The organism is Flagellimonas profundi (genome assembly GCF_017313275.1).
Classification (GTDB): Bacteria; Bacteroidota; Bacteroidia; order Flavobacteriales; family Flavobacteriaceae; genus Flagellimonas; species Flagellimonas profundi.
On record NZ_JAFLNM010000002.1, the window covers coordinates 230,687 to 346,029 of the forward strand.

The following is a 115,343-nucleotide window of genomic DNA, read 5'->3' on the forward strand; positions in this document are numbered from 1 at the left end:
TATCAAAAACTCGGCAATATCTTCTTTCCCAAACAAAGCGAGCATCCTTTTCATTGTTATGAATTAGTGCTGTAACTTGCGCCCGATTTGAGCACACAGGTAAATTTTAGGAGCATTAACCAATTGGCAATTCCCGCAACCATTTCGGGCATTGCAGAACCTATCCTTTCCATTACGGATACGGCCATAGTGGGCAATATTCCGGTAGATGGTCTGGAATCGCTTGCGGCAGCCGGAATCGTGGGTTCCTTTTTGTCCATGCTTATTTGGGTACTGGGCCAGACCCGTAGCTCCATTTCCGCCATTATATCGCAATATTTGGGTGCAGGACGACTGGACGAGGTTAAAAATATGCCCGCGCAGGCCATTTTCCTCAACATTCTTTTGAGCATTGTGGTACTGCTCACCACCATTTTCGTGATCGAGGAGATTTTTACGCTCTTCAATGCATCGGGAAAAATCTTGGAATACTGCGTTTCCTATTATTCCATTCGGGTTTGGGGGTTCCCACTCACCCTGTTCACCTTTGCCGTGTTCGGTATATTCCGCGGGTTGCAGAACACTTTTTACCCCATGGTCATCGCTATGCTCGGTGCGGGTCTCAACATCCTGTTGGACTTTGTTTTGGTATACGGAATAGAAGGGTTTGTTCCCGCACTGTATTTGGAAGGTGCGGCGTGGGCCAGTTTAATTGCCCAGGCCATAATGGCCATATTGGCGCTTATTTTATTGGTGAAGAAGACGGACATCAGCATGAAACTGACCTTTCCGCTGAACAAAGAGATCAAGCGACTTATTTTTATGAGTCTTAACCTTTTTGTGAGGACCCTGGCACTCAATGCCGCCTTGATGCTGGCCGTGCGTGAAGCCACCACATTGGGCGACCGCTTTATAGGGGCCCACACCATTGCCGTTAACCTTTGGTTGTTCGCCGCATTTTTTATTGATGGCTACGCCGCAGCGGGCAATAGTATGGGAGGTAAACTGTTGGGCGCTGAGGATTACGATGGGCTATGGAAACTCGCCAAGACCATATTTAAATACGGAATGGTTGTAAGTCTTGCCCTCATGTGCATCGGTTTTATTTTGTATCGCCCCATTGGTCACCTTTTTTCGAATGAGGAAATCGTGCTCAACACCTTCTACAGCATTTTTTATATCGTGATCTTAGGATTGCCCATGAACACTTTGGCCTTTATTTTTGATGGGATTTTCAAAGGCATGGGCGAAATGAAATATCTGCGTAATGTGCTCCTGGCCGCTACCTTTTTAGGGTTTATTCCTTGTCTTTACCTAGGCATGTACCTAGGTCTTGGTTTTTATGCCATTTGGATCGCCTTTGTGGTCTGGATGATGATTCGCGGATTCTCCCTGGTCTGGAAATTTAGAAGAAAGTTCAGACCCTTGGTGCAAAACCCTTAATTTAGTGCCCACAGACATCTGATAATCAATTTTAATGACAACAGATAGAACCAACGGAAGTTTATATACCCATATAGAAAATAGGATTGCCACGGTCGAATTTGGCCATCCGGCCAGTAACTCCTTTGTGTCCGAATTATTGGCCAGACTCGCCAAGGAATTTGACAAGCTCGGGATTAACGATGAGGTTTCGGTTATTGTCTTAAAATCCGAAGGGGAAAGAGCTTTTTGTGCAGGTGCCTCTTTTGATGAATTGGTGGCCGTTTCGAATTTGGAAGAAGGCAAGCAGTTTTTTAGCGGCTTCGCCAATGTGATCAATGCCATGCGCAAGTGTCCCAAACCAATCATAGGTCGGGTCCAAGGGAAAACCGTTGGTGGCGGGGTCGGATTGGCCTCGGCCTGCGATTATGTGCACGCAACCGAAGCAGCAGCCATCAAACTATCCGAGATTTCCATAGGAATAGGTCCGTTTGTTATCGCTCCCGCCGTGGAACGTAAAATGGGAAAAGCCGCTTTGGCAGAACTTACTTTGTATCCCACGGAGTGGAAAAACGCCTATTGGGCCAAAGAACAAGGCCTCTACGCCAAGGTATACGACTCCATTTCCGAAATGGACAAAGAGCTGGAAATTCATCTGCAAAAACTGGCAACCTATAACCCTGAAGCTCTCGCTGAAATGAAAAAAGTATTGTGGGAAGGAACCGAGCACTGGGACGACCTATTGTTGGAGCGTGCCGAAGCATCAGGACGATTGGCACTCTCCCCAAACACTAAAAAAGCATTGGAAAAGTTTAAAAAATAAAAGAAATTATGACTGATTTATTGTTCCCCATATTGGCCCTTTTCGTGATTGTGGTGTATGTGGTCAACAGAGTACGAAGCAACCGACGTTACAAAAAATAATATATATAATATATATTTTATATATTTGTTGGTATAGAATTTGAGAGACCAAGTTTTATGGGACATGTTAAAAAACTGATTGAAGTCGATAAGTCACTGGTAGTAAAACTCAAAGTGCTTTCCGCTTTTGAAAACTTGAGCGTTAAGGCCTTGATGGAAAAGGCTGTGGTTGAATATGTGAAAAACAAAGAACTGGAACGTTTCGAAAAGCTATCAGAAGAAGAGAAGGAAGACCTTGGGCTTCTACTTTTGATGCAACAAACAGACAAAAAAGACTTTGTCAGTGAGGAAGATGTCTTTAAAGTTCTTGATGAATGAAAATCAAATATCATAAATCACTTGAAAAAGATTTAAGAAAGATTAATGATAAAAAGATAAAGCAAAAGTTGAAGCTTATCATTCTCGAAATGAAAGAGGCCAAGGTTTTGGACGAGCTTAAATCCATTAAGAAACTAGCAGGACACCCGAATGCTTTCAGAATGCGAATAGGTTCATACCGACTTGGTTTTTATTACGAAAACAATACCCTAATATTGTCTCGTTTTGTAAAACGAAATGACATCTATAAACTTTTTCCGTAGACCCATTGGACAACATCTCACTTCCTAAAGGCAAAAAAGTCTATTTCGCGAGCGATAACCACCTCGGGGCACCCACCCGAAAGGACAGTTTGCCCCGTGAGAAAAAATTTGTGGCCTGGCTCGACTCCATTAAGGATGATGCCGCGGCCATTTTTTTAATGGGCGACCTTTTTGACTTTTGGTTCGAGTATAAGACCGTGGTTCCCAAAGGCTTTACACGTACCTTGGGGAAACTCGCCGAACTATCGGATATGGGCATTCCCATTTCCTATTTTGTGGGCAATCACGATCTTTGGATGAACGGGTATTTTGAAGAAGAGCTCAACATTCCCGTGTACCACAAACCGCAGCAGTTCCTTATCAACGATACTTCCTTTTTTATCGGCCATGGCGATGGCTTGGGTCCACACGACAAAGGTTTTAAACGCATGAAAAAGGTGTTTACCAATCCGGTCGCAAAATGGTTTTTTAAGTGGCTGCACCCGGACTTGGGCGTTCGTTTAGGGCAACATCTATCCGTGAACAATAAGATAATTTCTGGCGAAGCTGATGCCAAATTCTTGGGCGAGGACAAGGAATGGCTGATCTTATATGCCAAGCGCAAGTTGGAGCAACAACACTATGATCATTTTATTTTTGGTCATCGCCACCTGCCCATGGAAATCAAACTCAACGAAAAGTCCACCTACACCAATCTTGGGGATTGGATTTCCTATTTTACCTACGCTGTTTTTGATGGGGAAAAGTTGACTTTGGAGAAACTGGAAGATTAATCCTCCTTTTCGTGCAAATCAATATCATCCTGAAGGTCCAATCGCCTGAAGGTCGGCGATACAATTGCGGTTGTACCGGCCGTAAGCAAGGTCATGCATCCACCAAAAACCACCGCAGTTACAGTTCCCAATAGTTTAGCGGCCAATCCACTTTCAAAAGCGCCTAACTCATTGGACGAACCCACGAACATGGAATTTACGGAAGCCACCCTGCCGCGCATATTGTCAGGAGTCTTTAATTGTAAAATGGTCTGGCGAATGATCATGGAAACACCATCCACGGCACCACTGAGGAACAGGGCGATCACCGATAACCAAAACAGTTCCGACAATCCGAAAACGATAATGCATATTCCAAAAGCAAACACCGCCATCAGCAATTTTTTACCAGCGTTTCTGTGCAGCGGAAACCTCGTGGAGCCCAACATGGTAATGGAAGCTCCAACAGCTGGGGCCGCCCTTAAAATTCCAAATCCTTCGGAGCCCACATGTAAAATATCCTGGGCATAAACGGGCAATAGGGCCACGGCACCACCAAAAAGTACGGCGATCATATCCAAAGTAAGCGCCCCAAAAATGGCCTTGTTTCCAAAAACAAATTTGAGTCCATCCCGTAAACTTTGGAATACAGGCTCACCAATTTTTGGATTCATAATGGGTTTTTTGGGTATCTGGAATAGAAAGATCAAAGCGAATAAAGAAAACCCGAAAATAACGCACATGCTCCAATGCACTCCGATCCAACTAATGGAAAATCCTGCCAGCGCAGGTCCCAAAACCGATGCCAACTGCCAAGTGGAACTGCTCCAGGTAGCTGCATTCGGATATATCTTTTTGGGAACGATCAACGCAATCAACGAAAATATGGTGGGGCCTAAAAACGAGCGCACAAATCCACCTAAAAATACCAAGGCATATATGGAATACAGTATGGTTTTAGAGGCCCATGCTTCTTCAAGCCCTGGCCAACTCAACAAGAACAGCCCAAGACTGATCACCGAGAATCCGGCAATACAAGTAACCAACAGGTTTCTTTTTTCCCGTTGATCAACAATATGACCTGCAAAAAGGGCCATGCTCACCGCTGGAATCACTTCCATCAATCCGATAATACCCAATGAAAGTGGGTCTTTGGTCAAGGAGTAGACTTGCCATTCAATAACAATAAACTGCATGGACCATGCAAATACCATGGCAAAGCGAACAATTAAAAATATGTTGAATTCCTTATAGCGAAGTGCTGCGTAGGGGTCCATAAATAGCTAGCGAATATCTCTTAGTTTTAGTTGAAGGCTCACCGTTCCGTTCCATTCATTTTCGTCCAACGAAAATACGGCATCAAACGGTTTTATTCCCTTAACCCTGGCTAATTTATCACCCAAATTAAAACCAATGCCCCCAATGGGATTGGAACCTGGCTGATAGAGACTGCATTTTAAATGTTTTTCACCTTCCCCAACTCCGCGGGCATAGCCCGTATCCTTTAATCCTTCGGCCATAAAAACAGGGGTCATATTTCCAGGGCCAAACGGGGCAAATTGCTTCAAGATTCGCATCAATTTTGGCGTAATCTGATGCATTGAGATTTTGGCATCCACAGAAATTTCGGGCTGTAACAGTTTTGGGTCGATGGTTTCCGACACCACTTTTTCGAATTGTTCTTTAAAGGCTTCGTACTGCTCTTCCAACAAGGTAAGTCCTGCGGCATACATGTGCCCCCCGAACTGTTCCAAACAATCGGAACAACCCTCTAGCGCATTGTAAATATCAAAACCCTTTACCGAACGGGCGGAAGCTGCCAATTTATCGCCGCTTTTAGTAAAAACCAAGGTAGGTCTGTAATACGTTTCCGTTAATCGTGATGCTACAATGCCTATTACACCTTTGTGCCAATTTTCGTTATAAACTACCGATGTGTACTTGTCCTCTTCCTTGTTTTCTTTGATTTGCACCAGGGCTGCTTGTGTGATTTCCTGATCTAAGCTTCTCCGTTCGGTATTGAACAGTTCAATTTCTGAGGCAAACTGCCGGGCTTGGGTAAAGTTGGTCTCGGTAAGCAAAGCAACGGCATGTTGACCGTGTTTCATCCGGCCTGCGGCATTGATTCGAGGGGCAATCATGAACACCACATCCGTAATGGTAAGTTCCCGTTTCTTTGTTTGATCGATCAGTGCTTTGATCCCTGTTCGCGGGTTTTCGTTGATGACCATCAGTCCATAATAGGCCAGTACACGGTTTTCCCCTGTAATCGGAACTATATCCGCTGCAATGGCGGTGGCCACTAGATCCAGATAAAGCAAAATGTCATCAACGGTCTTTCCCTGCTTGACAGCCAGCGCCTGAATCAGTTTAAAGCCAACGCCACATCCGCAAAGTTCTTTGTACGGATATGCACAATCGTCCTGTTTGGGATCTAGAACCGCAACGGCATTGGGCAATTTTTGGCCCGGTCGGTGGTGATCGCAAACGATGACATCAATACCATTTTCCTTGGCGTATTTTATCTGGTCAATGGCCTTGATGCCACAATCCAGGGCAATCATGAGGCTAACATCATTGTCCGCAGCAAAATCGATTCCCTGGAAGGAAACACCGTATCCCTCCAAATAACGGTCGGGTATGTAGGTCGCTACATTAGGATAGGTTTCCAATAGGTAGGAGCTCATCAAAGCTACCGAAGTGGTTCCATCCACATCATAATCCCCATAAACCAATATGTTTTCCCCATTGGACATGGCCTGGTCTATCCGCTCAACGGCTTTTTGCATGTCCTTCATCAAAAAAGGATCGTGCAATTGGCTCAGTTCTGGGCGGAAGAATGCCTTGGCCTCTTCGTAGTTGGTTATTCCCCGCTGAATCAATAATTGAGCTACCAAATCATCTACTCCCAATGCTTCAGAAAGATGGTCAATGGATTCTTGTTCAGGTTTTGGTTTTATGGTCCAACGCATATCAGGTTATTAATTTGGATTTGGGAGGTTGCTTTCAAATCTTTTGATGAGTGAAAATGTAATAAAAATATGGGCGAGGTAGTAGGTTGGTGTAATCAGAAAATCGAAGGTATGATAATCCACAAATTCTTTAAAAGCAATTATGGTATCAGAAAAAATAATCAGGGAAATCCCCAAAATAAAACCTTGTTTTGCGGCTAGGCCACCCCTCATCCCAACGGCCGCTCCCAAAGAAAAACAGGAGATGAGCAAATACACCAAAGATGCGACCATCAAAGGAACATCGGTAAAATTGGGATAGAGCACCAAAAAGAAAAATGCCAAATAGGCCACCAGCAAAATTCCAGTGAAGACTACTTTTATATGGCCGTTGAACAAAGCGTAAAGCAAATACCCTACATGCGCCAGAAAAAAAAGGGCAATTCCTTTTATGAACATGAGGCTGTTCCCGTTCATGTTGGATAAAAACCAATCCCCTACGATGGAAAACAAAAATGCCGCAAAAATCCACCAAGTATCCTTAGCGCTGTTTTTTAATTGGCGATTAAGCACAAGGATGATAATAATCCCCATGCTTGCGGTACCTGATTTAAAGATAAAGTTTGAGGTAGCCACACCCAGTATTGCTAGAGTGGTTGAAATTGCCAACAGCAGATATAACCCATTCTTTTTTAGCCACATTTGACCTTAATTTTAATGTTGACAGCGAAAAACAAAGGCTTGATTAAAAAGCCCGTGTCACCAAAAAGGAACTAGAGGTTATTGCCCTTGGTGCTTTGCTTATTTCTTGTGATAGAAAATCTTAATGTCCAATTTGGCAAATTTTCTGAACATTTCCATAACACCGCAATATTTTTCTACGGAAAGATCTACGGCTTTTTTAAGCTTTTCCTCCTTGAGGTTGGCTCCTGTAAAATGATACTCGATCACTGCGGAGTCATAGTATTTAGGGTGCTCATCGGTAAGATTGGCGATGGTCTCTATCCTAAACTCATCCACTTCAAGCTTCATTTTTTTCATAAGTGAGGCTACGTCCAGTCCTGAACATCCTGCCAAGGAAGTTAGCATCAATGCCTTGGGGCGTAGTCCCCCACCTCCTCCTCCATGTTCTGGGGATGTATCAATTTTAATGGTGTGACCAGAAGGATTTGTGCTCTCAAAAGTGGTTCCACCCAACCATGTAGTAGTAACGTGATTTGTCATGAAATTAAATTTTTGTTTCTTGTAAGGGTATCAAAAATACAATATAAAATCTCATACATGGCCTTAGTAAACCCCCTTTCCCCCGATCACGACCCCGAAACCAGAGAACTGGCCGAGTTCTTTAACGAAACACTTGGGTTCTGTCCCAATTCCGTGCTAACAATGCAGCACAGACCGGCGATATCCAAAGCGTTCATTAACCTTAACAAAGCCGTAATGACCAATGAGGGTCGTGTAACTTCTGCATTGAAACGAATGATTGCTTGGGTAAGCAGCAACGCTACGGGCTGTAGATATTGCCAGGCGCATGCCATTAGGGCAGCGGAGCGTTATGGCGCAAAACAAGAGCAATTGGACAATATTTGGGAATATAGGACCCATAGTGCTTTTTCCGATGCGGAAAGGGCCGCACTGGATTTTGCCTTGGCGGCCTCACAGGTTCCGAATACCGTTAATGCAAACATTAAAAAGCGGTTGCACCAACATTGGAACGATGGGGAAATCGTGGAAATGATGGGGGTAATCTCACTTTTTGGGTACCTCAATCGCTGGAACGATTCTATGGGAACCAACATTGAAGACGGTGCCGTGGAAAGTGCAGAAAAATATTTGGGCGAAGTAGGTTGGGAAAAAGGGAAGCACGATGGTTCCCGATATTAACGAGACCGTTATTTTTTTCCGCCGACCACAATCACAAATTCACCTTTAGGTGGCTTGTTTTTGAAATGCTCCAATACTTCCGTAACGGTTCCTCGAACCGTTTCCTCGTATAATTTGGTCAATTCCCTGGATACGGAGACTGGTCTGTCTTCCCCAAAATACTCAGCAAAATGGGTCAAGGTTTTAATGAGTTTATGAGGGGATTCGTAAAAAACCATGGTGCGGGTTTCTTCGGCAAGTTCCAAAAGTCGGGTCTGGCGTCCCTTTTTTAAGGGCAAAAAACCTTCAAAAACAAATCGATCGTTGGGCAATCCGCTGTTCACCAAGGCGGGAACAAAAGCTGTTGCTCCAGGTAAACATTCCACTTCAACATTGTTTTCAACACAAGCGCGGGTCAATAAAAATCCCGGGTCGGAAATGGCCGGGGTACCCGCATCGGAAATAAGTGCGTAAGTAGTTCCCTCTTTCATTTTTTGCACCAGTCCATCAACCTGTCTATGTTCGTTGTGCATGTGGTGGCTCTGCAAAGGAGTGTTTATTTCGTAATGCTTGAGCAGCTTTCCGCTGGTTCGGGTGTCTTCGGCCAAAACCACATCCACTTCCTTGAGCACTTTAATGGCACGAAGGGTTATGTCCTCCAAATTTCCGATTGGCGTTGGAACTAGATATAACTTTCCCATGGACCAAAGTTAGGGTCTTCCATTTAAATTAATCTTGGAAAAATGAATTTATGCGAATCTTCTCTCGATAAGCGCCAAAAAACGGGCTTCGTACTCTTCCTTGCCTTCCCAATTATTGTACTCGGGCTTTACCATATTATTGATGAATGCAATGGAACGTTCCTCCGAATCTATGGTAGTGAGTTGGGAAAGCACTCGAGTATAATCCTCCATACTGTTGTTGAACAAATGTTTTACAAAGGCCAATTTATCGTTGAGCCCAACTTGAAAATCTTTGGCCAGCTTATCGTTCAAGGATTTTGGCTTCTTCTGTTGCGATGATACAACACTTTCTTCTTTGGGAGCCAAGTTTTCCTTATCGTTCTTCATAAAATCGGGTTTGGCCACAAACTCGGCAAACACCTTTTCCAAGTCGGTATTGGAGGGCATCTCGGAGACCATGTCCTTTATGGTGTCCATCCCCGGGGTCATAATATCTTCTTGGTGTGGGTTACTTTCTGGTACGGAGGTATTTCCGCTCAACACGGCATTGGCCATTTTCTCAAACCTTGAGGCTATCACATTTTGGGAGACATCCACCTCAACATCGCTCAATTTTTCATCTATGAATTTCAGAACGGCCAACTTTTCATAAATCTCTTTGGACTTCTCATAAAGTGCCGCAAGATCGGTATCCTCCCTTGCCGTGATTATCTCTGTGGACAACTTGATCAACTCTTCCCTCAATTTCCGTATCATAGCTTTTCTTCTTTACCTATAAAAATATAACGATTTTGCCAATACCCTATCAACAAAAGGTTAAAATCTTATTGAAAACAGGGGTGCAATTTTTTAGTAGCTTTGTGCTTGTTCCCATATAACGGGAAAACAAACAATTTCTTTCAAAAATACGGTATGTTTCTCGAAAACACGGTCAATCATAAAGAACAGTTTGGATGGATTGAGGTGATTTGCGGTTCCATGTTTTCCGGAAAGACCGAAGAACTTATCCGGAGGCTAAAACGCGCCCAATTTGCCAAGCAAAAAGTGGAAATCTTTAAACCTATTGTGGATACCCGCTACCATGAAGAGATGGTGGTCTCCCACGATTCCAACGAAATTAGGTCCACCCCTGTTCCCGCAGCGGCCAATATTAGGCTTTTGGCGGACGACTGTGATGTTATCGGCATAGACGAGGCCCAATTTTTTGATGATGAAATCGTAACCGTATGCAACGATTTGGCCAACCGAGGGGTGCGCGTGGTGGTTGCGGGCCTGGATATGGACTTTAAGGGCAATCCTTTTGGCCCCATGCCGGCATTGATGGCCACAGCGGAATATGTGACCAAAGTGCATGCTGTATGCACCAGAACGGGCAACTTGGCCAACTATAGTTTTAGAAAGTCCCTTAACGACAATTTGGTATTACTTGGTGAAACAGAGGAATATGAGCCTTTGAGCAGAGCTGCTTTTTACAAGGCCATGTTGCGTGAAAAAATCAAGGGAATGGATGTGGATTCCGAAGAAGTAACGTCCAAAAAAGAAAAGCCCAATGAGTAAGGTCGGGGAAACAACTTTGGTCTTGGACCTTGAGGCCTTGGAACACAATTACAACTACTTGCGATCCAAAATAAAGCCTGAAACCAAATTTTTAGGCGTGGTAAAGGCTTTTGCCTACGGAAGCGACATGGTGACCATAGCCAAAAAACTAGAGCAATTGGGGGCCGATTATCTGGCAGTTGCCTATGTAAGCGAAGGGGTTTTGTTGCGCGAAGCAGGTATTCAGCTTCCTATTTTGGTATTACATCCCTTGGCTTCCAATTTTGATGATTTGATCGCGAACCATTTGGAGCCGAGTATCTATTCCAAGAATATCCTTGAACAATTTCGGGAAGCGGCCAAAGCTCAAAAACAGACCGATTACCCGGTCCATATAAAATTCAACACAGGTTTGAACCGTTTGGGCTTTTCCGAGGCGGATGTAAATTTTATTGCCGAAGAGACCATGCATAGCAAATGCATCAAAATAGTTTCTGCATTTTCACATTTGGCCGCCTCTGAAGATAAAAACGAGCGTGATTTCAGCCTGAATCAAATCAGTTCCTTCAAAAAGATGAGCAATACGCTCATGGACAAGTTGGGCTATGCTCCCATGCGACACATGTTGAACACTTCGGGCATCATTAATTATCCAGAGGCCCAGTTTGAGATGGTCCGTAGTGGAATAGGGCTGTACGGGTATGGCAACCAAGCCCAAGTGGATAAAGAGCTACAACCTATTGCCACCCTAAAAACCATTATTTCACAAATCCATCAAATTGATGCCAACGAATCCGTAGGATACAATCGTGCTTTTAAGTCCGACCAGCCGATCAAGAGCGCCACGCTACCCATCGGACACGCCGATGGCATTGGCCGACAGTACGGGAAAGGCAAGGGGTTTGTGACCATCAACAATAAAAAAGCACCCATTTTGGGCAACGTTTGTATGGACATGATCATGGTGGACGTTACCGAAATTGATTGCAAAGAAGGCGATGAAGCGATTGTGTTCGGACCCCAAAACTCCGCCGAAAATTTTGCGGCCACTGCGAATACCATTTCTTACGAAATCCTAACCGCCATTTCACAAAGGGTAAAAAGAGAGGTTATTAAAAAATAGTTTTTGTTGCGAGAAAGCGCTGACAAACCACTTTTTTGCTTAATTTGTCTCTGATTAACCAATACTCAACTATAAAAATGGGATTTTTAAAAGAGTTTAAAGATTTTGCCATGAAAGGAAACCTGGTGGATATCGCCGTAGGTTTCGTCATGGGTGCCGCTTTTAAGGAAGTGGTATCATCGTTCACGGGAGGTATAGTTTCCCCCTTGATCGGATTATTGTTCAACGCAGATTTCAACGATTTGAAATATGTTATCACCGAAGGGGCCCCAAATGATGCGGGAGAGATTGTTGGTGAAATAGCCGTGCTTTACGGTGCTTTCCTCACCAATGTCATCGACTTCATTATTGTAGCTTTCGTTATGTTCCTCATTGTAAAAGGAGTGAACAAAATGAAGAAAAAAGAAGAGCCTGCACCAGAACCTCCAAAGGGTCCGACCCAAGAGGAACTGTTGGCGGAAATCCGAGATCTGTTGAAGAAATAAAAATCGTTGGTACTGTATTTCGGTACCGCCGCTACATCACAATAACCCTTAAAAACCATCAATGTGTTTCGCTAACATGTTGATGGTTGTTTTATTTATAACATTTTGTTATTTTTTATTGATTGATGCTAAAAAAGCTTGTTTAACTCGCTGACTGAAGTACCTTTGCGTCAAGAAATATTTTTACAATGAAAGTAGCAGTTGTTGGTGCCACCGGAATGGTAGGCGAAGTCATGTTGAAAGTGTTGGAGGAGCGAAACTTCCCTATTTCAGAATTGTTGTTGGTTGCCTCGGAACGATCCGTGGGTAAAAAGCTTACTTATAAAGGTGAGGAACATATGGTAATCGGTTTGGCGGATGCCGTAGCGGCTCAACCCGATATTGCCATTTTCTCCGCAGGAGGTGACACCTCTTTGGAGTGGGCCCCCAAGTTTGCAGAGGTTGGTACTACCGTAATCGATAACTCCTCCGCTTGGCGTATGGACCCGACCAAAAAATTGGTGGTTCCCGAAATCAACGCAAACGAACTGACGGCCGAGGATAAAATTATAGCCAACCCCAACTGCTCCACCATCCAAATGGTACTTGCTTTGGATCCTTTGCACAAAAAATATCAAATGAAGCGAGTGGTTGTTTCTACCTACCAGTCCGTTTCCGGTACCGGGGTAAAGGCAGTTGAACAAATGGAGAACGAAGCTGCAGGAATCGAGGGGGAAATGGCTTATCCCCACCCCATCAACCGTAATGCATTGCCCCATTGCGATGTGTTTTTGGAAAACGGGTATACCAAGGAAGAAATGAAATTGGCCCGTGAACCTCAAAAAATATTGGACGACCGTACGTTTTCGGTTACTGCAACCGCAGTTCGAATCCCAACCGCTGGAGGTCACTCCGAATCCGTGAATGTAGAATTCCATAACGATTTTGATTTGGAGGAAGTAAGACAACTCCTGAGCGCGACTCCCGGAATTGTCGTGCAGGACAATCCTGAAACCAACACCTACCCCATGCCTGTTTATGCCAATGGCAAGGACGATGTTTTCGTTGGGAGAATCCGTAGGGACGAAACCCAGCCCAATACTTTGAACATGTGGATCGTGGCGGACAACCTAAGAAAGGGAGCCGCTACCAATGCTGTTCAGATTGCGGAATATTTGGTGGAAAACAATTTGGTTTCGAAAACTTCTCAAACCGTATCGTAAATAAGGGTTGTGGTAATTTTTGCTTATTAACGTGGTAACTTTGCCTTGATTCTTTTTTCATAAATGCTGTCAAACTCTTTTTGAGTAATAGTTTGGCCATTCATTGGATTTTCGATTAGTCCCTGATCTTTAAATACTAAATCCGTCATGACAACACTACGCCCTTTTAAATCCAATTGAAGGACCATACCGGGAAGTCCAACAGCCTCAAATGGCCCAGTCCTAAATGGCAATTCAGGGCAATACCAGGCAACTATTTCTGTTTCAACAGTTTCAAAGTTTTTGGTTACATTTATTCGCTTTCCAATCGCTTTAAAACACTCATACCCAAAAATTGTCTTTTTTTCATTTGCTAACTTCCAATCGCGATCATCAAAGTCCAACTTAACTTGAAATTGTTCTCCTAAAACTTGTTTTCTCTCAATAAGGTGGTTTTCATTCAAATTTGTAAAATAAGTTTTATCTCCATCAAAGATTGTTATGGCCATTTTTGTGCTAAAGCTATTCTCATCAAAAGGCAAATTCCTAATCAAAGAAAAAAGTGAGGCATGTTTATCGAAAACAAGTTCAAATCGAAAGTTTAGTGCTTGTTTTGCGATTTCATCAATATCATTCTGATATGCCCCTTTCATTTCAGTGTTTTTGGATTTTTTAAGCATCAGCTTGTATTCCGCAGATCCAGAAGTTTTTTGAGCTAATAGGGACAGTGGTGCAAATATTGCCCAAAGTAAAAGTAACCTGTTCATTTTATGGTTTTGTATACCCTTAATCAATAAGCTGCTTCAATACAATGACCATAGACTGAAAAATAAATGGAATAGTAATCAGTTCCATATGCCAATTCATAATAGGATGCTAACTTATGGGCATAATCACTACAAACCGTAAAATAATCCTCATTACCAGCACTTGTTATATTGACGCAAAAAATAACAGCAAAAAGTGAAATAATTTTTTTCATGTCGTAAGATTTCATCGGTTAACTCAATATTAATCCAAACAGACCTAAAAAAATCGTTGAATTGACTGATGCACGGTTTCAATTGATAAGTAACTGGTTCCAATTGATTACAGTTTTATTTTATACGGAGTTTAGATGTAAGCATGAATAGCAGCAATAAAAAAAGGGGCCAATTGGCCCCCTTTTCTTTTATAATGATAGTGAGTTTTAGTTAACACCGATTGTATCGGCATTTCCGTCTGGATCACCACTTACGGTCCCACCATTGCCAATGTTGCCCAAAAGCAACAGACCACATGCATGTGGAGAAGCCATGGAAGTTCCACTGATGGTGTTGTATCCTCCCGGCCATGTAGATTTAATAGCTACACCGGGCTCGCAATAATCAACAGGAGGGTTACCGTAATTGGAGAACGAAGCCCAAATATCACCTTCTGACATGGCGGAAATGGTGTAAATGTTATTTCCGTTGGCAGAGGCAGGCGAAGAACCATTGGCGTCTGCACTCTCATTACCTGCTGCAATGGCAAATTTCACCACTGAAGAAGCATTGATAACAGCATCATTTACGGCTTGGGAAAATCCTCCACCCAAACTCATATTGGCCACATCACCGTTGGAAGCGTTTGCGGCCACAAAATCGATTCCCGCAATTACCCCTGAATATGAACCACTACCACGGCGGTCCAAAACCTTAACAGGAATAACGGTTGCTCCCGCAGCAACACCAACTACACCGATTTCATTGTTGATGGCTGCTACTGTTCCTGCCACGTGCGTTCCATGTCCGTTATTGTCAACAGTCAAATCAGAATCAGGACCATTGGTAAAGGCATTATAACCTCGGCTGGCGTCTACGTTCAAGTCCTCGTGACCAGACTCAATACCTGAATCTATGATCCACGCCACGTTACTACCTGTGTAGGAAGTTCCACCATTCACCCTAGCAATTCCCCAAGGGGTTTCCTGTGCTGCGGAGCCTCCTCCACCGCCTCCGCCACCCGGGCCTTTTCCTGGAGGTGGTGCCAAGGTGAACATTTGGTCCTTTTCTATGTAGGCTATACGATCATCTCCTGACAGCTTAGCGGCATCTGCGGAGCTCATTCTTGCAGATACACCCATTAAGGTTTTGCTATACACATGATCAATTACATCACCTTTCATTTGAAGCGTTCCCAAAACTTCCGTTGCCAATTGTTTTACAGCTCCTTTGGCCGATTTATAGTCGCTTCCGAACTTAGCGCCAACATCTCCGGTCACCTTCTGGTCAAAGACAATGATATACGAACCATCAATGGTGTAACTACCCTGATTGAACAGTACCGATTCCTCGGTTTCAGGAACTGCAATTGAATTTTCAAGGTTTTCGATTTCAGTTTGACTCTCATCCGAACAGGAGAATAAAATCAACCCAGTACTGGCCACAAGTGCCATACTTTTTAAAAGAGGTTTTTTCATAATTCTATTAGTTTTTAATTTTAATCCGCATGAATGTAATACTTTTCCTCACAATTTTATGTTATAATGTTAAAATAGTTGTTAACAATGTCTTAACGTTTTTGGTAAAAAGAAGTAAGTGCCTGCTTAAAGGTTACCTGAAAAAATATGCCTGAAAAGAAATTTATGTGCTCACCAATTTTCAAAACATGGACCATTACATATTTGAGCATAGTCATGGTTTTTGGCTTCTATGGTATAGGTATAAGTATCACCTTTTCTTTGATAGGAACTTAAATCAAATAAGCTATTCCCTGGAGGCTCGTTGTAGAAAAGTTTATGAGTTTCAATACGTTCATTATCAAAAACTATTAAAATGGAATCCGCCTGCAATATTTCATGGATTTGTACTATAGTAGCTGTGTCACCATCCCTGAAAATTTCACCTTTACCATTTATAAAAATTGATTCTTCGCCACTTGGAATACCATTGCTAAAAAAAAGCATGACCACCCGGTTGTCTAACCCATTGTTTATGACCAGATTGATTGTTTCCTCCATTTCTCTTGGCCAACAAGAAATTATAAGAAATGGGACTATTAGATATAACAATATTTTTTTAAGATTCATTATTAGATGTTTACCAATTATTAAACAATTCTCGAATTTTATAGGACTGTCCAGAGATTGCAACATTTTTTTACCTACATTCCTCCCATCTAGTTGTTCCTATTAAGGATTTTTCCATATTTGACCATGTCACTCCCGAAATCCTATCAATAGGAACATTAATACCGTGTTCATCCCTTTGATTAAACGAATCATACATGTCATAAAATGTTGTTGTGTAAAATTTCACTATACCCCCACCATCATCAATTGGTCTATCTTGAAGATTTTTAGTCCGGTATTTATAACTATTTGGTCCCAATCTGCTGTACCGCATATTGGTAAGGTAAATTTCAACTCCCGTTGCCCAGCTTTCCATAAGCCTTCGGGCACTCGTCCCAGCCGGACCAGGGTTATTACTTCCGCCATTATAAATATACCCTTGTTCCACCAAATCATCCCAAGATAGTGGGTCAATACGCCAGTGGGCGGCATGGGCCAATTCATTTCGGTAAGATTTTACGGGATAAGTCAATATTAGCACGATTCGACCGGAAAAAATCCCTAAATTGACGGGTGATAGGCTTTGTTTGACCAATGCATCTTTTCGATTGACAAAATGGATTTGTCTACTTATTGAAGGTTAAAAAAAGTTAACTAGGGGAAGCTCTATTCCCAAAACCCAATATTCATTGTATTTTTATCCAAAATCAATCCGAGAAAACATGAAAAACATAAGTCTGTTGGCTGCTTTGGTTTTGTTTGCAGCCTGCCAGGAAAACACTAAAAAAAGAGAGCCCATTACCGTGAACTACCCCACTACCAAAAAAGTTGACACCGTAGATAATTATTTTGGAACAGAGGTCCCGGACCCCTATCGTTGGTTGGAGGACGACCGAAGCGAGGAGACCGAAGCATGGGTAAAAGAGCAAAATGCGGTCACTTTTGGTTATTTGGACAAGATTCCTTTTCGCGAGGACCTAAAAAACCGATTGGAAAAACTCTGGAACTACGAAAAAGTGGGTTCCCCTTTTAAAGAAGGAGACTACACATATTATTATAAAAACAACGGCTTACAAAACCAGTATGTGGTGTACCGTGAAAAAGAGGGTGGCGAAGAAGAGGTCTTTTTGGACCCCAACACCTTCTCTGAAGATGGCACCACATCCCTAATGGGCCTCAGCTTTACCAAAGACGGCTCCAAAGCTGCCTATCTTATTTCCGAAGGTGGAAGCGATTGGCGCAAGGGCATTGTCATCGATGCAGCATCCAAAGAGATTGTAGAAGACACCTTGGTGGACATCAAGTTCAGTGGCATCTCTTGGAAGGGGAACGATGGTTTCTTTTACTCCAGCTACGACAAGCCAGAAGGAAGCGAACTTTCCGCAAAAACAGATCAGCACAAACTATACTATCATAAATTGGGAACGCCACAGGCGGAGGACAAAATCATTTTTGGGGGCACACCCGAGGAAAAGCACCGCTACGTAGGAGGTTCTGTTTCCGAAGACCAGAAGTATCTTTTTATTTCGGCATCAGTTTCCACATCGGGCAACAAATTGTTTATGATGGACCTTTCCCAGGATAATCCTGAGCTGGTCACCATTTTGGACGACACCGATTCTGACACCTACGTTATCGACAACGAAGGTTCCACACTGTACTTGGTCACCAACCGTGAGGCGCCCAACAAGAAAGTTGTGGTCGTGGATGCGGCCAACCCAACCCCCGACAATTGGAAAGACCTTATCCCAGAGACCGAGAATGTATTGACCGCAGGAACAGGTGGAGGTTATTTCTTTACTGAATACATGGTGGATGCCATTTCCAAAGTACTCCAATACAATTACGAAGGGAACTTGGTCCGTGAAGTGGAACTGCCTGGTGTAGGAAGCGCAGGAGGTTTTGGCGGTAAAAAAGAGGACAAGGAATTTTATTTTTCCTTTACCAATTACAACACACCCGGTTCGTTGTACAAATATAATGTGGAGACTGGCGAGTACGAGCAATATTGGAAGCCTCAAATTGATTTTAATCCTGATGATTACGAATCAGAACAGGTATTCTACAATTCAAAAGACGGCACAAAGGTGCCAATGATCATCACCTACAAAAAAGGAACTGAACTCAACGGGAAAAACCCGACCATTCTTTATGGATATGGAGGGTTCAATATCAGTCTAACGCCCTCTTTCAGCATCGTTAATGCCGTGTGGATGGAGCAAGGTGGTATCTATGCCGTTCCCAACCTTAGAGGAGGTGGGGAATACGGTAAAAAATGGCATCTTGCCGGCACCAAGCTTCAAAAACAAAACGTATTTGATGACTTTATTGCTGCTGCCGAATACCTGATCGACAACAACTACACCTCCAAAGAATATCTCGCCATCCGTGGTGGTTCCAACGGAGGTTTGTTGGTGGGTGCCACCATGACCCAGCGTCCGGACTTGATGCAAGTAGCCTTGCCGGCCGTGGGCGTAATGGACATGCTCCGCTACCACACATTTACTGCGGGAGCAGGTTGGGCCTACGATTATGGAACTTCCGAAGATAGTGAGGAAATGTTCGAATACATCAAAGGGTACTCACCAGTGCATAACGTTACGGAGGGCACGGCATATCCGGCCACATTGGTTACCACAGGAGACCATGACGATCGTGTGGTGCCCGCACACAGTTTTAAGTTTGCCGCGGAACTGCAGGAGAAACAGGCCGGGGAACAGCCTACCTTGATTCGAATCGAGACCAACGCAGGCCACGGGGCAGGTACACCAGTGAGCAAAACCATTGAGCAATACGCCGATATTTTTGGGTTTACTTTTTATAACATGGGTTATGATGAATTGCCCAACCAAGCAGTGATCAAGGAATTTAAAGATTAAACATAAAAAGGGCTACTCAAATCAGTAGCCCTTCTTTTTCCATGCTAAAAGTTCACGTAGATTCTTTCGGTTACCAAGACCAGACCATTTTAAAGGATATTTCTTTTGAAGTTTCCCCAGGGGAGCATGTGGCTTTGATGGGCGAAAGCGGCTCGGGAAAAAGCACCTTGCTCAAAATCATCTACGGATTGCTCCATGTGGAGGAAGGCTCTGTTTTTTGGGGTGATGTGGAAGCGCTTGGACCCAATTATAATCTGGTTCCTGGTGAGCCCTACATGAAATATTTGGCGCAGGATTTTGATTTGATGCCGTTCATTTCTGTGGAAGAGAATGTAGGTCAGTTCCTTTCCGTGTTCGAGCGCGAAACGCATGAAGAACGGATCAACGAACTACTGGAACTGATTGAAATGAAATCATTCGCAAAGACCAAAGTAAAATACCTCAGCGGCGGACAGCAACAAAGAGTGGCATTGGCCAGGGTTTTGGCACAGGAGCCAGAAATTTTACTCCTGGACGAGCCCTTTGGCCATATTGACAATTTTAAGCGCAACTCACTTCGCAGGAATCTATTTTTATACCTTAAAAAACAGGGTGTTACAGTGCTTACTGCAAGTCACGATCCCAGTGATGTGCTGCCTTTTGCGGAACGTACCCTGATTTTGGAACAAGGACAGATCATCGCCGATCAGAACACACAAGAACTTTACAACAATCCGCCCAATTACTACACCGCTTCGTTGTTTGGACAGGTAAACAAGGTTCCTATGAAGCTGTTAAAATCCTATTCCGAGATCGATAGGTCCGTTTTGGTATATCCCCATGAGTTCAAGTTTTCTGATTCTTCAGGACTTAAAGTTGAAGTAAACCGTTCGTTTTTTAAAGGAAGCCATTACTTAAATGAAGGGGTCGCAGAAGATGGAACCATCATTTTTTTCAATTCCGACAAAAAACAGGAAAAAGGAACAACCATTTTTCTTAATGTATCTTTGAGTACCATCAACAAGAGACTCCAGGTTGGACAAAAAACAGATACATAGGGAACTTCAGTTCAAGGCCATGCGAAGCAGTGGGGCCGGAGGTCAGCATGTAAACAAGGTTTCCTCCAAAGTGGAGCTCACTTTTAACATTCCTGAATCCGATGGGCTTTCAGATCTGGAAAAACAACGGATTCTCCTCAAACTACAATCCCGGCTGACCAATGATGGCGCTTTGGTGCTACAATGTGATGAAGCTCGGAGCCAACACCGAAACAAGGACTTGGTGGTCAAGCGGTTTTTTGAAATGCTCAAAAAGGCTGTCACCGTTCCCAAAAAGCGAAAACCTACCAAACCCACCAAATCATCCAAGGAAAAACGGTTGAAATCCAAAAAGATCACGTCCGAAAAGAAAGCCTCCCGCAAAAAACCGGATTTGGGCAAATAAGAATTTGATGATTTTCTATCCACTGGATTATAAACCCATCAAAAAAACCAGGCACAAGGCAATTCTAATACGATGGATTTAATATCCTCGGTACAAATGCTTAATTTTCAGTCAAATTATAACTAATTCAAAAAAATGATTTCTAAAACTGCAAAAATCAAAACTTTGCTGCTTACCGCAGTAATGTCTTTGTCTTGCGCTGCGTTTTCCGTAGCACAAAATGTCCCCTCCCCCGAGGACGTATATGGATTTAAAGTGGGAGCCGATTATAAATTGGCCGATTATTCCCAGATTGAAGACTATTTGTCCCAATTGGATGCTGCATCCGATAGGGTTAAAAAAATTGAGATTGGAGAAACGGTGTTGGGTCGTAAAATGTACCTAATGTTCATCTCCACAGAAGAAAACTTGGCCCAAATTGACAAGTGGAAAGACATTAGTACAAAACTTGCCCGCGTTCAAGTAGATGACGAAGAAGCCGTTAAGCTTTCCGAAGAAGGAAAAGCCATTGTTTGGGTAGATGGTGGCATGCACTCCACAGAGCTGGCGCATGGACAAATGACTTCGGAATTGGCATATACCTTGGCCACATCCGAAACTGCAGAAATGCAGAAAATAAGGGAAAACGTAATTACCCTTCTAATGCCGGTAATGAATCCCGATGGATTGGACATTGTAGTGGATTGGTACAGAAAAAACCTGGGCACGCCTTACGAGACTTCGCGTCCCCCGATCCTATACCATTATTACATGGGTCACGATAATAATAGGGACTGGTTTATGAACAACATGCCCGAAACCTACAATGTGACCAACATATTGTACAACGAATGGTACCCACAGATTGTTTACAATCACCACCAGTCGTCTCCATCTTGGACCAAAATTTCGCTTCCACCATATGCCGACCCCGTGAACCCAAAAATTCACCCAGCTATCACTGCCGGCGTTAGTGAAGTAGGTTCCGCCATGACGAAGCGTTTTTCTTTGGAAAACATGCCGGGCGCCATTGCCGACAACTTTTATACCATGTTCTGGAACGGTGGTGGACGTACCGTGCCTTACTACCACAACATGATCGGTATTTTAACAGAAACTGGGCACACCACACCTACTCCAAGGTACTATGACCCAGAAAAACTACCGAAAACAGTAGCGGGAGGTACCCCAACCGATGGTACGGACATTATGTACCCATATCCATGGAAAGGTGGGGAATCTCACTTTAGGGATGCCGTGGACTATATGTTAACTGCTACCTGGGCCACTTTGGATCTGGCTGCCGACCGTAAGAGCAATTACCTCTACAATATTTATAAAATGGGTAAGTCTGCTGTAGAAAAAGGCAAAACCGAAGGTTTGTTTGCTTACATCATCAGCAAGGAGCAATGGGATTCTTTTGAGGCCGTAAACCTGGTAAACGTTTTGCTTCAAGGTGGAATCGAAGTTGAAAAAGCTACCAGGGATTTTACTGTAAACGGAAAAGAATATGAAGAAGGTTCTTATGTGATCTACACGGCACAGGCGTTTAGACCTTACCTGTTGGACCTCATGGAAAAACAAAACTACCCAACACGTTTCCAATATCCTGGCGGACCTCCGGACACGCCTTACGATTTGGCAGGATGGACATTGCCCATGCAAATGGGGATTGATGTAGATAAAATTGCTGAATCGTTCAGCGCCCAGACCGAAAAAGTCACCGGTCCCGTAAAATATTACGAAGGCGACGTTAACAGGAACGGTTCTTTTGGGTATGCCCTTAGCGTAAACACCAATGCATCGGTAGTCGCTACTAATAAAGTGTTGAAAGCCGGAGGAACAGCTCACAAAAGCATGGGTGAATTCAAAGCAGGTAAAATAACCTTCCCTGCTGGGTCCTACATCGTATCCGGCGACAAGGAAATGATGGAGTCTTTAGCGGACGAGTACGGACTTGAGTTCACAGGATTGTCCGCCAAACCAGAGGTCCAATTGAAAAAAATCCATTTGCCCAAAGTGGGATTGTACAAATCCTGGGTGGCCAACATGGATGAAGGGTGGACCCGTTTTGTAATGGATGAGTACGAATTTGATATGGATACCTTGCACGATGCCGACATCAAGACCAAGGATTTGTCGCAGTATGATGCCATTATTATTCCATCCCAGAGACCAAGTTCCATTTTGCACGGACATAGCAATTTGAGCATGCCCGAAAAATTCACTGGCGGAATTGGACTAAAAGGCTCCGTGGCTCTTAGTGACTATGTTGAAGGAGGGGGAACCCTAATTGCCTTTGATGCGGCCAGTGATTTTGTAATTGAGCAATTTGGTTTGCCATTGCGCGATGCCGTAGAAGGTGCCGACAGCAAAGATTTCTTTATCCCCGGATCTTTGATCAAAGCTGGTATAGACACTTCTCACCCATTGGCTTTTGGCATGAAAGATACCGTTGCAGTTTCCTTTAACCGAAGTAGGGCTTTCCGGATTGACAAACAAAGAAAGTCCGGTGAAGGTGGTGAAGAAGAAATTGCTGATGCACCTGCGCCAGAAGTTGAAGTGATCGCCACTTATGCCGCAAAAAATCTTTTGATGAGTGGTTGGGCCATGGGAGAAGACAGATACATTGCCAATAAGCCAGCCATGGTAAAAGCCAAATACGGAAAAGGCTCCGCAATCTTGTTTGCGTTCCGCCCCCAATTTAGGGCGCAACCCCGTGGCACCTACAAATTGATCTTTAATGCGATTTACGACGGTGCTTCGGAATAGCAGAAAATATATGAGTGTATAAAAGGAAAGCCGCATCAAGTTGATGCGGCTTTTTTATGGAATTCTTTCTGTCTTGATCTACCTGAACAAAATCGCCACCGCACCAATGGCAGTTACAATCAAAATAAAGCGTTTGTAATTTTTTTCGTTGATCTTCTTCACCAAAAAGACACCCAAAATGAGTCCAGCGCCAATGGCCGGCAACAATCTCAAATTAACCAGAATACTATCTACCGAAATTGTTTTCCAAACAAAAACATGGAAGGGCAGCTTAAATAAATTCGTGATAAAAAATAACCAGGCCGCGGTTCCGACGAATTCATTCTTGGGCAAACGCATCGCCAAAAAGAATATATTGGTGAACGCCCCCGCCAAATTTCCGATCATGGTACATATGCCCGCAAATATTCCCATGGAACCGGAAAACAGCCAATGGGTCGGTACTTTTTTGGACTTTCTACGGTCCCACCAAATCAGCATTCCCAGACTGATGAATATAACGACCACCATTCCCCATTTGAATTCCCGTTCAGGAAGATCTTTCCCTATGAAGACCCCAACAAGAATTCCCAGAATCATCCAAGGAAGAAACTTGATAATGAATTTCCATTGGGTATGTCTGTTATAATAGACCACTGCGAAAATGTCACCAACTATCAATAACGGGATAAAAAGTCCCGTAGAGGCCCTTGATCCAAAAGCCAAAGCCATCAAGGTCACATTAAAAATGGACATCCCTTTTAACCCTGCTTTGGAAACTCCCATTAAAAAAGCCGCAGTAGCAGCCATGGTCCATGCAGCAACGGAAATATCGGAGAAAGTGGAAAGTAACATGTAAGTTTTTTGGTAGGGTCACAAAAGTAACCCAAAAAAACTATCTTTATCTCCAACCAAACTAAACAAATGAAACTTGAACTTTTAGATTACATTATCATTTTTGGATTTTTCGCCATAGTCCTTTTCATCGGGATCTATGTTTCCAAAAAATCAGGAAAAAACACAGCAGAATACTTTTTATCAGGTCGTAGCATGCCTTGGTGGCTTTTAGGTTTCTCCATGGTAGCGACTACTTTCTCTACCGATACTCCCAATTTGGTAACGGATTTTGTCCGTACCGATGGCGTCTCGGGAAACTGGGGCTGGTGGGCCTTTTTGCTAACAGGTTTGCTTACCGTATTTGTGTACGCCAAACTTTGGAGGAAATCCAACGTGGCCACGGATATGGAGTTTTACGATCTTAGGTACGGCGGAAAACCCGCCCATTTTCTGCGTGGATTTAGATCTCTGTACTTAGGTGTGGTCTTTAATGTAATGGCCATGTCCGCAGTAACCTTGGCAGCCATAAAAATTGGACAGGTAATGCTCGGCTTGGAACCTTTTGAAACCGTGCTGCTAGGTGGAACCATTACAGTTATTTTTAGTGCCATTGGTGGTTTCAGAGGCGTTGTCTATACCGATTTTCTACTGTTTTTTGTTGCGATGGGTGGAGCTATCGGAGCAGCGATTTATCTTGTGAATATGCCCGAAGTTGGCGGATTGGACAATATTTTGGCAAATACACAAGTACAGGAAAAAATGTCCATCTTGCCCGATTTTTCGGATACCGAAGCGTTGATCGGTCTGTTGATCATACCCTTGGCAGTGCAATGGTGGAGTGCGTGGTATCCTGGAGGTGAGCCTGGGGGCGGTGGATATATTGCTCAGCGTATGTTGGCCGCAAAAAATGAAAACCATGCCATTGGAGCAACGTTCTTCTTCAACATATTACATTATGCGCTAAGACCTTGGCCGTGGATTTTAGTGGCCTTGGCTTCCATTGTGGTTTTTCCCGATCTGGAAAGTATTAGACAGGCATTCCCAAATGTGCCCGAGAATATCCTTAAAAACGATTTGGCCTATTCTGCCATGTTGACCAAATTGCCCACAGGCTTATTAGGTTTGGTGATGGCTTCTTTGGGTGCTGCATACATGTCTACCATTTCGACCCACCTTAACTGGGGCTCTTCTTATATTGTAAATGATTTTTACCGACAGCAGGTTAAAAAAGATGCTTCCGAAAAAGAATTGGTGAATGTAGGTAGGATTTCGACCGTAGTTCTTATGGTCCTTAGTAGTTTATTTGCTTTGGAACTCAACAATGCCACACAGCTTTTCGACATCATCATTATGTTCGGGGCAGGAACGGGTCTCATCTTTTTGTTGAGATGGTTCTGGTGGCGAATCAATGCATGGAGTGAAATTGTGGCCATGTTCTCATCAGGAATAATCTCCATTTTGTTCTGGCAATATGAAGATGTTCTGTTTTTGGCTGATGGAGCACCATTTCCTGCATGGAGCAAGTTCCCTTTAGTTGTGCTGATTACCACCATACTTTGGTTGGCAACCACATTCTTGACCAAGCCTGAAGAGAACAAGGTGCTTTACCGGTTCTACAAAATCACAAAACCAGGAGGGCCCGGATGGAAAAAAATCCATGAAGAGGCCAAGGCTGAAGGCATTTCTTTGGAAGATGAAAATGCGAAGTGGAGCGTTCCGTCCGGTGTGTTGGCAATGATCGTGGGCTGTATTTTGGTGTACGGATGCCTTTTTGCCACAGGAAACTGGATCTATGGCAATTATCCATTGGCCATTGGGCTTTCCGCTTTGGTGTTGGTAGCCACATTTGCCCTCTTAAGAATTTGGCGTGGAATGAGAAATGTATTCTAACCCCTTAATTCCAATAATCTGGAGACATATTTGCCGACGACATCAAACTCTAAGTTTACTTTAGTACCTGTTTTGTACGTATGGAAACGAGTGTGCTCGTATGTGTAGGGAATAATCGCTACGCTAAAACTATCTTTTTGGGAATCGACAACGGTTAAGCTCACACCATCCACGGTAATAGAACCTTTTTCAATAGTAACGTTATTGAGTTTGGGGTCGTATCCAAACGTATAGAGCCAACTGCCATCTTTCTCTTCAACGGATTTGCAAACCGCTGTTTGGTCCACATGTCCTTGAACAATGTGACCATCCAAACGGGCACCCAGAACCATAGCACGTTCCAAATTGACCTCAGTGCCCAATTCCAAATCACCAAGATTGGTTTTGTCCAAGGTCTCTTCAATGGCTGTAACCGTATAGTTGTCGCCATTAATGGAAACCACGGTAAGGCATACCCCATTATGCGAAACACTTTGGTCTATTTTCAATTCCGAAGTAATATCCGAAGCAACCGTAATGTGCAGATTTCCCCCCTCTTTTTCCAGCTTTTCAACTTTACCCAAAGTCTCGATGATACCTGTGAACATGTGTCTTATTAAATTGACTAGTTTTGTAATGCAAAAGTAGCCATAACGGCATTCATTTTATGAAGGAAAATCAAAAAATAAAACTAGGAATCTCCATAGGGGACATTAACGGCATTGGGTGCGAGGTTGCGCTCAAGACATTTGAAGACCCAAGAATGTTGGAGTTTTGCACTCCTGTTATATTTGCATCCAACAAAACCATTTCCCAACAAATCAAAGATTTGGGAATTGATATAAAGTTCAACGGTGTCCGGGATGCTGGTCAAGCCTTGGAAGGCAAAGTCAATATTGTCAATGTTTGGAAAGAAGTTCCGAAAATTGAATACGGGCAAGCTACCAAAGAAGGAGGTGATTTTGCCATTCGTTCCTTAAGAGCTGCCGTTGCTGCATTAAAAGAAAATAAGATTGATGTGCTGGTCACGGCACCCATCAACAAAAACAATATACAATCGGAGGATTTTAAGTTTCCCGGCCATACGGACTTTCTTGCTCAAGAACTGGAAGGTGAAAGTCTTATGTTTATGGTGACCCATGAACTTCGTGTTGGTTTGCTCACCGACCACATAGCAGTAAAGGATGTAGCAAAGGCCATTACTCCCAAACTGATCAAAAACAAAGTGGCCACCATGGAAAAATCCCTGAAAATGGATTTTGGTATTCGCCGACCCAAAATTGCCATGCTGGGTATTAATCCGCATAGTGGTGACAGTGGAACTATTGGGGAAGAGGACGATAAAATCCTAAAACCAACCATAAAAGAATTGTTCAATAAGGGAACCTTGGTATACGGACCGTATTCGGCAGATAGTTTTTTTGGCTCCAATAGCCATCAAAATTTCGATGCGGTACTAGCTGCGTATCACGACCAGGGCCTAATCCCGTTCAAAACCCTTTCGTTTGGAAAGGGTGTGAACTATACGGCAGGATTGGACAAAGTAAGAACTTCACCAGACCATGGTACCGCCTATGAAATTGCGGGAAAAGGCAAGGCGGACGAGAGTTCTTTTAAAGAAGCCGTATTTACTGCAATCCAAGTGTTCAGAAATAGAGCTGAGTATCTGGAACTGACCAAAAACCCTTTACAAAAGCAGAAAATTAAGCGCGGGGGATAAAAAGTTAACGGCATTTTGGATATTTGTTGTGACAAGAATTGCAGTTTTGTAAATTAGTAGTATCTTTGCACCCGCCTTTAAAGGCTGGTACACAAACCTTAAGTGTAGAAATGATGAAGCTGAAAGAGTTTAATATCCCTTTTTCAGGTCTGAAGTTGGGAAAACATAACTTTGTGTACGAGATTGATGATGCGTTCTTTGAATCTTTTGACTACCAAGAATTTAACGGAGCTTCCGTTCATGTAGATGCCATTTTGGAAAAAATGAGCACCATGATGGAACTTCAGATTGAAGCGAAGGGTACCATAAATGTGGATTGTGATTTGACAGGTGAACCTTATGATCAGCCGGTCGATTCCAATTTAAAGCTGGTCGTCAAGTTTGGCGAAGAGTACAACGATGAGGATGATGAAATCCTGATCATTCCACATGGAGAGCACCAATTCAACATAGCACAGTACATTTATGAAATGTTAGTGCTGGCCGTTCCACAAAAAAGGGTACACCCCGGAGTAGCGGACGGAACCTTGCAATCGGATATCTTGGACAAGCTCGAAGAGCTACAGCCAAAAGAGAACACAAAACCATCGGAAGATACAGACCCAAGGTGGGACGATTTAAAAAAGTTACTAACGGATAAATAGGTTTATAATGGCACATCCTAAAAGAAAAATATCAAAAACCAGAAGGGACAAAAGAAGAACCCACTACAAAGCAGTTGCGCCAACAATTGCCAAAGACGCTACTACAGGTGAAATGCACTTGTTCCATAGAGCTCACTGGCACGAAGGCAAATTGTATTACAGAGGTCAGGTATTGATCGACAAAACAGAAGAGGAAACTGCGGCTTAACCGCAAATCCCATATAATAAAGTAACTCCCGTTCAATTATTAACGGGAGTTTTTTTATGGGCCCATGTTAATCCCCAAAATCAGGTGATTTTACCTATAAAGTCATATAAAATGACTAATTTTCACCGCTTTTGGGTCAAATTTCAAGGTTTTTGACAATAAAGAGAGGCTAAAAATGAAGAAAACAACAGCAGCAATAACAGCTGTCGGAGGATACGTTCCAGATTTTGTGCTTTCCAATAAAGTATTGGAAACCATGGTAGATACCAATGATGAGTGGATTACCACCCGAACAGGGATCAAGGAACGAAGAATCTTAAAAGAGGAGAACGCGGGGACATCTTTCATGGCTATCAGAGCTGCGGAAGATTTACTTAAAAAAAGAGGCATTGACGCTTCCGAAATAGACTTTGTACTAGTTGCCACCGCTACTCCCGATATGCCTGTCGCTTCTACAGCGGCTTATGTAGCCTCTGAGATTGGCGCTGTAAATGCTTTTGCATACGACTTACAGGCTGCGTGTTCCAGCTTTTTATACGGAATGTCCACAGCAGCTAGTTATATAGAATCGGGCAGATACAAAAAGGTATTGGTCATTGGAGCTGATAAAATGTCGTCCATTATAGACTACACCGACAGAACCACATGTATTATTTTTGGAGATGGTGCCGGAGCAGTTCTTTTTGAGCCCAATGAAGAAGGTTTGGGATTACAGGATGAGTATTTGCGCTCTGATGGTATCGGACGACAATTCTTAAAGATCGATGCAGGAGGTTCCATTTTGCCCGCATCCGAAGAAACTGTAAAAAACAAGCAGCACTACGTTTTTCAAGATGGCAAGTCCGTATTTAAATTTGCCGTATCCAACATGGCCGATGTATCCGCATTGATCATGGAGCGAAACAACTTGACAAAAGACGATGTGCAATGGTTGGCACCACACCAGGCCAATAAACGTATTATCGATGCTACGGCCAATAGAATGGGGCTTGAGGCAGAAAAAGTTTTAATTAATATCGACCGTTACGGAAACACGACTTCCGCAACGCTGCCTTTATTGCTTTACGATTTTGAAAAGCAATTGAAGAAAGGAGATAATATTATATTCGCCGCCTTTGGAGGAGGTTTTACATGGGGTGCCATTTATTTAAAATGGGCCTATAATTCTTAAATCACACAACTAACTAAATTATATTCCATGGACATTAAGGAAATTCAAAGTTTAATCAAGTTTGTAGCCAAATCGGGTGCCAGCGAGGTGAAGTTGGAAATGGAGGACATTAAAATCACCATTCGAACGGGAAGCAGCGACTCCAGCACACCGGAAACCACAATTGTTCAACAAATACCTGTGGCCCAAGCACCGACTGCTGCTGCACCAGTAGCTCAAGCACCAGCTGCAGCTCCGGAATCTGCGGCGCCTGCACCATCAGACTCCAAAAAAGCAGATGATGACTCAAAATATATCACTGTAAAATCCCCTATCATAGGTACATTCTACAGAAAACCATCTCCAGATAAGCCCCCTTTTGTAGAAGTGGGCAGCACCATAAAACAAGGCGATGTTCTCTGTGTGATCGAAGCCATGAAACTATTCAACGATATCGAATCTGAAGTTTCAGGAAAAATAGTTAAGATATTGGTTGATGATTCCTCTCCTGTTGAGTTTGACCAACCTTTGTTCTTGGTAGACCCATCGTAGTGAATTTTAAATGATGATCTTTAGGGGACCACACCGTTTCCCAAAACCATTTAAGATTTAGAATTCCTAATTTAAGATTGTGTTCTATGTTTAAAAAAGTATTGATTGCAAATAGGGGTGAAATTGCCTTGCGGATCATAAGAACCTGCAAGGAAATGGGCATTAAAACCGTGGCCGTTTACTCCAAGGCCGATGAAGAGAGTCTTCATGTACGCTTTGCCGATGAAGCTGTTTGTATAGGCCCGGCACCCAGTAGTGAATCTTATTTAAAGATTCCAAATATTATAGCGGCAGCCGAAATTACCAATGCCGATGCCATCCACCCAGGATATGGGTTCCTTTCCGAAAACTCAAAATTCTCAAAAATCTGTGCCGAGCACGATATCAAATTCATCGGAGCTTCTGGCGAACAGATTGATAAAATGGGAGACAAGGCAACCGCAAAAGAAACTATGAGAAAAGCGGGGGTTCCCACTGTTCCAGGTTCCGAAGGTTTGCTTAAGGATGTGGACCATGCCCTAAAGGAGGCTAAAAAAATGGGATACCCCGTAATGATCAAAGCTACTGCCGGTGGTGGTGGTAAAGGTATGCGTGCCATTTGGTCCGAAGATCAAATGGAGAAAAACTTCAACAGTGCCGTAACGGAAGCGACTGCAGCTTTTGGTAATGGTGGAATGTACATGGAAAAACTGATTGAAGAGCCGCGCCATATCGAAATTCAGATTGTGGGCGACCAATACGGAAAAGCCTGTCATTTGTCCGAAAGGGATTGCTCGGTACAACGCAGGCACCAAAAGCTTACCGAAGAAACACCATCTCCATTTATGACGGACAAACTCCGTGAAGATATGGGGAAAGCTGCTGTAAAGGCTGCCGAATATATTAAATATGAGGGTGCAGGAACCATTGAGTTCTTGGTGGATAAACACCGAAATTTCTACTTTATGGAAATGAACACCCGTATCCAGGTAGAGCACCCAATTACAGAGCAAGTTGTGGACTACGATTTGATTCGTGAGCAGATTTTGGTTGCAGGCGGTGTTCCGATTTCAGGGAAAAACTATTACCCAAAGCTGCATTCCATTGAGTGTCGAATCAATGCAGAGGACCCTTACAATGATTTTAGACCGTCTCCTGGAAAAATTACAACCTTGCACATACCTGGTGGGCATGGTGTACGTTTGGACACGCATGTATATAGTGGTTACATGATTCCTCCAAATTATGATTCCATGATCGCCAAGTTGATCACCACGGCACAAACAAGGGAAGAGGCCATCAATAAAATGAGAAGAGCCTTGGACGAATTTGTGATCGAAGGGGTTAAGACTACCATTCCATTTCACCGTCAGTTAATGGATCATCCCGATTATTTGGCAGGTAACTACACCACCAAATTCATGGAAGATTTTAAAATGGATCCAAAATATAAAGATGAGCATTAAACAAAGCCCCGATATTTTCGGGGTTTTTCTTTTATGGAATTAAGTTACTGGGAGCATAAGAGCTGGTTTTCCAATGTCGATTTTACCATTATCGGCAGTGGTATCGTTGGTATAAATTGCGCCATAGGCCTAAAGAAAAAGTACCCAAAAAGCAACATCTTAATTTTGGAAAAAGGCAGCTTACCGCAAGGGGCCAGTACCAAAAACGCAGGTTTTGCCTGTTTTGGGAGCGTTTCTGAGATTTTAGCCGACCTAGAGCACCACAGCGAGGAAGAAGTCGTACAGCTTGTTCAAAAGCGTTGGGATGGGATTCAAAGGTTGCGTAATCTATTGGGAGATGAGGCCATCGGTTTTCAATTGCACGGTAGTCACGAACTTTTTCCTTTGGAAAAACCTGAGTTCTATGAAAAATGTTTGAAGTCCGTACCATACCTCAACAATGTGATGGAACCTATTTTTGGCCAAAAGCCATTTGTGACCAATTCCAATTTCTTTGGATTCTCCAATATTCAGGAAAAATACATCACACACCAGCAGGAGGGACAATTGGACACCGGCAAGATGATGCGCTCATTGATTCAAAAATGTGTGTCCATGGAAATTCCCATTTTAAATGGGGTGATGGTCGATGAGGTAATTGAATCCAATGGTTGTGCGACCATCAAAACCACTGATTTTGAATTTTCGTCCCAAAAGGTTTTTGTGGCCACCAACGGATTTGCTTCCAAGCTATTGAAATCAGAGACCGTGAAACCTGCACGCGCACAGGTTTTGGTAACGGAACCCATCAAAAATTTACATGTAAGGGGCACCTTCCATTTTGATGAAGGCTATTATTATTTCCGCAATATTGATGATAGAATTCTATTTGGGGGAGGAAGAAACCTTGACTTTAAAACGGAGGAAACCACTGAATTTGGAGAAACAGAAATCATTCAAAATAAGCTTGAGGCATTGCTCCGCAATATGATCTTACCTGATCATTCAGTAAAAATTGAACGACGATGGAGCGGTATTATGGGAGTTGGAACCCAAAAGTCGCCCATTGTAAAACAAATCTCAACGTCCATTTACTGCGGGGTTCGCTTGGGTGGAATGGGAGTTGCCCTTGGTAGCCTTGTGGGTAAGGAATTGGCCGATTTTGCCGATTAAACCATTCTACCGTCCAATAAATTGATGATTCTAGATCCGTATTCGGCATTTTTCTCGGAATGTGTCACCTGGATTATGGTTACCCCCTCTTCATTTAATTGCTTAAAGAGTTCCATGATCTCCTCTCCCTGTTTAGAGTTTAGATTACCGGTGGGCTCATCTGCCAAAATCAATTTTGGGTTGGCAATCAAGGCTCTTGCCACTCCTACCAATTGTTGCTGTCCACCACTGAGCTGAGCGGGAAAAAGGTCTTTCTTGCCCACAATATTGAACCGGTCCAGCATATCGGCTACCATGGCCTTACGTTCCGAGCCCTTGACTTTTTTATAGATCAATGGCATTTCCAAATTTTCCTTTACCGTAAGTTCATCCAATAAGTGGTAGGATTGAAACACAAAGCCGATGTATTGTTTATAAAGATTAGCGCGGTGTTTTTCTTTAAGGGAATGAACGGATTCGTCCAAAAAGTTATATTCCCCTTCATCAAAAGAATCCAACATACCGATTACATTGAGCAAAGTGGATTTACCTGATCCCGATGGCCCCATTACCGAAATAAACTCTCCTTGTTCTACCTCAAGATTAATATCCTTCAATAAAAAAATACGTTGGCCACCAGAGTTGACCCATTTGAATATGTTGTTGAGTTGTAATAGCATCTTATTTATTCTTTAGTTCCTCTAATCGTTTCTTTCCATTTTTACACCAATAACAGTTGGTGTCGGACCCAAGCTCAATTGCCTTTGCAAAACTTTCAATGGCATTGGCCCTATCGTTGAGCACGTAATACCCCTCTCCAAGCGAATCCCAAAGGTTACCGTCACCAGGAAAAAGGTGTGTGTTGAGCTTTAAGAGTGAGATGCCCCAATCTGTATCCCTGTTTTCGGATACTTGTTTAAACCCAATTCGATTTAAAAGCGCCTTATCATTTATAGGAGCTCCTGTTTTGTCCTCAATAAATTGAGATAATTCGTCTGCTTTTTCAGGAGGGTTGTTCCTGATAAAATCAAAAACAAGTTCGTAAGTGTTCTTTGGAATTGTTTTGGGACGGTATTCTTTGTCCATGACCATTGAGGCAATTTCCCAAGCCACATTTTCTGATTGTTGGTTTAATATTATGTTCGACAACGCAATTATTACTAAATCGTCTTCCACAAACCTGAGAAAATCGGCAAAGTATATCCCATTGCTACCGTTATGCGCCACAATTTTTGAATTGCTCCGTGAATTGAATATGGCCCATCCGTAACCATAAAAAGATGTTTCTGTTTCATTCTCTGGAACATGGGCTTCTTGCATCAACCTTTTTGTTTCGGCAGACAGTACTTTGTTATTTTCCAAAGCAAGGTGCCAAGTATACAGATCTTCAACAGTCGAATATATGTCGCCCTTACCTATACTGTACCAATGTTCATTGTTATAGGGAAGGTGTTCTTGGGTTGTTCCCCAATCTCTCCACTCACCATCTGTGTAATGGAAATAATATCCATGGGCAAGTTGCTCGCTATCAAAGGCAATTCCTTTGTATCCGGTATGGTCCATTTGCAAAGGTGCCCAAAAGTTTTTCCTTAAATACGTCTCGTAATCTTGTTGGGCGACTTGTTCTATAATGGCTGTCAGCAAAATATAGTTGGCATTGGCATAGGTGTGCTTTGTTCCAGGGCCGTACATTAATTCTGCCCCAAAAAAGTCGTTCAGAAACGTTTCTTTGCTGGCTTTATCATATCTGAAGCCACCTGTGCTTGGGGATATCCCGGATGTATGGGTAAGCAGTTGATGTATGGTGATGTCCTTTTTATCGGAAGGGGCCTGTGGAAAATACTTTTCAATTTTATCTGAAACTTCCAGTTTTTCGCCTTCCATGAGCTTTAATATGGCCGCTGCGGTAAACTGCTTGGTGACCGAACCAATATTGAACACAGTTGATGATGAATTTGGCACTTTCTTGGACCTATCGGCCCAACCATATCCTTTGGACAAAATAACTTCTCCTTTTTTCACGACCAAAACACTACCCGAGTAACCGTTTACAACACTTTGGCTCAAGTAATTATCAATTTTATCTTCGAGCGTATTATATTTTAAACGCTCTTGTGCGATTACAGTATAACCGACAGTCAATAACAGGAATAAGGCTTTCAAAAATTTAGTTTTCATCTATTATGGAATGAATTTATTCGTCTCTTAAACTTTTAACAGGATTGGCCGATGCTGCTTTTAGGGTCCTCGAACCAACGGTAGCAAAGGCAATTAGGCAAGCGGTTAACCCTGCGGCTACAAAAAACAAGGGGCTGAGCACAACATGGGATGCATAGTTCTGTAACCATTCATTTAAAAAGTACCATGCAATGGGTGTGGATATGATAAAGGCCAGAGCAACCAACTTTAAAAAATCCTTGGTGAGCAAAATAGCCACAGAAGATATGCTTGCGCCTAGCACTTTTCGCACACCTATTTCCTTGGTTCGTTGTCCCACCACCAACATGGAAATTGCAAATAATCCGATACAGCTTAAAAGAATTCCTAGGATGCTACCACTAGTAACTATGGTAGCCATCGTTTTTTCCCTTCTGAAAGTGCGGTCGAGGTTTTCGTCCAAAAAGGAACCCAAAAACTCGGCCTGGGGTTCAATTTTGCTCCAAGCCTTTTCAACAGCCTCAAAAGAACCAGCAATGTTCTCGGGGGCAATTTTTACATAGGCATAATAAAGGTCCCAATCGTTGTTCATGAAAAGGGTAAGGGGATTCACCTGTTTGCTGATATCTTGAAAATTGAAATCTTTGACCACGCCAATAACTGAATAAGTGGTTGCACCGTCGTCCATTGGAATACGAATAGAAAGCGGGTCTTCCTCGCCCAATTGTTTTGCCATGGTTTCGTTGATAACCAGGCTTAAACTATCCGCAGCAAAATCCCTGCTAAAGGTTCTGCCCGCCACAACCTCAAGATCTAAGGTTTTTGCGTAGTCGTAATCTACCGTTAAGGCGTTGGTGACCACTCCACGCCCTTGGTAATCGAAACCCATCATGCTGTTCATTGAGCTTCCGTCTCTGCCCAATCCCAAGTTATTATCGGCTCCTGAAATATTTAGTATGTCAATATTGCCCTTTAGTTCATCCCGGAGCAGTTCTACCACACGATAGCTGTCCTTTTTGCCGTTTAATGGTATAGAAATAACTTGCTCCTTATTGTACCCCAAATCTTTATTGCGCATAAATTCTATCTGTCCGTGGAGTACCAAAGTCCCGCTGATGAGCAAAATGGCTATGGTAAATTGAAGTACAATCAGGCTATTTCGCAATCGGTTTTTCCCAAAATCCAATTTTCCCTTTAATGCACGGAGCGTACCCAATCTGCTCATTAAAAGGGCGGGGTATCCACCAGCTATCAGTGTGACACAAAAAATAGAGAGTCCAAAGATGAGTAAAATTTTAGGTTGGGTCACATAATCTAAGGTGGCCCTTGTATTGAAAAGGGTTTTAAACGGCTCCAACAAAAGATTGCCCAAAACCAATCCCAATATGGTTGAAACCATAAAAACCAAAAGGCTTTCCATCCAAAACTGGAAGAACAGTTGCTTTTTAACTGCTCCAAGTGTTTTGCGCATTCCTATTTCTTTTAAGCGCCTTTCGCTCAACGCAATGTTCATATTGATGAAATTGGCACATACAATAAATATGATGACAAAGGCAATCCCCAAAATCATGTAGGGAAAAGTTCTCTTGACTTCGGCCATTCCACTGGCAAAAGAGGTGAAATGCATATCAGCAATTGAAAGCAAATGGAATTGTTTGTACAATCCATCAGCATTGGCCACTGCACCATCCCTAATGGCGTTCTCGATACTTCCTTTGTAATGGAGACTCGTGAAATCCCGTGTGTTTTTTTCAAATTGCTCGGGAGTTATACCTTCTTCAAGCTCAACGTAAACCAAATGAAACTGTGAATCCCATCGATCCATATTAGAAATGTATTCTGGATGGTTTTCAAACGGAATAACAATATCAAAATCCATACTATTGTTGGGTGGGGGGTCCTCTAGAATTGTGGATATAGTGAATAATTGTTCCTGCTTGCCCAGTTGTAAAGAGATGGATTTTCCGATGACATTGTCGGTACTTCCAAATAGTTTTTGGGCTCCTTCTTCTGAAATAGCAACATTGTTCTTATCCGATAATGGGTTTTCGGCATTACCTTTTACTGCAGGAAATGTAAAGATGTTAAAAAATGCAGGGTCCGAAAATTCAGCATCCAAATTGATTTCTTTCTCCTTGTAGATCGCAAGAACATCATCACTCAAGGTTCGAACGGCATGCTTTATTCCGGGGACATCTGCCTTTAAAGCAGGCGCAAGTGGTACAGGTTGTGAAGTGCCAGACTCTAATCCTCTTGGGGTTTGACTGGACAGATATACCTGATAAACAGAATCTTTTTTCGCGTGGAATTGATCATAGGAAAGTTCGAACAGAGCGGTCATCACCAACAAAAGTGAAACAGCCAATGCCGAGGTGAGCCCTACAATATTTGTCAATGTAAAAACCTTATTGTTAATCAGGTTTCTCAATGCGATTTTTAGATAGTTTTTGAGCATAGCTTATCGTTTTTTGATAGTGCCGATCAAGTTCAGTGATCGTGGATTTATTCAGTTCTTAGGCTCTTGACTGGATTTACAATGGCGGCCTTAATACTTTGATAGCTCACCGTTAAAAGGGCCACGCCCACCGCCATTAATGCGGAAAGGGCAAAAACCCACCATGGAATGTCAATCCTATAAGAGAAGTCCTGTAGCCAGCGGTCCATGGCATACCAACCCAAGGGCAATGCTATTATTACGGAAAGCCCTACTAGTTTCAAGAAATCCATGGAGAGCCTGAGCACAATCTGCCCAACACCGGCGCCCAATACTTTACGGACCCCGATTTCCTTTACTCGTTTTTGGGCATTAAAAGCAGCAAGGCCAAATAATCCCAAGCAGGCAATGATGATGGAAAGTACCGTGAAAATCATAAAAATTTGTCCCAGTCGTTGCTCTGCTTCATAACTTGTGTTGAAGGAGTCGTCCATAAAATAATATTCAAATGGCTGTGTTGGGGCAATATCCATCCAAATGTTCTCAATGTCCCCAATAGTTCGGGTCACATCTCCTTGGTTAAGTTTTATGGCCAAATTACTGGCTTGCTCCCCACCATAGAATAGGGCAAGTGCCTCTACCTCGTCCCGGAGTGATTCAAAATTAAAGTCCTTTACAACCCCTATTACGGTAATCAACGTTTCTTCATTAAAATTATCCAAGAACTGTTGTCCCAATACGGTTTCGGGGGTTTTTCCCAATATGGACACTGCTTTTTCATTTATGATGATCCCAGTGGAATCACTGGAATAACGTGAGGTATCAAAATTTCGACCCGAGACAAGGTTTAATCCTATGGTAGCTATATAATCTTCATCCACGCGCCACTGTTGCATATTTATGGCTTTTTCCTGACTTCGATCTTCCTTTTGCATAAACGAACTGTCGCTTCGAGAAGAAGGAGTTGGCAAAAAACTGCTCAATGTGGCCGTATTGACCTGGCTTAGTTGCTCCACTTCATTTTTGAAGGCATTTTTGTTTCCTTCCAAAGAATTTACTCCTCTTATTACAAGAACTTGGTCCTTGGCATAACCAAGGTCCTTTCCTTGTATGAAACTTAATTGTTGAAAAACCGTCAACGTGCCCATAATTAGGAATACGGAAATGGAAAATTGGAGTACCACAAGAATATTCCTTACTCTTCCGCCACCAATGGAATTGTCGCCTTGTCCTTTCAGTACCTTGGCAGCAACAAAACGGGACATAAAAAAGGCCGGATAACTTCCTGATAGTATGCCCAAGGCCAAAGTTGCGATCAACAGAATCAACCAGAACATTGGACTGGAAAAGGGAATGGATAGTTCCTTGCCGCTTAAATCGTTATAAAATGGCATGGCAACCATAGCAATGATCACGGCAAACACCAATGATCCCATGGCGATCAATCCGGATTCCGTTAAGAATTGTCCGATCAAACTTTTTCTTTGTGAGCCCAATGTTTTTCTTATGCCCACTTCTTTAGATCTTTTGAGAGAATGGGCGGTGGTGAGGTTCATAAAGTTTACACTGGCCAATATCAGAAGAATCAATGCTATCGCTCCTAGGATATATACATTTTTAATATCGCTAACTGGGCTAAACTCCGGTCCTCTTCCAGAATACAAGTGTATATCGGTAAGGGCGATGGTGGAATATTTCATATAATTCCCCGAATCCAAGAACTGTTGCTCGGTAATTCCTGGGAAAAATCGTTGGGCGTACGGGATAAGGTATTTCCCGACCATGGTTTTCATTTCTTCCTGTAAATCCGCTACGGAAGCTCCTGGAATCAATTTGATGAGGGTATAATAATTATGGCTTCCCCATTCTGCCCCCCGAGAGTCCTCGTTTCCGGACATGGCCAAGAACAAATCCCTGTCCCTTAAAAAAGAGTTGTCGGGCATATCGTCAACAATCCCTGAAACAGTAAAGATATCCCTATCGTTCAACTGAACGGTCTTTCCAACAGCTTGATCAACAGGAAAGTGTTTTTCTGCTGCAGATTTGGTCATTACCAATGTATTGGGCTCTGTCAACGCTGTGTTCTCATCACCATAAAGCAACTTTATCCCAAACATTTTAAAAAAGGTGGAGTCGGCATAGGTAACCCCTGGCTCCCGAACATTACTGCGAACACCTTCTTCCTTGATGAAAACACTCCCGATACTCCTAAAGCGCGTTGTGAGTTCAACCTCTGGAAAATCATTCAACATAGCTCCCGCCATTGGTGCCGAGACCTCGGCCATTTGTTCTTCTTTCCCTCCAAATTTCATATCGGCATTCAACCGATAAATCCGGTCTGCATCCGCAAACATGGTATCGTGGGTTAGCTCATCATGAATGTAAAGGCTAAGCAAAAGCCCACCAGCCATTCCAATTGCTAATCCAAATATGTTGAGGAAAGTGAAGAATGGCTGTTTTTTAAGGCTCCTCCATGCTATTTTAATATTGTTCTTAAACATGATTCTCGTTTTTTGATAATGATACTGTTATTCTGTTCGTAAGCTTTTTGTCGGGTTTGTTGTAGCGGTTCTTATCGCTTGAAAGCTTATCGTTAATAGTGCAATAAGTAAAGTTCCTGTGCCGGCCAAGGCGAACATCCACCAACTTATGGATATCCTGTAGGCAAAATTCTGTAGCCATTGGCCCATGAGCCAATATGCCACTGGTGATGCAATGAGAATGGCAAAGACGACCAACTTTAAAAAGTCTATCGATAATAGAGCTGTCACATTTTTAATGGAGGCTCCCAAAACCTTTCGGATGCCGATTTCTTTTCTTCGCTGCACGGCAATAAATGTTGCTAGGCCGAACAAGCCCATCACGGCAATTAAAATGGCAAAACCGGTAAAGGCACCGAAAATCTTGGCCAAACGATCCTCTGCTTTATACTGTGCATCAAACGCATCATTTAAAAAGTGATATTCAAAAGGGTTCTCATTTTCATATTTTTCGTAGACCGTTTTTAATTGCTGTATGGTGGAGGGGATGTTCGATTTGGGAGCAATTTTGGCATAAATGACCCCGCCATGTTTTCCCCATGGAGAAGTTGCATCGTTGCTCTTTTTAATGAACAGACACAATGCCTCCACTTTATTATGTAAGGAGGAATAATTAAAATCTTTTAACACCCCGTCAATCTCATATTGACCATTTATTTTTTGACCAATCGGACTTCCTTCAAGGTTCAGTTTTTCAATGGCCGTTTTATTGATTATTGCAGCTGTTTTTTGATTCTTGAAGAAAAGGGAATCTACAGGAGGTATTTCCCATTTCAGGCCCAACAACGAAATAAAATTTTCATCAACGGTCAATGTTGGCAAAAAGATCATCTCATCACTATTGGTGCTTTTAACACTCATCATGTTGAATCCCTTGTACAATGGAAGAATACCCATGCTGGATTGTACAACTTCAGGAATGGATTGTATTTCCTCTTCAAAAGGGATGGCATGTTTGCCTGCATCAGATGAAAAAGGTAGCATTACAATGTTTTCTCTGTCCACACCGGTATCGGCATGTCTGAAAAAATACATTTGCCTATCGATTACAATAGCGCAAATAATGAGCACTACAGAAATACCAAATTGAAAAACGGTAAAAAACTTTCTCACACCTGCACCCCCATTTTGCTTGCTCAATTTACCTTGCAAAACAACTATGGGCCTGTAAGCCGATAATAGAATTGCGGGATATATTGCCGCGAGCACTATGGTGATGATAAGCAATATTCCAAGAGATAGGAGCATTTGTGGAGCATACAGAAATGAATTGTCCATTTGAATGTCCAATAGGCCGAAGAAAAAAGGTTGTAGAGATATACATAGAAAATACCCCACAACAAAGGAAATGACCGTATACAGAGACGATTCCAAAAAGAACTGTATTGCAATGGCTTTTCTGCGGGCGCCCAAAACTTTTCTTACCCCAACTTCTTTGGATCTGGTGGTGGAACGTGCCGTGGAGAGACTGGCATAGTTTACCAGGGCAAGAAGTAAAATCAGGATAGCAACCAGAGGAAATATTTTTATATATCGGCTGTTGGCGAAGTTTTTCCCAAAATGTAGACTGGTCAAAGGCTTTAGAAGATATCTTTTGTTTACATCGTTGCCCTTATCTTGTTGATCACCATTAATACTGAGTAAACTTGTTTCAACAAGTGTAGGATCTGCAGAACTTTTCAGAGAGAAATAAGTGGTAAAATCGTCGTAATCATTAGTAATGGATTCATTGTATTCCTCCATAGATTCCATACTCGAAATGGACGCCACAAAATCAAAATCAACACTGGAGTTGGAAGGGGTGTTCTTCGATATACCTGTTACCGTAAACCGATATTTGTCGTTGTACAGAAAAACCTCTCCCACAGGGTCTTTGGATCCAAAATATTTTTCTGCTGCTCTTTGGGAAACAACTACGGAAAATGGATTATCCAGCACATGATCCTTGTTGCCCTGAAGTAAGGTGAAAGAGAAAAAATCAAAAAAGTTGGGATCGGCAAACGCGAATTTGTCCTCAGAAAATTTTAGTGAAGGAGCTGCGGCGTTTTTAATGGTTACGCTCTCAAAGCTTTCCTTATAACGAAGGCAATCTTCTATGGACGGAATGCTTTGCTTGCTTTCCGGTCCTTTGGAATAACCCATATACGGTATATAAATAGGGTCGTTGCCAAATGTTAATTCTGTTTCGGCCATGTAAATGTTGTCTGCATTTACATGAAACTTGTCAAAACTATATTCATGGCCTACATATAAAACTATCAGCATGCATGCAGCTAGCCCCAAGGAAAGGCCAACAATGTTTATTGAAGAATAAACTTTGCTTCTTATCAACGCTCTCCACGCTATTTTCAGATAGTTTTTTATCATGATCGATGAATTATTCGGTTCGTAGACTTTTTGTGGGATTGGAACGGGCCGCTCTAATGGCCTGAAAACTTACGGTTATAATGGTGACGGCCAAGGCTCCGATCATAGCTAGGGCAAAAATCCACCACTTTAAGATCACCCGGTATGGATACTCTTGCAACCAACCGTTCATAACATAATAGGCAATGGGCACCGCGATAAAACAAGAGATGATGACCAACTTTAAAAAGTCCTTGGACAACATGTTCCATACGTTGAACACAGAGGCCCCAAGTACTTTGCGAACACCTATTTCCTTGGTGCGTTGTTCTGCCACAAAAGATGTCAGCCCAAAAAGACCAAGGCAACTGATCAAGATGGCCAAAGCTGTAAAAATTCCCGATAATTGACCAATACGTTCTTCTGCAGCAAACTTTTCCCCATATTCTTCATCTACAAAATCGTATTGAAACGGAATATTGGGGAAGTGTTCCTTAAATACCCTTTCGATAATTGCGATGTTCTGACTAGCACTCTGGTTTGGATTCAACCTCATATTGTAATATGAGCCATTCCCATATTTGTCGAACACATACATGCCTTGCTTTACGGGTTCGTAAGGGGATTGGGCGATCATATCTTCGACCACTCCTATGATTTTCATAGGTTCAAAAGGGTCTTCGGTATCAGTATCCGTTATAAATTTACCCACAGGGTCTTGAAGACCCATGTACTTTACCGCTGTCTCGTTAAGGAGCACTGCACTGGAATCCGATGCGAACTCACGAGAAAAATCCCTTCCGGCGACAATTTTTAAATTAAGGCTCTTTGCATATTCTGGTGATACCTCGGTCCATGCCAGATCTTCTTGAAAACCTTCTGGTTTGCCTTCCCAATCAAAACCGCTTCTGTTGGACCAAATTCGGGTAGTAGGAGCACTGGAGGTAGACATTTCGGTAACTGCACCGGAGCTAATAAACTCCTCGCGCATCAATTCAAACTTGCCGGTAAAATCCTCGCTCATGGTCGGTATCTGAACCAACCCCTCCTTATCATAACCAATTGGTCTGTTTTTGGCATGGTTGATTTGTTGCATCACGATTACCGTTCCGATAATAAAGGCCACAGAGACTGTAAACTGCACCACCACCAAAATTTTTCTGGGAAGACCAGAGTGCTTACCTGTTTTGAAGGTCCCTTTCAATACATCGACCGGTCGGAAGGAGGACAGGTATAAAGCCGGATAACTACCGGCCAATAAAGCAGTAATCAATATAAACACTAAAGAAACCGCCCAAAATAAAGGGGATCCCCAAGGGAATTCCATTTGTTTTCTGGCCAGATCATTAAACCCGTTGAGCGATAACACCACAATGAACACAGCGATTACAAAAGCAAACAGAACCACTAAAAAAGATTCCCCTAAAAATTGGTTGATCAATTGACTTCGTTGTGAACCAATAGATTTTCTAATACCCACTTCCTTTGCTCTTTTCTCGGAACGAGCCGTACTTAAATTCATAAAATTGATACAGGCCAAAAGCAGGACAAAAGCACCTATAATTCCGAACAACCAAACGTATTTGATTCTGCCCCCAGCTTGTTTTCCGTTCTCGAATCGGGATCTTAAATACCAATCTTCCATAGGAAGTAAGAACAATTGGGGGTTAAACTCTACCGTTTCCTCATTGAGGTCTTTCTTTACATTCCTTATCTTGCCGGTAACACTTTCCATTGAGGTGTTGTCGGCAATTTGAACGAACATCTGAAACGAGTTGTTACCCCATTGGTCCTCCGCATTTTTTACCCATTCATTAATGGAAACATATTTGTCCCAAGGCATCAAAAAATCGGTATCATTAAAAGAGGTGTTGAACGGAATGTCCTCGTACACTGCGGTAACCATCATATCATATTGGCTATTGACCTCAATGGTTTTTCCAATAGGATCTTCGTTCCCGAACAAAGCATCGGCAGTCGACTCCGAAAGCATGATGGAGTTGATTTCCCGAATTCCATCTTTTTCCCCCTTTAAAATATTTAGGTCGAACATTTCAGGAGCCTCACGTTGCATAAAGTTTCCATCTCTGGAAATGCTCGTTTCCTTGTACTTAAGGTACTGAGAGGTAGTCCAGGAAGACATGACCAAATGCTTAAAATTATCCATATAGCTTTCCCTAAAAGCTTTTTCCAATGGACGTGGCATAGCGGGCCCTGTTCCGGTTTCCCCATTAAAGGTCTGGGATTGAAAAACCTGAGCTATTTGGTCTTTATTGGAGAAATAGCCATTATGAGAAAGTTCATCCGTGATCCAAAGACCAATGATCAGGGTAACGGCCATTCCCAGAGCCAGTCCTCCAACATTAATGATGGTGTAACCCTTGTTCTTTGTTAGGTTCCTCCAAGCTATTTTTAGATAATTCTTTAACATGATCGATGTTTTTTTGATTGATTTATTCCGTACGCAACCCTTTGGTCGGTTTCAGCAAAGCGGCTCCAACGGATTGGTAACTTATGGTGAGCACTGCAATGCCAAGTGCAATGAACCCAGCCATTAAAAATGTTTCCCACCCTACGGTAATGCGGTATGCAAAATCTTCCAGCCATCGATTCATTAAATACCAACCTACAGGAATTGCAATGCAGATTGAAATTAAAATCAACTTTAAAAAATCGATGGTAAGCAATTGATAGATGTTCTTGAAAGGAGCACCCAAAACCCTTCTAATGCTAATTTCCTTTCTTCGTTGCTCCACCATAAAGGCCGAGAGTGCAAATAGCCCCAAGCAGGCCACCAGAATGGCAAACAGTGCAAAACTGTTGAATATTTTGCCCATACGCCTTACATCATTGTGCATTTGAGCAAATTCTTGTTCCAAAAAGGTATAGTTGAGCGCCTGATTGGGTATGTTTTTGTTCCAAACTTTTTCGATGGATGCCAAGGCTTCTGTTGGGTTTCCCTTTTCCAGTTTTACGGAAACGGCCCCGAAGTCTTTGCCTATGACCAAAGACAGTGCTGAGATATCTTCTTTCAAGGATTTAAAGTGGAAATCTTCAATAACTCCGATAATGGTAAAAACTTGACTGTTGTTATCCAATTCTTTGCCAATTGGGTCCTTTAGGCCCAAATCCGAGGCCATTTTGGTGTTGATCACAATGGAGTTGACAGAGTCAGATGCAAAATCTTTGGAAAAACTTCTGCCCTTCTTAAGCTGAATGCCCAAGGTTTCAATGTAATCGTAATCTACCCTCCAAATTTGAGCGGGGATTCCCCTTCCACCATCATCCTTGCCATCCACCATAAAGGTGTTTCCGTTTCTACTACCGCCATCAACGGGCAAATAGTTGGTGGATGTTACGTTTTTTACTTGTGACAGAGATGATAATTGCTCTTTAAAAGATTCCATCTTTTCACCAAGAATATTGGTACCTTCTAGTACAACGACCCGTTCTTTATCGTACCCCAATTCCTTGCTGACGATAAAATCCATCTGACGGTAAATGATAAGTGTACCTATGATCAAGATGACCGAAGTGGTAAACTGAAAAACCACCAAACCACTCCTTAACTTTCCGCTCTTGCTACCAACGCTCAACTTGCCTTTTAAAACACTCGCTGGTCTAAATGCGGATAAATAGAATGCTGGATACAGCCCTGCCAACACGCCTACAATAAGCGCAGAAATCAACAATAAAGGAGCGAACCACCAGTCGGACCAAGGTAACACCATGTTTTTGGCTGCAATCTCATTAAAGGTAGGAAGCAAAACCCAAGCGAACACTACTCCCAAAACAAAGGAAATGATGCTGAAGATCACGGACTCGGTTAAAAATTGATTGACCAGGTTGTTCCTGAAGGCCCCAATGGTTTTTCTGAGTCCTACCTCTTTGGCCCTATTGGCCGATTTGGCCGTGGAAAGGTTAATAAAGTTGATAATGGCCAACAGCAAAACAAAAATCGCAATAGCAGCAAATAGCCAAACAAACTTAACATCGCCGTGTTTAAGTCCGTCCTGCATTTTAAGATCGGATTTTAAATAAATGTCCGTAATGGGTTGCAGTTTATACTCCGCAGTTCTCAAGACATCTAGAAAAGCTTCGGAGCGACCCCGTTTTATCTGTGCCGGAATGATGTATTTTTCTACAATCGAGGACATTTTTTGCTCCAATTCCTGAATATTGGTGCTAGGGTTTACCAATACATAAGTAAAGTAATTTTGATTGGTCCAACCCCCATAGTTGTCCTCTACAGGAAGCATAAAATCAAAATCCAGATGTGAGTTTTTCGGCACATCTTTCATCACACCCGTTATCGTATAAGGATTGGAGGTGTCGTTGTCCAAAAATATGGTCTGCTGCAAGGCATTTCCGTTGGGAAAATACTTATCGGCCTTGGATTTGGAAATCACAATGCTTTTGGGATTGGTCAAGGCAGTTGATGCATCCCCATGCTCCAGGTTGATTTCCAAAATATCAAAAGCCTCCTGGTCCGCAATAATAAAGTTCTCCTCAAATGTACTCTCTTGTTCCCCATTGATTCGAAATCCACGTTTCCCTGCACCAAAAATCTCGATGGTATTTACTTTTCCTGCCTTGGTTATTTCTGGAAAATCAGATTGAAGTGCGTCGGCAAATGGCAACTGAAAATGCGTGCTTTTCATGACCTCGCCTTGGAGCACTCCCTGAAAAACCACTCTATAAATTTGATCTTTCTTGGCATAATGCCGATCATAGCTGACCTCATTACGAATAAATAGGGCAATTAAAAGACAGGCGGCTATCCCAACGGCAAAACCTCCTATTTTAATAAATGTGAAGAGTTTATCCTTTTTTATGGTCCTCCATGCGATATTTAGGTGGTTTTTGAACATGTGATTGATTTGATAGTTTTTTGATTGATGAATTAAACTCCTATACCATGCTTTTCATAGGCTTATTTTGACTTTCGGTCACAATTTGACCGTCGAACAGATTGATGACCCTATGAGCATAGTGTGAATCACGATCGGAGTGCGTTACCATGACAATGGTGGTCCCTTCTTGGTTGAGTTCGGTCAACAGGTTCATCACCTCGATACCGTTTTTGGAATCCAGGTTACCCGTCGGCTCATCCGCCAAGATCAATTTTGGATTGGTGACCACGGCCCTTGCAATGGCCACCCTTTGTTGCTGACCTCCGGATAGTTGCTGTGGAAAGTGCTTTTCCCTGTGTGCGATCTTCATGCGCTCCAGCACTTTTTGCACTTTTTCCCTGCGCTCGGCCTTGTTCATTTTAAGGTAGATCAACGGAAGTTCAACGTTTTCAAAAACAGTGAGTTCATCGATCAGGTTAAAGCTTTGGAACACAAAGCCAAGGTTGCCTTTTCGTAGTTGGGTTCGCTGGCTTTCCTTTAGTCCGCCCACTTCATGCCCTGCAAAGTTATAGCTACCCTCGGTTGGGTTGTCCAGCATTCCAATGATGTTCAGCAAAGTGGATTTCCCGCATCCAGATGGGCCCATAATGGCCACAAATTCGCCTTCTTCCACTTTTAAGTTTACCCCGTTCAAGGCCAAGGTCTCTACCTCTTCTGTTCGGAAGCTTTTTTTAAGATCTGTTATCTGTATCATTTTTTGATGGTTGTTTTTTATGTAAAGACTATTCTTTTTTGATTGATGTTACATTCCCACGGACTATTTTAATACAATCCGTTCCGCATCACCGAAACTATCGTAGTTACTGGTAATGACCTGTTCTCCTGGTTGAAGCCCCTCGAGGACCTCATAATATCTTGAATTTTGTTTTCCCAATCGCACATTGCGTTTAATGGCTTCGTTACCATCGGGACCCACCACGAACACCCATTGTCCGCCGGTGCTTTGGAAGAACCCACCTTTGGGCAACAACAGGGCATCGTTGGATTCACCCAGTTGCAATCGTATATTGTAGCTCTGTCCTGCTCGGATGGTCTCGGGTTTTTCATCCACAAAAACCAAGTCTACGCGGAACCTGCCGTTCCTTACTTCGGGGTATACCTTACGCAATCGCAATTTGTACTCGTTTCCGTTACGTTCCAAAGTGGCGGAAAGTTCCCGTTTCACACGATCGATATAATGCTCATCGATATCAGCTTCAATTTTAAAATCCGTAAGTACGTTGATCTGTCCAATACGCTGCCCTTGCGAAATATTCTGACCAATTTCTGCATCCAAAAACCCTAATTGTCCATCGGCGGGAGCTCGAACATTTAAATGGTCGAGGCGTTCATATACCATGGACAATGTTTTTTGCATCCGCTCCAAGTCGGTGTCCAAACCCTTAAGGGAGGTTTCACGCAATTCATCATCCTGTTCTGTTTGTAGTTTTACGATTTCGTATTGCTTTTGTGCCAATTCGTAATCTTCCTTGGACTTTAAAAAGGTTTCCTTGGAAATCAACTCTTCTTCATAAAGTTCTTGGTTCTGCTCGTAAGCTCGTTTCAAACGTTGCACATCGTACTGTGCGGTGGCCAAGGATTTTCTTCCTTCCACCTGTCTCGAATCAAAGGTGAGTTTGGTGGAACGCAGGTCGTTCTGCTTAAGCGCCAGGTTACTTTCACTGGCCAAAATCTGCTCATAAAGCGCCATGTTTTCCAGCTTTAGGATAATGTCTCCTTTTTTTACCATCGAACCTTCTTCTATCAACTTTTCGGAAACGCGTCCGCCTTCATAGGCATCCATGTAAATGGTGGCTATTGGAGCCACATTGCCGTTGATGGTTATGTAGTCGTCAAACTTGCCATCGGTTACCGAGGAGATGGACAAACGTTCCTTTTCCGTTCTAAAGGTTGACATGGAACTGGCAAAAATCAATTTATAGCCCACAAACAAGAGCAATATGCCCAAGGCGATATAGCCGTAATGTTTGAGTTTAAGTCCTTTCTTTTTTTCTAATTGTATATCCATGGTATGTTTTAGTTGATATTAAAAATGGGCAGCCCGCTGTAAAAATCTATGGTGCTCTGGTTGACTTTTAACCTAAGGCCCACCTGTAAATTTTGATTCTGCGCTACTCCGTACAGGTTTTTGGCCTGAAAGAGTTCCAACGCATTGATCAATCCTTTTTCGTAACGCTTTTGTGCAATGGTAAAGGCCAATTGCTGCGATTCTACCTGTTTTATGCTCTGTTCATATTCTGCTATAAGGGCCTGGTTGTCCTGGACCAATTGCTGTAACAACTGAAAAAGTTCCTGCTCCTGTATCTCTAGGTTGTTCTTTGCCTGCATATAGGCTATTTTCTGTTGCTTCACCCTCGAATGATTGGCCCACCCGTTGCTAATGGGAATGTTCAATTGCGCACCCACAAACTTGGATTGGTTATCGCTGAACTGGGTCCTAAAAGGTATTACATTGCCATTTTCATCCACATTGGTCTCAAAATAGCTTGTTCCGTAACCAGCAAATAGGGCCAAAGATGGAAACAGCCCTCCCCTAGTGGCCTGTAATTGTTTTTTTGCCGCAGTTACCCGATACTCTTGTGATTTGACCAATGGCACAAATCCTCTTGCCTTTTGATATAAAGAATCCAAAGTAACGCCTTCGTTTACGGAAGCCTCTTCCAAGGTTTCCTGAATATTGATATCCGATGCTTCGGTCAAATTCATTTCTTGCAAAAGAGCCAACTTGGCATTGGCCAGCTGGTTTCGGTTTTGCGTCAAGAGGAATTTATCTCCCAAAAGGTTGGATTCCGCTTCGTACAGGTCTGCACCCGCCATTAACCCAAGCTCCACTTGTTTTTCCACCAAATCATAATTGGCTTGTGAAATTTCCAATTGTTCCAAGGTATTGGCCACCAATCCTTCGTAAAATTTGATGTCGTAAAAAGCCGTCATTACCCTAAAGGCCAGCAAAAACTTTTCCTGTAAAATATCTTCTTGTGTCGCCTTGTAGATGAATTTGGAAGCTCTTATCGAATTCAGTTTTTGAAAACCACGGAACAGATCCAAACTGGCATTAAGCGAATAATTGTTACTGAAGAATTCCGTATTCACATAATCGTTGGTTTGAGGGTCGGCAGACCTACCATACCTAATTGTATAGTCGGTGGACCCATTTACTGATGGCAATAAATTGCGAATGGATTGCCTGTAAGACTCCCTGCTGGATTCATTGTTATATGAGGTATTCTTCACCTGAAGATTGTGTTCAATGGCATAATCCACACATTCCTCCAGCGTCCAAACTTCCTGGGAAACCCCGATGAACGAAGCCAATAATAATAAGGTTGTTATGTATATTTTTAAATTCATAGTTTCATACTGTGCCAAACTACTTTCTATTCTTGTGCCAAAATAATTTTTTACTGATTATCAGCTAGTTACACTTATAAAATTACGCAAATCCTTTGTTTGGTGTAAAAATTTTGTACAAAAAATGTCCAAATATTTTACAGTTATGTAAAACATATAAGAGCAATTACTAGTTTTAGCCATCAATTTGAACCAGAAAGCCTTATGGTGGATGCCAAAATTTTAGTGGTTGACGATAACAAGAGCGTGTTGAGCGCTCTGGAGATTCTTTTGCAGTTTGAGTACAAAAGCGTTCAAACCATATTTAATCCCAACCAGATTTCTTCCTTCCCCGATTTACAAGATATCGACATTGTGCTCTTGGATATGAACTTTTCTGCGGGTGTAAACACCGGAAACGAGGGATTGTATTGGCTCAACGAAATCAAAAAAAGGTCGCCCAATACTTCGGTGATTATGATGACGGCCTACGGGGCAGTGGACTTGGCGGTTAGAGCACTCAAGCAGGGAGCTTCTGACTTCGTGCTAAAGCCGTGGAACAATGAGCGTTTGATGACCACCGTAAAATCGGCTTACGAGCTGAGAAAATCCAAACAGGAAATCCATGATCTCAAGAAAAAGGAGAACAATTTAAAGCAGGTGATCAATGAGGGGCGAAATTACATCATCGGCCAATCCAAAGCGCTGACCTCTGTTCTGAACCTAGTCGCCAAAGTGGCCAAAACGGACGTAAATGTTCTCATTACCGGTGAAAATGGTACGGGAAAAGAATTGATTGCCCGTGAGCTACATCGGCTCTCCAACAGAAAAAATGAGGTCTTTATAGGTGTGGATATGGGCTCGATTGCCGAAAATTTGTTCGAAAGTGAACTTTTTGGGCATACCAAAGGTTCGTTTACCGATGCCAAAGAGGATCGGGCGGGCAAATTTGAGGCCGCTCATCAAGGTAGTTTGTTTTTGGATGAAATCGGGAACCTTTCTTTGCAGATGCAGGCCAAACTGCTTTCCTCCATTCAAAATAAATCGGTGGTTCGGGTAGGTTCCAACAAACCGGTCAATGTGGACATTCGGTTGATCTGTGCCACCAATTGCAATCTGGAGCAAATGGTCGCGGATGGATTGTTCCGTGAAGATTTGCTGTACCGCATAAACACTATTCATATTGAAGTGCCCCCGCTACGGGAACGCAATGAGGATATTTTGGTGCTTGCCGATTTTTTCCTGAAGAAATTCGCCCATAAATACGATAAATCGGGACTGCGCATCAATCAATCGGCACAGGAAAAGCTCATGGAATATCCTTGGCCAGGAAATGTTAGGGAATTACAGCATACCATGGAACGGGCGGTTATCCTGTCCGATGGCAGTGTATTAAAGCCATCAGATTTTCTGCTGCATGCCAAACCTATGCAGTCGATGGATGGGGAGCTCATGACCCTCAACGAAATGGAGCAACAGATGATCAATAGGGCCCTGGAGCAAAATGATGGCAATTACAGTGCCGCTGCCGAGCAATTGGGTATATCGCGCCAAACCCTCTACAACAAGTTGAAGAAAAAGAATAACTGATGGCTAGTAGAAACTTTTATATTCAACTTATCCTTAGGGTTATTTTTATAACTCTTACCGCCATTGCATTGGCCTTTTCACTATCCTATAAATCGTATTTTACATTCGGGTTTTGTGCCATTATTTTGGTGGTACAGGTGTTTTCATTGATAACCTTTATCAATCGAACGAACCGAAAAATAGCCTATTTTTTTGATGCCATTAAGAACGAGGATTTTACCCTTCGTTTCCCCGAAGGAGTTACTATTGAGTCTTTCAAGGAGCTAAACCGAAGCCTCAATAGGGTCAATGGTCTAATCCAAGAGGTTCATTTACAGCTTCAAATAAGGGAGCAATATTATCAGGAAATTCTGAAACAGGCCAGCATTGGTATCATGACATACAACGAGAAAGGGCATATCCTTTTTGCAAACCCCACATTGGAGCAATTACTGGATTACACACCACTGAACCATATCAAACAACTGAAGCAGGTGGATGAAAACCTGTACCAGATCTTTAAAAACTTTAAGCCTTTTCAGCGGAAGCTGTTCCAGTTGTCCAATGAACGGGAACAAACACAATTGGCCATAAAGTCAACACCGTTGACATTGGATCGCCAGTCGTTACAACTAGTTGTGGTACAGGATATTCATAAAGAGTTGGATGAGAAAGAAACGGAATCGTGGGTGCGACTCATCCGAGTGCTGACCCACGAGATCATGAACACTATTACCCCAATTACTTCCATTTCGGATTCCATCATCAAATATTACCGTAAAGGGGATAAGATCACTCCGATGGAAGAATTGGAAGAGGGTCAAATCAAGAACACCTTAAAAGGTCTGGAGGTCATTAAAGAGCAGGGAGGGGACCTTATGGATTTTGTGCAATCGTACCGAAGTTTATTGCACGTGCCGGAACCCAATAAATCCTTGGTAAAAGGGAAGGACCTTTTGGAAAAAATCGACGTGCTCATGTCCGCCCGATTGATTGATGGGGAGAGTGAGTTCTCCACTATTTGCCAGCCAGCGGACCTGGAGTTCTATATCGACGAAAAACAAATTTCCCAAGTGCTGATCAACTTGGCCAAAAATGGTTTGCAATCTGTGGATTCCATTAAAGGTGGAAAGGTACAAGTGACCGCGGGAATTGATGAAAACGGTTCAAAATTTATCGACATCAGAGACAACGGGCCGGGCATTCCTCCCGAGGTTATAGACGAAATTTTTGTGCCTTTTTTCACTACAAAAAACGAGGGAACAGGCATTGGGCTCAGTCTTTCCAAAAGGGTGATGCAACTTCACGGTGGAAGCATTCAAGTGCGTTCGGTCCCACATACAGAAACTATCTTCCGACTTACTTTTGCCTAATCAAATCATGAAAAAAGAGCTTTTAGAATTTTGCTGGAAACAGGTTGACGAACGAACAGATCGCCTCAAAAAACAGAGCCGTGAACTCCAAGAGTCATTGGGCTCCGAAACCAAAAGCTCCGCAGGTGACAAGCACGAAACGGGAAGGGCCATGGTACAATTGGAACAGGAAAAGCTAGGCCAGCAATTACAGGAACTCGATGCAACACGAAGCATTCTGAACAAGATCAACGTTGAAAAACCCACAGAAAAAATATGTTTGGGTTCTATGGTGAAAACAAGTATGGCAGATTATTTTATTGCCGTTTCCGCAGGTTCTTTTAAGAAAGAAGGGGATGTAGTTTACTGCATTTCGGCCAATGCGCCCATTGCCAGATTGTTACTCGGAAAGGAAAAAGGGGAACACTTTGTTTTTAATGGAAAAAAACAATCCATTTTAGCAGTGGATTAAGGTTTGTCTTCCACAAGTTCCATTTTGAAATTACCTTTACTTTAAGTCCCTCAGAGAAAAATATTATTGAAGTTCACTGTTAAATGAGACTCCCTTTTTGAACCTTCTGAAGAAATTTCTTATTTTAAGAAAGAAAAATTATACAAACACCTCAACCATTATCTATGCGAAAAGTCCTTTTTTCTTTTCTAATCCTTGTTTTTATCAGCTTTACTCCGCCTCTTTTAAAAGAACGCGAGCCTATCAGTTTAAAAAACATAACAGAAAAGCTTGAGAACTATGGTCTATTGGCAAATGAACGAACCTTGATCATAACGGACAGGGATTATTATAAAAAGGGAGAGAGAATCTGGTCCCGTGTTTATTTAACCAACGGCCTTAGCAATCAACAAAAACCACTTAGCGGTGTCATTTATTTAGAGCTGTTGGATGAGAACGGCAAATTGGTTGATAAGAGAAAGCTGAAGGTTTCTGACTACGGTGCATTTGGTGATCTGTTCATTAAAAATGAATGGGATTCCGGAACCTATTATTTAAGGGCATTTACCAAGCTGATGCTAAACAATGATACCCCAAGGTCCCAAATGAAACCTATTTATATTGGTGTTTCCGATCGATTGCCCCATTTTGTTGAGGATTTCAACACGCCCACATCCATAATGATCGAACAAGAGGGCGGTGCCCTTGTTCATAATGTTATGTCCACTATTGCGATTAAAGGGATTAATAGTGACGGTGAGATGTTGGGGGAGACGGGAGAAATTTTGGATGAACAGGACAATGTTGTCACAAGTTTTAAACTGATTTCTCCAGGATATGGAAAAGCTCATTTTTTACCTCAATTTGGACATGATTATAGACTTGTAATCAGTTCGGGGTCAGACACTTTTGAAAAGGAACTGCCAAAGGTCCAAAGAGAAGGATTTTCGCTTCGTATAAAAGAAAGCGGCGACCATATCTTGGTCAATATGACCAATACCGGTGAAAATGGCCTTAAGGGGTGTTTTCTTTTAACCCATTCCGGAGAAAAGACCCTTGATGTTTATAGCTTGGGAGAGACTTCGGAAGAAAACGCCAAGCTTCTCAAGATTTCTAAAAAAAACATGGGTGATGGTTTTGTTTCATTCTCCCTTTTTGACAAAAACGGAACGGTCCAAAGCCAAAGATCTGTGTTTTTGGATAATTCAAAAACAGAGAATTTAGATCTTGAACTAAAACATACCGTCTTAAAAAAGGGGGATTCTATTCAGCTTAACATTAAAAATGGAGTTGGCACAAAAGGAGAGGTCTCATTGGCTGTTGTATCAGCAAACCGTATCAACAAAAATGAGGGTTCTGAGGATATTTTTGCCATAAAAAATCCTTTTAGAACATCTGAAGTACTGTCCAATTTATATTTAAATGAGCCTATCAAAAGAAAGGAGGTTTTGGACGCCATAATGATTTTGGATAGTTCCAAAGTTGTTGATTGGGAAACAGTCAGGGGCTTTAACGTCCGCGATATTAATTACGCTCCGGAATTGGGCATTATGATTTCTGGTCGCATAAAGAACAAGAATCGGAATGCTGCGGATAAAACAAAAGCAATGTTAACCGTGGCCGGAGCAAAACCTTTTCAAGAAATCGGTCAAATCAACAATAATGGAACTTTTGAGTTTGGTCCCTACATGTTTTTTGATTCTTTAAATGTTATCATTCACGCCAAAAACCAAAAGTTGGACGATCTCGATGGAAAAGAGGTCTCAATAGATGTTTTTAATGAGTGGCCAAAGTTTACCGCTTCAAAAGGCAGTGAGACATCAGATGCAAAAAATAACCCCGCATTGAATCCCACTGATAATGGGAGCGTAACCAATTTAAAAAGCAATAGGTTGGATACCATGGAAAATGTGACGGTTTTGGATGAGGTAGTTGTATCATCGGATAAGGCGTTAAAGTGGAAAGAGCTTAATAAAGAGTTGGATAAACTCACCCCATATTTGGTATACGATCATCGTATAGTGGCTGATTCCACGAACTTCAGATATGGTGCCATCAGTGCTCTAGACCTATTGTACGCGGTGCCCGGGGTTCTTATCAGGGGCAGCTTTCCGAATCAAAGAATTGTCATACGAGGAGTTGGAACCATCAATGAATCAAACAGCCCTTTATTCCTTTATAATGGTGTTCCGGTTTCCCAGATAGCAGTGGAACAAATGTTGGCAGAAGAGATTATGTTCGTAGATGTTTTAAAGGGAGGAAGAACGGCGGCTTTTGGGGCCAGAGGGGGTAATGGTGTCGTCGCATTTTATTCCAAACGGGGCAGATCCACCAAAAAACTGGGTAAAAACCATTCTACAAACTGGGTCAACACCAATATTCCCGGTTTTTCAAGGTCCCGATTGTATAATGAATTAAAGGTAAGCAAAGAAAAAGGAGAGAATAGTCCCTTGTTATACTGGAATCCATCCCTCAAGACCAGCAAAGATTCCTTGATACAAATCGACACAAAAGGTGCAACAGGAACCTATATGGTTGAATTGCATGGTTTGGACAAAAATGGAAATCCGGTCAGGTCAAGAAAAATATTTGAGATCAAAGAATAATTGGTCGATGTAGGGGATAATTAAAAAACAATTTGACAATTCAAGAACCCTCTTCTACAAGTTCCATGTCCGGTTTGTCTTTATGAAAAACGATAATAAGAAAAAGTATCCCGATAATAACCAAAAACACGATTTCCAAGCTGGATAACATCTGATTCATCCCGAGTGATCTTTTGGATCGTTGTGTGAGCTGTCTTCCTTCAGATAGTTGTACCTCTGCAAGATTATCAAGGTTTGCACTTATACTGTGTAAAACGGATACAATTTCTTCTTTGTATTCATCATTATTGTGCTGATTGGCTTCCAAAGTTTTAAGCGCCGCATAATTTTCATTCAGATTTGATAGATATTGCGCTTCCTCAACAGTTAAGTCGGTCTTTTCAAAATCCGTAAGGATATTTTTGATTTCCGGGTATTGGGGAATTGATTTGTTGGCCGACGTATTGTTGGCCAAGAATAATTCTTTTTTATGAAAAAGGTTGTTGAGCCTATAAATATATTCCTGAACAACCAAGCGATCCTCAAAAACGGAGTCTACCCCATGCTCAACCGTGTTAAAGTTCCTGTTGTTTAACCGATTGGATGCTAAAACCAATAAAAATGCGGCTGCAAGTACAAAGCCTGCATTAATTCGTTGCTTTATTGTTCTTCTTTTTGGCATCCTTTAGGGTTTTTACATGAATAGAATCAAAAATATAACTGGATAATATTAAAAATTTTATGTGGATGCAAATCCGCCCAGCTTTTAGCTAACCATTCTAATCGAGCAAATCCAAATGTTTGAAGCCGGGCGGAAAGTCATCAATCAACTACAGTACACTTAACTCGCCAGACTCAAGTGCATTCTTCAAATCTGCTTTGACAACCGGATGGCTGTTAAAAAATCTTTTTCCATCGGTTTTTTTGATTTTTACCATTACGGTACCATCTTTTTTCTCTTTGATTTCGGTAACCACAACTTTGTTGCCCACCACTCTTTTGTAGTTGGCTATCCCTCCTTTTTTAATGATAAAATTGGCCCTGGGAAAATCAATATGTTTGAACTGGGGCGTATCGGGACGTCCGATTTCCAAAACATCGCCAACTTTAACCTCTTGTGGGTTTACGCTTTGTGCATTGATATTTGTGGTGGCAACCACAAAAAGAAGTGCAAAAATTATCATTCTCATAACTATATCTATTTAGGGTTTACAATTAATTTTCATGTTTTTTCTATACGTCAAAACTGGATGATAATTGGTGCGAATGTTCCACACCGACTATCTTGAAGGATTGAACATCCGAGGGAAACCCAAGTTGGATGTAATCGCCGACCGCCAGTCCTACCAAACTTGCTCCCAGGGTACTTACAATAGAAACCATATTCTTTTTAAGGTCTCCTCTGGTCGATGGAACCAGTTGAAACGTTTGTTGCGCTCCCTGCACAAATTCCACCGTTACCTTGGAGTTTAACCGAACCACATCGTCCGGCATATCCATCTCATCCTCCACCAAGGCCCGATCTACTCTTTCGCCCAACTGTTCCAAGGCGTCCTTATGGGCATAGTCCTCATAAAACCTATGAAAGTTCAGTATTCGTTTCAGCGTTAGGTAATCCTTTTTTTCCATGATCAAGCTTCCGTATTTCATTTCCAGTTCTTAACGGACGGGAGACTGAAAAATCAGCACCCCAGCATTTTGTTCATAAAAATGCAAAGCCTGTGCCATTTGAAAGGACTTTCTTTTTGAACAACATTTAAAATGCTGTATATCAGTAGCTTATTTTTATTTTTATCTGGAACAAAGAAAAGTGTGAGTGGGTAATTTTTACCCGGATGGGGCGAAATACCCCGGAGGTTATTTGAGTTTTTCGCGCAGTGTTTTACGGTTGATGCCCAAAATTTCGGCTGCTTTGGTCTTGTTGCCCTGAGTGGATAGGAGTACTTCCTGAATGTATTCTTTTTCTTTTTCCTGAAGTGTTTTAAATCCCTTTTCGGGGAAGTCGATTTTGTATTTCAGCTCATCGGGAAGATGTTCCAAAGTGATTTTTCCATCACACATGATCACGGCTCGTTGCACCACATTTTCCAGCTCGCGGATATTGCCTGGCCAAGAATATCGTTTCAACACTTCAAGGGCTTCATCCGCAATACGGACAAAACGGTCCTTGTACTCAATGCCGTATTTCTGCATGAATTTGTCCACCAATAAAGGGATGTCCGAAGTGCGTTCCCTTAGCGGTGGTACATCTACCGTAACCACGGAAAGACGATAGAAAAGGTCCTCACGAAAAGTTTTCTTTTGAATGAGTTCATCCAAATCACTATTGGTGGCAGCTATGACCCTGACATCCAATTTTTCAGGTTTTTGGGAGCCGATTTTGGTAACCTCCTTTTCCTGAAGCACCCTGAGCAACCTATTTTGAACTGGTAGCGTGGCATTTCCGATTTCATCCAAAAAAATTGTCCCCTTATGTGCCGCCTGGAAAAATCCGTCACGGTTTTCATTGGCACCAGTAAAAGCACCTTTGGTGTAACCGAAAAGTTCGGCTTCCAACAAATTTTCGGGAATGGCACCGCAGTTCACCGCAATAAAAGGGGCTCTTGCAAATTTACCGGAATAATGGATGGCCCGTGCCACCAGTTCCTTTCCTGTTCCACTTTCCCCGCGCACCAAAACCGTGGCTCGGTTGTCCTTAACCCGATCAATTATCTCCGCAACTTTTTGGAAAGCTTCGGAATTTCCGATCATATCGGCATAACCATTGGTAGCAACAGGTCTTACTGGAGGTGTTTTAAAGGTTTTCTTGGCTTCCTTACTGGCCAGGGCCTTTTTTACGGCCACTTCCAGTTCCGCTTTGGTAAAGGGCTTGGTCAAATAATCTGTTGCCCCATGTTTGATTACACTTGACGCATCTTCCACGGATGGAAAGCCGGTAACTACCAACTTGGGCATATCCGGATAATGTTCGGCGACATATTTTACCAACTGCAGTCCATCAATATCTGGCATATTAATGTCCGTTACCAACAGATCTATCTCGGTATCTTTTAAAATGTATAGCGCCTCCTTTACCGAAACAGCCTTGTATGTATGGTAATCCAGCGATTTTAAATGCCGCTGCAGCAGCTCAAGAATATCAATGTCGTCATCAACGAGCAATATGTTCTCCTTTTTCAACAAAGCGCTTACTTTTTAGGGAATTGCAATGTAAAGATAGTGCCTGTTGGGATATTTGCGGTAACCTCAATGCTTCCATGGTGACTCTGCACAATGCCGTGCACTACGCTAAGGCCCAGTCCCGATCCCTCGCCTACGGGTTTTGTGGTGAAAAACGGGTCAAAAATATGGGGGATGGATTCCTCTGGGATTCCAGGGCCCTGATCGGCAATTTTTAAAATGACGTTGTCTTTTTCGGTTGTAAGGGAAACCGAAATAGTACTTTTTGGCGGTGCAAAATAAATGGCGTTCACGATCAAGTTGAAGACCACTTGGGTGAGTTGGATTTTATCGATGCGCAGTTGGATGTTGTCTTCGGAGTGTTCAAATTCGCATGAGACCTCGTTTTGGCGCAAGGTGGTTCTAAGCATATTGATGGCGTCCTCTATCACCTCAACCACATTGATCACTTCCCGTGTTTCAGGCATTTCGCAGGCGAAGAACATCAGTTTTTTCACCACTTCCCGCGAAAATATGGTGTTCGTAATGATCTTGTCCAGATCTTTGAGCGCTTGCGGGTCGTCGCTGATATGTTCCTTTAACAGCTCGGTAAAGCCCAGAATGTTGGCGAGAGGCGTGTTCAGCTCGTGGGCAATGCCCGCAGTGATCTCCCCCAAGATGCGAAGCCTATCGGATTGCTCCACTTGTCGGCGGATGTGCTCTTCCTTTTCTTTGATTTCCTTCCGCTCCAACAAATTGCCCACTTTTAGGCAAACATTGTCCAATAGTTGCTGCTCCTCTTCTAAAAAATCCTTGAGTTGGTATTTTGGGGACGGGTACCCGATTTTTATCTCGCCCTTGGGTTTGTTGAACACTGTTATGGCTGACTCCAAAAACACATAGGCGTCACCTTTTTCCTCCGTCTTGATGAAGTAATCGGGGGTAGAGAGCACCACGTAGGTTTCCTCATCGAACTGCCAGGCGCGCTCCAAACACTGTACAATACCGAGCAATGCCGTTTCCATATCGTCGTAATCGCAGTTTACGATAAGGGAAGTTACCTCGTACAAACAGGTAAGTTCCTTAATGCGTTCCTTGAGCTTTTGTTCGGCCGTGAGCATGGTATTCTCCTTTGTAGCAAATTAGTGAATTCTTGGAATTCGGTTGATATATGTTTTAAGGAGTTGTTTGGGAACGAACCATTTTAATTAAAAAACCCTTCCAAATCAGCGACTTGAAAGGGCTTTATGTGGTCCCACCTGGGCTCGAACCAGGGACCCCCTGATTATGAGTCAGGTGCTCTAACCAGCTGAGCTATAGGACCCGCATTTTGCGGATGCAATATTAGTGTTTATTTTTCTTCAGCGCAAGGTTTTACCCATCTAGCCTTCTTTTATTTCTTGGCAAAGCTCCACCAGCATGCCATTGGTTCCCTTTGGGTGCAAAAATGCCACCAACTTATTATCCGCTCCTTTCTTCGGCGTTTCGTTCAAAACCACAAAGCCTTCGCCTTTCAACCGTTCAATTTCCGAAACAATGTCTTCCACCGCAAAGGCAACGTGGTGGATGCCCTCTCCCTTCTTTTCCAAATATTTGGCGATGGGGCTATCGGGCTTGGTCGCCTCCAACAATTCAATCTTGTTGGGGCCCGATTTAAAGAAAGAGGTCTTTACTCCTTCCGAGGCCACTTCCTCGACCTTATAATGGGGCACGCCCAAAAGTTTTTCAAACAACGTATTGGATGCTTCCAAGTCCTTCACCGCGATTCCGATGTGTTCAATTTTATCCATAGGAGCTATAATACACTTTAAAATGTTCACTTTTTTTTCAAAATTACACACTGTAAATGGTTAATAGCGTGAGGTTAGTCATTAATTCACTTATTTTTGCAGTATGGAGGAAACACAACGACAGAAAAAAATAGCAGGGATCATTCAACAAGATCTGGCCGACATATTACAACGTGCCGCTACCGATGGTGGCCTCAAGGGAACTTTGATATCCGTGTCCAAGGTTTCCGTAACCGTAGATCTATCCTTGGCCAAGGTGTATGTGAGCATTTTTCCTAACAAGGGTGCCAAAGCGCTATTGGAGGGTATCAAAGAGAGCCAAGTGGCCATACGCCACGAATTGGCCCAACGCACCAAACATCAACTAAGGCGTGTGCCCGAGCTCAATTTTTATCTGGACGATTCCTTGGAGTACATCGAGGGGATTGAAAAATCATTGAAGCGAGAAGAAAATCCTATTGAGAAAAGAGACCTGCTCGACAAACGTAAGAAATCCTGATTTTGAATTTTCCCCTTTATATCGCAAAGCGTTACTTACGGTCCAAAAGCAGCCAAAATGCGGTAAATATCATCAATTTCATCACTTTTTTGGTGATCGTTATCGGTTCTGCGGCTCTTTTTATCGTGCTTTCCGCTTTTGCTGGTCTAAAGACATTTAGCCTTTCCTTTTCCAATACGTTTGATCCCGATTTAAAGGCTTCCCCCACTGTGGGGAAGCATTTTACCCTTTCTGCAGATGAAGCATCGGCCCTTGCTGAAATCGAGGGGCTGGCCAATTTTTCCAAGGAACTGGAAGAGCGGGCCTACCTGACTTATAAAGAAAAAAGTACCATTGCCTATATTAAGGGAGTGGACGAAAACTACCGCGCCGTTACTGGGGTAGACAGCACTCTTATTTTTGGGAATTGGGGTTCCGATGTGTACAATGGTGTTATTGGCTTTGGGATTTACAATCTTTTGGGCGTACCCATGAACAACAGGACCGCCATGGAAGTTTTGGTTCCCAAACCGGGCGAAGGTTCTTTCTCGCAACAAGGGTTCAATGCCAAGCCTTATAACGACCTTGCCTTGGTGGTGAGCGGCGTATATGCCGTGGAGGAATCTTTGGATAAAAAATATGTTTTCGCCAGTCTTCCTTTGGTTCAAGATCTATTACGGAAAGATAGTACCGAAATCTCTGGCATCAATTTTAAATTGACGGAGAACGCCTCCCCAAATGACGTCAGGAATTCCATCGCAGAGGTTTTGGGTGAAAAAGCCTCTGTTTTGACGCGCAGGGAACAGAACACCTCTCTCTACCGTATGCTGAACACGGAAAATTTGGCCACCTATTTGATTTTTACCTTGGTGTTGATCATTGCCCTTTTTAATGTTGTTGGGGCCATTATTATGATGATTTTGGACAAGCAACAGAACTCCAAAACGCTTTTCAGTCTTGGTACAACGATCAAAGAATTACGCCGTATCTATTTTATCCAAGGCATATTGGTCACTTCTTTCGGTGGATTAATAGGAGTATTGATAGGTTCCCTTTTGATAGGTTCCCAACTGGTATTCGGATGGTTGAAGATTACCCCATCACTGGCCTATCCTGTGGAGTTCAATGTCCTTAATTTGTTGATTGTGATTGGAACTATCGTGGTCTTGGGCTTTATCTCTTCTAAAATTGCGAGCAGCCGAATTACCCAAAAATTGATTTCCCCTTAAGCGAACTGGTAATCGCCAAATTTTTCCTGAACCTCATCAAAAGCGGCAAAAACATCCGCAGCATCGTCGCTGGTCACCATTTTCATTCGATATTCCTTAAAATGTGGAATGCCCTTAAAATAGTTGGTGTAGTGCCTTCTTGTTTCAAAAACACCCAGTTTTTCGCCTTTCCAATCAATGGCCATTTGTAAGTGTCTTCGGGCAGCCTCAACACGTTCCTGCATTGTAGGAGGTGCTAAATGCTCGCCAGTTTTAAAGTAGTGCTTAACTTCCTTAAAAAACCAAGGATATCCAATGCTTGCCCTACCGATCATGGCCCCGTCCAATCCGTATTCGTCGCGCATTTTTACCGCCGCTTCCGGGGTATCCACGTCACCGTTGCCAAAAACCGGAATGTGCATACGTTGGTTGTTCTTTACCTCGGCAATGGGCTTCCAATCGGCTTCACCCTTGTACATTTGCACACGGGTACGACCATGTATGGAAATGGCCTCAATACCAACATCCTGCAATCTTTCGGCAACTTCAACAATTTTGATGGAGCTTTGGTCCCACCCCAAACGCGTCTTAACCGTTACGGGCAATTTGGTTCGCTTTACGATTTCCTCGGTCAGCTTTACCATCAAAGGGATATCCCGCAAAATACCTGCACCGGCATTTTTGCTCACCACCTTTTTAACGGGACAACCAAAATTAATATCGATGATGTCGGGATTGGATTTTTCCACGATATCCACGGCCTGAAGCATAGAATCCAGTTCAGCACCAAAAATCTGGATGCCCACAGGACGCTCTTTTTCATAAATATCCAGTTTGATGACACTCTTGGCGGCATCCCTGATCAATCCTTCGGAAGAAATAAACTCGGTATACACCACATCGGCGCCCTGCTCCTTGCACAATTTACGGAAAGGAGGGTCACTCACATCTTCCATCGGAGCTAGAAGAAGCGGGAAATCAGGAAGTTCTATGTTTCCAATTTTTGGCAAATCCTACGGTTTTTTTGGACTGCAAAAGTACAAAATAGCTTAAAACCAAAAAGCTAGTCCTGCGATTCAAGTCGATCTCGCTCATTTTTATCGATCCCACGCTTGTTATCCTCCAACCGGAAGTTTCCAAAATTATAGGTAAAACCAATGCGGATAAACTGCGTTTCGGGGCGTCTTCGGTAAAAATTGTCCTGGTTGAGGTACTGCGAACGATAGGTGGGCACGTACTGCTCCAAGATATCCTCTGCAGCGAGCGAAAGGGTGATCTTATTATCGAACAAAGTCTTTCTCAAACCAATGGTCAAATTAAATTGCTCATCCGATACATACGATCCAAAAAGAAACTTGGAAATATAGGTTCCCGTAATCTCTCCGGTGAAGGTTCCATCCTTGGACAAGGTCAAATAATTGCCCAAATAGGCATACACTCCGTTCACCTCGTTGGTAAAGAGAACGTTGCCGCTTTCTTCGGCCAAATAGGTCTCTTCTTCGTGGAACAAAGAGGTGTAGGCATACATAAACCAAGCAGGAGCAATGGCTTTGCTCAAGGTAAAGTCCAACCCGTAGGATTTACTGTCCAACACATTTTGTTTGAGTTCCACCAAGGTTTGGTTGTCGTTGTCCTGAAAGACCAAATAAGCAATGTTACTTCCATTATCACGATAGTACACATCAAAGAAGTATTCGCTGTTGAGCGTATAGTTAAAGTTGAAGTTGTTGCTAAAACTTGGCCTTAGCCCAGGATTTCCCTCCTCATAATCATTTTCATTGTAGAAAAATCGGAAAGGATTCAGATCGTTGTACTTGGGCCTGTTGATGTTTCTCCCGTAATCAAAAGAAAAGCTATGCTTATCCGATGGCGAGTAAAGCAAGTACACGGATGGAAACGGTTCAAAAAAATCTTGTGTATTGGTCTCTCCCAACGTAATGGAGTTTCCTTCGGCCTTGGTGAGCTCTCCGCGAACGCCCAACTTCATGGACCATTTTTCCCAGTTTTTCACAAAGCTCAAATAAGCGGCGTACACGTCCTCATCATAAATATACCTGTCCGACTGTGAAGCATCAACCGTATTACTGGTTCCATTAAAATTGAAAAAGTTCATCGTGTTTTCCGAGGTAATCGATGAAATCTTCGCCCCGGATTCAAAAGACGCATTACCGATTGGGGTTGCATAATCCAGTTGTCCCGTAAAAATCTTTATTTCTTGGTCCGAGTCGGTATCAAACCCAAAATCCCTCAAAAAAGTTCCATCGGCATCAAAATAATCGGAAGACAACCGTTGGAGCATTTCACCATTAAAGTAGGTATAATGGCCATTGGCCCTGATTTGGGCACCTTCTTTTTTTAACTTGTGTACGTAGGTAAGGTCGAATGCCAAGTTGGTATTGTCCATGTTGGCATTGTTCTGTGTGGTAAACGTGGAATCCAGTTGAGCTTGGCCATTCCTCATTTCATTATCAAGACGTGTTTGTTGCTCTTGATCTAGATTGAAAAGTAGGTTGGAAGTAACATTCAAGCTGTTTCGCTCATCAAAATCGTAATCCAAAATAAAGCTCGCATTTTGCGATTGAGACCGGTCCGTTTGATTGTAATCCGTATCCCAAACAGAAAAAACGTTGTTGGCATTATCCATAAAATTGATGCCCTTTCTGGTTTTATTGATCTCCTTTTTAGGGTTGATGGTATAGTTGGCAAACAGGTTGAGCTTGTCCGTTTTGTAATAATGACTGGTTCCGATACTAAATTTTGGAAAAACGGCCTGTGTGAAGGTTCCATTGACGCTGCCCTTATATCCTGGAACAATATTTTTACTGGTCACAATGTTCAATATGGGGCCGCCTTCAGCATCATAACTTGCTGGAGGATTCGCTATTACTTCCACCGATTTAATGTTGGTCCCCGAAAGCCCCTGTAACAAATCCTGCACCTCTTGTCCCGAAAGCTGTACTTTTCTATCGTTGAGATAGACCGTTGCATTTTGACCTCGTATCAACAGTTCATCTTGGTTCACGATCACTCCGGGTGTATTTTTAAGGATATCCCATGATGTTCCTTGGGAAACCACCGTGTTTTCGACCGAAAAGACAAGTCTGTCTGGGAATCGTTCCAACTTTGGCCTCTGCGCGCTGACCACCACCTCGTCCAACTCATTGCTTGTCATAGGAATAATCAATGCTCCAAGGGAAACATCATTTTTAATATCCAATGCTCTTGGCTCGGAGCCCGTGCCCACATAACTGGCCTGTAACAAATAAAGGTTGGGTTCCACCTGCAAAAGCTCAAAAAAGCCCTCCTCGTTGGCAGAAGTTCCTTGAACAAAAGTGGAATCGGTAGCTTGTAGCAGTAAAATATTCGCGTAAGGAATAACCTGATTTTGTTCGTCCACCACCTTTCCGGTTATCTTAAAGGTTTGGCCGTACGCACCACATATTACAGAAAACACCAATAAAAAGATGGTGGCTAGGTTTTTCATTTGAGGCTTGGGTTGTGCATCAAATCTAAGAAATTATTTTTGAGCGGGATATCCGGTAATTTTCTTATTGAGAAAAAACCATTTACAGGCATTTAAAACAATTATATTTGCAGTTGATTATATTCCTTTTTTAGGGTATGTTATTGTTGTTATGGAGAAGATCAGGAATTTTTGCATTATTGCACATATAGACCACGGTAAAAGTACCTTGGCAGACCGTTTGTTGGATTTTACAGGGTCGGTGACCGAACGTGAAAAACAGGACCAGTTATTGGACAATATGGACTTGGAGCGCGAACGCGGCATCACCATTAAGAGTCACGCCATTCAAATGGACTACGAGCACAATGGTGAAACCTATACGCTCAACCTCATCGACACTCCTGGTCACGTGGATTTTTCATATGAAGTATCTCGATCTATTGCGGCGTGTGAAGGTGCCCTTTTAGTGGTAGATGCAGCACAGAGCATTCAGGCACAGACGATATCCAACCTTTATTTGGCACTGGAAAACGATTTAGAAATTATACCCGTCCTCAACAAAGTGGACCTTCCGAGTGCAAACCCCGAAGAAGTTACGGACGATATCGTGGACCTTTTGGGTTGTAAGCCGGAAGAAGTAATTCCCGCCAGTGCTAAGACAGGAATTGGCATCGAAGAGATTTTAACAGCGATCATTGAGCGTATTCCGCCACCTAAAGGTAACCCCGATGAACCTTTGCAGGCCTTGGTTTTTGATTCTGTTTATAACCCTTTTAGAGGGGTTGAGACCTATTTCCGTGTAGTGAATGGAGAAATCACCAAAGGACAAAAAATTAAATTTGTTGCCACGGGCAAATCCTATGAAGCGGATGAAATTGGGACATTAAAACTTACCCAAATCCCTAAAAAGAAGATTTCCACTGGCGATGTGGGCTATTTGATTACGGGAATTAAAGATGCCCGAGAAGTAAAAGTGGGAGATACCATTACCGATTCGGCCAATCCCACAAAAAACCCGATCGGTGGATTTGAAGATGTAAAACCTATGGTTTTTGCCGGTATTTATCCTGTGGATACCGAAGATTTTGAGGATTTACGATCTTCAATGGAAAAATTGCAATTGAATGACGCCTCTTTGGTGTTTACACCCGAGAGCAGTGCTGCTTTGGGCTTTGGATTCCGATGCGGGTTCTTGGGAATGCTGCACATGGAAATCATTCAAGAGCGTTTGGAGCGGGAGTTTGACATGACCGTTATTACTACGGTTCCCAACGTAAGCTATCACGCTTATACCACCAAAGGCGATCTAGAGCCTATCATTGTTAACAATCCAAGCGACTTGCCCGACCCCTCAACCATTGATAGGGTCGAGGAGCCATATATTAAAGCAACAATTATTACCAAAGCTGATTTTGTGGGTAACGTAATGTCGCTTTGTATAGAAAAACGAGGGCAAATCGTTAATCAAACATATTTGACCACGGAACGGGTGGAGTTGGTTTTTGATATGCCTTTGGCAGAAATCGTTTTTGACTTTTACGACCGTCTAAAAACCGTTTCCAAGGGATATGCCTCGTTTGACTATTCTCCAATTGGAATGCGACCTTCCAAATTGGTGCGAGTGGATATATTGTTAAATGCACAACCTGTTGATGCGCTATCGGCCTTGGTTCACTTTGATAATGCTTACCACATCGGTAAAAAGATGTGCGAGAAATTAAAAGAACTGATCCCAAGACAACAGTTCGATATCCCGATTCAGGCTGCGATTGGATCCAAAATAATTTCTAGGGAAACCATAAAAGCCTTGCGAAAGGACGTTACGGCCAAATGCTATGGAGGGGACATTTCCCGTAAAAGAAAACTTTTGGAAAAACAGAAAAAGGGTAAAAAACGGATGCGCCAAGTAGGGAATGTGGAAATTCCACAACAAGCATTTATGGCCGTTCTGAAATTGAATGACTAACTGTCAAACATTCAGGGATAGGGCTGTCGAAGATTTTTAATCTTTTATTGCCCATGATTCATTCTAAAGCCAATTCTCTACCAATTACTTAGGGGTAAAGGTTACTCCTCATGGTCATTATCCTCGTCCAAATCCAGTATTTTACCCAAATAAACTAATTTGTAGCCTTCTCCTTTAGGGGTAAAATCCTTGCTGTTGGCCGGAATGATCTCAATACTTCCATTGGGGGATTTGGTAAACAGGGGAACAATATCCCGCTCCTTGTAGGTAATATCGATCAATTTGTCGTAGTGCTCTTTGTTCTCAAGATCAATTTCATGAATGGTTGGGTGCTTACGTACTGTATCCATTAATTGGATAAAGTCATCGGTATGCGAAAAGAGTCCTTCTTTTGGATTATTCTCTGGGTCGTTCACCTCTTCGGTGTTTACCAAACGGAACGCCCCATTTTCACCAAACTGTTTTTGGAACTTGTTGATCGCAAACTTGTTGATGTCCGAATTCCCTGTTAGGGCCATCAAGTAACCCATATCGTTCAGTTCGATATTATCCGTAAGCGTATCCGAAAAAATGTTGGCCGTCATGGCTTCAAGCCCCAATTTTCTCGCCTTTTCCACATTGTTCTGGTTATTGTCGATCAGTACAACGTGCCTGTTGTTCTTTCTTAAATAATTACCAATCAATCTGGACAGTTTGGAAGCACCAATAATCAAAATACCTTCGGACTTCTTCAGGAACACCCCAACAAGTTTAGCAAAAAGACGTGCTGTGGTGGCATTTAATAAAACCGTGCCGAGCACAATCATAAAAACCAGTGGTGTGATATACTCTGCTCCAGGCTCTCCTCTCTGCATTAACTTGGAGCCAAAAAGGGACGCAATACCAGCTGCTACAATACCCCGAGGGCCCACCCATCCAATAAAAAGCTTTTCGTTGAATTTTAAATTTGAACCTTGTGAACTCAAAAACACCCCTGCCGGTCGAATTATAAAAACTATTACGGCAAACAATACCAATGTTCTCCAATTATAAATCAACTCCATATCACTAATGTTGATATTGGCCGCCAGCAGTATAAAAAGTATGGAAATCAACAGTACACTGAGGGACTCCTTGAAATAGAGCAGTTCCTTTATGTTAGGCAGTTTCATGTTCCCCAATACCATTCCCATAACAACCACGGCCAATAAACCGGATTCATGGGCAAAAAGGTCCGATTCCACATAAACCAACAATACGGTACTCAACGAAACTACATTGAGCAAATAATGTGGAATAAAATCTCGTTTTATGGCAAAGGCCAAAGCATGTGCAAAGGTGAAGCCGAAAGTGGTCCCGAACAGAATAATTTTACCGAACTCCACAAGTGCTGTTTGGGTAAAGGCCTGGCCTTCCCCAACACTAATAAACTCAAACACCAATACGGCGACCAAGGCACCAATAGGGTCAATCAGGATTCCTTCCCATTTTAATACGGCGGACACATCTTTTTTAAGAGGAATGTTCCTTAAAATAGGGGTAATTACCGTTGGCCCCGTAACAATGATCAAACCGGAAAACAAAAAGGAAATCTGCCAAGAAAGTCCAAAAATATAATGTGCTGCTACACCAGCACCAAAAAACGTAACAACCGTCCCGATGGTAATCAATTTCGTGATCACTGGTCCAACATTGGATATTTCGGCCCTTTTTAATGTTAGTCCGCCTTCAAAAAGAATGACACTAATGGCCAAAGACACAAAATAGTATAATCCTTCACCCGGAAACAGCCCTTTTTCCCCATTCCAAATAGGTTCTATAAGTTTTGATCCGTCTTCCGTATATAAAGTTGCAATGGGGCCTACCAACAACCCTATCAATATGAGGGGTAAAATTGCCGGCAATTTAAAACGCCAAGCCACCCATTGAGCAATAATGCCAAGAATAATAATTCCAGCAAGTTCGAGCATGGTCTAAGTTTTGTGGAAATTTACTGTTTTTCTTTTAGATAATCATTCTAGGCAGTTTTAAGTGGACAGACGGAAAAGACCCCGTCTCCTTAAACTTTGCCCTATTTAGTGGTGCTTATCTTCTTTTTGTTAAAATACGGCCAATATATCCTTATTTTTTCGCCATTTGGACAGTGCTTTTCTTATTTTGCATCCCATTTTACTTTCAGAATGACAATTTATCCCATAGAGACCGGTAATTTTAAGTTAGATGGTGGGGCCATGTTCGGTGTGGTTCCTAAATCCATTTGGAACAGAACCAATCCTGCGGACAGTAATAACATGATAGACCTTGCTGCCCGTTGCCTTTTAATAGAGGATGGCGACAGGCTTATTTTGATCGACAACGGACTTGGCAACAAGCAATCTGAAAAATTCTTTAGCTACTACTACCTATGGGGAGATCATTCCCTGGATAGATCCTTAAAAAATGCCGGGTTTCATCGTGATGATATTACCGATGTTTTTTTGACCCACCTACATTTTGACCATTGCGGGGGCAGCATTCAGTGGAACAAGGACCGAACCGGTTACGAACCCGCATTTAAGAATGCCAAGTTCTGGACCAACAAGGACCATTGGGAGTGGGCGACCAAGCCCAATGCTCGGGAAAAAGCCTCCTTTTTAAAGGAGAATCTTTTGCCTATGGAAGAAAGTGGGCAACTCAATTTTGTGAAGCGAACGGAATCCTCCTTTATGGAAAATTCTGAACTCGGTTTCGGCATCCACTTTGTGGATGGGCACACCGATAAACAAATGCTTCCCCATTTAAATTACAAGGGCAAAACCTTGGTTTTTGTGGCGGATCTTATTCCTACCGTAGGTCACATTCCGCTTCCATACGTGATGGGGTACGATACCCGTCCGCTTTTGACCTTAAAAGAAAAACAATCATTTTTAAATAAAGCCGTGGAAAATGATTGGCTGTTGCTCTTCGAGCACGATGCCCACAATCAAATCTGCTCCTTGAAACAAACCGAAAAAGGGGTTCGCTTGAGCGAATTGTTTACATATAACGAACTATTTAAATCACAATAAAATCCCTCACTTTTACAAACACACTTTATGAATCGCACATATAACAAACTAGCATTCTTTTCCGTGTCCGCTGCCCTATTTTTAATGGGTTGTGGATCTACTGCGTTGGTTTCAACCCCTGTTGAGAATATAGACGCCGTTCCCTTAAAAGTCTCCGAGCTTACCGAAGCGGAGAAAAAACATTGGGGCCATCTGGACCTTATTGCCGATACCATTCCAGGGATGAGTGTGGACAAGGCCTACAATGAGATCATAAGAAACAAGAAAGGGAAAACCGTTGTGGTGGCCGTTTTGGATTCGGGAATGGATTTGGACCACGAAGATCTTAACGGTGTTCTTTGGACCAATTCCGATGAAATACCAAATAATGGCAAGGATGATGATGGCAACGGCTATGTGGACGATATTCACGGTTATAATTTTTTGGGCGACTCTTACAACGAGCAATTGGAATACGTTAGGATGCTTCGTTTAAACATTGGGGATGCGTCCGAAAGAGCTGAAGCAAGGCTTTTACTTGACAAAGAATACCCAGAAGCTGTCCAGAACAAGCAACAGTACGAGCAAATATTTCAAGTAGTAAAAGGTGCCGATGAGCTTGTAAGAAACGAGCTTGGCAAAGAAGACTATACCAAAGAGGATTTGCTTTCCATTGAGCCCAAAACTGCTCAAATGGAGCAAAGTGTTGCCGTTTTGACCCAAATGTTCACCTATGGAGACAGTATCCCAGATGTGTTGGACGAACTCGAAGAGGGCATTAAGTATTTCTCCGAGCAGGCCAACTACAACCTAAACAAGGATTTTAATGGGAGAGCCCCCGTAGGCGACGACCCATACGATATCACCGATGTGCCATACGGAAACGGCAACCCAAAGAATATGGTGGAATCTGAAAGCCACGGGACCCACGTTGCTGGAATTATCGCAGCAAAAAGAAATAACGGTATTGGTATGGACGGAGTGGCCAACAATGTGGAAATTATGAGTATTAGGGCCGTCCCTAACGGAGATGAATACGATAAAGATATCGCTCTTGGCATTCGCTATGCTGTGGACAATGGTGCATCCATAATCAATTGTAGTTTTGGAAAATCATTTTCTCCAAAAGCCGAATGGGTATACGATGCCATTACATATGCTGCCTCCAAAGACGTTTTGATCGTTCATGCCGCAGGAAATGATGGTGAAAATCTAGAGGTGCCTGAAAACAGGAATTATCCGAACGATGATATGGAGAGCGATCAAGAATTTGTGGACAATGTGATTACTGTGGGTGCTCTATCTAGCAACTATGGGTCCGAGATGGTGGCGTCCTTCTCCAATTATGGTAAACAACGTGTTGACGTATTTGCCCCAGGCGCCGAAATCTATTCCACTATGCCCAATAGAGAATATGAGTTCCAAGGTGGAACTTCAATGGCGGCGCCTGCGGTTGCGGGAGTTGCTGCATTGATTCGTTCTTTCCATCCAGACCTATCCGCATCACAAGTAAAAAATATCATCATGCAGTCCGGTCTTAGAACAACAAGATCGGTTATCGTGGCAGGTGATGAAACAAAATCCACCACTTTCGATAAAATTTCAAAGTCGGGCAAAATGGTAAATGCCTACAATGCCTTAATTTTAGCAAACAACATTTCAAACGGAAAAACAACTCTAGAAAGTAATTCAAAATAACCTATGAAGCGTTTACAAACACTCTTTTTTTCGGCCTTTTTTGGAGCTGGCCTTTTGTTAAGTGCACAAACCTCCGGTGACTGGCAACAGCATGTGGATTATACCATGGATGTGCAGATGGATGTAGAAACCTATCAGTACAACGGCACCCAAAAATTGGTCTATACCAACAATTCTCCCGATGAATTGAGCCGTGTTTTTTATCATTTGTACTACAATGCCTTCCAGCCCGGCAGTGAAATGGATATCAGGCTCCAAAACATCAAAGACCCTGATAAAAGAATGATGGAAGACGGAAAAAGTAGAATTGCGTCCCTATCCGAAAGCGAAATGGGGTATTTGCATGCAAAATCCCTGACCCAAGATGGGCAGCCTGTTACTTTTAGCGAGGAAGGAACCATATTGGTAGTGGATTTGGCAAAGCCCATTCCGGCAGGAGGAAAAACTACACTTGAAATGACTTTTGAGGGTCAGGTTCCTTTGCAGATCAGACGTTCGGGAAGAAATAGTAGGGAAGGCGTAGCGCTTTCCATGAGCCAATGGTATCCAAAACTTTCGGAATACGACTTTGAAGGATGGCACCCCAACCCTTATATTGCCCGTGAATTCCATGGCGTTTGGGGCGATTTCGACGTAAAGATCACATTGGACAAAGATTACACTGTTGGGGGCTCTGGCTATCTACAAAACCCACAAGAAATCGGACATGGGTATGAAACACCCGGAAGCAAAGTCAAGACCAAGGGAAAAACATTGACCTGGCACTTTAAAGCACCCAACGTACACGATTTTATGTGGGCTGCCGACCCAGAGTACATTCACGACATTTATGAAATGGAAGACGGGCCAACACTTCATTTCTTCTACAAGGACAACCCTGAGTTCAATGAAAATTGGAAAAAACTTCAGCCCAAAACAGCAGAAGCAATGACCTTTTTCAGCAATAATGTAGGGAAATACCCTTATGAGCAATATTCCGTAGTACAAGGAGGTGACGGCGGAATGGAGTATGCCATGAGCACCTTGATCACAGGTGAGCGTGAATTTGGAAGTTTGGTAGGGGTTATGGTTCACGAAATGGCCCACTCTTGGTTCCAGCATGTGTTGGCCACCAACGAGTCCGAGCATGAGTGGATGGATGAAGGCTTTACTTCATTTATCAGTAGTTTGTGCATGAACCAGATTATGGAGCAAAACAAGCAAAACCCCTTCGAGGGTTCTTATCGCGGATACTACGCACTGGTTAATTCCGGTTTGGAAATGCCGCAGTCTACCCATGCGGACAGGTACACGACCAATTTTGCCTATGGCGTTTCCGCTTATAGCAAAGGAGCTATATTCTTGTCGCAGTTAGGATACATTATCGGTCAGGATAAGTTGATGGAGACCATTCAAAAATATTTTCAGGACTTCAAGTTCAAACATCCTGTGCCGAACGATATCAAAAGAACTGCGGAAAAGGTGTCCGGTATGGAACTCAACTGGTATTTGACCGATTGGACACAGACCACCAACACCATTGATTACGGAATTAAAAGTGTTGAGGCCGATGGCAAAAACACCAAAGTAACAATGGAACGTATCGGTGAAATGCCCATGCCTCTGGATATCTTGGTCGTAGGTAAAGACGGAACCCAAGAAACTTACTATGTGCCCTTGCGCATGATGTACGGGGAAAAAGAAAATCCTTATCCAAACCTGGAACGAACCGTTTTGGAAGATTGGCCTTGGGCTTTCCCCACGTACGAGTTTAGCTTGGACATGTCTCTGGAAAACGTACAGGCCATTATGATCGATCCATCCCAGTTGATGGCTGATGTAGATGGGGAGAACAATGTTTATCAGGCTGAGGAATAGGTTCTATATAAACTAAAGAATGATAAGGGCGGCCGATTGTGCCGCCCTTTTTGTTCTGGGTAAAATATATTTAAGTAATTTTCCTTTTTCAAAAGGAACTTTCCCCGAAATGCAAAAAGAAGGTGCTGATCCAAATAAGGTAGAAACTCCCCTAAAACCTCATCAAGGGGTCAATTCTGATTTTTCCTTTCCCAAAAAAGAAAAGCTTACCCACAAAAAGCTGTTCGAGGCCCTTTTTATAGAAGGGAAAACCCTTAAGGAGTTTCCCATTAAACTGATATACCTCCCAACCGATTTTAAAGACGATGTAGCCATAAAGGTTGCAGTGGTCGCTCCCAAAAAGCGATTTAAAACCGCGGTGGGTCGCAACAAAATCAAACGGTTGCTAAGAGAGGCTTACAGGCTCAACAAGCCCCTCATTTTTAACAACATTGAGGGAAATTTTGCGTTCATATTTTTATACCTTGGCAAGAAGACACCAAGTTTTAATGAAGTGGATACAGCCATGAAAAAGCTGTTAAATGCCTTTATAAATAAAGAATCCCATGAAAAGATTGATTAAAAAGCAGGTTTTGATTCCCATTTTGGCACTCGCCGTTCTGGTCGGGGCCAGTAGTTTTAAAAGTGACTTTTTTGAGATTGCCAAACAGATAGAAATCTTCACCACCTTGTTCAAGGAACTCAACATGAACTATGTGGACGAGACGAATCCGGCCGAGTTGATGGATTCCGCCATCAAAAACATGTTGGGGGAACTAGATCCCTACACCCAATTTTTGAACGAACAGGATGTCGAATCTTTTAAAATCAATAATGCAGGGGAATATTCTGGGATCGGGGCGCTTGTGCGTTCGTACGAGAATAAATTAGTGGTGGTGGAGCCATACCAAGGATACGCCGCGGACAAGGCCGGACTTAAAGCCGGAGATGAAATCATCAAGATCGGGGAAACCTTGGTCGCCGATTTCGACGATAATGCAGGAGAGCTGCTAAAAGGAGCCAACAACTCCACCGTTGAGGTTACTTTTTTAAGACAGGGGGAGACTAAAACAGCGACCATCACTCGAGAAGGTGTGGAGGTAGATGCCGTTCCTTTTTATGATATGATCGATGAAAAAACAGGATATATTGTCCTGTCCCGCTTTAATCGAAAAGCTTCCAAACAAACACAATCTGCATTGCAGGACCTTAAAGGGCGTGGTGCGGAACGGCTGGTTTTGGATTTAAGGGGAAACCCTGGCGGATTACTGTCCGAGGCCATTAATGTTACCAATCTTTTTGTTCCCAAAGGAGAGCTGATCGTAACAACCAAATCCAAAGTAAAAAAATTCAATCAAGAATATAAGACCCGAAACAAACCAGAGGATGAGGACATTCCCTTGGTTGTTCTGGTGAATGGAAAAAGTGCTTCTGCAAGTGAGATTGTTTCCGGCGGACTGCAAGATTTGGATCGCGCCGTAATTGTTGGGGCCAGAAGTTTTGGAAAAGGATTGGTACAACGTCCTTTAAAGTTGACGTATGGCACCCAACTAAAAGTGACCATTTCCAGATATTATACCCCATCCGGAAGGTGTATCCAGTCTTTGGATTACTGGAACCGAGATGAAGAGGGGAATGCGGTTCGCAATACAAAATTCAATGAGTTTACCACCCGAAACGGAAGAAAAGTATGGGATGGGGGCGGCATTATGCCGGATATTACCATTGAATCCTTAAAGACCAACACTTTGATCGATGCCTTGGAAGCCAACAATATCGTATTTGATTTTGCAACGGATTACTATTACGACCACAACTTTGACTCTGTGGAAGATTTTAATTTTTCCAGTGCAGATTACAGCGCATTCAAGTCCTTTGCCGAAGAGCAGAACTTCTCTTATCGGACTAGGACGGAGGAGGTTCTTGAGGAAACCATCAACAGCGATGAAACCTTGTTGGGACCCGAAATCCAGGAAAAGTACAAAGATTTGCTGTTGGCTGTGAACAGGGGAAAAATAACGGCCTTGAATACTTTTCAAAAGGAAATCCAAAAGAATTTGGAAGATGAGATCATTACAAGGTATTTCTACCGCGAAGGGCTCTACAAATACTATCTGGACCACGATGATGCCATACTGACCGCCAAAGAATTGTTGGCCGATGATTCAAAATATAAGGAACTCTTAAGGTAGACAACTCCATACTTTTAGATTCTTTTATCAATCCAAACCCTGTATTTATCAGCTCAAAGCTGTTAGCGGTCAAACCACTCAAATAAGTATACGGCCATTTGGTTAACTTTTCCCCAATGTTTTATCCATAAACAGTTATCACATTGTAAAAGTCTGACCGCACATATGTCAAAAATTAATCGGGAAATTATACAACTTATCAGCCGTCACAGCAATTGGTCAGAGAGCGATGTATCCAAAGCCCTTTTGGACAATGTTTATGCCGATAGCGCTTCTTGGTATCGTTTTTTAAAACTCTTTTTTATAACGCTTGGTGTTTCCTTTACAACAACTGGAATTCTTTTTTTCTTTGCCTACAACTGGATGGATTTGCACAAGTTCATCAAAATTGGACTTATAGAAGCACTCCTCATTGGTACAACCCTGATCGCCGTCTTCTTTAAATTGAACCAAACGATAAAAAATATTTTGCTAAGCGCCGCAGCCATGTTCGTGGGGGTATCGTATGCTGTTTTTGGCCAAGTGTACCAGACCAATGCCGATGCTTATGATTTTTTCCTTGCTTGGACATTTTTTGTTACCATTTGGGCCGTCGTCTCCCATTTTGCGCCCTTATGGATCATTTATATTGCCCTGATCAACTTTACCCTTTTTCTGTATGCCGAACAAGTGGCCTATCATTGGAATGAAGTGTTCCTTATTACCATAATTTTTTGGGTAAATTCCCTCTTTTTGATACTGTTCATTGGGCTTCCCGAATTGACCCATATAAAAAAGTCGCCCCAATGGTTTACCAACATATTGGCCCTGGTTGTTGTGGCCATTGCCACATTTAGCCTTTCCAACGGTATTTTTGAAAAGAATCCTCCCTCCTTTTATGTATTGCTTATTTCAGCCCCATTGTTGTACGGCCTTGGTATATGGTATGGATTAAAAGCACGGAGGCTCTTTTATCTGTCCATTGTCCCCTTCAGCGTTATCATTATTCTTTCTGCACTTTTCGTGGATCATTCAAATGATGCGGGCATGCTCTTTACCATAGGCTTCTTCATCATTATAAGCATAACCTTGTTGATATGGTCCCTCATCAAAATTCAAAAGAAATGGGCAAATTGAACATTATAGATGTGCTGGAAAATATCCGTTCATTCGAAGGCAAAGGGTTTGAGTGTGATGATAAAGCCATTCTTATAGAATATCAGAAAAAAGAAGAGGAGAAAACAAGTCTGGCCATTAAGATACTCTCCATTTTTGGCAGTTTAATGGCTGTTTTTGTCTTTATTTGGTTTCTGTACATTATAGAACTCTTCGATTCTGGTTGGGGAATGCTTCTATTGGGAATTGGGCTTCTGGTCGCTGCCATTGGACTGAGCAGAAAATACGAAACCTTTATGTTTGATACTTTCTGTGTTTCGCTATATGTGCTGGGGTTTGTACTTTTCGTTTTTGACATGCTCGTTTATTGGGCAAACGAGGATAATTTTGTCCCGCTGTCCATATTGATTGCTTTATGCTGTTTTTTCTTTGCCAAAAACTACATTATATCCTTTATTTCCATTCTTGCCGTTGGCACCAATATATTGATGTATATCATTTCAAAGGATATTTATGATGCCATTCATGGTTATATCGCATTAAATACCTGTGTGTTTGTCTATTGCTTTCTCAATGAGGCCAAATTGATCACTTCATACCCTAAGTTATCCAAACTGTATGATCCGCTTCGTATCGGGTTGGTTTTTTGCTTCCTTTTTGGTCTTGTTCCTTTCGGTATGTACAGTACTTTTCCCGTGTCCCAAAACTTCATTTGGATATCTTCGATTGTTATCATTCTTGCCATTCTGTACGTGGTTCGCCATATTTTGAAAACCCTCAATATTAATTCCAAAAAAAGCAAGGTCTGGATATACTCCCTAAGCTCCCTTGCCCTATTGCCCACGCTTTTTGCTCCCGCCATTTGTGGGGCATTGCTCATTATGCTGTCAGCTTTTTGGGTTAACCATAAAACCGGTTTGGCCATAGGGATAATTGCCCTTGTTTACTTTGTAATTCAATATTATTATGATCTTGACCTGACCCTTTTGACAAAATCCACTATTCTGTTTTCGTCAGGTGTTGTGTTCGTCCTCTTGTATCTATTCTTTACGAAAAAGACCCAATCCCCATGAAAAAATATAGTTGGATCATCATACTCGCAAACCTCGTGGTCTTTCTTGGGGTTTTTAACTTTTCCATTATTAAAAAGGAAAAACAACTGACCCGTGGAAATTTGATTTTTTTGGAGCTGTCTCCTGTAGACCCCAGGTCGTTGCTGCAAGGAGATTATATGCAGTTGCGTTATGAAATCGCCAACAATCTGGACTATGATAACATTCCCGAACATGGATTATGTGCCATAGAACTAAATGGCTATGGTATCGCTAAAAATATCCGTTATCTGGAAGATATGGGCCAGATCAACACCAACGAGCATCCCTTAAAATACACTGGCAAACAATGGTGGGGCTTAAAATTTGGTGCGGAATCCTTTTTCTTTCAAGAAGGTGAAGTCGAAAAATATGAAAAAGTCAAATATGGAGGCATTAGTGTAGATGAAAATGGAAATGCTATTTTAATAGGTTTATACGATGTCAACCTTAAAAAGATAGAATAAATCCTATTTTTGGGTATGCAACAACTCAAGGTCTGTGAACTTTTTGCGGGTGTAGGCGGTTTTCGCCTAGGATTGGAAAATACCGGTCACTATGCAGTAGTATGGAGCAACCAATGGGAACCGTCGACCAAAATGCAACATGCTTCTATGGTCTATGAAGCGCGATTTGGCGCTGAAAACCATTCCAATGCAAATATTGAGACGGTTGCTACGAGCGAAATCCCCGATTTTGATATGCTGGTAGGTGGATTTCCTTGCCAAGACTATTCCGTTGCAACATCTTTAAAGAACTCCAAAGGGCTTCTCGGTAAAAAAGGGGTGCTATGGTGGTCCATCCATCGTATTTTGTCAGAAAAAAAGAACAAGCCGAAATATCTTTTTTTGGAAAATGTGGATCGGCTTTTAAAATCGCCTTCAAACCAACGCGGACGTGATTTTGCCGTGATGCTCCGTAGTTTATCGGATTTGGGCTATGCAGTCGAATGGCGCGTGATAAATGCGGCCGAGTATGGAATGCCACAGCGCCGAAGGCGCGTTTTTTTTCTGGCATATTTTAAGGGTACCGAGATATACAAAAAACTCCAAAATTCCCCTGCAACAGACTGGATGCTCAAGGATGGAACCTTCTGCAATGCCTTTCCTGTGGCGCAAACTTTCCAAAATGCCGTCGAGCTTGATTTAGAAGAGGATTTGGTATCCTTATCCAATAATTTCAATACCGAAAAAGGACTTTCCCCTTTTTTAAACACAGGTATTTGTATGGATGGAAAGGTTTCTACCCTAAAAACATCTCCTTCTTACGACGGCAAAAAAACTTTACTCTTCGATATTCTGATGGAGAAGGAAATACCGTCGGATTATTATATTGATGCCACCGATTTGCCCAAATGGGAATACTTGAAGGGCTCTAAAAAAGAAATTCGCAAGACCAAAGCAGGTTTTCAATACAATTACAGTGAGGGCAGCATGGTTTTCCCAGATGCCCTTGATCAACCTTCCAGAACTATAATAACCGGAGAAGGCGGCAAGTCCCCGTCCCGGTTTAAACACGTGGTCCAAACCTCCAAGGGACTGCGAAGACTTTTACCTATAGAATTGGAACGGTTGAACATGTTTCCGGATAATCACACCAAGATGGAGGGCATTTCAGATGCCAAACGTGCCTTTTTTATGGGCAACGCGCTGGTAGTGGGAATTGTGGAACGAGTTGGTACTTCCCTCTTCCAGAAAATAACCCAACTTGAAAAGCAACTTCAAAGCTGACTTATCCAAAGAACAACAATTAACCCCATTACTGGATTTTTATTATCAAAAATATCTGAAGCATTACACTTTTGAGCGTGTTTCCTATATTAAGAAACAATTGCAGGGCATAGATCTTATCCTAAAGAATGTGTCAACGGGCAAACGATTTTATTTAGATGAAAAAGCCCAATTGGATTATATAAACGAAAGCCTGCCCACATTTGCATTTGAGCTTTTATATCAAAAAAATGGTATTCAAAAACAGGGGTGGTTGTTCGATAATTCCAAAAAAACTCATTTTTATGCTTTGGTGACCAGTATTTTTTCGGATGAAGCCAAAAAATTCACTTCCTGTAACATCACTATTGTAAACCGGGAAAAATTAATTCAACATTTGGATAAAAAGGGATTGTCCCAAACTTATTTGGAACGAATCATTACTGAAAATAAAGGTCTGAACGGTAAATTAAATTTGGATAAACTTGATGCAAGAAACGAAGGGTATTTGTTCTTTTCCTCCAATAATAAAATTGAAAAACCGGTTAACCTTATTCTTAGATTGGATTATTTGCAGCGCATCGGTGTGGCGAAAAGGTTGGTGTAAACTACTCTTTCAACATTCTTCGATGTGGAATACCGTCTTCCAAATATTCTTCTCCAAAAGCGGTAAAACCAAGGTCTGTATAAAACTTTAAAAGATAGGATTGCGCAGAAATTTCGATGGGTTGTTTAGGAAATCTTTGGTTTATAGCGGCCAATGAGGCTTGCATTATCTGTTTGCCCAATCCATATTTTCGTTGCTCTTGGCTTACCACTACCCTACCTATGCTCACATTGTTAAAATAATCTCCTGGTTTAAAAATTCGCGTGTATGCAACCAGCTCACCTTCTTTAACCCCCATAACATGAAGTGCCTTTTGGTCCTTGTTATCCACATCTTGGTAGACACAATCTTGTTCCACCACAAAAACTTCGCTGCGGAGGCGTAAAATTTGGTAGAGCTCTTCGGTAGAGAGCTCGTCAAATGTTTTAACGGATACTTGCATTAATCTTGGACTATTACGCTTTTGGAATCGCACTTGTCAAACTCGGGTTGAATATTAACATGGTTGATACCGTGTTTATGGTAGACATGCTCCTCTATTTTTTCAAGGATTTCATCAAACTCCGAGAGTTTTATATCATTTTTAAAATCCACATGGGCCTCCATGTGCAGTTCTTCTTCATTAAGTTGCCAAATGTGTACGTGGTGTACATTTTTTACAGGCTCTATGGTGCAAATGGATTCCACAATATCTTGGATGACCACCGATTTTGGGGTAAAAAGCATCAATACTTTGGTAGATTCCTTTAAAAGGTCATATCCCATATAAATCAGATAGACACCTATGATCATGGTAAGGATGGCATCTACCCAGTAAATCTGGTAAAATTTCATTAAAATACCACCAATAAATACGGCTACAGAGGCCATCATATCGGTAAGTAAATGCAAATAGGCCGATTTCATGTTCATATTGTGATCGGCGTCTTTCTTCAACAACAACACACTAAAACCATTTCCGGCAATGGCAATCAATGCCAGCCAAATTACCAAGTTGGATTCTATTTGCTGGGGATCCAAAAGTCTCTCAACAGCTTCTTTCATCAAGATAAGGGCAACAACCACAAGGGTGGCTGCATTTATGAATGCGGCCAATATCTCTGCCCGTTTATAACCGAAAGTTCTGTGTTTACTCGCCTTCTTTTTGCCTAATTTTGTTGCTCCATAACTAATTACCAGAGAAAGTACATCACTAAAATTGTGCAGTGCATCGGACAGTAATGCCAAACTTCCCGACAATAAGCCACCAACCACTTGGGCCAAAGTAATGGCTATGTTCAGGATTATGGAGATAAGAAGGTTTCTCCCCTTTAAATCGGGGTGTGCGTGTGAATGTCCGTGATGGTAATGGTGATGACCCATAGGGTTTATCTGCAAGGAATTTTTTCAATTCTACGTTCGTGCCTACCACCATCAAATTTAGTATTCAAAAATGTTTCGACCATATCGAGCGCTTGGGGAAGTGAAATAAAACGGGCTGGTAAACTTAAAATATTGGCGTCGTTATGTTCCCTTGCAAGTTGGGTGATTTCCTTGTTCCAACAAAGGGCGCCTCTAACATTTTGGTGCTTGTTTATCGTCATGGTTGCGCCATTGCCACTACCGCACAATACTATTCCCAAATCAACATTTCCTTCAGCTACATCTGTGGCTACAGGATGGGTAAAATCAGGATAATCCACGCTATCGGTTCCGTCGGTACCATAATTTATAACTTCAATTCCTTTGGATTTCAACAAACCAATAATGGCTAGTTTATAATCGGTTCCCGCATGGTCGTTTCCTATGGCAATTTTCATGGTCTTGTATTAAAATGGATGCAAAACAAAGGTACAATATCTTTTAATGTTACACTGTTTATAAAAACGAGGATATTTTTGCATTTGGTTAAAAAACAATCAATTAACAATATTGGTGTTTTGTTAACTATTTACAGAAAACTATTGGTAACGAAATTTTGTTTTTAAATAAAATTAATCAATGGGAATAATTATTCAATGGTGGGGCAATATTCCATTAATAATTAATCAACCATTATAAACCTTTTTTTGTGGGTAATTAACATTAAAGAAACAGTAACTTTTCAATAAATTGATGTTGATAACGGTTATTAAAAACCGTGGACAAAAATTATAATATCCTGATTTCTAATTTTATCGATATCTGACAACTTGTGAACAAAATATTTTGATCGTTCAAAGCAACTTTTTAACTAAAATTTTATTCCACATTTCAACGATCCATCATCATCATCATTTTAATAAATTTTAAAAAAGAAGAAAAAAGATATTATTGATTATTGTTGATAAAGTTCATTTTGTTTTGGATTACTGTTCGTTTCCTTATTGGTCAAGGATTATAATTCGTATTTTTCAAAAAAATAAGGACGTTAATGTCGAAGAAAAAGAAGAGAGCTGGTAGTCAGCGAAAGAATGAAATTACGAAGGGCATTTTCACCGTATTGGAAAAAGAACCGTCCAAAACCTTCAATTACAAGCAAATAGCTTCTAGGTTAGGTATTACCGATACTCAAGATAGGAACCTTTTAATCAAACGTTTAGGGCAGTTAAAAGCCAGCGAGCGCATTGTGGAACCAGAGCGGGGAAAATACCAAAAGAAGCCATCCTTACATACTTATTTTACGGGAAGAGTGGATCTTACATCAAGTGGCAATGCCTATATAGTGGTGGATGAATTGGATGATGATATTTTTGTTGCCAATACTAATCTCAACAAAGCTTTCCATGGCGACACCGTTGAGGTGTTTATAAAACCCAAACGCAAGAGCAAAAAAATGGAAGGAGAAATCTCCCGAGTGCTCGAACGTAAAAAGACCTCTTATGTTGGTATTGTGGACAAACAAAAAAGTTTTGCCTTTGTTCGCCCTACCGATTCCAGAATGTACACCGATATTTTTATTCCGCCCGAAAAGCTAAAAAAAGCCAACGATGGTGATAAAGTATTGGTAAACCTTGGAGATTGGCCCGATGATGCGGATTCACCTTATGGTGAGATTGTAGAAGTACTGGGTAGGCCTGGTGAACACCATACTGAAATACATGCGATTTTGGCCGAATATGGTTTACCTCATGAGTTTCCGTATGAAGTGGAACAGTTCGCCAAAACATTGGATACGAGTATAAAAGAATCGGAGATAGCCAAGCGTAGGGATATGCGCGATGTACTTACATTTACCATTGATCCCAAGGATGCGAAGGATTTTGATGATGCCCTATCTTTCCAACAACTGGAAAACGGAAACTACGAAATAGGTATCCATATTGCTGATGTTTCCCACTATGTGCAGCCCGATACGATTTTGGAGGAAGAAGCTTACGATAGGGCAACTTCTGTTTATTTAGTGGATAGAGTGGTTCCCATGTTACCCGAGGTATTGTCCAATATGGCCTGTTCACTTAGGCCCAATGAAGAGAAATATACCTTTTCGGCCATTTTTGAAATGGATGATAATGCCAAATTGGTAAAGCAATGGTTCGGACGAACAGTGATCAACTCTAACGAACGTTTTGCCTATGAGGAAGCTCAGCACATTATTGAAACAGCGCAAAAAAAGATTCCGAAGGACATATCCATTCGTGGAAATGCGTATTCCGTTACCGAAGATGTTGTCCAAGCGGTGCTCACTTTTGACCGATTGGCTAAAATAATGAGACAGGCACGTATGGATGCAGGTGCCATTTCCTTTGATAAGATTGAAGTAAAGTTTCACCTGTCGGAAGATAATGAGCCCGTTGGTGTGTATTTTAAAGAAGCCAAAGATGCCAACAAGTTGATAGAGGAGTTTATGCTCTTGGCCAACAGAAAGGTTGCGGAATTTATAGGTAAACAAAAGAAAACATTTGTGTACCGGGTCCACGATAAGCCCGATGAGGAAAAATTAATGGCCTTGAACGGCGTTATTTCCAGATTTGGACATAGTATCAACCTAAAGGATAGTAAGACCATTAACCAGTCCTTAAATAAGTTATTGGAGGATGTTAAAGGGAAAAAAGAACAGAATTTAGTGGATACCCTGGCCATTCGGAGTATGAGTAAAGCAATTTATACGACGGAGAATATTGGGCACTACGGATTGGGTTTTGATTATTACACGCATTTTACCTCTCCGATACGTCGTTATCCCGATGTAATGGTACATCGATTACTGCAGCATTATCTGGATAAGGAAAAAACTCCAAAAGCTGCACTGTACGAAGAAAAATGTAAACATTCTTCCGATATGGAATTGCTGGCGGCCAATGCAGAACGGGATTCTATTAAGTACATGCAGATCAAATTTATGGAAGACCATAAGGACCAGGAGTTCTTGGGTGTAATTTCCGGGGTTACCGAATGGGGCATTTACGTAGAGATTGTGGAGAACAAATGTGAAGGAATGATCCGTATTCGTGATATTAAAGATGATTATTATGTTTTTGATGAACGCCAGTATGCTATAATCGGGGAACGTACCAAACGAATGTATCAACTTGGAGACGAGGTTTATGTAATGGTGAAGAACACCGATCTGATCAAACGTCATTTGGACTTTTCGTTGATCGGTAAAAAGAAATAATACTATTTTGGAATAAAGTTTGTTATCCTATTGAGAACCAAATTTTTATAACATGAAAGTAATTACGATTGTTATATTGTTCCTGTCACTTCAATATATGGAAGCGCAGGATGCAACCGTAACCCAAAACCTACAAAAGTTCACTGAAGTAAAGGGATTTGACGGCATCTCCATCAATCTTATCAAATCCAATGAAAACAAGGCGGTGATTACAGGAGCGAATACCACAAATGTCGCGATAGTAAATAATGATGGGATCTTGAAAATCCGAATGGAAATCGTTAAAATATTCAGTGGATATAGAACCTATGTGGATCTATATCATTCGGAAGAACTGGTTGTCATCGACGTTAATGAAGATGCAAGAATATCATCGGATGATACTTATGTGCAAGAAGTTTTGGAACTTAAAGCGCAGGAAGGTGGTGAACTAGAGGTTAATTGTGAGGTAGATCAACTGTTGATCAAAGCTGTTTCTGGCGGTAAAATATTTTCAGGAGGATTTGCCAATACGCAAGATGTAATTATTAATACCGGTGGTGCCTATAATGGAAGAACATTTAAGACAAAATTTACTACTATAAGCGTTAATGCAGGAGGAAATGCCGAAATTTATGCATCGGACTATGTAAAGGCCAATGTAAAGGCCGGGGGAGAAGTCCTAGTGTACGGAGATCCAGAAAAAATGGACGAGCATACCCTCTTTGGCGGAAAAATAAAAAGAGTAAGGTAAAAAATGATTGAAGATATCCAAGCAGCGATTCCTTTGGGATTTTTGTTGAGCTTTATGATCGGTCCTGTTTTCTTCGTTTTACTGGAAACAAGTGCCACCAAAGGCTTTAGGGCAGGGGTAAGCTTGGATATAGGAGTGATTATAGCGGATATCGTTTTTTTATTGATTGCCTACTTCAGTAGTTTTCAATTATTGGAAAACTTAAGCAACGAACCTGGACTTTTTGTTTTCGGTGGAATGATTCTTTTGGTTTATGGGATATTTCTTTTTGTGAAAAAGGCAAAGAAAAAATCCAATGTAAAGGCTTCCAAAGGAACTTACCTGGGATTAATGGTAAAAGGCTTTTTGTTGAACTTTATCAATATTGGCGTACTTGCTTTTTGGTTGGGATTGATTATTGTGGTTGGACCCAGTTTGGAGAACAATCCCAATAGAATGATGGTGTTTTTTAGTACGGTAATCCTCGTTTATTTCGGAACGGATTTACTTAAGATTATTTTGGCTAAGCAGTTAAAGCGATATTTAACACAGGAACGTATTGTACTTATTAAAAAAGGATTGGGTATTGTATTGATTATTTGCGGAATTGTGCTTATTACCAAAGGATTTTTACCTAAAGAAAAATTTGATATCCAGGAAGAAATAGAGAAAATAGAAAAATTATAAACAAAAAACCCAGCACACAGTACTGGGTTTTGAGGCATCGAGCGGATTCGAACCGCTGTACAAGCTTTTGCAGAGCTCTGCCTAGCCACTCGGCCACGATGCCAATTGGATCGCAAAGCTAAAAATATTTTATGAATTTTTAGATTGAAAAATGATCTAAATAAAATTGTATGATACTTTCGTGAAAAGTATGCTTTTGAGGCATCGGGTGGACTCGAACCACCATAAAAGTCCTTGCGGGACTTTGTCTATCCAATTCGACCACAATGCCGATTAAATTCTTATAAGGCAAAATTACAAAAAGATTAACAGTATCAATGAGTTAGGTGGAGCGGTTTATCTAGTAATTCTGAGTTTAACCGAAACACTTTCAACGTCGCCTCCAATTGGAGGGTTTATTTTGGAAACTTCTACCTCTACTTCTGTTACTTCAGGTATTTCTTTGAATATACGATCAATGATTCTTTTGGCCACATGTTCAAGAAGATTGGAACGTACCGTCATTTCTTCTTTGATGATGTTGTTTAAATGGACGTAGTCCACCGTTTCACTAAGCTGGTCGGAACTGGCAGGTTTGGATAGGTCTGCGGTAACTTCGAGATCTACCCTGTAATCGCTTCCAATGAGCATTTCTTCTTTTAAACACCCATGGTTGGAATGTATTCTAACGTTCTTTAACCTAATCTTTCCCAAAGCCTTGAATTAAGAAAGGGCAAAAATAGGGCAAAACGTTTTAAATTAATACATACACCTACAGTTACTTATGCCTTGGAATAGATCCATTCCAACGGTAAGTACATGTGTTCCTGTACTATATCCCAAAATTTCGTTGGTAATTACCTGATAGGAATATCCAAAATAGAAGTTACTCTTTTTAAATCCCGCCAATGGGGCAATGTAGAGTGGTTCTCCCAATTGATCATTTAAAAAACGATAGGTAAGACCCACATAATAGTAGTCTTCAAAATCTCGAAAACGAAATTTGGCATTTAAATCGGTTACCGAACGGCCATCACTCTCGAACCATTGAAAGAATACCGAGGGTTCTATTTCCACTTTACTGTTCTTGCTTTTGGAAAAACTGTAACCAGTGTACACATAGTAGTTTCTCAACTTATTGGGTTCTATGCGTATGATATCCGTATTAAAAGTGGACAAATCTTTGTTAAGTACGTTTCCTGCATTCAAACTAAAATAGAATTTATCTTGTCTGTAAAGTACACCAAGATCAAAGTTGTGGTTGGTAGTAGCCTTGTCATCTGTTGGCAATTGTCCATTTCTTGCCTCGAACTCTTCTACGTCTATTCTAAACTGGTTGAAATTATACGAAATCCCGAAGGAAAGGAATACGTCTTCATAATAGTCCAAAGTCAAGTGGTGGGCAAAAGATACCCTAGCTCCTCTTTGTCTTGTATATCCATTGCTATCGTTATATAAAAGCATACCAACCCCGGACCTGTTTCCTATTCTGGCATCAGCTGCCAAGGTCTGCGTATCTGGGGCATCTTTAATTCCCACCCATTGTGTTAAGCCGTTTAAACGGACTTTTATGTGATCTCCGATACCTGCGTAGGTCGGGGACATTAAAAATGGATTATCGGCTATATATTGGGATAATTGGGGTACGGTCAACTCTTGTCCCCTGGCACAAAGTGCCAAGAGAACAAATAAGATAGTTGAGTATACTTTTTTTAACATGGGGTTAAGCAGGTTAAGTGTTATTGTCGATACAGTGTAAAGTGTCCAACAAACTCTCTGTCGTCCTGTTCTCCTTGGAGTTGAACAACATACCAGTAGTCTCCGGTAGGCAATGGTTTTCCATCATAATTTCCATCCCAACCTTGAACGTTTCGGGTCATCTCTTCCACTACTCTACCATAACGATCGTAAATCTTAATTAGTACGTCAGGGAAGCCCTCAATGTTATCCGGAATCCAAAAATCGTTCAATCCATCCCCATCTGGTGTAAAGAAGTTCGGGAACTCAATATCTATGAACTCCATATAAATTTCTGCTGTAGCTTCACAACCATTCTGATCCACCACGGTTACAGTGTAGGTGTCGGTTCTGTTGATAAAGAATGTATTGTCTGTTCCATTGTCTATATCATTGAAATAAAAGGTATAATCTTCCACTCCACCTTCAGCTATTGCCGTAATCTCGTTGATGTTGTTGTTCTCCAATGTCAATGTAAGAGGTTCAAATGCTTCAATGGTGAAGTCATATGTGGTCATACATCCATTGGCGTGTGCAATGGTCAAGTAATGATCACCTGGCGTCATATTGGTATAGTCTGCCGTTAATTGCATATCCGCGGGATCTGTGGAATCCAAGGCATACATAAGTTCGTCGGCAATAGATTCATCCTCCAATACGATTTCCAAGTAATTATCAGGAATAAATCCGGTACACTCATAAATTGGAGTTACCGTAGCAGCAAGGTTTACACCTGGCTCTATTTCCACAATAACGTTGGTTTCACAACCTTGGGCATCTCTTATGAACACCACATGGTTTCCTGCAGTTAAATTTTGGAACAAGAACTGGTCTTGAACAAAATTTGCATCGGCACTGGAATTCAAACTTGTCTCATACGGAGCGGTACCTCCGGATATTTGAAGTTCGAACGATCCATCACCACTTTCAAAACATACCTCGTCCATAATGTTGATGGCTTCTGCGGTAATTGGTTCCGGTTGCGTGAGCTCAAATTGGAATGTAATGAAACAACCATTGACATCTTGAGCGATTACATCATAGATGCCGGGTTCTAGATCAGTAAATGTGTTCGTCGTATCAAACTGATCTAGATTCGGTGAAATAGCGTAAAGGATTTCACCGGTTCCACCCGACACTTCAACAGTAATAGTACCATCGTTCATTCCTGAACATGTAATATTTGTAAACTCTTCTCTTTCTACAACCAATGGCTCTGGATCAACGATCGTGATTACCGGTGATACCTCAACACAGTCCTCACTGGTTACCCTTACATAGTAATCACCTGCCATTAGTCCATTGAATGTTCCGTTGGATTGAGGTCCGTCAACCAAGTTGGTCAAGGCCGCATCGCTGAACAATTCGTAACTATAGTTGCCCAAACCACCAGTAGCAGTAGCAATGATGGTTGCAGATGCTTCACCAGTACAATTGATAAGGGCTGCAGATTCGTCTATTTCCAACATCAATTCCGGTACCTCATCTACAGTTACCTGGTTGGATATTAAGGCATCACAACCATTGGCATCACGTACGTAATATTGATAAGTACCTGGTCCAACATCGAACGTATGGGTATCTCCACCACTCATTGCAGTGAAATTAATGCCATCTGTACTATAGAAATACGGAGCGGTTCCTCCTGTAGCCGACAACATGATCTGTGCATCGTCATTACATGTCATTCCACTAACTTGAACAAGAGAGGCCACCACTTCGGTGGGTTCGGTTATGGTTACCTGAGGTGTTTCCACGCCACAGTTCCATCCATCTGATACGGTAATGCTGTAGGTTCCTGCTCCCAAATCGTTGAATGTATTACTGCTTTGTTCACCAGTGGTAAATACGATGTTAGTACCGGTTTGGTCATAATAGTTCAACTGATATACGTAGGAACCTTCTCCTCCTGTTACATTGTAGGCCCATACGGAGGCACTTTCTGCACCATAGCACAATAGATCTATTGGGGCAGCATCAATATCTGCTGTAATCGGGTCAGGTTCTATTAAGGTCAACGTTCGATCTTCAACACAACCACCGTTATCAGTAACACTTACCGTATAATTTCCGGCAGCTAAACCTGTGAACACGTAGCTAGGTACATCGTTCATGGTATACACTTCGGATGTTGTGGTGTTGGTCAATACAATATCATAGGGTGCATAACCACCTGTTGGAGCTATCAAAATTTCACCTTGATCATTGGTACAGGTTACATTGGCCACTTCTTGTGGAGTATAATCCAGTGCTGAACTTGGCGAAACTATGGTAATGGTATTCGAATCTTCTATACATTCTGGATAAGCTGTTTCAGATACTCGTACAAAGTAGTTACCACCGACCAATAATGGATCGGTAACGGACATTGGATTGGTGGAGGTATTTCCACTTCCAATTATTCCTGTGGTTGTACCATCAGCATTGAAAACTTCATAAGTATATGTTCCACTATATCCCGTTACATCGATTTCCAACGTACCTGCATCACCAAAGCACATAGCTGGTGAAGTGGCAGTGGCCACAACATCAATAGTATCATATGGAGCTATGGTGTGAGTGGTTTCAACATAACAACCTGTTGTATTGTTGGTTGCTCTAAATGTATAGCTTCCAGGTGCTGTCAACTCAAAAGTTGCCGTAGTAGCTGTTGACCCTGTCATTGATCCATAAGGATTTCCGACGGGCAACAACTCAAAGGTATAGGTATCACCACCGATACTTTCGGTAACGGTTAAGGTTACTGTCTCCGGATTTACACAGGAAATGGCCATATCTTGCGCAACACCAAGAGTGAAGGTGTTCAACGGTTGAACATCTATACTATCAGGATATTCACATCCATTGGCATCCCTAACGATATAGTCGATGGTTTGAACTGTTCCATCATCCACAACGGCGAATGTTGCAGAAGAAGTGAAACCATTCCCTTCAAAACTATAGTAATAAGGTGCCGTTCCACCTGTAGGTGTTACGGTTACAGTTGCTTCGTTTATAGAGTTGGTAGGAGTACAAACAAAATCTGTTGTTGTTGCAGTAGCGTTCAATACAGGCGGCTCTCCTACGGTAGCATCAAAAGTATCCTCACATGCCCTTGATGAAATCACCCTTGCTTGGTAATCACCCGGAGGTAGATTGTCGAATACAGGGCTTGATTGTGCGAATCGGTAAGGATTTACCAAGTCGGACATTTGATAAAGTTCATAGGTGTATACTGGGTCAACATCGGTTGCTGGATCCAATACCACGGTCAAACTTCCATCGGAACCTCCAAAACAGTTCACATCATCAACAAGCACGTTATCAATTACAGGGTCCACTTTGTCGTCCAATTCCTGTGTTACCACATAGGTACAAGGTGTGGTTGTATCATTATCGGTTACTGTGAAGGTGTAAACACCTGGCTGAGTAAGTCCTGTAAATACTCCTGTATTATTGCTATCCGTTGTTGTTAAATCAGGATAAACCACCTCAAAGGTCAAGTTTGATGAGCCACCGGATACGTTAACCGTAATCTGACCTCCCGGGTCCAGTGTACAATCAATGGGTTTGACCACTGTAGTGTTGGCGGTCATGGCATCGGAAAGTACCACAGGCCCAACAGTTGTGGTACAGGACCACTGATCGGCAATCAATACCTCGTAAGAACCGGCACCCAATCCAGAGAAAATAGCACTGGTTTGTGGCGAACCTACGTTAGATCCGTTTCTGATCAGTTGATAGGTATAGTTGCTTCCTTGTCCCCCAGTTGTTCCAACAACTTCGATTTCTCCTTGTAGGTTGGTACAGTTTTCTACATTGACCTGCAATGTTGCCGTAATCGGAATAGGATCGGTCAGGGTTACGGTATCCACTAGTTGTTCACAACCACTGGAATCGATTACCCATGCTTCATAAGTTCCTGCAGCAAGTCCGCTAAAGCTAGGACTTCCCACATAGTCACCAGGTCCGGTTGGTGAAGTGGTCCCTACATAGTAGGCGTATCCACCCCATCCTCCAGCTACATTCGTAATCTGAATAGTACCATCGTTACCCAAACAGGTAATATCGGTTACCACTGTAGCTCCAGTTATGGCTGCAGCGGGTCCTGCAATGTTGAACGATTCACTGTATACACAGGCTGCACCCGGAGGGTTGGTATCGGTTACTTCAATGTAATAGGCCCCCGCAGCAAGTCCTGAAATGGTAAAGTTACCATCGGTATCAGAACCTGTGGTCACGACATCATCACCCAGATTAGCTGGCGTGTTGTTGATATCGTAATATAGCGTATAGGTTGTAGCACTTGCGTAGGTAACGTTTGAACCATCAACAAGATTCAATTGCACAGCGCCATTAGTATCTCCGTAACAGGTTATATCGGTAGTACTCAGGATATTCAGATCCAGGACTTCTGGGTCTGCTACTTCGTGGGATATTGTAATGATACAACCTGTAATTATATTTCTTATTTCAAAATTATGGATGCCAACAGATAGTCCAGTGAAAGTACCAGATGGTTGGAAAGTACCAGAAGGCAATTCCCTAAATTCGTAATTGGCAGGGTCTGTTGTTGAATTGGTGATAGATCCAATTGCGGTAATAGTGATATCCTCACCACTAACACATGTAGCAACGGCATCGATGGCCACCGTAGCATTGTCTAAACTATCAAATGGGGCAATAACTGCAGTTGTTGATCCCATACAACCATTGTCATCATACACATTGATTGTATAGCTACCACCATTGGTATCGGTTTCCACATATACAGGGTTACTTCCTGATTGAACGACTACAGAACCAGCATCATTGATAAATTCGTAGATGACATAGTTTCCACTTCCTCCGGTTATGGAAGCAGTGTCCACAGTGATAGTGGCATTGTTGGTATTATTACCAACTGTACAACCGAACTCAACTACATCGGCAGTCAAAGCAATTGGGTCGGGTTCGGTAATGGTTATGGTTTCAGTATCCGTACAAGCATTCGCAGCGGTTACCTGAATATCATAAGTTATACCTGCAGCGGAACCTGCTAAACCTGTAAAGGTTGCTGTTGTAGCTGTTGAGCTTGAAGGCGCAATTGGCAAGCTGATAGACCCATCGGATGATCCAATAATTTGGAAGGTATATGGTCCGATACCATTGTCTTCTGCTTGTACAGAAATGGTTCCATCATCAGCTCCAAAACAAGTAACATCTGTGAAAGTTGATGTAAAGGAAGGTTGGGGAGCATCGGGTACATCCACAGTAATTGTTTTAGGACAGTTAGGCGGTGCGGTGCCCATATCGAACACGATTACATCGTAGCTCCCAGCTACACCAGCACCAGTCCAGACAAATTTGTTGTCAGCATCTAGAACAAGTTCTGCCCTTGGTTCATCGTATGCTGTTCCTGGTCCATCTATTATATACTCATAACTTCCCGACCCAGAAATCACTTCGATTTCAAGTTCAGCGTAAGCAGCGGTACTTGGCTCACAATCCAAAGCAACGGTTTGAATTACGTTGAACTCCAGTGGTGTCTGAATATCAAAAACCTCGGTGTCGATACAACCGTTTAAGTCTCTTACCTCAATAGTTTGACCCAATCCTGAACTCAATCCAGAAATCAGGTACTGATTGCTTCCATCAAAAGTAAAGTTCTGGAATGCAGCACCATTTACACTGATTTGGAAAGGTGCCATAGCAAGAGCTGGATTATCCAAGGTTAGCATTACTTGGAACAAGCCTTCATCAACACACTCATCTATAACGGCAATGGATATTTCGGGGCTTGGGTCTTCATCAACAGTAATAGGCTTTTGAACAATACATCCGTATGCGTCCATTACGTAAACTATGTAGTCCCCAGCTTCAACATTAGCATATGTACTATTAGTCCACCCCGCATCTGTTGCAGTAGGAGCTGCATCTGTGCTCAACAAATATTGATAGGTATAAGGTGCGGTCCCATATCTACCCGTAGCAGTAATTACACCAGCATCTGGATTACAGTTATCGTTTTGTGGACTGGCCACGTCCAAATCCAATGGGTTTGCAGATTCACGGATGGTAAATTCGCCTCCGCTTACAGAACATCCAGGGTTTGCTCCATTATTTTCTGTAAGCAATAGATAGTATTCACCAGGAGGCAAAGAACCAAAGTTGTCAATTGTTACCGAAGTGGGTGGGTTTACTATAGCATTACCAGAATAACCAGTACTTGTATTTGATTGTCTGTTGAAAATCTCATAATCCACATCAGTTGCACCACTATCAAATCCTGTGAAGGTAAAAGATATATTACCATCTGCAGCACCGGTACAACTTACATTGTTAATGGCATCCAAGTTGGCCGTCATAGAAGAAGGTGTATCTATTGGAGCATCTGCTTCTTCAAAATAATAACAGTTTGTTGTGGTGTCAAAGACCACAAAGGTATAGGTAATACCGGGCGTAAGTCCTGTAAAGGTAGCCGTGTCCCCTCCTGGAGAATCAGGTCCAATATAGTCATTTGCAGGGTCATCTACATAAGGCGCTGTATATTCTTCTAAGATGGCAAATTCATAGTTGCCACTTCCAACGGTGGCATCAACGGTAACTATAGCTGTACCACCTGAAACACAATCTGCCGTAACTGTACTCACATCAATGTTCAGATCATCCGGTGGAGATGAAATGATTTCAGTAGTATATGAAGCACATCCGTTTGCATCCACCACATCTACTTGATAGATACCAAATTCCAATACGGTAAAAGTATAATCTCTAGCACCTGGAGAAGTAGTATATGTTTGTGGGGCTATACCATTGTTTGCTGTTAGTATGTAAGTATACTCAGCTGTTCCTCCAGACACTCCAGACACAGTAATGGAACCAGGATCAGTAACCCCTGTTACATCATCACAAGTAATAGGCACATCTGAAGTGGTATAGGTTATCGGTGTAGGCTCAGAAATCGTTACTGGGAATGGGTCAGACACACAACCTTTGGAATCCGTAACTGTTACTTCATAATTTCCCGCAGGCAATCCTGCTGTTTGTGTTCCATAGTCTGTACCACTGGTTTCATATACATTGATGGTATATGGTGGAACACCAACGGATGTATCTATTACAATATCCAATGCACCGGTGCTTTCCCCATTACAAAGAATATCAGTTGGTGTAACACTGCTTATTACCGGTTGTGTTGCGGGTGTTATCAAAATACTGTTGGTCGTTGTGGTACAACCAGCGGTATCAGTTACTTGGAACATATATGTTCCATCGGTATTCGTGTTGAACACATTTCCTGTGAATCCAGTTGAACTGTAAGTAGTTCCACCATCGGTGGACCACTCATAAGAATATGAACCACTGCCACCACTTGCGTTAATGGTAATTGTTGCATCGTCCAAACAGGTCAAATCACTATCAAGGAAAGCTGAAGCCGTCAAAGCAGGGTTGATTGTCGCGGTATCCTGCACAGCACATCCATATTGATCACGTACATCAATAGTGTAAGTTCCAGCAGTTAAGCTATTGAAAGTATAGGATGTTGCTGTGGAAGGTGTAGGGGTTATCCATGCTCCTCCGTTAATGCTAAACTGATAATTTCCATTTCCATCCGTTACATCAACTTGAATGCTTCCATCATTGTTTCCACTATAACACGCTGTAGGGGTCGTGGTAAACACAATGGTTGCTGGAGGGTCAATAGTGATAACAGTTGTGGTGTCCTCGCACAGGTTGGTGTCTCTGGCACGCACCACATAATCACCGGCAGCAAGTCCGGCAAACACATTGGATGATTGGAACGCAGTAATTACAGTTCCCAAACCATCTTCCAATTGGTACTGGTATGCAGGCGTACCCCCTGTAGCAGTAGCAGTAATTGTTGCACCGCCATTGGTACATGTAAGTTCGTTGGTGATGGAGGCTGTAACGTCCAACACATTAGGTTGTGTCAATGTTTGATTCAACACTACAGCACATGCAGGGTCCCTTAGATCAACAATGTTGATGGTATGTGCTCCAGCAGCGAGACCTGTTATGGTTATTGGGCTTGCGAATTGGGCAGCAGAAACAGCTCCACCATCCACTTGGTAGGTAAAGCCAGTGGCTGGATCAAAGTTTTCCGCTTCAAAAGTGATGGTGCCGTCCGCAGCTCCATTACAGGTAAGGTTTGTAAAGGTGGTTATCGCACCATCAAAAGCATTTCCGGGTTCTATGATGACAGGAGTTTGTACGGTACAGTCACTGCCATAGTTCACTTCAATGGTATGAGTTCCTGTTGCCACTCCGCTAAATATGTTGCTCGCCTGTGGTGTTCCCCCGTCTATGCTATATGTGTAAGAGGCGTCTAATGGGAGTACGGTAACCTCAGCAGTTCCATCACAGTTATAAATTAATGAGGTAGACAAAGTTGGCTCTACTGGTAAAGGAGCAATGATTACATCTGGCAAAGTGATGAAACAATCGATTTGATTTGCATCACGCACCCTAATACTATAAGTGCCGTCGGTCAATCCTGAAAAAACAGTCGTAGTTACCCATTGGCCTCCGTTTAAACTATACTCAAAACTTCCAGATCCACCAGAGGTCGGTGTAACGCTGCCTACAGTAATTTCACCTAATTGCGTACAGGTGTAATCTTGGGTAATTTGGGCCTCGGCAACAATTGGGTCGGGTTCTGTAATAGTAACCTGTGTGGTAACAGGACAGTTATTGGCGTCTGTTACACTAATATCGTAAGTGCCGGCTGTTAGGTTGACAAAGGTGTTGGATGTTTGGTAGGTTGCTCCATTGTCTATACTAAACAAGTATGGGGCCTCACCACCGGTAACATTGAGCACAATGCTTCCATCTGAACCGCCATTACAACTAACATCGGTAATATTAGGGGTAAGAGCCAATGGAGGGTCTTGTGCTATGGTCAAGTCATAAGTAGCCTCACAATAACCAGCAGCTCCATTATTGTCCCTTACATAAATATCGTAGTCTCCAGCTCCTGTCACTGTAACAGGATTGGCCGTAGAAAAATCACCGGCAGTCGGTGTAATTCCATCTGCAACAACGGCATATACATAGTTTCCATCCCCGCCGGCAGCGGTAATGGTAACATCGGTGTCAGTTGCGCAAGCTGTAATATTTGGAGCCGATGCAACAACACTAAGTTCAGGGTCTATGGTAATGGAGGCTGAATCGGTACAGTCGTTACCATCCCTAACATCGATGGTGTAAGTTCCTGGACCCAGACCGGTAAATACGTTACTGGTTCCAAAAGGACCTCCGTTTAAGCTATATTCAAAATTTCCATCTCCGCCCGAAGTAATATTGGCCGTTAAGGTCAATCCAGTTGCGTCATCATAACAAATGTCGTTTGCAACAATATCCAAAACCGGGGCTACGGCTTCATTTATAATGAAGGTGTCCGTAAACACACAACCATTTGCATCAGTAACTGTGTAGGTATAGGTTCCACCAAGGTTTATACCACTGAACAAGCCGTTGTTTTGTGGACCAAAAGTTGCTGGTCCGGCAGTGATTGCATAGGTATAGCTTCCCCAACCACCAGAGGCGGTAATGTTTACCGAACCATCTGCCAAACAAGTTGGCTGAGCAACGGTAACAGGTGCCGTTATAGCTGCTGGAGGGGCTGCGATAGTTACATCGGCAGTATCCGTACAATTGGTAAAGTTATCGGTAACGGTAATGGTATATGTTCCCTCAGCTAATCCAGTAAAGGAAATGGTATTGTTCGTTTCGGCAGTTCCAGAAAAACTGGACGGACCTGTTACCGTATAATCGTAGTCAGTATTGAAGTTATTTACGGTATATTGGATTTGGCCATCGGCAGCACCAAAACAAGTAATGTTGCTATTTGCTTGTCCTGTTACGGATATTTCGGTAACGGGGGCAATTGTAAAGCTTTCTTCATAAGCACACCCGGTATTGTCCGTTACTCGGAACAAATAAGTTCCTGGATTTAAATCAGTGAAAGTAGGGTTGTTCCCATTGTTCAACGCACTTGCGGCAGGTGAAATAAGTTCGTAAACCAAGTTCGGCTCTCCGCCTGTAACAGACAAAGTCACATCCGAAACAAAAGATGGACAAAGCGGATTGGTGGCTGAAAAATCAATGTCTGTTGGTGGATCTAAAGGTGCTATGGTAACGGGGTCCGTAACAAAAATACATCCGTTGGCATCCCTAATGGTTACGGTATAATTACCATCCGTTAGGTTGGAGAATGTCGGAGAACTTACAAAGCTCACGCCATCAATACTGTATTCATAAGGAGCTGTTCCCCCCGTAATATTTTGTGCCTCGATAATACCGTCTTGTAGACAAGTGTATTCCTGCGTTAGGACGGCGTCTGCACCCAAGGCAAATGATGGTGCCGAAATTGTAGAATATTCGAAATAGTCGCACGAAGCACTACCTTTTCTTTGGTTGATGACCACTACATAATCTCCATCTGTCAACCCAGGGAAGTTTCCTGACGCGTTTGTGGCCAACGCATTGTTTAAGTTATAATTGTCTTCATCAAAACCTGTAGCATCAAATAAGTAGTAAGTTAATTGATAACCGTTATTACTGATCAGGTTAAAGGTAATTGCTCCAGTTGCATCACCATAGCAAAGTACATCGGTAACTGTTGTTGGATTGAAATCTGCAGCTGGTCTAAACTCAATGGTCACCGTGTTTGAGAAATCATGACAGTTGTTTCTGTCCACAACAACAAAAGTATATTGTCCAGGATCGTAGATATCAAAAATTTGACTGGTCTGATAAGCTGATGCAGGGATATCATTTACGGTTGGATAGGAAATAACAGGGTTTCCATCTTCATCCACATAAGACCAAATCGCGTAGGTGTGCGGAGTTTTACCTCCTGTAGATTCCATAAGAATATTACCTTCCTTACAGGTAATATGTTGTGAAACTCTTGCGGTAAGTTCTAGGTCGGTTAGATCGTTGATGGTGACTTGTTCGGTGTAATCGCAACCATCGTCGGTGGTAACGGAAACATCATAAACGCCATCATTCAAGTTTGCAAAAGTATAGTTGTTGTCGTTTGTAGGTCCATGTGTATCTACTACGGTACCTCCTTGCGATACTTCGTAATAATACTGGGCCTCTACATTGAGCACAGAAATCGCAATTTCTCCCAAACCATTACAGTCGGTGTCCTGGGGAACCACATCTACTTGAAAATCCCTGCGCAATATCCCAATGTTGTCCAAAACAAAAACACAACCATCAGTAACACCGGCCTGTCTCATCTCTACCATATAGGCTCCATTGGTATCGATATCGAAACTCGGGCTCGATTGGTAAGGCTCAACAATTGTTCCTGTGGATTGATCTACAAGTTGGAACTCATAAGTCAACGGCACGTTGGTTACGGTAATGTTTCCCAATGTATCACAAATAATGTCACTGCTTGTGTATTGGGGGTCTAGCGGGTTTTTATATATGTTGAAATAAAACCTGCTGAAACATCCATTTTGATAGTTGATGACCAACCTATATTGTCCCGTATCGGAGGCCAAAAAGTCGTTTCCGGTATCCACTGTGTTCCAGGTACAGGAGGTGCTTGTATTGGCACAACCATCTACCGCGGCTCCACAGCTAGCCTCATCCAATTGTTCCCAGACAATACTTGTAGCATCTGGAATGTTTATTTGAATAAGTTCGGTGTCATTAAGTCCACACAAGAAAATTTCGGGCAATTCACTACCATCATTAGGGCATATTTCAATAGCTCCATCAATGGTGTTTGATGTATCATTTATAAGTGCAGATATTGGGTTGGATTGAACAGAACCAAACAATTCCACAGTAATAATTTCTTGGAAATCCTTACACGGGTCGGCCACTTGCTTATCCACAATGTAGGTGCCTATATCATTGACCAAAATGGTACTTGGGTCGTTATCCGAATCACTATCCGTAATTACGGTATCCGTCCCTACATCAATTTGGTTGTTTCCGTTTTCGTCACGGTACCAGACGTAGTTGTCAAAATTGTCGCCAGCATCTAACAGAACATCATCTCCACAGAGCTGTACGGTTCTTGTAAAGTTACAAGCACTAAGGTCATCCAAAAGGAAGTTAGTGGCGCCAGGCGTGCCAAAACCACAACCATCAAAATCCGAAACACTCGGGTCGTCCGTAATTTGAGCCGTATTGATTTCCCCTTGATAGGTAGAGTAGGCCAAATTTTGAATAACATCGGTACAGGCATCTACAAAATCGAAGCAGTTTTCCGCAACTTGAACACGCATACGTATGGTTGCGGCCGGGTCACCTTCTTCAATAATGCTATCTGGAACAGTGAACAATACGGTCCGTGTAGCAGGGTCATAAGTATATGTTACACCGGCCGGCATATTAATACTAGACTCGTCCAGGGTAACGTTAATTGGCAACACGTCGCGAATGGTATAGTTTACCGCATCGTCGTTGCCCACATTTTGGAAGGTCAGTACATAATCCAGGTATTGACCTAAATTAACGCCCTGCCCTGTAATATCGTTACCACCAATGTCCTCGACCGTTTTAGCCAAGTTCATAGTGGGTTCAATAATCTCCACATCCAAAGAGGTGAAGAAAATATCGTATTTATCCTGGGTAGATGAGGCCCGTAACGTTGCGCCTGTTTCGTCGTTCGGAATTACCGACTGACTTGGGTTTGGTATGGTAAAGAGGTCTACATCCCACCCCAAGGTATTCATACTGTTGGGGTTTCGTGTGGTTACAATGCTTCCCTCATCCGTAATATTACTGTTAAAAAAGTTATTAGAGGGGTTTGCTGTATTGGACAAAGTAGTAAATGAAGCATTGCTATCCGCTCTAATGGCCAATTGATCACCGCTGATTCGGTTATCTCCTTCTAAAGCGGCAACACCAAGTTTAGCATTTACCGGGAAAGGTGCAGGCAAGGTTGTAAATCCGCTGAAAGGAATATCTACGGTTTCACCTGACTTAACTCCTGCATACCCATCAAAAGTGGTAATGTATTTTCCAGGAAGCGTTGGGTTTTCGTAAACGACAACCAAGGACCAACCCCCGGAAACACCACCCCGTACATTGTCGCCGGAGCTCGCCCTAACATTGGCCACAAAATATTCTCCATCCGGATTGGAAAGCCCAGTTAATATGGAGGTTACATCTTTGTAACAAGCATAAGGGGCATAACTACCAAAATCGGCATCACCATCACCGTCAAATAGAATTTCATCAGCAGTTAGGTCCATATAGGAACCTCCGGGAACCTGGAACTTTACTTGATTAAAGTCACTGCTTCTATTACTGTCTTGGTACACTGCGGACCAGTATAGACCTGCGTAACGAATCAAGGAACAGTCGGGATCCGGTACCGCAAGAGTTGCGCTACTTGAACTAAATGTGGAAGGGTCACCATCAATATCTATGTATTGCATGTTGAGCCTATCATTATATTCCGAACTGGAACCGGTTGCATTATAGGGGTCCTCAGGATTATTGCCACCTTCGTCCCTATTGACGATATTATTGGCAATAAAAGTAAGGTCTCCTTTCAGCCTGTTTTCATAACGGACATCAAAGTCGTTTTTTACTTGTGATATACCTGTATACATAAACAAGAGTATACAAATAGATGTGCCCCATCTGAGTAGTGATAGTTTCATATGTTTGGGGTTAAATGGTTGTGTTTGGTTTAATTCGCATGATCCACATATCGTCGTCATACGAAGCGTTTAGTTTGGTATAGTAAGAGGTCAAGGCGTTGTTCCAGGTTTCGTGTCTTTTTAAATACACGTACTTGTTTTTGTCTGCGGGACTTACGAAATAGCTCGCGTGCAAGCCTCTTGCATTCAGTTCCTTAACAAATTGTTTTGCACTTGATGAATTTTCAAAAACATTCGCAATGATGTAGTATCCCTCTGCCAATCCATCGCCGGATTGTGTTCTGAGCACTACATGTTTGCCTCCTCGGTTGTTAGCTCGGTTTGCTACGTTTTTGGAAAGACTGTTATTCCCGTACTTGGAACTGCTGTTATCCGCGATTCCAGAATATCCTGCAATTGGAGAGTCTCCCCCGTTTACGTTCATTACCCAGGCATCGCCTTGATATGTTCCGTTCAACTTGGTGCGGTAAGCATCCAAAGCTTCATTTTTGTTGCTAAAGTCACCTATGTACACGTAGTTGAGGCCATTCTTCGGGTTTTGGAAATAATCGGCTTCAATGCCTTGGGACCTAAGCTTTTCAATGAATGCGTTTAGATTGTTTGTGTTCCTGAACACATTGGCAATCAAATAATGTCCGCTTTCCACATTGGGAACCACGTGGGCTTTGAACCCTGTGGTTTTTTTGCTTTTTATGGGCCTGTACGTATTGTCTTTTTTAGCCTTGGAGTTTGAGGCATAGGTTGCCTTTGTATTATCCTTGGCTTCGTTTATCTTGATTACTTTTTTGGTTGAGGTATTGTTCGATAGTCCGTGGTTGGCCAAAGGCTGTTTTTTTCTGGATACGATATCGGCGGTATCCATGTTGGCAAAGTATACTTCTTTCGCTCTTTGCTCTAACTGTGGGTTTTGTCCTCTAGTTTCACGCTGAACCATTTTCATAACGGTTTCAAAACGCCTTTCCAAATCCTTCTTTCTGGTTGATTCAATGGAATCTTGACGCATTAACAGTTCGTCCAGGATAGCATCGTTCTCGGCCAGCTTGTCTTTAAGCTGAGCAATTTCAAGGTCTTTATCGGTAAGGTTTAAACTGTCCTGTGGTACGTCTTCATCGTTGGAAACCAATTCTTCACCTTCTTTTTCCAACATAACACGGTCCTCGGTAAGGTTTGGTGTAAAGGAATAGGCCAATGAGATTTCGTGGGTGACACCAAAGTTTTCAAACTCGTTGGACAAGCCTTTTTCAACAGTATATCCTAAGGAAATGTTTTTGGTAAGGTTGAAACCTAAACCAGCAGAAGCGCCATAAAAGTCGTCGTAACCTGCTTGAACCCAGCCCAACTTAGGCAGGTCAAGAATCAAGTTTCCTCCTAGCGTGATGTCTTGTTCACCTACTTTTCTAACCCTTGCCAACGGCATCAAACGGGCTTGTTCCATAATGCCCGAACCGTTTTCAAACTGATGGGTATATTGTAAGTGACCAGAGTACGTTTTCTCGTTGAAATCTGTTACAGATTCACTTGTTTTCAGGTTATAATCAAATAGATTTTCTGCAAAACCACCAATATCAAACTTCCCAATGGAAAAGTTGAATCCGGGTTGAAAGCTCACCAAAGAACTGCTTTCCAAAGTATTTAAGAAAGGATCAACCTCTACGGAATTCACCCTGTCTTGATTAAAGGCACTTTGGTAATAACTTACATTGGCACCAAAGGTAAAGGTGCTTTTAGGGCTTAAACGTACACCATAGGCATAGTTGGCATGCACACCAAAATTGTTGAACAAGCCTTCACGATTGGTGAATAAACTAAGTCCAACCCCACTTCTGTCGCTCACTCTACCACTATAGCTCAAGAAGTAAACCTGGTTGTTATCATCAAAAGATACCGACTGGTTTCTGTGAAAAAGATTAATGTACGACTTGTCCTCCCTTACCGTGGAAAACGTAGGGTTCAGCAGGAACCTGTTGAACTTTAAAAGGTTTTGCGAAGGGACGTTATAAGGTACATAGGCTTCTTCTTCCTGACCTCTCATTCCAGAGAAGGCAAGTAGCAAGATAGCAAGCAATAGTAGAGGTTTTTTGGTTTGCATTTCTGCTTATTTAATAACAGTGATTGTTCCTTGTTTAAGGCTTTTTCCACCGCGTGTGATCTTGTAATAGAAGATCATGCTCTGTTTGTTGAACGATGTGGTGGATTGTGGCCAGTTGTTTTCATAGCCGGCTTGGCTAAATACTTGTTCTCCACGCTCATTAAAGATGGTGACAAGCACATTGGGGTCTCTGGAATATGTATTGGGCAACACCCATAAATCGTTAATACCGTCGCCATTAGCGGTAATAACATTGGGTATTGCAAACATATCCCTGTAGGTAACAGTGATCACTTTGCTTACGGTACATGTTCCGAAGGAGGCAATCAACAGGTATTCCCCTTCTTCAGTAAAGTCATAATAACTGCTAGAAGAAATGAGGTTGTTTCCTGCATCATACCATTCATAGGAATCTGCACCGCTTGCGGTAAGAGTTTGGGACTCTCCCTCAACAATGATGAGGTCTTGGGTTTTATCTAGAACCAACAATGACTCATCGAAGTCACTGATAGTAACTTCGTTGGACACCATTGGGCATTCGTTGGTAGTAATAACCAGTTGATAGACACCTGTTTCGCTAACTGTAAAGTTTTCAGATGAAGAATCAACTACAGTTCCATCTTTTTTCCACTGGAAGGATTCGTTGGTCAAGTCTTTTGTGGTTTCAAGAACAATAGGTTCACCACCTTCACACAGTACGGTACCATTGGCCGTAACCTGAAGTGTTTCATTGGAAGCGAGCTTTACCTGTAGGTTGTTGGAAGATGCCTGAAAAGCATCAACAGTACCGACCAGACTATATTCGCCATTGCCTTCTTGATCGGATATGGTGATGGTCTTGGATGTTTCACCCGTTACATTTCCGCCATTGAATTTCCACTGATAGTTAAAAGAGTTTTGTAAATCGGCCGTAACATCTGTTTTAGCACCATTTTCACTCACTGCGTTTATGGCACTAAGGCTCAAGGTTGCATCAACACTCTCGCAAGAGGTATATGTTCCGACGTAATCCACTACAAATTCAAAGGAATCCGGGGATACGACAGTTGTAGTACTGGACGCTACGGGAGCAGGAGTACATGCCCCTCCATTATCAGTTACCTCAACATAATATTCTCCTACTTCGCTGATTACAAGTGAACTACTGGTTGCATCAGTTATGGGCGAACCGTTGTTATACCATTGGTAGCTTGGGCTGTTAGCTGTGGTGCCAACGGATAATGTTTTGGTTTGTGAAGGAAGAAGCACAATGTTCTCCTCGTTGTTTACGGCAATGTCAAAGGACCCTGAACTTGTAACGGTTACCGCTTCGGATAACTCTTTGCAAACCCCTGCACCATCAATTTCAACAGCATAGGAACCTTCAAACCCAGTAGTGCTACCATCAACAGTATAAGTACTACCGTCAACCGTAGGCCCACTTACAACAGTGCCATCCTTATACCATGTATAGGTTAATCCCAAACCGGTGATGTTAGCCTCTAGTGCATAGGTTTCGCCAGGGCAAACTTGCACATTGGTCGCACCATTTATAGCTAAGCCTGAGCTTGTTCCGGTGGAAATTTCAATAGTGTTGGATAAGGTGTTCGCAGAACCCGAACAATCTCCATAATCCAATTCCACATAGTACATGCCAGGATCAGATACGGTGATACTTTCTGATTTTGTGGCAAGCAATGTTCCACTGCGGTACCAGTTATAGATATAGGATTCTGCATCGGGAATATTGTGTGGCTTTAGGGTTACAGAACCGCCACCACAAAGCTGAATAAGACCTCCAGAAGGGATGGTTCCACTTCCGTTTTCGCTAATCAACAGGGGTGAATTATAGTCGATAAAGTACATGGAAAAGGCGTCTGAAGCAGGGCTTGTTTTCGCAGGACTGGTACTTCGAACCCTCATTTTAAAATTATCGCCCCTCATATCCGTGGGAAGCGCAAATTGGAACTCAAAATCGAAAACGGTGTTTTTGTCGCTAACCCGGGCAAGTTCTGTGGGCTCGGCAAAATAACCGTCCGCATCCGATAGCTCAAGGACAAACTCGTTGTCACTCTCTACCATAGGAGGATCCCATCTAAAATTCACAAAGTATTCGTTAAAGCCACCTGAAGCACAAACTGCAGTCCATGCTGAATTTCCCGCAAGATTGGGATTGTCTGCCGGCTCGGGCTTATACAGTACTTGTGCTTGCGCACCGAAGGTACCAAGCAGCACCAAAGTCAAGGCCAGAACCAGAATGCTATACGTTGAATTACTTCTTTTCATCACCGTTAGTTTTTAAGAGGTTATGGGCTTAATAGCCCTGTTAGTTTGTGCCCCTTAATTGTAATTCATTCCAAAAGACGTTGTTCAGGCGTCTCTTGACCATATAGTATTCCAATAACAAATATGTCTCTAATTTCGACGAATGGAAAGATATTGTTGTAGGCTACAGCAAAAGTGTTGTGAAATCGCCTACTTTGTATACACAGAAGCACGAAAAGTAGCTATCAACAGGGGATTTTACTACATTTGCGCATCAAATTATTGGTATGGCAGAAGAAGCTAGATCGCTCAATTTTATAGAACACATTGTTGAGGAGGACCTTACAAAGGGTTATACACAGGATGACTTGAGGTTTCGTTTTCCCCCGGAACCCAATGGGTATTTGCATATCGGGCACGCCAGTTCCATTTGCCTCAATTTTGGATTGGGACTGCGTTACAATGCCCCGGTAAACCTTCGATTTGATGATACCAACCCGGCAAAAGAGGAGAAGGAATATGTAGAGGCCATTAAAAATGATGTAAGCTGGCTTGGTTTTGAATGGGACACGGAATGCTATGCATCCGACTATTTTCAACAATTGTATGACTGGGCGGTGAAGTTGATCGAAGACGGGAAGGCCTATGTGGATAGCCAGACTTCAGAGGAAATTGCCAACCAAAAAGGGACACCTACCGAGCCAGGAAAAGAAAGCCCATATAGAAATCGCTCCGTTGAAGAGAATTTAAAGCTTTTCAGAGGAATGAAGGAAGGAGAATTTAAGGATGGGGCCCATGTCCTAAGAGCCAAGATTGATATGGCGTCTTCCAATATGCTGATGCGGGACCCGGTGATGTACCGAATATTGCATAAAGCTCACCACAGAACAAATACCGACTGGTGTATTTATCCAATGTACGACTGGACCCACGGAGAAAGTGATTATATAGAACAAGTCTCGCACTCCCTTTGTACACTGGAGTTTTTACCTCACAGGGAACTGTATGATTGGTTTTTGGACCAAGTGGTATCTCCGGATAAGTTGAGACCCAAACAGCGGGAATTTGCTCGCAGAAATTTGAGCCATACCGTTGTGAGCAAACGTAAGTTGCTTCAATTAGTGGAAAAAGGAATTGTAACAGGATGGGACGATCCCCGAATGCCTACGATATCTGGATTACGAAGAAGAGGGTTTACCCCGGAATCTATTCGAAATTTTGCGGACACTATTGGGATTGCCAAACGAGAAAATGTTGTAGATGTTTCATTGCTCGATTTCCATGTGAGGGAACACCTTAACAAAATTGCTCCTCGTGTTATGGGGGTTCTTAATCCTTTAAAGGTGGTCATTACCAATTACGAAGAAGGGAAAGAAGAATGGTTGGATGCTGAAAACAACCCAGAAGATGATAGTGCAGGGAGCAGAAAGGTTCCTTTTTCGAGAGAATTGTATATAGAACAGGAAGATTTCCGGGAAGAGGCCAACCGAAAGTTTTTTAGACTTAAACTTGGCGGTGAGGTGAGGCTAAAGAACGGGTATATCATCAAGGCCGAAAGTTGTACGAAGGATAATGATGGAAATATTACCGAAGTACAGTGCACATACGATCCCAAAAGTAAAAGTGGTTCCGGAACCGAAGAAAGTTTACGAAAAGTAAAGGGAACTTTGCATTGGGTATCCATCCCACACGCCATTACAGCCGAAATTAGACTGTATGATCGACTTTTTACGGATGCTACCCCCGATAGTCATAAGGATAAGGATTTCTTGGATTTTGTAAATCCTGATTCGCTGCAAAAGGTAACCGGATATCTTGAACCCAGCTTAAAGGATGCCAAAGTCGGAGACCGGGTTCAATTTCAAAGATTAGGTTACTTTAATGTGGATACTGATTCAACTCCCGAAAATTTGGTTTTTAATCGAACGGTTACTTTAAGGGACACTTGGGCCAAATTGGAGCAAAAAAGCTAGCATAGCATTTCCTTATTTTATTTGACGCAACCATTGGAAAAGTTTATAAAAACGCACCTTCTTAGCTGCCCTATGCAGCCATATTTTATTAGTGACGACCAAATGCGCGTTTGGTGGAGAAATCTTTCTTTAAATGTCGTTATTCGCAATATTTGATAAAAAATTAGCTAAAGCGTCAAGGTTTCGAGCGATAGCATCGATCATTGCCGTTACCCTCCTCTAAATTTGTTATAAATCGATTGGCAAAAGGAAATTCTTCTCAGAGACACTCCAATCAATTGATTTAATCACTGAAGTCTAATTTAAAATATTCAACATTATGTCAAATAACACAGGGAATGTATTAACCGCATTATTAACCGGAGCAGCAGTTGGAGCTGGTATAGGAATTCTATATGCGCCGGACAAAGGAAAGAAAACACGAAAAAAAATTAAGAAGAGTGCTGTTAAGGCAAAAGATGATATAGCACAAAGCTTAACACATGCCAAAGAAGAGTTTAGTAAATCAGCAGACGCTAAAAAAGAGGAGTTTGAGGAAAAACTCGAAGATACTTTATCCAATATGAGTTATAAAGCTGATGATATTTTGGTGGCACTTGAAAATAAATTGGAAGATCTTAGAGAAAAGAACGCTCAACTGCAGAAATAATATATGGCATTCGAAGAAATTAAAGAGCAGATAGACCATGTGCAAGATGGAGTTCGATCCTATGTAAAAAACAGCTTGGACTTTTATAGACTTCAAAGCTTCAGGTCTATGATGAAAGGTATAACTATGGCCACTAAAGTTCTACTAATTGGTGGTGTGGGTTTTATTGCCCTACTGTTTCTTTCATTGAGTGCAGCTTTTTGGTTCGCAACAATGCTTGGCAATACGGCTGAAGGGTTCCTAATAGTTGGAGGCTTCTATGTACTGGTCGGTATTATATTCTTTTTAATGAAAAAGAAGATAGAAAAGCCACTCCTTAAAAAGTTTTCCAAATTTTATTTCGATGAACTATGATTCAAACACAATACACATCATTTAACGAAATCGATCGCGACCTTAAAGTCTTAAAGTTGCAACGACAAATTGAAGAAGAAAAGGTAAAGTTGGCAATTCACAACACTAAGGAAGAGTTATACCCCACTAATATATTGAGTGGACTGGCTCCTTTAATTCAAAAAGTTGCTATTACATTGATTGCCAAAAAAATACTGAAGAAACTTGATTAGTATATAGTCCTCAAGTCTTATATACTAAAAAGGCTCCCAAAATAGGGGAGCCTTTTCTTCTTAATTGAGTTTAGATTAAGAATCCGAGTTCTTTTCGTCCTGTTTGCGTCTCATGGCTTCACCAATTTGGTTACTTGCGGTAAACGAAGCGACCATATTGTTCAACATATCGCTACCTGCTTGTGGAGAATTGGGCAATAGAATCAAATTGGTATCTGTTTCTTCCCCAATGGCCTGCAAAGTGTCATAATGTTGGGTAACTACAATTAATGCAGATGCTTCCTGTGAGTTGATGCCCACTTTGTTCAATACTTCTACGGATTCTTCGAGACCGCGGGCAATTTCCCTACGCTGATCGGCAATACCTTGTCCTTGTAATCTTTTGCTTTCTGCTTCTGCTTTAGCTTTCTCGACAATTAGAATACGCTGGGCATCCCCCTCGAACTGGGCAGCGATTTTTTCACGTTCCGAAGCGTTTATACGGTTCATCGCCGCTTTTACCTGGGCATCGGGATCAATGTCGGTCACCAATGTTTTTATGATGTCAAAACCATAATCCAACATAGCGTCCTGCAATTCCGCTTTTACAGCAATAGCAATGTCATCTTTTTTAACGAAGACATCGTCCAATTTCATTTTAGGAACCTCAGCACGAACCACATCAAAAACGTACGAAGTTATCTGATCGTGGGGATACTCCAATTTGTAAAAGGCATCATAAACTTTTTCACGTATCACTACGTATTGAACAGAGACCTTTAGTTTAACAAATACATCGTCCAAAGTTTTGGTCTCAACGATTACATCCAATTGTTGGATTTTAAGACTCAAACGGCCGGCTATACGATCTACGATCGGAATTTTCATTTGTAGACCTGAATTTCTGATACTGTGGAATCTACCAAAACGTTCAACAGCAACGGCAGTTTGTTGCTTTACAATAAAGAAAAACTTGAAAAGAATAATCAGTGCGACAAACGCAATAGGTATAAGAAAATAGTTGCCCATAGTGTTTAGATTTTATGTTAGAAATGGAAATTACGAAACTTGACCAATGTATTAGTCTCCATTCGTCAAATAATGTTACACTTCCATCAATTTCTAAAGCTTAGCGATAGCGGTTTTGATACGGGTTATACTTTCTTCTTTTCCAATAAGCCCCATAATGTCGAATAAGTGTGGACCCTTCATATCACCAACGATGACTAGACGGAGCGGGGGCATAACTTTTCCAAAGGACAGCTCTTTTTCTGCAATCCAAGCCTTGACCCTTTCTTCAATTATTGAGGATTGAAAATCTTGAACAGATTCTAGAAGGGCAGCTACTTCTCGCATTATTTCCGGTGTACCTTCTTTCCATTGTTTTTTTACCGCTTTTTCGTTGAATGTAGTTGGTGCTTGAAAGAAATAATCCGATAACTCCCAAAAGTCCTTAACAAAAGCTGCGCGTTCTTTTATGGAAGATACCACTTGTTTTATGTAGGCAGGATCTGCGGAAATATCTTTTTTATTGAGTTCCGCCTGGAACATTTTGGCAAGCTCTTCATCACTTTTTATTTGTAACCATTGCTGATTATACCAATTGTTCTTTTCTGGATCAAAGCGCGCTCCTGATTTGTTCACACGCTCCAATGTAAAGGTATCTACCAGTTCTTTTAAACTGAATATTTCCTGCTCGGTTCCGGGGTTCCATCCCAAAAGTGCCAAAAAGTTAACTACTGCTTCTGGGAAAAACCCTGCCTCTCGATAACCTTCAGATTGGTTCCATGTAATTGGAAAAACCGGAAATCCTCCTTTTTCTCCATCGCGTTTGCTCAATTTTCCTTTGCCCACGGGTTTCATGATCAAGGGCAAGTGGGCAAATTCTGGGGCGTCCCAACCAAAAGCTTCATATAATAACGAATGCAACGCAAGGGAAGGCAACCATTCCTCTCCACGGATTACGTGGGTAATTTGCATCAAATGGTCATCTACAATATTCGCCAAATGATAGGTGGGCATGCCATCACTTTTAAACAATACCTTGTCATCAAGAATGTTGGTGTCAATTTTTATTTCACCTCTTATAATATCTTTTAAAAGGAGATCTTTGTTTTCTGGAGATTTAAACCGAATTACATAATCTTCCCCGGCGGCTATTTTATCTTTGACTTCCTCGTTGGAAAGGGAAAGCGAGTTGGTCAATTTTAACCGATTGTGCCAATTATATATAAAGGTTTTCCCTTTTGATTCATGGTCTTTCCTATGATGGTCTAAAGCTTCTGGGGTGTCAAATGCATAATAGGCCTTACCTTTTTCAACAAGGTCCAAGGCATATGATTTGTATAATTGTTTACGCTCACTTTGTCTGTACGGTCCAAAGTCACCTTCTTTTCCAGGCCCTTCATCAAACGGAATTCCGCACCAGTTCAAGGCTTCGATAATATATTCTTCGGCTCCTTCAACAAAACGGTTTTGGTCGGTATCTTCGATACGAAGTATAAAATCCCCACCATTTTTCTTGGCAAACAAATAGTTGAACAAAGCGGTACGAACACCTCCAATATGCAGGGGACCAGTTGGGCTTGGTGCGAATCGAACACGTACTTTTTGACTCATAATAGGGTTTGATTGGATTGCAAAGATACTGCGCTGTTGATGAATTGTAAAGTGATAGCGGACAGTCTTTTTATTGATTCGGTAATATAATGATTAAGGTTTAACAAAATTTTTCTACTCATTTCCTGTGGATCAGGTATTTTGGTAATTCCAATACATGAATTTGAGTGCATATCAGGACATATTGTTCAAACTTGAAGGTTTTATCAAACGCTTTTATACCAAGCAATTGATCAAGGGTGTCTTCTTGTTTTTGACCCTTGGTACCGTTTTTTGGTTTGCCATTACTTTTTTTGAGTACATATTGTGGCTCGATAATTCCTGGCGACTGACCTTGTTTATTCTTTTTTTGGTGGTTGAGTTATACCTGCTATATCGATATGTGACAATCCCGTTGATGTATTTGTTTAAGGTTAGGCATGGGATGGACAAAAAGATGGCGTCCATATTGATAGGAAAACATTTTTCTGAGGTAGATGACAAGCTGTTGAATTTGTTGGAACTGTCAGAAAACCCAGAGAAGTCCGACCTGTTAATGGCTAGTATTGAGCAGCGCGCGACTGATTTGGGACCTGTTCCTTTTGCCCAAGCTGTGAATTTAAAGGAAAGCTATTCCTATGCAAAGTATATTATAATACCGGTGTTATTGTTCGCCTTTATCTGGATCGCGGGTGATATCGTTTCGTTTTTTAACTCACACCAAAGGGTGATGCACTTTGATATGGCCTACGAAAGGCCTGCTCCGTTTTCCTTTGAAATCATGAATGCTGATTTAGAGGTAGCAGACAACGATGCTTTGACCATTCAAGTTAAAACAATAGGTGATTTGCGGCCGGAGGATGTTGAAATTGTGGTTAATGGGGAGCCGCTCTTAATGCAAAATCGGGGCTCTTATTATGAATACACTTTCCAAGCACCTGTTATGGAGACCAGTTTTTACTTTACGGCCAATGGCTGGGATTCCAGAACATATGAAATCGACAGTTATAGAACCCCGACTTTAGTTGATTTTGCTTTGGAATTGGAATACCCTACATATCTAAATTTGATGTCTGAAATTATTACGGGCACAGGGAACGCTGAGGTACCCGAGGGCACGAAGGTCACATGGAAAATTCGGGGTGATAATGTCTCCAATATCAAGATGCTTACTGCGGATACTACCATTTTCTTTAAAAGGGATAACAATCTTTTTTCCAATGTTAAAACATTGTTCAACGATTTTGATTATGAGTTGAGCACCTCCAACAATAGGGTTAAGGACTACGAAAGCTTAGCTTATCGACTTAACGTGGTCAAGGATGCCAGGGCTACGGTTCAAGTGAATCAAGTATTGGATTCTTTACATCCGAATGAATCCTATTATACGGGTCAAGCGGCGGATGATTATGGGTTGAGGGAGATAAGGTTGGTCTGTTATCCGTCTGATGATATAACGGATGTACAACGGATATCGTTGGAACAACCCAACTCCAATGTATACCAGTTTTATTACACATTTCCTACCGGCTTACAGCTTGAGGCAGGTAGGCAGTATAAATTATACTTTGAAGTTGTTGATAATGATGGAGTTAGGGGAGGTAAAATCACTAAAAGTGCTATTTTTGACGCCACCCTTTATGATGCTAATCAGTTGAGGAATAAGGAGTTAGAGCTTCAAAATTCCACTTTGAACAAAATGGGGGAGTCTTTGAAAAATTTTAAGGAGCAAGAAGAACGATTATCAGAGATCAACAGCCTACAAAAAGAAGAAAAGTCTTTAAGTTTTGAGGACAAGAGTCAGATTAAAAACTTTTTGCAGCAGCAAAAAATGCAAGAAGAATTGATGCAGAAGTT

General features: G+C 42.2%; 90 protein-coding genes and 3 tRNA genes (2 of these 93 running past the window's edge). 48 read left to right on the top strand and 45 right to left on the bottom strand.

The annotated features are described in order from the left end of the window. The 6 genes from J0654_RS09990 to J0654_RS10015 all read left to right on the top strand — a co-directional run. Positions 1 to 75 carry the final stretch of a GNAT family N-acetyltransferase gene (locus tag J0654_RS09990; protein ID WP_207028493.1) on the top strand. 426 nt of this gene lie to the left of the window's left edge, so 75 of the gene's 501 nt are visible here — the last part of the coding sequence; the start codon falls outside the window, past its left edge; its stop codon occupies positions 73 to 75. 12 nt (positions 76 to 87) lie between these two features. Next, a complete protein-coding gene (locus J0654_RS09995) occupies positions 88 to 1,422 on the top strand; it encodes an MATE family efflux transporter (protein ID WP_207028494.1) in 1,335 nt (444 codons plus the stop codon). A 34-nt stretch (positions 1,423 to 1,456) separates the two neighbouring features. Further along, the gene (locus J0654_RS10000; RefSeq protein WP_207028496.1) at positions 1,457 to 2,224 is read left to right on the top strand and encodes an enoyl-CoA hydratase/isomerase family protein; all 768 of its coding nucleotides are present in this window, start codon (positions 1,457 to 1,459) and stop codon (positions 2,222 to 2,224) included. 158 nt (positions 2,225 to 2,382) lie between these two features. After that, entirely contained in the window at positions 2,383 to 2,643 is a 261-nt protein-coding gene (locus J0654_RS10005) for a hypothetical protein (RefSeq protein WP_207028498.1), read from the top strand. Next, positions 2,640 to 2,906 (top strand): type II toxin-antitoxin system RelE family toxin, encoded by a 267-nt coding sequence (locus J0654_RS10010; RefSeq protein WP_207028500.1) that lies wholly within the window; start codon positions 2,640 to 2,642, stop codon positions 2,904 to 2,906. The genes J0654_RS10005 and J0654_RS10010 overlap by 4 nt, the downstream gene beginning before the upstream one ends. 14 nt (positions 2,907 to 2,920) lie before the next feature. Continuing rightward, positions 2,921 to 3,679: a UDP-2,3-diacylglucosamine diphosphatase gene (locus tag J0654_RS10015; RefSeq protein ID WP_207029587.1), complete on the top strand. Its 759-nt coding sequence runs from the start codon at positions 2,921 to 2,923 to the stop codon at positions 3,677 to 3,679. On the opposite strand, the gene J0654_RS10020 is transcribed toward J0654_RS10015, so the two are convergent. The 4 genes from J0654_RS10020 to J0654_RS10035 all read right to left on the bottom strand — a co-directional run bounded on the left by J0654_RS10020 (position 3,676) and on the right by J0654_RS10035 (position 7,833). After that, positions 3,676 to 4,935: an MFS transporter gene (locus tag J0654_RS10020; RefSeq protein WP_207028502.1), complete on the bottom strand. Its 1,260-nt coding sequence runs from the start codon at positions 4,933 to 4,935 to the stop codon at positions 3,676 to 3,678. The two genes, J0654_RS10015 and J0654_RS10020, sit on opposite strands and share 4 nt — an antisense overlap. A 6-nt stretch (positions 4,936 to 4,941) precedes the next feature. Continuing rightward, the gene (recJ, locus tag J0654_RS10025) at positions 4,942 to 6,630 is read right to left on the bottom strand and encodes a single-stranded-DNA-specific exonuclease RecJ (RefSeq protein WP_207028505.1); all 1,689 of its coding nucleotides are present in this window, start codon (positions 6,628 to 6,630) and stop codon (positions 4,942 to 4,944) included. A gap of 9 nt (positions 6,631 to 6,639) precedes the next feature. Beyond that, positions 6,640 to 7,311, bottom strand: a complete 672-nt coding sequence (locus tag J0654_RS10030; RefSeq protein WP_207028507.1) for a lysoplasmalogenase — start codon at positions 7,309 to 7,311, stop codon at positions 6,640 to 6,642. A gap of 99 nt (positions 7,312 to 7,410) precedes the next feature. Continuing rightward, positions 7,411 to 7,833, bottom strand: coding sequence for an OsmC family protein (locus tag J0654_RS10035; RefSeq protein WP_207028509.1), 423 nt, complete (start codon positions 7,831 to 7,833; stop codon positions 7,411 to 7,413). 57 nt (positions 7,834 to 7,890) lie between these two features. Between J0654_RS10035 and J0654_RS10040 the strand changes: the two genes are divergently transcribed. After that, the gene (locus J0654_RS10040; protein WP_207028511.1) at positions 7,891 to 8,493 is read left to right on the top strand and encodes a carboxymuconolactone decarboxylase family protein; all 603 of its coding nucleotides are present in this window, start codon (positions 7,891 to 7,893) and stop codon (positions 8,491 to 8,493) included. A gap of 8 nt (positions 8,494 to 8,501) precedes the next feature. Here J0654_RS10040 and rsmI read toward each other — a convergent pair whose 3' ends face one another. Together rsmI and J0654_RS10050 are read right to left on the bottom strand one after the other, a co-directional pair. Next, positions 8,502 to 9,173 carry a 16S rRNA (cytidine(1402)-2'-O)-methyltransferase gene (gene rsmI / locus J0654_RS10045; protein ID WP_207028513.1) on the bottom strand — a complete coding sequence of 224 codons (672 nt, stop codon included), beginning with the start codon at positions 9,171 to 9,173 and terminating at the stop codon, positions 8,502 to 8,504. Between the two features lie 48 nt (positions 9,174 to 9,221). Further along, positions 9,222 to 9,911 (bottom strand): hypothetical protein, encoded by a 690-nt coding sequence (locus J0654_RS10050; RefSeq protein WP_207028514.1) that lies wholly within the window; start codon positions 9,909 to 9,911, stop codon positions 9,222 to 9,224. 156 nt (positions 9,912 to 10,067) lie between these two features. On the opposite strand from J0654_RS10050, the gene J0654_RS10055 reads away from it, so the two are divergent. The 4 genes from J0654_RS10055 (at position 10,068) to J0654_RS10070 (ending at position 13,501) form a co-directional block, all read left to right on the top strand. Beyond that, on the top strand, positions 10,068 to 10,712 hold the full coding sequence (locus J0654_RS10055; RefSeq protein WP_207028516.1) for a thymidine kinase: 645 nt from the start codon (positions 10,068 to 10,070) through the stop codon (positions 10,710 to 10,712). Beyond that, complete coding sequence (alr, locus tag J0654_RS10060; protein WP_207028518.1) at positions 10,705 to 11,814, top strand: alanine racemase; 1,110 nt, start codon at positions 10,705 to 10,707, stop codon at positions 11,812 to 11,814. The genes J0654_RS10055 and alr overlap by 8 nt, the downstream gene beginning before the upstream one ends. 77 nt (positions 11,815 to 11,891) lie before the next feature. Beyond that, a complete protein-coding gene (gene mscL, locus J0654_RS10065; protein ID WP_207028520.1) occupies positions 11,892 to 12,299 on the top strand; it encodes a large-conductance mechanosensitive channel protein MscL in 408 nt (135 codons plus the stop codon). Positions 12,300 to 12,487: 188 nt separating this feature from the next. Then, entirely contained in the window at positions 12,488 to 13,501 is a 1,014-nt protein-coding gene (locus tag J0654_RS10070; protein WP_207028528.1) for an aspartate-semialdehyde dehydrogenase, read from the top strand. A 26-nt stretch (positions 13,502 to 13,527) separates the two neighbouring features. On the opposite strand, the gene J0654_RS10075 is transcribed toward J0654_RS10070, so the two are convergent. The 5 genes from J0654_RS10075 to J0654_RS10095 all read right to left on the bottom strand — a co-directional run bounded on the left by J0654_RS10075 (position 13,528) and on the right by J0654_RS10095 (position 17,052). Then, entirely contained in the window at positions 13,528 to 14,247 is a 720-nt protein-coding gene (locus J0654_RS10075; RefSeq protein ID WP_207028530.1) for a GLPGLI family protein, read from the bottom strand. A 23-nt stretch (positions 14,248 to 14,270) separates the two neighbouring features. Continuing rightward, complete coding sequence (locus J0654_RS10080) at positions 14,271 to 14,462, bottom strand: hypothetical protein (RefSeq protein ID WP_207028532.1); 192 nt, start codon at positions 14,460 to 14,462, stop codon at positions 14,271 to 14,273. Between the two features lie 207 nt (positions 14,463 to 14,669). Continuing rightward, entirely contained in the window at positions 14,670 to 15,920 is a 1,251-nt protein-coding gene (locus tag J0654_RS10085) for a S8 family serine peptidase (protein ID WP_207028534.1), read from the bottom strand. A 171-nt stretch (positions 15,921 to 16,091) separates the two neighbouring features. Then, on the bottom strand, positions 16,092 to 16,529 hold the full coding sequence (locus tag J0654_RS10090) for a hypothetical protein (protein WP_237685954.1): 438 nt from the start codon (positions 16,527 to 16,529) through the stop codon (positions 16,092 to 16,094). A 70-nt stretch (positions 16,530 to 16,599) separates the two neighbouring features. Next, entirely contained in the window at positions 16,600 to 17,052 is a 453-nt protein-coding gene (locus tag J0654_RS10095; protein WP_207028536.1) for a hypothetical protein, read from the bottom strand. Positions 17,053 to 17,233: 181 nt separating this feature from the next. Between J0654_RS10095 and J0654_RS10100 the strand changes: the two genes are divergently transcribed. The 4 genes from J0654_RS10100 to J0654_RS10115 all read left to right on the top strand — a co-directional run bounded on the left by J0654_RS10100 (position 17,234) and on the right by J0654_RS10115 (position 23,563). Further along, positions 17,234 to 19,390, top strand: a complete 2,157-nt coding sequence (locus J0654_RS10100) for a prolyl oligopeptidase family serine peptidase (RefSeq protein WP_207028538.1) — start codon at positions 17,234 to 17,236, stop codon at positions 19,388 to 19,390. Between the two features lie 41 nt (positions 19,391 to 19,431). Continuing rightward, the gene (locus J0654_RS10105) at positions 19,432 to 20,427 is read left to right on the top strand and encodes a sulfate/molybdate ABC transporter ATP-binding protein (RefSeq protein WP_207028541.1); all 996 of its coding nucleotides are present in this window, start codon (positions 19,432 to 19,434) and stop codon (positions 20,425 to 20,427) included. Continuing rightward, a complete protein-coding gene (gene arfB / locus J0654_RS10110; protein WP_207028543.1) occupies positions 20,405 to 20,812 on the top strand; it encodes an alternative ribosome rescue aminoacyl-tRNA hydrolase ArfB in 408 nt (135 codons plus the stop codon). Before J0654_RS10105 ends, arfB begins: the two co-directional genes overlap by 23 nt. A gap of 135 nt (positions 20,813 to 20,947) precedes the next feature. Then, positions 20,948 to 23,563 (top strand): M14 family metallopeptidase, encoded by a 2,616-nt coding sequence (locus J0654_RS10115; RefSeq protein WP_207028544.1) that lies wholly within the window; start codon positions 20,948 to 20,950, stop codon positions 23,561 to 23,563. Positions 23,564 to 23,641: 78 nt separating this feature from the next. Here J0654_RS10115 and J0654_RS10120 read toward each other — a convergent pair whose 3' ends face one another. Next, entirely contained in the window at positions 23,642 to 24,397 is a 756-nt protein-coding gene (locus J0654_RS10120; RefSeq protein WP_207028546.1) for a sulfite exporter TauE/SafE family protein, read from the bottom strand. A gap of 69 nt (positions 24,398 to 24,466) precedes the next feature. Here J0654_RS10120 and J0654_RS10125 point away from each other — a divergent pair, with 69 nt between their 5' ends. Next, positions 24,467 to 26,269: a sodium:solute symporter family protein gene (locus J0654_RS10125; RefSeq protein WP_207028548.1), complete on the top strand. Its 1,803-nt coding sequence runs from the start codon at positions 24,467 to 24,469 to the stop codon at positions 26,267 to 26,269. Here the strand turns inward: J0654_RS10125 and J0654_RS10130 are convergent. Next, the gene (locus tag J0654_RS10130; protein WP_207028550.1) at positions 26,266 to 26,856 is read right to left on the bottom strand and encodes a riboflavin synthase; all 591 of its coding nucleotides are present in this window, start codon (positions 26,854 to 26,856) and stop codon (positions 26,266 to 26,268) included. The two genes, J0654_RS10125 and J0654_RS10130, sit on opposite strands and share 4 nt — an antisense overlap. Before the next feature lie 59 nt (positions 26,857 to 26,915). On the opposite strand from J0654_RS10130, the gene pdxA reads away from it, so the two are divergent. The 7 genes from pdxA (at position 26,916) to J0654_RS10165 (ending at position 33,119) form a co-directional block, all read left to right on the top strand. Next, positions 26,916 to 27,968, top strand: a complete 1,053-nt coding sequence (gene pdxA, locus J0654_RS10135) for a 4-hydroxythreonine-4-phosphate dehydrogenase PdxA (RefSeq protein ID WP_207028552.1) — start codon at positions 26,916 to 26,918, stop codon at positions 27,966 to 27,968. Between the two features lie 110 nt (positions 27,969 to 28,078). After that, entirely contained in the window at positions 28,079 to 28,612 is a 534-nt protein-coding gene (locus J0654_RS10140) for a YceD family protein (RefSeq protein ID WP_207028554.1), read from the top strand. 7 nt (positions 28,613 to 28,619) lie between these two features. Then, positions 28,620 to 28,820, top strand: a complete 201-nt coding sequence (rpmF, locus tag J0654_RS10145; RefSeq protein WP_207028556.1) for a 50S ribosomal protein L32 — start codon at positions 28,620 to 28,622, stop codon at positions 28,818 to 28,820. Positions 28,821 to 28,995: 175 nt separating this feature from the next. Beyond that, a complete protein-coding gene (locus J0654_RS10150; RefSeq protein WP_207028557.1) occupies positions 28,996 to 29,991 on the top strand; it encodes a beta-ketoacyl-ACP synthase III in 996 nt (331 codons plus the stop codon). 27 nt (positions 29,992 to 30,018) lie between these two features. Next, positions 30,019 to 30,522, top strand: a complete 504-nt coding sequence (gene accB, locus J0654_RS10155; protein WP_207028559.1) for an acetyl-CoA carboxylase biotin carboxyl carrier protein — start codon at positions 30,019 to 30,021, stop codon at positions 30,520 to 30,522. 86 nt (positions 30,523 to 30,608) lie between these two features. Continuing rightward, positions 30,609 to 31,967, top strand: a complete 1,359-nt coding sequence (accC, locus tag J0654_RS10160) for an acetyl-CoA carboxylase biotin carboxylase subunit (protein WP_207028561.1) — start codon at positions 30,609 to 30,611, stop codon at positions 31,965 to 31,967. Between the two features lie 33 nt (positions 31,968 to 32,000). Further along, positions 32,001 to 33,119: an NAD(P)/FAD-dependent oxidoreductase gene (locus tag J0654_RS10165; protein ID WP_207028563.1), complete on the top strand. Its 1,119-nt coding sequence runs from the start codon at positions 32,001 to 32,003 to the stop codon at positions 33,117 to 33,119. Here the strand turns inward: J0654_RS10165 and J0654_RS10170 are convergent. The 10 genes from J0654_RS10170 to J0654_RS10215 all read right to left on the bottom strand — a co-directional run bounded on the left by J0654_RS10170 (position 33,116) and on the right by J0654_RS10215 (position 50,839). Then, a complete protein-coding gene (locus tag J0654_RS10170; RefSeq protein ID WP_207028565.1) occupies positions 33,116 to 33,778 on the bottom strand; it encodes an ABC transporter ATP-binding protein in 663 nt (220 codons plus the stop codon). The two genes, J0654_RS10165 and J0654_RS10170, sit on opposite strands and share 4 nt — an antisense overlap. 1 nt (position 33,779) lies before the next feature. Then, positions 33,780 to 35,276 carry a serine hydrolase domain-containing protein gene (locus J0654_RS10175; RefSeq protein WP_207028567.1) on the bottom strand — a complete coding sequence of 499 codons (1,497 nt, stop codon included), beginning with the start codon at positions 35,274 to 35,276 and terminating at the stop codon, positions 33,780 to 33,782. Between the two features lie 16 nt (positions 35,277 to 35,292). Further along, positions 35,293 to 37,710 (bottom strand): ABC transporter permease, encoded by a 2,418-nt coding sequence (locus J0654_RS10180; RefSeq protein WP_207028569.1) that lies wholly within the window; start codon positions 37,708 to 37,710, stop codon positions 35,293 to 35,295. A 47-nt stretch (positions 37,711 to 37,757) separates the two neighbouring features. After that, positions 37,758 to 40,190 (bottom strand): ABC transporter permease, encoded by a 2,433-nt coding sequence (locus J0654_RS10185; protein WP_207028571.1) that lies wholly within the window; start codon positions 40,188 to 40,190, stop codon positions 37,758 to 37,760. A gap of 27 nt (positions 40,191 to 40,217) precedes the next feature. Continuing rightward, the gene (locus J0654_RS10190) at positions 40,218 to 42,596 is read right to left on the bottom strand and encodes an ABC transporter permease (protein WP_207028572.1); all 2,379 of its coding nucleotides are present in this window, start codon (positions 42,594 to 42,596) and stop codon (positions 40,218 to 40,220) included. A gap of 10 nt (positions 42,597 to 42,606) precedes the next feature. After that, on the bottom strand, positions 42,607 to 45,006 hold the full coding sequence (locus J0654_RS10195) for an ABC transporter permease (protein WP_207028574.1): 2,400 nt from the start codon (positions 45,004 to 45,006) through the stop codon (positions 42,607 to 42,609). Between the two features lie 22 nt (positions 45,007 to 45,028). Next, positions 45,029 to 47,446, bottom strand: coding sequence for an ABC transporter permease (locus tag J0654_RS10200; protein ID WP_207028575.1), 2,418 nt, complete (start codon positions 47,444 to 47,446; stop codon positions 45,029 to 45,031). Between the two features lie 40 nt (positions 47,447 to 47,486). Further along, the gene (locus J0654_RS10205) at positions 47,487 to 48,182 is read right to left on the bottom strand and encodes an ABC transporter ATP-binding protein (protein ID WP_127136420.1); all 696 of its coding nucleotides are present in this window, start codon (positions 48,180 to 48,182) and stop codon (positions 47,487 to 47,489) included. A gap of 63 nt (positions 48,183 to 48,245) precedes the next feature. After that, the gene (locus tag J0654_RS10210) at positions 48,246 to 49,496 is read right to left on the bottom strand and encodes an efflux RND transporter periplasmic adaptor subunit (RefSeq protein ID WP_207028577.1); all 1,251 of its coding nucleotides are present in this window, start codon (positions 49,494 to 49,496) and stop codon (positions 48,246 to 48,248) included. A gap of 8 nt (positions 49,497 to 49,504) precedes the next feature. Beyond that, positions 49,505 to 50,839 (bottom strand): TolC family protein, encoded by a 1,335-nt coding sequence (locus J0654_RS10215; protein WP_207028578.1) that lies wholly within the window; start codon positions 50,837 to 50,839, stop codon positions 49,505 to 49,507. Positions 50,840 to 51,043: 204 nt separating this feature from the next. Between J0654_RS10215 and J0654_RS10220 the strand changes: the two genes are divergently transcribed. From J0654_RS10220 to J0654_RS10235, 4 genes are all read left to right on the top strand, one after another. Next, positions 51,044 to 52,408: a sigma-54-dependent transcriptional regulator gene (locus J0654_RS10220; protein ID WP_207028580.1), complete on the top strand. Its 1,365-nt coding sequence runs from the start codon at positions 51,044 to 51,046 to the stop codon at positions 52,406 to 52,408. Further along, positions 52,408 to 53,760, top strand: a complete 1,353-nt coding sequence (locus J0654_RS10225) for a sensor histidine kinase (protein WP_207028581.1) — start codon at positions 52,408 to 52,410, stop codon at positions 53,758 to 53,760. The genes J0654_RS10220 and J0654_RS10225 overlap by 1 nt, the downstream gene beginning before the upstream one ends. A 7-nt stretch (positions 53,761 to 53,767) precedes the next feature. After that, entirely contained in the window at positions 53,768 to 54,211 is a 444-nt protein-coding gene (locus J0654_RS10230; RefSeq protein ID WP_207028583.1) for a 3-oxoacyl-ACP synthase, read from the top strand. Between the two features lie 164 nt (positions 54,212 to 54,375). Next, entirely contained in the window at positions 54,376 to 56,796 is a 2,421-nt protein-coding gene (locus J0654_RS10235) for a TonB-dependent receptor (RefSeq protein WP_207028584.1), read from the top strand. A gap of 40 nt (positions 56,797 to 56,836) precedes the next feature. Here J0654_RS10235 and J0654_RS10240 read toward each other — a convergent pair whose 3' ends face one another. The 7 genes from J0654_RS10240 to mce form a co-directional block, all read right to left on the bottom strand. Continuing rightward, positions 56,837 to 57,457: an MCP four helix bundle domain-containing protein gene (locus tag J0654_RS10240; RefSeq protein ID WP_207028586.1), complete on the bottom strand. Its 621-nt coding sequence runs from the start codon at positions 57,455 to 57,457 to the stop codon at positions 56,837 to 56,839. A gap of 148 nt (positions 57,458 to 57,605) precedes the next feature. Beyond that, positions 57,606 to 57,965 carry a hypothetical protein gene (locus tag J0654_RS10245; protein ID WP_207028587.1) on the bottom strand — a complete coding sequence of 120 codons (360 nt, stop codon included), beginning with the start codon at positions 57,963 to 57,965 and terminating at the stop codon, positions 57,606 to 57,608. A gap of 43 nt (positions 57,966 to 58,008) precedes the next feature. Further along, the gene (locus J0654_RS10250; RefSeq protein ID WP_207028589.1) at positions 58,009 to 58,425 is read right to left on the bottom strand and encodes a GreA/GreB family elongation factor; all 417 of its coding nucleotides are present in this window, start codon (positions 58,423 to 58,425) and stop codon (positions 58,009 to 58,011) included. A gap of 207 nt (positions 58,426 to 58,632) precedes the next feature. Continuing rightward, positions 58,633 to 59,958: a sigma-54-dependent transcriptional regulator gene (locus J0654_RS10255; RefSeq protein WP_207028590.1), complete on the bottom strand. Its 1,326-nt coding sequence runs from the start codon at positions 59,956 to 59,958 to the stop codon at positions 58,633 to 58,635. Positions 59,959 to 59,963: 5 nt separating this feature from the next. Beyond that, positions 59,964 to 61,055, bottom strand: coding sequence for a sensor histidine kinase (locus J0654_RS10260; RefSeq protein WP_207028592.1), 1,092 nt, complete (start codon positions 61,053 to 61,055; stop codon positions 59,964 to 59,966). 129 nt (positions 61,056 to 61,184) lie between these two features. Continuing rightward, positions 61,185 to 61,258: transfer RNA gene (locus tag J0654_RS10265), tRNA-Ile, on the bottom strand. Positions 61,259 to 61,316: 58 nt separating this feature from the next. Further along, complete coding sequence (mce, locus tag J0654_RS10270; protein ID WP_207028594.1) at positions 61,317 to 61,724, bottom strand: methylmalonyl-CoA epimerase; 408 nt, start codon at positions 61,722 to 61,724, stop codon at positions 61,317 to 61,319. A 103-nt stretch (positions 61,725 to 61,827) separates the two neighbouring features. Between mce and rbfA the strand changes: the two genes are divergently transcribed. Both rbfA and J0654_RS10280 read left to right on the top strand, forming a co-directional pair. Continuing rightward, positions 61,828 to 62,223, top strand: coding sequence for a 30S ribosome-binding factor RbfA (rbfA, locus tag J0654_RS10275; RefSeq protein WP_207028596.1), 396 nt, complete (start codon positions 61,828 to 61,830; stop codon positions 62,221 to 62,223). A gap of 2 nt (positions 62,224 to 62,225) precedes the next feature. Then, positions 62,226 to 63,431 (top strand): ABC transporter permease, encoded by a 1,206-nt coding sequence (locus tag J0654_RS10280; protein ID WP_207028598.1) that lies wholly within the window; start codon positions 62,226 to 62,228, stop codon positions 63,429 to 63,431. On the opposite strand, the gene dusB is transcribed toward J0654_RS10280, so the two are convergent. Together dusB and J0654_RS10290 are read right to left on the bottom strand one after the other, a co-directional pair. Continuing rightward, complete coding sequence (gene dusB, locus J0654_RS10285) at positions 63,428 to 64,420, bottom strand: tRNA dihydrouridine synthase DusB (RefSeq protein WP_207028600.1); 993 nt, start codon at positions 64,418 to 64,420, stop codon at positions 63,428 to 63,430. The two genes, J0654_RS10280 and dusB, sit on opposite strands and share 4 nt — an antisense overlap. A gap of 53 nt (positions 64,421 to 64,473) precedes the next feature. Next, a complete protein-coding gene (locus tag J0654_RS10290; protein ID WP_207028602.1) occupies positions 64,474 to 66,894 on the bottom strand; it encodes an outer membrane beta-barrel family protein in 2,421 nt (806 codons plus the stop codon). 151 nt (positions 66,895 to 67,045) lie between these two features. Here J0654_RS10290 and lepA point away from each other — a divergent pair, with 151 nt between their 5' ends. After that, complete coding sequence (lepA, locus tag J0654_RS10295) at positions 67,046 to 68,842, top strand: translation elongation factor 4 (protein WP_207029589.1); 1,797 nt, start codon at positions 67,046 to 67,048, stop codon at positions 68,840 to 68,842. Between the two features lie 101 nt (positions 68,843 to 68,943). Here lepA and J0654_RS10300 read toward each other — a convergent pair whose 3' ends face one another. After that, on the bottom strand, positions 68,944 to 70,791 hold the full coding sequence (locus J0654_RS10300; RefSeq protein WP_207028605.1) for a cation:proton antiporter: 1,848 nt from the start codon (positions 70,789 to 70,791) through the stop codon (positions 68,944 to 68,946). Positions 70,792 to 71,001: 210 nt separating this feature from the next. Between J0654_RS10300 and J0654_RS10305 the strand changes: the two genes are divergently transcribed. The 10 genes from J0654_RS10305 (at position 71,002) to J0654_RS10350 (ending at position 82,075) form a co-directional block, all read left to right on the top strand. Continuing rightward, a complete protein-coding gene (locus J0654_RS10305) occupies positions 71,002 to 71,868 on the top strand; it encodes an MBL fold metallo-hydrolase (protein WP_207028607.1) in 867 nt (288 codons plus the stop codon). Between the two features lie 27 nt (positions 71,869 to 71,895). Next, on the top strand, positions 71,896 to 73,545 hold the full coding sequence (locus tag J0654_RS10310; protein WP_207028609.1) for a S8 family peptidase: 1,650 nt from the start codon (positions 71,896 to 71,898) through the stop codon (positions 73,543 to 73,545). A gap of 3 nt (positions 73,546 to 73,548) precedes the next feature. Next, on the top strand, positions 73,549 to 75,402 hold the full coding sequence (locus J0654_RS10315; protein ID WP_207028611.1) for a M1 family metallopeptidase: 1,854 nt from the start codon (positions 73,549 to 73,551) through the stop codon (positions 75,400 to 75,402). A 19-nt stretch (positions 75,403 to 75,421) separates the two neighbouring features. After that, entirely contained in the window at positions 75,422 to 75,964 is a 543-nt protein-coding gene (locus tag J0654_RS10320; RefSeq protein WP_313783659.1) for a ribonuclease P protein component, read from the top strand. Then, positions 75,948 to 77,573 (top strand): S41 family peptidase, encoded by a 1,626-nt coding sequence (locus tag J0654_RS10325; RefSeq protein WP_207028613.1) that lies wholly within the window; start codon positions 75,948 to 75,950, stop codon positions 77,571 to 77,573. Before J0654_RS10320 ends, J0654_RS10325 begins: the two co-directional genes overlap by 17 nt. Positions 77,574 to 77,738: 165 nt before the next feature. Next, entirely contained in the window at positions 77,739 to 78,689 is a 951-nt protein-coding gene (locus J0654_RS10330; RefSeq protein ID WP_207028615.1) for a DUF2157 domain-containing protein, read from the top strand. Further along, positions 78,677 to 79,741: a DUF4401 domain-containing protein gene (locus tag J0654_RS10335; protein WP_207028616.1), complete on the top strand. Its 1,065-nt coding sequence runs from the start codon at positions 78,677 to 78,679 to the stop codon at positions 79,739 to 79,741. The genes J0654_RS10330 and J0654_RS10335 overlap by 13 nt, the downstream gene beginning before the upstream one ends. Continuing rightward, positions 79,738 to 80,226: a GDYXXLXY domain-containing protein gene (locus J0654_RS10340; protein ID WP_207028619.1), complete on the top strand. Its 489-nt coding sequence runs from the start codon at positions 79,738 to 79,740 to the stop codon at positions 80,224 to 80,226. Before J0654_RS10335 ends, J0654_RS10340 begins: the two co-directional genes overlap by 4 nt. Before the next feature lie 15 nt (positions 80,227 to 80,241). Further along, positions 80,242 to 81,489 carry a DNA (cytosine-5-)-methyltransferase gene (gene dcm, locus J0654_RS10345; protein WP_207028621.1) on the top strand — a complete coding sequence of 416 codons (1,248 nt, stop codon included), beginning with the start codon at positions 80,242 to 80,244 and terminating at the stop codon, positions 81,487 to 81,489. Next, on the top strand, positions 81,467 to 82,075 hold the full coding sequence (locus tag J0654_RS10350) for a hypothetical protein (protein ID WP_207028623.1): 609 nt from the start codon (positions 81,467 to 81,469) through the stop codon (positions 82,073 to 82,075). The genes dcm and J0654_RS10350 overlap by 23 nt, the downstream gene beginning before the upstream one ends. A 1-nt stretch (position 82,076) precedes the next feature. Here J0654_RS10350 and J0654_RS10355 read toward each other — a convergent pair whose 3' ends face one another. The 3 genes from J0654_RS10355 to J0654_RS10365 are packed head-to-tail and all read right to left on the bottom strand — an operon-like array spanning position 82,077 to position 83,874. Next, positions 82,077 to 82,517: a GNAT family N-acetyltransferase gene (locus J0654_RS10355; protein ID WP_207028625.1), complete on the bottom strand. Its 441-nt coding sequence runs from the start codon at positions 82,515 to 82,517 to the stop codon at positions 82,077 to 82,079. Then, entirely contained in the window at positions 82,517 to 83,437 is a 921-nt protein-coding gene (locus J0654_RS10360; RefSeq protein ID WP_207028627.1) for a cation diffusion facilitator family transporter, read from the bottom strand. The genes J0654_RS10355 and J0654_RS10360 overlap by 1 nt, the downstream gene beginning before the upstream one ends. A 5-nt stretch (positions 83,438 to 83,442) precedes the next feature. Beyond that, positions 83,443 to 83,874, bottom strand: coding sequence for an RpiB/LacA/LacB family sugar-phosphate isomerase (locus J0654_RS10365; protein WP_207028629.1), 432 nt, complete (start codon positions 83,872 to 83,874; stop codon positions 83,443 to 83,445). A 593-nt stretch (positions 83,875 to 84,467) separates the two neighbouring features. Between J0654_RS10365 and rnr the strand changes: the two genes are divergently transcribed. Genes rnr through J0654_RS10380 form a run of 3 tightly spaced genes read left to right on the top strand, consistent with a single transcriptional unit; the run spans position 84,468 to position 88,050 of the window. Further along, complete coding sequence (rnr, locus tag J0654_RS10370; RefSeq protein WP_207028630.1) at positions 84,468 to 86,651, top strand: ribonuclease R; 2,184 nt, start codon at positions 84,468 to 84,470, stop codon at positions 86,649 to 86,651. A gap of 52 nt (positions 86,652 to 86,703) precedes the next feature. Then, positions 86,704 to 87,384 (top strand): head GIN domain-containing protein, encoded by a 681-nt coding sequence (locus J0654_RS10375; protein ID WP_207028632.1) that lies wholly within the window; start codon positions 86,704 to 86,706, stop codon positions 87,382 to 87,384. Positions 87,385 to 87,387: 3 nt separating this feature from the next. After that, entirely contained in the window at positions 87,388 to 88,050 is a 663-nt protein-coding gene (locus tag J0654_RS10380) for a LysE family translocator (RefSeq protein WP_207028634.1), read from the top strand. Between the two features lie 32 nt (positions 88,051 to 88,082). Here the strand turns inward: J0654_RS10380 and J0654_RS10385 are convergent. The 7 genes from J0654_RS10385 to J0654_RS10415 all read right to left on the bottom strand — a co-directional run bounded on the left by J0654_RS10385 (position 88,083) and on the right by J0654_RS10415 (position 107,742). After that, positions 88,083 to 88,153 (bottom strand) — tRNA-Cys (locus J0654_RS10385). Positions 88,154 to 88,249: 96 nt separating this feature from the next. Further along, positions 88,250 to 88,321, bottom strand: a tRNA-Cys gene (locus tag J0654_RS10390). Positions 88,322 to 88,386: 65 nt separating this feature from the next. Continuing rightward, positions 88,387 to 88,743 carry a dihydroneopterin aldolase gene (folB, locus tag J0654_RS10395; protein ID WP_207028637.1) on the bottom strand — a complete coding sequence of 119 codons (357 nt, stop codon included), beginning with the start codon at positions 88,741 to 88,743 and terminating at the stop codon, positions 88,387 to 88,389. A gap of 45 nt (positions 88,744 to 88,788) precedes the next feature. Further along, positions 88,789 to 89,748, bottom strand: a complete 960-nt coding sequence (locus tag J0654_RS10400; protein ID WP_207028639.1) for a PorP/SprF family type IX secretion system membrane protein — start codon at positions 89,746 to 89,748, stop codon at positions 88,789 to 88,791. Between the two features lie 20 nt (positions 89,749 to 89,768). Next, the gene (locus J0654_RS10405; protein WP_207028649.1) at positions 89,769 to 103,388 is read right to left on the bottom strand and encodes a T9SS type B sorting domain-containing protein; all 13,620 of its coding nucleotides are present in this window, start codon (positions 103,386 to 103,388) and stop codon (positions 89,769 to 89,771) included. 10 nt (positions 103,389 to 103,398) lie between these two features. Beyond that, positions 103,399 to 105,477, bottom strand: coding sequence for a PorP/SprF family type IX secretion system membrane protein (locus J0654_RS10410; protein WP_207028651.1), 2,079 nt, complete (start codon positions 105,475 to 105,477; stop codon positions 103,399 to 103,401). 6 nt (positions 105,478 to 105,483) lie between these two features. Then, positions 105,484 to 107,742: a T9SS type B sorting domain-containing protein gene (locus tag J0654_RS10415; protein ID WP_207028653.1), complete on the bottom strand. Its 2,259-nt coding sequence runs from the start codon at positions 107,740 to 107,742 to the stop codon at positions 105,484 to 105,486. 266 nt (positions 107,743 to 108,008) lie between these two features. Between J0654_RS10415 and J0654_RS10420 the strand changes: the two genes are divergently transcribed. The 4 genes from J0654_RS10420 (at position 108,009) to J0654_RS18295 (ending at position 110,909) form a co-directional block, all read left to right on the top strand. Beyond that, positions 108,009 to 109,694, top strand: a complete 1,686-nt coding sequence (locus J0654_RS10420; protein WP_207028654.1) for a glutamine--tRNA ligase/YqeY domain fusion protein — start codon at positions 108,009 to 108,011, stop codon at positions 109,692 to 109,694. 319 nt (positions 109,695 to 110,013) lie between these two features. Next, entirely contained in the window at positions 110,014 to 110,343 is a 330-nt protein-coding gene (locus J0654_RS10425; RefSeq protein ID WP_207028656.1) for a YtxH domain-containing protein, read from the top strand. A gap of 3 nt (positions 110,344 to 110,346) precedes the next feature. Continuing rightward, the gene (locus J0654_RS10430) at positions 110,347 to 110,697 is read left to right on the top strand and encodes a phage holin family protein (RefSeq protein WP_207028659.1); all 351 of its coding nucleotides are present in this window, start codon (positions 110,347 to 110,349) and stop codon (positions 110,695 to 110,697) included. Further along, the gene (locus J0654_RS18295) at positions 110,694 to 110,909 is read left to right on the top strand and encodes a DUF6327 family protein (RefSeq protein WP_237685955.1); all 216 of its coding nucleotides are present in this window, start codon (positions 110,694 to 110,696) and stop codon (positions 110,907 to 110,909) included. Before J0654_RS10430 ends, J0654_RS18295 begins: the two co-directional genes overlap by 4 nt. A 75-nt stretch (positions 110,910 to 110,984) precedes the next feature. Here J0654_RS18295 and J0654_RS10435 read toward each other — a convergent pair whose 3' ends face one another. Both J0654_RS10435 and gltX read right to left on the bottom strand, forming a co-directional pair. Beyond that, entirely contained in the window at positions 110,985 to 111,917 is a 933-nt protein-coding gene (locus J0654_RS10435) for an SPFH domain-containing protein (protein WP_207028661.1), read from the bottom strand. Between the two features lie 93 nt (positions 111,918 to 112,010). After that, positions 112,011 to 113,507: a glutamate--tRNA ligase gene (gene gltX, locus J0654_RS10440; RefSeq protein ID WP_207028663.1), complete on the bottom strand. Its 1,497-nt coding sequence runs from the start codon at positions 113,505 to 113,507 to the stop codon at positions 112,011 to 112,013. Positions 113,508 to 113,664: 157 nt separating this feature from the next. Between gltX and J0654_RS10445 the strand changes: the two genes are divergently transcribed. After that, a protein-coding gene (locus tag J0654_RS10445; protein WP_237685956.1) for a hypothetical protein crosses the window boundary here: on the top strand, positions 113,665 to 115,343 show its beginning. It continues 1,747 nt past the right edge of the window; 1,679 of the gene's 3,426 nt are visible here — the first part of the coding sequence; its start codon is at positions 113,665 to 113,667; the stop codon falls past the right edge of the window.

Excerpts from the sequence above, each read along its gene's own strand:
- J0654_RS10180 (WP_207028569.1), bottom strand. The coding sequence starts at position 37,710 with ATGCTCAAAAACTATCTAAAAATCGCATTGAGAAACCTGATTAACAAT.
- J0654_RS10190 (WP_207028572.1), bottom strand. The coding sequence starts at position 42,596 with ATGATAAAAAACTATCTGAAAATAGCGTGGAGAGCGTTGATAAGAAGC.
- J0654_RS10205 (WP_127136420.1), bottom strand. The coding sequence starts at position 48,182 with ATGATACAGATAACAGATCTTAAAAAAAGCTTCCGAACAGAAGAGGTA.
- J0654_RS10235 (WP_207028584.1), top strand. The coding sequence starts at position 54,376 with ATGCGAAAAGTCCTTTTTTCTTTTCTAATCCTTGTTTTTATCAGCTTT.
- J0654_RS10225 (WP_207028581.1), top strand. The coding sequence starts at position 52,408 with ATGGCTAGTAGAAACTTTTATATTCAACTTATCCTTAGGGTTATTTTT.
- J0654_RS10185 (WP_207028571.1), bottom strand. The coding sequence starts at position 40,190 with ATGTTTAAGAACAATATTAAAATAGCATGGAGGAGCCTTAAAAAACAG.
- rnr (WP_207028630.1), top strand. The coding sequence starts at position 84,468 with ATGTCGAAGAAAAAGAAGAGAGCTGGTAGTCAGCGAAAGAATGAAATT.
- J0654_RS10240 (WP_207028586.1), bottom strand. The coding sequence starts at position 57,457 with ATGCCAAAAAGAAGAACAATAAAGCAACGAATTAATGCAGGCTTTGTA.
- J0654_RS10120 (WP_207028546.1), bottom strand. The coding sequence starts at position 24,397 with ATGTTACTTTCCACTTTCTCCGATATTTCCGTTGCTGCATGGACCATG.
- J0654_RS10405 (WP_207028649.1), bottom strand. The coding sequence starts at position 103,388 with ATGAAACTATCACTACTCAGATGGGGCACATCTATTTGTATACTCTTG.
- J0654_RS10035 (WP_207028509.1), bottom strand. The coding sequence starts at position 7,833 with ATGACAAATCACGTTACTACTACATGGTTGGGTGGAACCACTTTTGAG.
- J0654_RS10340 (WP_207028619.1), top strand. The coding sequence starts at position 79,738 with ATGAAAAAATATAGTTGGATCATCATACTCGCAAACCTCGTGGTCTTT.
- dcm (WP_207028621.1), top strand. The coding sequence starts at position 80,242 with ATGCAACAACTCAAGGTCTGTGAACTTTTTGCGGGTGTAGGCGGTTTT.
- J0654_RS10360 (WP_207028627.1), bottom strand. The coding sequence starts at position 83,437 with ATGGGTCATCACCATTACCATCACGGACATTCACACGCACACCCCGAT.
- J0654_RS10010 (WP_207028500.1), top strand. The coding sequence starts at position 2,640 with ATGAAAATCAAATATCATAAATCACTTGAAAAAGATTTAAGAAAGATT.
- recJ (WP_207028505.1), bottom strand. The coding sequence starts at position 6,630 with ATGCGTTGGACCATAAAACCAAAACCTGAACAAGAATCCATTGACCAT.
- J0654_RS10150 (WP_207028557.1), top strand. The coding sequence starts at position 28,996 with ATGAAGAAAACAACAGCAGCAATAACAGCTGTCGGAGGATACGTTCCA.
- accB (WP_207028559.1), top strand. The coding sequence starts at position 30,019 with ATGGACATTAAGGAAATTCAAAGTTTAATCAAGTTTGTAGCCAAATCG.
- J0654_RS10100 (WP_207028538.1), top strand. The coding sequence starts at position 17,234 with ATGAAAAACATAAGTCTGTTGGCTGCTTTGGTTTTGTTTGCAGCCTGC.
- J0654_RS10430 (WP_207028659.1), top strand. The coding sequence starts at position 110,347 with ATGGCATTCGAAGAAATTAAAGAGCAGATAGACCATGTGCAAGATGGA.
- J0654_RS10330 (WP_207028615.1), top strand. The coding sequence starts at position 77,739 with ATGTCAAAAATTAATCGGGAAATTATACAACTTATCAGCCGTCACAGC.
- pdxA (WP_207028552.1), top strand. The coding sequence starts at position 26,916 with ATGAAGGAAAATCAAAAAATAAAACTAGGAATCTCCATAGGGGACATT.
- J0654_RS10055 (WP_207028516.1), top strand. The coding sequence starts at position 10,068 with ATGTTTCTCGAAAACACGGTCAATCATAAAGAACAGTTTGGATGGATT.
- J0654_RS10420 (WP_207028654.1), top strand. The coding sequence starts at position 108,009 with ATGGCAGAAGAAGCTAGATCGCTCAATTTTATAGAACACATTGTTGAG.
- J0654_RS10030 (WP_207028507.1), bottom strand. The coding sequence starts at position 7,311 with ATGTGGCTAAAAAAGAATGGGTTATATCTGCTGTTGGCAATTTCAACC.
- J0654_RS10310 (WP_207028609.1), top strand. The coding sequence starts at position 71,896 with ATGAATCGCACATATAACAAACTAGCATTCTTTTCCGTGTCCGCTGCC.
- J0654_RS10335 (WP_207028616.1), top strand. The coding sequence starts at position 78,677 with ATGGGCAAATTGAACATTATAGATGTGCTGGAAAATATCCGTTCATTC.
- gltX (WP_207028663.1), bottom strand. The coding sequence starts at position 113,507 with ATGAGTCAAAAAGTACGTGTTCGATTCGCACCAAGCCCAACTGGTCCC.
- J0654_RS10085 (WP_207028534.1), bottom strand. The coding sequence starts at position 15,920 with ATGAAAAAACCTCTTTTAAAAAGTATGGCACTTGTGGCCAGTACTGGG.
- J0654_RS10250 (WP_207028589.1), bottom strand. The coding sequence starts at position 58,425 with ATGAAATACGGAAGCTTGATCATGGAAAAAAAGGATTACCTAACGCTG.
- J0654_RS10245 (WP_207028587.1), bottom strand. The coding sequence starts at position 57,965 with ATGAGAATGATAATTTTTGCACTTCTTTTTGTGGTTGCCACCACAAAT.
- accC (WP_207028561.1), top strand. The coding sequence starts at position 30,609 with ATGTTTAAAAAAGTATTGATTGCAAATAGGGGTGAAATTGCCTTGCGG.
- mce (WP_207028594.1), bottom strand. The coding sequence starts at position 61,724 with ATGGATAAAATTGAACACATCGGAATCGCGGTGAAGGACTTGGAAGCA.
- J0654_RS10005 (WP_207028498.1), top strand. The coding sequence starts at position 2,383 with ATGGGACATGTTAAAAAACTGATTGAAGTCGATAAGTCACTGGTAGTA.
- J0654_RS10050 (WP_207028514.1), bottom strand. The coding sequence starts at position 9,911 with ATGATACGGAAATTGAGGGAAGAGTTGATCAAGTTGTCCACAGAGATA.
- J0654_RS10165 (WP_207028563.1), top strand. The coding sequence starts at position 32,001 with ATGGAATTAAGTTACTGGGAGCATAAGAGCTGGTTTTCCAATGTCGAT.
- J0654_RS10220 (WP_207028580.1), top strand. The coding sequence starts at position 51,044 with ATGGTGGATGCCAAAATTTTAGTGGTTGACGATAACAAGAGCGTGTTG.
- J0654_RS10090 (WP_237685954.1), bottom strand. The coding sequence starts at position 16,529 with ATGAATCTTAAAAAAATATTGTTATATCTAATAGTCCCATTTCTTATA.
- J0654_RS10380 (WP_207028634.1), top strand. The coding sequence starts at position 87,388 with ATGATTGAAGATATCCAAGCAGCGATTCCTTTGGGATTTTTGTTGAGC.
- J0654_RS10325 (WP_207028613.1), top strand. The coding sequence starts at position 75,948 with ATGAAAAGATTGATTAAAAAGCAGGTTTTGATTCCCATTTTGGCACTC.
- J0654_RS10375 (WP_207028632.1), top strand. The coding sequence starts at position 86,704 with ATGAAAGTAATTACGATTGTTATATTGTTCCTGTCACTTCAATATATG.
- rbfA (WP_207028596.1), top strand. The coding sequence starts at position 61,828 with ATGGAGGAAACACAACGACAGAAAAAAATAGCAGGGATCATTCAACAA.
- J0654_RS10320 (WP_313783659.1), top strand. The coding sequence starts at position 75,422 with ATGATAAGGGCGGCCGATTGTGCCGCCCTTTTTGTTCTGGGTAAAATA.
- J0654_RS10170 (WP_207028565.1), bottom strand. The coding sequence starts at position 33,778 with ATGCTATTACAACTCAACAACATATTCAAATGGGTCAACTCTGGTGGC.
- J0654_RS10140 (WP_207028554.1), top strand. The coding sequence starts at position 28,079 with ATGATGAAGCTGAAAGAGTTTAATATCCCTTTTTCAGGTCTGAAGTTG.
- J0654_RS10315 (WP_207028611.1), top strand. The coding sequence starts at position 73,549 with ATGAAGCGTTTACAAACACTCTTTTTTTCGGCCTTTTTTGGAGCTGGC.
- J0654_RS10075 (WP_207028530.1), bottom strand. The coding sequence starts at position 14,247 with ATGAACAGGTTACTTTTACTTTGGGCAATATTTGCACCACTGTCCCTA.
- J0654_RS10260 (WP_207028592.1), bottom strand. The coding sequence starts at position 61,055 with ATGCTCACGGCCGAACAAAAGCTCAAGGAACGCATTAAGGAACTTACC.
- J0654_RS10210 (WP_207028577.1), bottom strand. The coding sequence starts at position 49,496 with ATGGATATACAATTAGAAAAAAAGAAAGGACTTAAACTCAAACATTAC.
- J0654_RS10415 (WP_207028653.1), bottom strand. The coding sequence starts at position 107,742 with ATGAAAAGAAGTAATTCAACGTATAGCATTCTGGTTCTGGCCTTGACT.
- J0654_RS10365 (WP_207028629.1), bottom strand. The coding sequence starts at position 83,874 with ATGAAAATTGCCATAGGAAACGACCATGCGGGAACCGATTATAAACTA.
- J0654_RS10215 (WP_207028578.1), bottom strand. The coding sequence starts at position 50,839 with ATGAATTTAAAAATATACATAACAACCTTATTATTATTGGCTTCGTTC.
- mscL (WP_207028520.1), top strand. The coding sequence starts at position 11,892 with ATGGGATTTTTAAAAGAGTTTAAAGATTTTGCCATGAAAGGAAACCTG.
- J0654_RS10435 (WP_207028661.1), bottom strand. The coding sequence starts at position 111,917 with ATGGGCAACTATTTTCTTATACCTATTGCGTTTGTCGCACTGATTATT.
- J0654_RS10105 (WP_207028541.1), top strand. The coding sequence starts at position 19,432 with ATGCTAAAAGTTCACGTAGATTCTTTCGGTTACCAAGACCAGACCATT.
- J0654_RS10425 (WP_207028656.1), top strand. The coding sequence starts at position 110,014 with ATGTCAAATAACACAGGGAATGTATTAACCGCATTATTAACCGGAGCA.
- J0654_RS10115 (WP_207028544.1), top strand. The coding sequence starts at position 20,948 with ATGATTTCTAAAACTGCAAAAATCAAAACTTTGCTGCTTACCGCAGTA.
- J0654_RS10080 (WP_207028532.1), bottom strand. The coding sequence starts at position 14,462 with ATGAAAAAAATTATTTCACTTTTTGCTGTTATTTTTTGCGTCAATATA.
- J0654_RS10070 (WP_207028528.1), top strand. The coding sequence starts at position 12,488 with ATGAAAGTAGCAGTTGTTGGTGCCACCGGAATGGTAGGCGAAGTCATG.
- J0654_RS10305 (WP_207028607.1), top strand. The coding sequence starts at position 71,002 with ATGACAATTTATCCCATAGAGACCGGTAATTTTAAGTTAGATGGTGGG.
- J0654_RS10355 (WP_207028625.1), bottom strand. The coding sequence starts at position 82,517 with ATGCAAGTATCCGTTAAAACATTTGACGAGCTCTCTACCGAAGAGCTC.
- J0654_RS10130 (WP_207028550.1), bottom strand. The coding sequence starts at position 26,856 with ATGTTCACAGGTATCATCGAGACTTTGGGTAAAGTTGAAAAGCTGGAA.
- J0654_RS10020 (WP_207028502.1), bottom strand. The coding sequence starts at position 4,935 with ATGGACCCCTACGCAGCACTTCGCTATAAGGAATTCAACATATTTTTA.
- J0654_RS10410 (WP_207028651.1), bottom strand. The coding sequence starts at position 105,477 with ATGCAAACCAAAAAACCTCTACTATTGCTTGCTATCTTGCTACTTGCC.
- J0654_RS10200 (WP_207028575.1), bottom strand. The coding sequence starts at position 47,446 with ATGTTCAAAAACCACCTAAATATCGCATGGAGGACCATAAAAAAGGAT.
- J0654_RS10175 (WP_207028567.1), bottom strand. The coding sequence starts at position 35,276 with ATGAAAACTAAATTTTTGAAAGCCTTATTCCTGTTATTGACTGTCGGT.
- J0654_RS10400 (WP_207028639.1), bottom strand. The coding sequence starts at position 89,748 with ATGTTAAAAAAAGTATACTCAACTATCTTATTTGTTCTCTTGGCACTT.
- J0654_RS10040 (WP_207028511.1), top strand. The coding sequence starts at position 7,891 with ATGGCCTTAGTAAACCCCCTTTCCCCCGATCACGACCCCGAAACCAGA.
- J0654_RS10000 (WP_207028496.1), top strand. The coding sequence starts at position 1,457 with ATGACAACAGATAGAACCAACGGAAGTTTATATACCCATATAGAAAAT.
- J0654_RS18295 (WP_237685955.1), top strand. The coding sequence starts at position 110,694 with ATGATTCAAACACAATACACATCATTTAACGAAATCGATCGCGACCTT.
- lepA (WP_207029589.1), top strand. The coding sequence starts at position 67,046 with ATGGAGAAGATCAGGAATTTTTGCATTATTGCACATATAGACCACGGT.
- J0654_RS10290 (WP_207028602.1), bottom strand. The coding sequence starts at position 66,894 with ATGAAAAACCTAGCCACCATCTTTTTATTGGTGTTTTCTGTAATATGT.
- J0654_RS10195 (WP_207028574.1), bottom strand. The coding sequence starts at position 45,006 with ATGTTAAAGAATTATCTAAAAATAGCTTGGAGGAACCTAACAAAGAAC.
- rpmF (WP_207028556.1), top strand. The coding sequence starts at position 28,620 with ATGGCACATCCTAAAAGAAAAATATCAAAAACCAGAAGGGACAAAAGA.
- rsmI (WP_207028513.1), bottom strand. The coding sequence starts at position 9,173 with ATGGGAAAGTTATATCTAGTTCCAACGCCAATCGGAAATTTGGAGGAC.
- J0654_RS10230 (WP_207028583.1), top strand. The coding sequence starts at position 53,768 with ATGAAAAAAGAGCTTTTAGAATTTTGCTGGAAACAGGTTGACGAACGA.
- J0654_RS10300 (WP_207028605.1), bottom strand. The coding sequence starts at position 70,791 with ATGCTCGAACTTGCTGGAATTATTATTCTTGGCATTATTGCTCAATGG.
- alr (WP_207028518.1), top strand. The coding sequence starts at position 10,705 with ATGAGTAAGGTCGGGGAAACAACTTTGGTCTTGGACCTTGAGGCCTTG.
- J0654_RS10125 (WP_207028548.1), top strand. The coding sequence starts at position 24,467 with ATGAAACTTGAACTTTTAGATTACATTATCATTTTTGGATTTTTCGCC.